Below are 101,822 nucleotides of genomic sequence, written 5' to 3'. Positions count from 1 at the left end.
CTCATAGCTCCGGAGTACAACTGCCAGTCGGGCGCGTTCACTTTCAAAACCATTGGCGGTAATGGGACGCCTATTGAGTATTTTTCGGTTGGCATCACTGGCTGGACAACCAACCCCAATCAGTTTGTGGATACCGAACTGCGCACAGTTGCCGATGCTCAGCCTCTGACGCTCAGAGCCCGCCAGAACGGCATCGAAGTGACTTACGTCTGGAACATTCGGGCACAGTGTCCGGTGGGTGCCCGTACAGCCGCCCTGGCAGCAATAGAGCCGTCTGTGGGGCTAAGAGCGAGCGTTTATCCCAACCCGGTCAATGACGAGTTTGTGCTGAGCCTCGACGGAGTGGCTAACCAGCCCGTGCAATTATTGCTGGCTGATCTTATAGGCCAGCCCTTCCTGAGCCGGACGGAACATGTGCTCACCAACCACCACGAAGTGCGCCTGCGTTTGGGTAATCGACCCACCGGTATATACATCCTGACGATAGTTAGTCCGGGGCGGGTGCAGAGCCTGCGCCTACTGAAACGCTAAGTCATTGGGGTAGTAAGGTAGCGTAAAAGGCGGAGGGGATACTCAATTGGGTGTCCCCTCCGCCTTTTCTCAGCAGTCTGATTTAACCGGCCTTTTCAACCGAAAGCGCAACCTTATAGTCTTCCGTTGGGGCATTGTATAAATCGGAAGGAGATAATGACGCTCGGCGTGACATCAGAACATAGGCTTACCCCTTGAACAGAAACGCCTGTTCGCCGGTCTGTTACGCACTGCCGGGCAAACTGCCAAAGCATCGTCTGGCTCGAAAACCAGCCCCGTAGCGTATCGTTTCACCCGTTCCTACTCGCTGCGTTTGGCTGTTTACGGGTAATAAAACGTTAATTTTGGTGTGGAATGTCTTTGGGGAACCAGTGAAAATCGAGGTAGTAGAATCATCCCGATACCAGTCCGGATGCCCTTACTTCATCGGCCCCGATTTCGTTATCCGCTTCCCTTACTTCGTTTATAGCCCTCTCCGGAAACTTAGTCAACAAACCTGACTGTTAAACTGGCTAGAATCAACCAAACTGGCCTGTTGCCTGTCGTTACCGTATTGTTGCGGCAACGGTAATGGAACACGGTCATTCTTAATCCAACAATGTCACAGAATCCATTCTTGCTGCCGTACGCGACACCCCATCAAACGGCCCCATTCGACAAAATCACCAATGCCGATTTCATGCCCGCCCTAACAGAGGGGATGGCAGAAGGTCGGCGGGAAGTAGCCGCTATTACCGACAACCCGGCTGCACCCACGTTTGAGAATACCGTTGTCGCTCTGGAGCGGTCCGGCGATTTGCTGGGTAAGGTTATGTCGGTGCTGTTCAACCTGAATAGTGCTGAAACTACCACCGAACTACAGAAAATAGTGAAGGATGCCTCGCCATTGCTTAGCGAGTACCGGAACGATATTTCCCTGAACGAACCGTTGTTTGCGCGGGTAAAAGCGGTCTATGAACAGCGGGCCAGCCTCTCCCTCGACCCGGAGAGCACTATGCTGCTCGAAAAAGCGTACAAACGTTTTGCCCGTAACGGGGCCAACCTGGACGAAGCGGGTAAGGAACGCATCCGGGAAATTGATAAAGAGCTGTCGCAGTTGGGCCTCCAGTTTGGCGAGAACATCCTGAACGAAACCAACGGCTACGTGATGCCCATTGCCGACGAAAAGTACCTGGCTGGTTTGCCCGATTACGTCCGGGAAGCCGCCAAAGCAACTGCCGTCGAGAAAGGGCTGGAGGGCTGGGCGTTCACGTTGCAGGCACCCAGTTACGGGCCGTTCATGCAGCACGCCGATAACCGCGAACTGCGCGAAAAACTGTATCTGGCCTACAACGGTCGTAGTTTTCACGGTGATGAATACGATAATTCGGCCATTATTAAGAAAATCGTTTCGCTGCGTCACGAGCGGGCCAACCTGCTGGGATACGAGACCCACGCCGATTTTGTGCTTGAGGATAGCATGGCTGGTTCCCGCGATAAAGTGCAGGATTTCCTGGATGAACTGGTGACCTTTGCCCGGCCTGCCGCCGACCGCCAACTCGCCGAACTGACCGCCTACGCCAAAGCCAACGGCTTTCCGGAGGATACCCTCCAGGCGTGGGACAGCAGCTACTACGCCGATAAATTGAAAAAAGAAAAATACGACCTCGACGATGAAACGCTGAAACCGTATTTCAAGCTCGATAATGTGCTGAACGGTGCGTTCGCGCTGGCTGAAAAACTATATGGCATCACGTTCCGGGAGCGCAGTGATATTCCGGTGTATAACCCCGAAGTACAAACGTTCGAGGTGTTCGATGCGGATGGCACGTTCCTGGCCGTGTTTTACGGCGATTATTTCCCCCGCACCGGCAAGCGCAGTGGTGCGTGGATGAACGATGTACGGGGGCAGCGGATGGAAGACGGCGAGAACATCCGTCCGCACATTATTAACGTCTGCAACTTCACGCGTCCTATCCAGGCCACCAGTGCGGTAGACCCGGCCCTCGATTCGGTTTCGGAGAGCAAACCGTCGCTTTTAACGTTTGGCGAGGTAACGACCCTGTTTCATGAGTTTGGGCATGCCCTGCATGGAATCCTGGCCAATAGCCGGTACGAGAGCCTAAGCGGTACGAACGTTCCCCGTGATTTTGTTGAGTTACCCTCGCAGGTCATGGAAAACTGGTGCTATAACCCCGAAGCCCTCAGGCTGTTCGCCCGGCACTACCAGACGGATGACGTGATTCCAAACGAGCTAATTGAAAAAATTCGGGTCAGTCAGAACTTCCTGGCGGGTATGGCTACGCTGCGGCAACTCCGCTTTGGCCTGATGGACATGTATTACCACAGCCAGAAACCAACCGGCGAGACCGTTACCGAGGTGGAGGACCGCATTGATGCCGTGGCTAATCTGTTTCCACGGGTGGCCGGGGTGGCCACCAGCCCGGCGTTCTCACACATCTTTGCGGGCGGCTACTCGGCGGGCTACTATAGCTACAAATGGAGTGAAGTGCTGGATGCCGATGCTTTTGCCTTTTTCGAGGAAAATGGCGGGCTGGACAACAAAGCAGCCGCCACTAGTTTCCGCCGGAACGTGCTGGAACGCGGAGGCAGCGAAAAACCGATGGAGTTGTACAAGAAATTCCGGGGTCGCGAACCATCACCCAAAGCCATGCTCCGCCGAAGCGGACTGCTTGTGTGAAAATCAGTCGGGGGAGCCAGTAACTGGCTCCCCCGACTGATTAATGGGTTGACCGGGTATGCGTAGCGTCCCAATCAGTACTTCCCCATCACACGTACCAATTGCTTGCTGATGAGTGCATTGCCTTTGTCGGAGGGGTGCAGACCGTCGTAAGTCATGTTAACGGCACCGATGGGGTAGGGGTATTCGTCGGTTTCGGGATTAAAAGGAACATCAATGAAGGCCGGGTATTTGTAGTTGCGGTACTGACCGGTTTTTTGGTCTTTCAGGCGCTTGTACTTCACCAGTTTCTTTACTTTTAAACCGTTTGTGTGGTACAAATCAACCACCGGAAACTGTTCAAAACGGCCAATGGAGTCGACGGCCAGCGCGAAGGATTCTAGGGATTGCCCGTTTTTAGGCTTATACGACCCGTAAGCGTTGTTTTTGAAATTAGTCAGGTACACGAAATCAGCCCGCTGCATGGGGGTAATCAGGATAACACGGGCAGCCGGATTCAGGCTGCGGAGTTTGTCGATGATAATGCGAAACGAGCCATAAACGGTGGCATTGCCGGTACTAGTCTGATAATCGGTAAAATGTCCCAGGGGTTTACCACCCCACCAGTCGTTGGTGCCCAGGAAGACCGAATAGATATCCGCTTTGGTAAGCCCCAGTTTCTCAATTTCCTGCGCGATACGCACCGCCGTCCAGCCGTTGTAGCCCTTGTTGGTGTAATGAATATTCGGCAGTTTTTCAACGACGCGCGTCATGTATCCCTTGGTTACCCGATTGCCGGTTTCATTCGGGTGGTCGTTCAGGTACGTAATTGAATCGCCGAGAGCCATCCAGGTAAGCTGGTCGTCTTTGAAGGAGCTGAACAGACCCACGAGGGCGACGAGCAGAAGTAATTTTTTCATTCGAGTCGGTTGGTGGGGGTAAAAAGGTGATTTGTTGGGTATTCTACCGACGCTCCGCTGTTGAGTCCTTACAGGACGGGTTTTGGGTGAGGTATGGTCCGTTTATCCTACCGACTTCTACCAACGTTTTTGGCGGGTAAATCCCCAGGGAACGTTTACCAAGTAAACTGATAGAACGATTTTATTCGCGTCCTGTAGGGACGTAACAGCCAAAGGCGTCGGTAACAGAGATTGAACAAAAGCGCCTTTATTCAATCACATCATCATTCTTCACCGACCGGCTCTTTTTGGGCGGGGCTACGTTGAGACGACCTAGTTTATAGCTGAATGTCAGGCGGATGCTGGAGTTGTAGATGTTCTGCTGGTATACCTGATTGAATGGCAGGGAATTAAGGACGGTTTTGAACACCATGCCATTCGTCAGGAAGTTTTCGGCGGCCAGCCCCAGGCTGCCCCGTTTGTTGACAAACGATTTCTGTAGCCCCAGCGAGTACTGGATAAATCCGCTGCTGTAACCCTGCAACTGAATCCGGCGGCCCCGCGTACCGAAATTTCCCTGTATGGCCCAGCCCTTGCCCAACTGCGCCTGCGTATCGAACCGGCCACCGATGCTGATACCCGTGTTGGTCAGCGTGACCGATTGCCCATCCAGACCAGCCGCCTGCCCGCTAATGTAGCGGTACATCAGGTCGAAATTGCCATTAATACTCCAGGCAGGAGTAAGGTTGATGGTTAGAAACAGGTTGGAGCCGTAGTTGTACTCCTTACCGATGTTCTGAAACGACGTAACCACCGCTCCGGCCAACGTGTCGGATCGCTGACTCAACTGTTGAATATCATCTCGGTTGAGTCGGGAGTAGACCGAGAAATTGAGGTATGTTTTCTTGACATATGTACTGTAACCCAGCTCAATACGATCGGTGATTTCGGGTTTCAGGAGCGGGTTGCCAATGGTGATGTTCTGGGGGTTGGATGCGTTGAAGTTCGGGTTCAACTGCTGAATGCCCGGCCGCTGAATCCGGCGGTTGTAGGCAAACTTGACGGTAGTACTTTCGCCAAGCTTTTTCGAGATGTTAAGGCTGGGCACCAGCTTGCCGTAGTTCGGAATGGCGATGGATGCATTCTCGGCCGTGCCCGCCTGAATGGTCGTGTACTCGTAGCGGGCACCGGCCTTAATGGATATTTTACTCAGCGTGTTATAGGTGTACGACAGGTAGCCCGCCGAGATGGTCTGATCGTAGTTAAGTGACCCGGCTGGCCGCTGCGTATCGGTCACATAATCGGCGTTGGGAGCGGCCAGTTGGTATTGGTACTCGCTGTTCACCTGCCGGATGATGCTTTTAGCCCCAAACTCCACCGACTGACGCTGGGTGAGTGGGGTAACGTAATCGGTCTGTAATGTAAACTCCTTGTTGGTGTTGAAATTGATGTTGCGCTGACGGCTTGTCAATACCCCCGTATTCGTAAGCAGGTTCGCGTCGAAATTATTGGTCAGGTTGTTCTGGCTGTACTGCGTCGAAATGCTCCACTCTTTGGGCGTCCGGTCTTTGGCCTGGGCGTAGGTGTGCAGATAGTCGACATTCACGTCAATCGAGTTCGACAGGTCCTTGCCGAACACATCCCGGCGGGCGGGGGTACCGGCTACTTCGTTCGTAAACAGGGTCGTATTCAGGTTCTGGTCGCGGTTGAAATTCCGAATACCGAACCGGACTCCCCCCGTGAGCGATTGATTTGGGGCCAGGTCGTAGTCAAGTCCCAGCGCGTACTGCCCAAACAGTCCTTTGTCGAAGGCACTAGCCTGCTGACTGGTGCGTACCGTGGTGCCATTGATAGTCGTGCTCTGCTCCAGGTCGGTGCTGGCTTTGTTATAGATGGCCCGGCCATTGCCGTTCAGGTTTACGCCCAGTTTGCCCTGCCGGAAGCTGCCATTCAGTCCCAGCGTGGAGGTACGGTTACCCACGCCCCCGTTAATATCGAGGTGGGCACCCTGCAGGGTATTTTTCCGGGTGATGATGTTGATAATGCCCCCGGTTCCTTCGGCATCGTAGCGGGCAGAGGGTGAGGTGATAACCTCAACGGATTTAATCTGGTCGGCGGGGATTTGCCTGAGCGCATCGGCCAGGTTGCCAGCCAGAATAGACGACGGTTTGTTGTTGATCAGCACCCGCACATTGGTGCTTCCCTGCAGGGATACATTACCCACCAGGTCGACGGACAGCATGGGTACTTTTTTGAGAATGTCCGTCGCATCACCCCCTTTGGCCGCCAGGTCGCTGTCAGCGTTATACACCAGCCTGTCCACTTTATCCTCAACCAGGGCCTTCTGCCCGGCCACGGTTACTTCTTTCAGCGTACGTGTACTGTTGCTTAGCCGGATAACGCCCAGGTCTTTATTCTCGCCTTTATCAATGACTACGTTGTTGATTGTTTTGGGAGAGAAACCAATAAAGGACAGAAGCACCTTATAGGTGCCAGGGTCCAGTTTATTGAGGGTAAATTTCCCTTTGTCATCGGCTACGGTGCCATCAATCAGTTTGTCGCTGGTCGTGTAGAGGGCGATGTTGGCAAACTCAACGGCTTTGGTCAGAGTCGAGTCAACCACGTAGCCGGTAATTTTTGCGTTGCCTTTGCCGGGTGTTTCACTGACCGGAGCAGGTGGGGTGGGAGCTGGCTGAACAACGGGCGATTGCGCCAGGACGACGCTCGTTGTCAGTATCAGTAAAAACTGGCCGGTAATGTTGAGCCACATGATGTAAAGTTGGTTGTATATACGATAAAGAGAGTAAAAATGCAGACTGCGTTGCCCGAATGGAAATGAACGCGGTTAAATGCCGTTTCTGCCGGACTCAATCCCTATAAATATAGGTTGAGTGGTTTTTGTTCGCAGATTAAGCCCACGATAGATAAGCAGGGAGTGGATAAGCTGGGGGTGGTATGGGTACGCACCAGCCCGGCAGACTGGCGATTTGTTTATCAACCGCCGGAAGGGGCGGCCGGAACACGACCAACGGCTCACACCGGACTTATTCAAGCCAACCGAAACCTGCTGTATCCGTAAAAACGATGGGTATCAGCAACCCGCCCACCCGCCCGACTGGCCCAACGATAACTGTGACGGTGTCCGGATGATTGCCGCCAACCAACTGGGTAAAGTCATACTGATGCTGGATAAACAACACATCACACCCGCCTAATAGCCGTATCTTTGGCGGGAGAAATCCCCGAATGAACGGCCCTGTTAATGATACCGATACAAAGAATTTTACCTACTATACTGTTAACCAGTGTGCTATTTACCTGGATGAGTACGCAGGTACTGGCGCAGTATCCCATCATTAACAGTAGCCCGGCCGGGCGTTCGCTGCTGACTACGGGGCTGGACCAGGTGTACGATTTGAAATTTACGGAGGCTGAACAGACCTTTGCCCAGCTGGATAAACTGGTGCCCCGGCACCCGGCTGTCGATTTGCTGCGGGGCGTGAGTTTGTTTTACCAGTGGTTTCCGGCCCGCACCAATTTGGCGCTGCAACGTACCTGTATCCAGCAACTGGAAAAGGCCGCCCGCAAAGCTGAAGACTGGCAGCAGTCACTCAAAAAAAGCGGGGATGATAAGGCCGCATTGCCCGAAGCTATGTTCGTGTACTTTACCGCCGAAGCAATGCTGGCCAAAATCAGCCACTACGAACATGAAGTTATGGCTACCGTTCGCTATGCGAAAAATGCTTACCCGTTTGTGCAGAAAGGCAAAGCCTACCAGCAGCATTACCCGGATTTCTACCTCTCAACGGGATTGTACAACTTTTACCGGGACGTATACCCCGAAATTCACCCGTTCTACAAATCGGTAGCCTGGGTGATGACGGCGGGAAATAAAAATCTGGGACTGAGTCAGCTACAGATTGCTACCAAACAGGCCTTGTTCGTGCGTACCGAAGCCATCATGTACCTAACCCATTTACTGACGGACTACGAAAATCGCCCTACCGAAGCCCTGCCTTACCTGGCGCAATTGACAGTTCGCTACCCCAACAACCCGTTCTGGCGCTACAAATACGCCGAGGCTCTGCTCAACGCGCACAAAATGGATTCTATACCACTGTTGATTCAGCAGACAATGGCCGGTGATGCCCCGGTTTATAAACAGATGGGAACGTTACTGAAAGCCCGTTATGCCCTGGAGATGGGCCAGCATGCGTCCGCACGGACGCATGCGCAGGAAGTAGTAAAAAGTGCCGTTCGGGAAGAAACAGTACGCGCCTACGCCTATCAGGTACTGGCACAGGTAGCGCGGCTCGATGGTCAGCCGAAGCTGGCGCGACAGTATGATAAACTGCTGCTTGAATTTGCTGAATTCCCGGTTCTGCGCAATCAGGTAAACTGGTGAAATTCGCCAGATAGCCGTATGGGCTGAATACGCATTATACAGCTGTTCCCGCCATAGATAGTCATTAATCGTTCATTTCTAGATGCTGTTTTATGTGGTGGATGTATGCCCTGCTTTCTGCGTTGTTTGCCGCACTAACGGCAATATTGGCTAAAATTGGTATAAAAGGGGTCAATACCGACCTGGCAACGGCCATCCGGACGGTAGTTATCCTGCTTGTGGCCTGGGGCATCGTGTTCACGCGGGATGGCATTGATTCCCTGCCCACGCTGACCCGGCAAAACTGGCTGTTCCTCATTCTGTCGGGTGTGGCAACGGGCCTGTCCTGGATCTTCTACTTTAAAGCCCTGCAACTGGGGAAGGTGTCGCAGGTGGCTCCGGTGGATAAGCTGAGCGTGGCCATTGCCATTCTGCTATCCGTTGTTTTTCTGGGCGAAGTGCTGACCTGGAAAGCCGCCGTGGGGGCCGCACTGATTATTGGCGGAACCTTAGTACTGATTCTGTGACTAACTAACAGGATGGTGAGCAGGCTGTTTTCAGCCTGTCAGCCTACTGATTAAATTTAACTAAGAATCGGTTAAGCACTTCGGCTCGCCCATTTTGACCTTTACTCCGACTACCGCCAGCCAGGGCCGAACCACAGCCACTGGTCTATCCTCCCTGGTCGAGGATAAACTTTTTCCATGATGCTATTACCCGAAGTCTCCACCAGCAGGCATATGGATCGGCTCGACTCTGGCAAGTTGGGCGTCCCTTGTCGAAGAGATTGCCAAATGCTGTGTTGACGCTCGATAACAGGGTCGAACTCAAATCAGACGCCGGGGCGGGCCGATGGCGTTTGCACTCAGACGCTATCAGCCCGCCGTTGGAAGGTCGACGAATTCCACAAGTATATCAAGTCGAATACGAAGTATTCGTGTTCACCAGCTCATACAGTCCGTCACTGGAGCAATCATCTTTTCCCTCCATATCGGCCTATGTTATGTTGGAAGCGTTTCGGCTCACAACGTCAAAAAACACTTTGCTTATAAATATTGCTGACGCTAAACGCGACCAAACTGGCTTTATGGGAGTTGAACAGCCTGAAAAGTCAATTTATTCTATTCGCTACTAAGGCTATGTAACATCAGTCACTAAGTCAGATCATGCTTACCTTAATGTCCAGTCGAATGTAGTGGGACTAACCGTTCAATAAATCGTCAATTAGTACGAACTGCCGTTGATGCGCCTGAAGGGAGTTTTTGGGGCGTGGTAGTGGGCCCCAGAATCCTTATTACTCCCTTTTCTACCTGCATCCGGTCCAGACAAACTACGCGATCTTCGCCCGTTTCAGCCGTTCGGGCGTGGTACACACAGAACATCTCTTTGCCGTCTGGTGAGTAAGCGATACTGTTATGCCCCGTGCCCGTTACCGAGCCCCCCTGAGCCGTGTTTCGTTGTAATATTGGGTTGTTGGCCGCTTTCTTATACGGGCCTAAAGGCGAACGGGAAGTGGCGTACCCAATGGCATAATACTGCCCCCCGAAATAATTGGCCGAATACATCAGGTAATACGTATCATCTTTTTTGAAGGTAACCGAACCCTCCGTCCAGCGCCGGTTAACCTCGCGGGCCGTCACCGATTGGCTTTCCCAGGCAGCCTGCTGGTCGCTCAACGTAAGGGGTGGGCGCAGTAATAAAACCGGTTGGCCAATGACGCCCGAAAAATCGGGTTTCAGCTCGACGCCGTACACCCAGCTTTCTTCAATCTGTTCAAACCACCCTTTTTGGCGGGCTAAATCGGCGACTTCGCTCTCGACCGGATGCTTATAACAGCAACGGGAAAAGTACAAATAGGCTTTACCGTTCGGATCAAAGAACACATTGGCGTCAATGATGGAATAGCCGGGATCAAAAATGGGCTGGCTGGCCAGATCAATAAACGGGCCGGTTGGCTTGTCTGCCACGGCGACACCAATCCGGAAATTTTCCGCATCATGCGCCGGGTTTACGTTCCATTGGGCGCTATAAAACAGGTAGAACTTACCCTTCACCTCATACACTTCCGGCGCCCAGTACGCACCGCCCCATTTAGCACCAGGATCACTCCAGCCCCGCGGATTATCGTGAAAATATACTTGTCCCTCTCGCTTCCAGTTGACCATGTCTTTGGAGGAATAAGCGGCAAATCCCTTATCGGCTCCGCCACCCGTACCATACAGGTAATAGGTGCCCTGAGTGTACAACATGTACGGATCACCCATTGGGACCGGTAAGGGATTAGAAAAAGTGGTCGCTGCTACACGTTGTCTCGTTTGAGCCAGGGAAGGAGACAAAAACAGGTTCGTTAAAAATAGAGACAGGAATAAATACATCTTCATGGTACTGATCGGTTGTGATTTGATAGCCAAACGCCTACTGGGGGTAGTCCAAAACGAAAAAAGCCCCGTTGAGCAGTAGCCTACTATGTAAAGCTGACCAGGCATAAAACTTCCCCGACCACGTTCCTGTATCGCCATTCACCACCCACCCGATCCTTTCCATTTTAGGGTTGGCAGCCTTACCCGACTGCCATCATTTTTAAACACCGGCTAAGCCTGACTTCAGCGTTTTGAAAAAAGCCCGTTAGGGCTTTGGTATATAGATTTGGCGGGGCCGTCCGGCGGTCGCCAAATCTATATGCCGATGCTTGCCAGCGAGTTCTCAACCGTAATATTACCCTACGCAGAGCTGTTTTGCAAAAGGGTTTTAGCTCATGTCCAACTGCTAACGTTAGCGCAATACTGGATCCCGGCAAGCGAACTATCACCGCCTTACTTCGCATCGTAGGCCTACAACAGGAGAAGGCTTTCCATAAGTACTACCGGGTACAAGCCATGCCCGCTGGTCAGCACGAACGGCTAGTCAGGTTTTGCTCCAGCAACTACTCACTAAATTCACTGGTCAACAGCCGCTGATGGTCGGCATTGATGAGACTCTCGAACGGCAGTGGGGATCAAAGATTGACCCCAGAGGCATTTATCGGGACGCACTTCGCAGCAGTAAGAGTCGATTTGTCGAAGGTAGTGGGTTGTGATGGGTCAGCGTGATGCGGGGTCGCCCGTGCAGTGTTGACAAAAATACACTGGGCCAATCGGGTGTGGGTCCGCACCGGTGGCCCTTTCTGACGGCCCTTGCCGAACGCTACTAGACCAATAAGCTCCGTAGCCACAAAAAAGCTGATGGTCTGGTCCAGGCATCTGATTGTGCAAGTAAAACGGTGGGCTAGTGAGCGGAGTGTGATTGCTGTGGGCAATAGCAGTTATGCCTTCATCGACCTGTTCCGCAGTTTGCAGGGCCAGATTAGTCTGATGAGTCGGTTGCGGTTAGATGCGGCCATCAGCCTGAACCGGAACCGGTTCAGGCTGATGGCAAACGGGGACAAAGCACCTTAAAGGGCAACGTTTGCCTACGCTGATGGAGGTGGCCAATGATGAACAAACTCAATGGGAGTCCTTGACTGTAAGCGACTGGTGCGGAGGTCAATTTTAACTCGTCGACTGCTGCACTGGTACGGCCCTATGGTATCATACTGGCAAGCAGCCGGTGTCGATCCGCTGGGTGATTGTACGTCTGGATGGCAAGTTGACGGGGTTAGTTAGTACCGATGATCGTTACGGGCCAGCCAGATAATTAACTATTTTGTGCGCCCTTGGTCAATAGAGACAACTTTTGCACTGGTACGGGTACACTTGAGAGTGAAGACGCAACGGCAGTGTAGTGATAAATCCATTGCCCGCACCACGCCCGTTTCATTGTGCTTATTTTCGCTGGTTACGTTGCTGGCCGATTCGTTACAGCAACGGAGCTTACTGATTAGTCAGGTCAGTAGCTGGTATATCAAGCAACACCCTACCTTTAGTGATGCAATTGACTATGCACGGACCTATTTATGGCGGGAAACGAATTTTTGCACATCCGCTTCAGAAGTAGCACACGTAAAAATTAGTCAACACCAGTACCAGCTATGGCAGAACGCCTTAGCCTGGGCCACATAAGACTAAAGTCAACCTAAGGAATGGTATCCCCTGTTTCGGGCTCAACCAAGTGTGGAAAGGGGGATTACTGCTTAATCGGATTGAACCCAAGCTTTTTTAGTCTCTCTATACTATCAGGCAAGGTCGTGACTAAAGCGTTCGATGAACGGGAATTTTGTTCTATCCCTAAAATAAGGATTCTATCCCGGAAATTTTAAGATTCTATAGTTGGCAATTAAGTTAGCTGCATAACTAAAGCAGGAAGCCGAAAATGCTGATTTAGAGTAGGCAAAAAAATATAAACTTTATAAAAATGAAAAAATTACTAACTTTTGCCCTATTATCATTAATTGGAAATTTAGCGTTTGCCCAAAACCACAACACTTTATGGTGCGATAAGAATCCAAAATTGAAGAACACAAGCCATTTACAGCAACAAAAAACCACAGAAGCAGGTAAACTTAATTTTTTAACAAAGTGGGGAGCTCCCAATGGAGGTTCAACGCTTACAAAAGATAATATAAAAATTACTAATGGCACGTGCGAATCATGTAGGCCACTTGGAGCAATCGGTTCAGGAAATTATCAGCAGAATTGGGTTATTAAAGTAACGGATGTTACTAAGCCTGTGCAGTTGGAATGGGCTACTACTGGAACAATTGCCATGTGTGGCACTGGCAAACTTTTTATTCCGAAGCCATAGTCTATGAAAGTTTATTGAATGGATAACATAAAAACCTCTAACTATACTTTATAACCTTCAAATAGTAGTTAAAGGTTTTTGTTAAACACAACTCTGATAAAAAATACCTCTTCTTTTCAAGTAAAACAGATAAGAAGAGGTATTTTTTGTATACTATCTATAATAAAAATGCTCAACAAATTAACTATACTCTTTAAAAAAATTATTGCAAAATTTTCTCTTCTTAAAATTCTCCTTCTCTACTGGGGACAGGTAATTAGGGCGGCTTGGGGTTTTTGCAAACAAATTCTGGTTGAGTATAAGATAACATTTGTATTTATCACGACCTATGCAACATCTGGATTCGGTCAACCGCTTAATTTACCTACGAAAGAGGTAGATAGATTAAAACTAAAATTGACAGTTTTTGCGGAAGACACCAATAGCGTTATCAATTTATGGCGGTTGGCAAGGTATCATACCATGACAGAGCCACGCCAAGCAGTGTTATATGCAACCAAGTCAATTACGCTCGCACGAAAACTTAATTATACGTATGGTGAGTTGGTTTCTTTACAGGCATTAAGTTTTGTATCAACTATAACAGGTGACTGGCAAAATGGGATGCAAACAGCTTACGAAGGTTTGCAGATAAGTCAAGCAAAATATCCCCAATTAGAAATAGTATTTTATAATTTGATAGCACTCGTTTACGAAAAACAGCAAGATAGTAAACAACGATTAGAATGGCTACTGAAAGCCTATCATCACCCTGAAATTAACTTACTTCCAAATAATGGGAAATGGCTGATTTACCATAATCTTGGTGAGGTTTACGAAAATCTAGATGTTCTTGATTCTGCCATGTATTTTGCCAGAATAATAGATGCTAATTGCCGAGAATTGAATATACCGATAGAAGTATCGTATGCAAATGCGATTATGGGAAGAGTAGAAAAAAAACGAAAAAACTTTGCACAGGCATTACAATACTTAAAATTTGCAATGAATTTTTCAAATAAATTTGGTAATCCTTTTTTAGAATCAGAACAGGCGGTTGATTTAGCAGGAGTTTTTCATACAACAAACCAACCAGACTCGGCTGTTTTTTACGCTGAAAGAGCCTTAAATGGTGGTAAGAAATTCAAGAACTTAGTTCTTACGGCGAGTGCCGCAAAACTTTTAGCTCAAATTTATGAACATCTAAATCCATCAAAAGCAATCACATACTTAAAAATTTTGAATGCTGCTAACGATAGCCTTTACACAGCCACAAGAATTATTCAAACTCAAAACGTTGTAAATGCTATACAACAACGAGAACGGGATTTAAAAGAAGCTAAAAAAGATTACGATAACTCAATAAGACAGAATGCACTCATCGGATTTCTTGTTTTTTTAGGCTTCCTGTCATTAGTCTTGATACGTAATAATCGTCTAAAGCAAAAAGGTAATGCTATTTTGAAAGATAAAAACAGAGAAATAAGTCTTCAAAAGGACGAAATTGAAAAAACGATTGAGCAAAAACAAATTCTTCTTTCTGAATTGCAACACCGGGTAAAAAATAATTTGCAGTACGTTATCAGTATTTTAGAAATTCAGAAAGAATCGGTTAACCATAGTAATATTGATGAATTGGTTAAAAGCAACCAAAATCGGATACATTCAATAGCTTTACTCCATAAAAAACTGAATGTTTCGGAAAGTGTCAATGACGTTAATTTGAAAAGGTATATAACAGACCTATCCGAACTCGTCAAGGATTCGTTAGATAATAAATTAAAAAATGTGAGTTTGTTTATCACTTGCGAAATCGAAATTTTGTCTATCAAGAAGGCTTTACCTCTGGGTTTGATAATCGTAGAGTTAGTTAGCAATAGTATGAAACACGCTTTCAAAAACCAAACGAATGGTATTATCAATATCGAAATTACGCATGATGAAAATTCAAAAAACAACTGCCTGCATTACATTGATAATGGTGAAGGTTTTGATTTTATAAATGTAGAAACCAAAGGACTTGGCGTAGAAATAATAAAAGGTTTGATAGATCAACTGAGTGGTAAGGTAGAGACACAACGCAGAAAAGGTTTTGAACTGAAAATTTATTTTTAAAATGAATTCAAGGATAATATTAGTCGTAGAAGATGATTATCTGAATAGAAGACTCACTAAAAAGATTCTTCAAGAAAATGGTTATCAGGTTTTAGAAGCAAAAAATGCCGCTGAAGCGATAGCTATTCTCAATAAAGAACTGGTTGATCTTGCTATCCTCGATATCAATCTTGGCGACGGTGAAATGGATGGGATTAACTTAGGCCAACTCATTCAAAACAAACAAAAAGTTCCGTTTATTTATCTCACTGCTTACGAAAATGCCAAAGTGATTCGTGAAGCGGTTGCCACTTCAGCCTATTCTTACTTGACAAAACCGTTCAAAAATAGTGATTTAGTTGCCGCTATCGAATTAGCAATCATCAAATCGGCGAAGGAAGACAGAGTCAAGCCAAGCATTCTGGTGAGAGATGAAGAATACAAGGTCGAATTACTGTTGGAAGAAATCAATTATATAGAATCGGAAGGAAATTATTTGCTGTTTCACACTGATAAAAAAATTTATAAATTTCGTTCGACTATTTCACAAATTATGGAATTATTACCTGCAACAAATTTCATTCAAACTCACCGAGCTTTTGTAGTAAATAAGAATAAAATCGAAAAATATAGTGCTAAAAGTGTAATAATTAGTAATACAGAAATTCCGCTATCGAATAAAGGTGTCTTTGGTTAACAAGCCATTTTTAAGATAGCGTTGGGATAAAGAATAGTCGAAAACAGGTGGTGTCCAGATTGTGTTGAAAATAGTGCCTTTGTGAATGGTTCTCTAAGCAGTTATCTGTGCACATTGTGGTCAGACTCAACACGTCAAACGCTAAGGTACCACGCGTGCTGGTACACAACGCTACCGCTGTTTTGACGTGGCCGAACCTTCGTTCAAACTTACACGCATAAAGCCCGTGATCCCCGCATTAAGAACGTGTTGGGAATTGAAAAAGGCTGATAGTCGTGTCACATTTGTAGCGACTAAGCAACTTCGTACCGGTTGCCAATGGCAAAATCTGACTAATCAATACCTGTATAGGCAAGCTGTTTAATATTGCTTCGATGAGGGGAAAACAGATGGCGCACTCGAGCGAATTAACCGAGCACTGAATTAACTGGATCGAAAACAAGAAGAACGCGAGGCATTGCCGTCGGCATTTTATGTCAAAAGCCAAAGCGTTACGTTGGGCCCCATGATTTGTGAGTACCGAGGTCTTGACCCACATAAGAAAGTAAACGGACGCTGGCGCCAACTACTGGTTGATACTGGTGGCCGCTAGTGGACGGCTTATGTACATCCGGCAAATGACGCTGAAGGCTTACCCACTACAACGAACCACTCGCGGGATAAGGAACCGGCTTCTTCAAACGGCTTCATTTCATCGTTATAGCTTTGCCCCCATGGTCCGGTATGATATGGACTCAGATGGTAGCCGCAATTGCTCAGTCGGTCGCAAAGGCAATAGATTTCGGGCAGTGGTTTCCCCGTTCGGGTGCTACATATCGGCTCAACTTCTTTTTATGCTGGTGGCCGCAACTAAGGCAATTCGTCTTGATGAGTTTCCGGGAAAGTTAGTATCGGGGTTGATTACGGGACCTCAACGGGATAATTAGCTGTTTTTCTGTTAACCCACTTCTACCCCTCTTAGGTTATCAAAACTGGAAAAATGCTTGATAGAGTGCTGACAGAATAATAATAGATAAGGCAAGTTGTAAACACGATGCACAAAAAAACAGCCATCTAACATTTCTGCTAAATGGCTGATCATCAATGAGCCAGTGGAGGGATTCGAACCCCCGACGCGCTTGCGCATCCTGATTACAAATCAGGCGGAATCGACCGCTATCCGACACTGGCAACTATTTCTGATTCGTTTCCGAATCGTGATGCAAAAGTAGTGTTTTTAGCACGTTTCCGCAAATAGCTGCGGTTGCTTTTTCTACAAAAAATTTACGCCTGCTCCACCCGCAATTGCTGCCGAAGGTCGTCCAGTTGTTTTTCTGAATCAGCAATTTTCCTGTCGATGTCGGCGCGGAGCTGGTCAGCGTTCTTCGAGCGGGCGAAGAACTCAATGTTGTTCCGATACGTGGCAATGTCGTTTTCGATGGCCGTAATGCGTCGGCGGATATCGCTCTCCCGCTTACTACCACCACTATCACGGTCACTTCGGTACGAATCACGATCGTAGCCACCATCCTGATAGCCACCGCCATCCTGACGCCGATCTCCCCGTGAACCCCGATCCTGACGGGGACCACCTGATGGTCGCCGATCTGATCGTCCCCCGCCATCCGGGCGTCGGTCTGACCGGAATCCGCCCGAGCGGGTAACTTCAGCTTCGCTCTGGAGCATAATCTGCTCCTTATCCTTGGCCGGAATTTTACCCGTTGCACTCACCAGGGCATTGACGGCGTTGATATACCGTTTCTGGATGGAATCTTTATCTTTCTTGGGGACAAAACCAATGGCGTTCCATTCCTTCTTGAACTCATTGAGTTGAGACAGGTCGGCGTTGGCAGTAGCAGCGGCTTCGATACGCTCGATAAGGGCAATCTTCTGCGTGAGGTTGCCTTCAAACTCCCGTTCGGTTTCCTGATTTCTGGAGCGTTTCTTATCGAAGAAAGCATCACAGGCCACTTTGAAGCGGTCGAAAATAGTATTCTTCTGCTTCTCCGGTACTTGCCCTACATTTTTCCACTGACGCTGCAACTCAATAACTGTCTGCGTCGTTTCGGGCGATTCTTCGCCCGAGGCCAGGATGGCTTCGACCTGCTCGCAGAGTTGGGTTTTAGCCCGCAGGTTCTCTTCCCGCTTGCTTTCCAGTTGCCGGAAAAATTCGCCTTTATTGTGGAAGAACGTTTTCAGAGCGGCCCAGAATTTCTTACTGAGTTCTTTGCCTTCTTCGCGGGGCATGGGGCCTTTAATGGCATTCCAGCGGTCCTGTAGACCCATAACCTCCTTCGTCTTGTCATTCCAGTCGTTGATGCTGTTCGACGAGAAAGAGGTAATGGGAATGAGTTCTTCGTAAATCGCCGACTTCTCTTCGTACAGTTGCGCCGATTCTTTACGCTGTTCGTTGGTCTGTCCCCGGCGTTTGTCGTACAACACATCCAATGCTGCCTTCATGCGTCCCCACAGTACTTCCTGCTCCGCTTTGGGAGCCGGGCCAATATGCTTATATTCTTCAAAAAGAGCGTTGGCTTCGTCGATGGTTTGCCGGGTTACGGGCGTCTCCTCCGAGCCTTTCGCCATGGCTTCGACCTTTTCGATTACCTCCGTTTTCAGGGTCGTGTTCCGTTTGCGGTCAAGCTCTTTTAACTCAAAATAAATATTCCGGTTGCTGTAATACCGATCAACCAGCGCATGGTAAGTAGCCCAGAGCGTGGCATTGTGCGGGGAGTTCATGTTGCCCGCCGATTTCCAGTCGTCCTGAATTTTCTTGAACTCGTTCCAGCTTATTTTAGGGTCGCCCGCGTTATTCTCATCATTTTCAACCAGGTCGCGCAGACGGGACAACAAATCGGTCTTCGATGCGAAATTAGTGTCTTTGGCCTTGTCTAAATTCTGAAAATAAGTATTTTTCTGACTCTTGATCTGTTTGTACAGCTCCTCAAACTGACCAACGGTTTCGTCGTATTTATAGTCGAACCCTTCTTCCGATTCTGTTTCTGCCACGTACAGTTGAAGGGCGGCTTCGCGCTCGGCCCGCTTCATCTGGTCGAACAGGGGTTTTACCTCTTTTAAGATTTGATCTGCCTTTTTGAAATTGCCGGGGGTAACAGACGGGGTACTGATAGCAGCCAGCTGCGTTTGAAGCAGATCGACAAAATCCTGTTTCGAGTACTGGCTGTAGTCAACTTCCTGCTGGGTGTGGTGGTCATCTTCCGTTTCCGATACGTGCGCATACTGGGCCGTAACATCTTCGCTGATAACCGATGCATCTTCTGATTCGGATGGGGAAGACTCCGCTGCCGTAGTTGGCGAAACGCTGGCTACCGGCTCTTCCGTAGCAGGGGATGTACCCTCACCAACTGATGCCACGGGCGTTTCCTCAACCGGTCCCTGATTGGTCCCGGCTTCTGCAACCAGTTCATCGTCAGACAGCTGGGCAAAGGAAGTCTGCTCGATGCTGCCTTCTGTGCCGGGGGGTGTCTCTGCAACCGGCTCTGCTTCCGGGGCCGCTGATTCAACTGATTCGGAAGGGATACCCATTGCCGCAGCAGCGGGTTGAGCTATCTCATCCGATGTTGGTTCAGCAGGGGTAGCCGATACGTCCGATTCATCAGCCGAATCTTCCTCGGCGGATACCGGGTCAGCAGCTATGTCTGTTAACGATTCTGCCAGTGCGCCGTCAACGGCCGGGTCTCCCGGTGTTTCTTCGCCGGGAGCAGTGGGGTCTACTGCCAGGGGAGGCAACGTCTCTGCATCCTCGCTTGTTGGTGTGTGGGAAGCTACAGCCGGAGTTGCAGTTTCTTCGGGAATTTGCGCAGCCAGCGGACCTTTAGCCTGACTATTGGTTTCGGGTTGCTGGTTTATTTCCTGTTCTTCGTTTGCCATGTTGGGAACGTACCGATTACTTTTGCAAAAGTACGATAAAATGCGAAAAGTACTGTAGTTAAGCCGTTAAACACCACTTATACGATGCCATCTGACATTCGAGACCTGCGAAATGACTATACACTAAGTGGTTTGGACATCACTGATGTGCTGGCCGACCCGGTTGCCCAGTTCCGGCAGTGGTTCGATGCGGCCGTTCAGGCCAATGTTCCGGAACCTAATGCGATGCACGTTAGTACCGTGTCGGCGGGGGGGCGGCCTGATGGGCGAATAGTGCTTTTGAAAGGCGTTTCCGATGCGGGTTTCGTCTTTTACACCAATTATGAAAGCCGAAAGGGAAAGGAGTTGACCAGCCAGCCTTTTGCAGCCCTTACCTTTTTCTACCCCGAACTGGAACGGCAGATACGCATTGAAGGCACGGTCGAAAAAGTGAGTTCCGACGTGTCGGACGGGTATTTTGCCAGTCGCCCGCGGAGCAGCCAGATTGGGGCCTGGGTATCACACCAAAGTACCGTAATCGATGGGCGGGAGGTGCTGGAGAATCGGCAGCGGGAACTGGAAACGGAGTTTGCGGGACAATTTGTCCCGCGCCCGCCATACTGGGGAGGGTTCTGCGTAGTGCCCGATGCCATCGAGTTCTGGCAGGGGCGATCCAGCCGCCTGCATGACCGGATTCGGTATCGGAAAGAAGGCGTGGCGTGGCTAATCGAACGGCTGTCGCCGTAGTTTTAAAGAGCGAAAGAATGAAAGAGATAAAGAGTGAACTAGTAATCCGGATGGCTTCGCTCTTTTACTCTTTCATTCTTTCACTCTTTAAAACTACGGTAAAATATATACACTGCTTTCTTTTGATGGCGCACATCTCTTTTCCGCTTCCTCTATGGCCGGCAATCAAGCCAAAACGAAACAGGACGTTTCTACCCGTACGTTATTTAGTGTCATTTCGGCTTCATCGGTCGGAACCCTCATCGAATGGTATGATTTTTACATTTTCGGCAGCTTAGCCGCTGTCCTGTCGACCCAGTTTTTCCCGCAGGATAATCCAACTGCAGCCCTGCTTTCTACACTCGCTACGTTTGCGGCTGGCTTCATCGTTCGCCCGTTCGGTGCCCTGGTTTTTGGCCGTTTGGGCGATCTGGTGGGTCGTAAATACACGTTTCTGGTTACGCTGGTGCTTATGGGGGGATCAACCTTTGCTATCGGATTGATTCCGGGTTACGCCACCATCGGGTTCTGGGCACCTTTGCTGGTACTACTGCTGCGCCTGGTACAGGGGCTGGCGCTGGGGGGGGAGTACGGCGGAGCGGCTACCTACGTGGCGGAGTACGCCCCCGAAGGCCGGCGGGGCTTTTATACCAGCTTTATTCAGACGACCGCCACCTTGGGGTTGTTTGTATCGCTGGGGGTAATCCTGCTTACCCGCGAGTCATTGGGGACGGAAAAATTTGCGGAATGGGGCTGGCGGGTACCGTTTCTCCTGTCCATTCTTTTGGTAGCGGTTTCCATCATTATCCGGTTACGGATGGCCGAATCTCCCCTGTTCTCTAAATTGAAAAGTGAAGGAAATCTCTCTAAAAATCCCCTGGCGGAGAGTTTTGGCAAGAAGCAAAACCTGAAAATAGTACTGCTGGCGCTGTTTGGTGCCACAGCCGGGCAGGGCGTTATCTGGTACACGGGGCAGTTTTACGCGCTGTCGTTTATTCAGAAAGCCTGTAATGTCGAGTTTGTGCAGTCGAACATCATTGTGGCGGTAGCGCTACTGGCGGCTACACCCTTCTTTGTCATCTTCGGTGGTTTGTCGGACCGTATCGGGCGTAAGGGCATCATGCTGGTGGGTATGCTGCTGGGCGTGCTGACCTACCGGCCTATCTACGAAAAACTATATAGCCTGACGGACGTATCTCAGAAACAGGAAATCACCGATGCCCGGACGATTGGCCGAAAACTGATGAAGCAGCCCAACGGCGACCTGTCAACTACTACCACAACTACGCATTTTTATTCGGATGGCCTGATTCAGAAGGACATCGAGAAAACGATTTCCGCTGCTAAGTCGGGGGTTGTTGGCAAACCGGAGGTGAGTAAAGCCATGACGTTACCCAATCCTGATTTCTGGCTGATGGTTTTCCTGGTTTTTATCCAGGTTATCTACGTCACTATGGTATACGGCCCCATTGCGGCTTTTCTGGTTGAGTTGTTTCCGACCCGGATTCGCTACACGTCAATGTCTCTGCCGTACCACATTGGCAACGGTATTTTTGGAGGGCTGACGCCGTTTATTGCAACGGCCCTGGTTGCCACCGCCACAAAAGCCAACGAATTGGCACCGGGCTCGGTCGACAAACCGTATCTGGAAGGACTCTGGTATCCCATTCTGGTTGCTGGAGTGTGTTTCGTGATCGGGCTGGTGTACCTCACGAATAAGAAACGAGTTACCGACTAAGGCCACACAACGGCTTTTATTCCTCTTCCTAACGTCTTACCTGAAATGGAACCTCTAAAAAAATACCTTGGCATTGTCTGGATACTACTCGGCATCTACGTTGGGTACGCCCAGATTACGGACAGCATTACCAAAATAGGCAGCGATAAACTCGAAGACCGCGTATTTGGCTGGATTATCCTGTGCGTACTGGTCCCCATTGTGGTTGGCGGGCTGATTCTTTTCGGCAAATACGCGCTGGCGGGGGAGTACGAAGATGATAAATAGCCAATTGCTTTTCTGCCAAAAAAGAATCGGCTATTTACCCGTGCGAACGGTTTACTTGATGGCGATGAGCCGGGTTGGCTCCTTTTTGGCAGGTGTGCCCAGTTGAAACGGAATTTCCTCTTTCTGGGCACCGGCTGTGATCTGGAACAGGTAGTTACCATCGGGCAGTTGACTGATGTCGAACTGCTGGCGACAGGCGTTCCGCTTGCTGCGCTTTCCCAATAAAATTTCCTGGTGTAACACGCTCCCATTCTGGTCGAGCAGCACGAGGTTAACGGTGTTTTCTGCCTGATACTTTTCCAGAACTACCCAGAGTTTTGAGGCATCGACGGTAGGGAATACGGCTACACCGAAAACTTTTTTGTGCCCGTGGTCATCCATTGCCAGAACGGATGATGATAGAGCTACAGTCAACAACAGGGCACCGGCGAGTGATTTAATGGACGTTTTCATTGAGTTGATAGGATTAAATGGAAGACCTTTAACTGTCAACTCAATGATGCGGATTGGGCCGCCTGCCGCTGTCGTTCCGGAGCAGCGGTTTTTTGAAATGATGAACGGTTTTTGCTATTCCACGAAGTCCAAATCCCTCCCGAATGTTTCTTTCGTCTGGCTGAGCGACCAGAAGCAAAGGCCATAGACGATGACACCTAACAGACCGGCCGTTACCAGCGCACCCACAGTTGGTTTCAGTGCCTGGAAGAACAGCGTCATGGGAATAAGGGTGCCCCGTACCACACTGGGCACCGAAGTTGTGGCGGTATTGCGGAGATTAGTCCCGTAGGATTCAGCCACCATCGTCAGGTACATGGCAATATAGCCGGTACAAAAACCAATCAGCAGGCAGATGGTGTACAAGCCTTCGGCCGTGTTAATCCCACCGAACAGGTAAATGCTACTGAGCAACCCACTACCCAGGAGTAAACCGGTAATGGCTTTTATCCGTGACTGGAGCCACTGGCTTAGTGGGCCGCTGAGCAGGTCGCCACCGGCCAGGCCTACGTAAATCAGCATGACGCACCGCCCCGGTTTTACGATGTCGGCAATACCCAGTGCCTGACCGAATTCATTGGCAAACGTAGCCAGAATGCCCACCACAAACCAGGTGGGCATTCCTACCGTTACGAAGCGCAGGTATTTGAGCGCTTGCGGCCAGCTACGGACAAAATGCAGTAGATTACCCCGACTCACCTCCCTATGCTCGGTTTTCATCCGACTGAACAAGCCTGATTCGAACACGCTGACCCGCAGCAGCAACAGGGCCAGCCCCAGACCACCGCCTACCCAGAAGGCCATCCGCCAGTTGAAGTACTCGACCGTGAGGTAAGCTACCCCGGCCCCGAGGTAACCAATGCCCGCCACCACCGAAGAACCGTAGCTTCGGAGCGCTTTGGGCAGGGTTTCGGAAACGAGTACCATAGCTGCGCCAATTTCACCGGACAGGCCCACGCCGGCCAAAAAACGCAGGAAAGCGTAGGTGTTTACGTCCTGGACGAACCCACAGGCAATGTTGGTAAGTGAATAGGTAAGAATACTGCCAAACAGGACCGACATGCGCCCCCGTTTGTCGCCCAGGATACCCCACAAAAAACCACCTACCACCAGACCCGCCTGCTGAAAATTCAGGATAAACGTACCCGCCTGCGACACCTCTGCTTCGGTCATTCCCAGCGATTGCAGACTGGGCACCCGCACAATGCTGAATATCAGCATATCGTACACATCCACGAAAAAGCCCAGTGCAGACACGACGACCGGCAGCGCAAAGAGCGGACGGAACGAAACGGAATTTGGAGAAGGAGAGAGGGTTTGCATGCAGGGTTGCCGGAATCGGGATTACTCTTCCAGGTAGTTCAAATCTTTGCCGTGCGTTTCGGCGATGGTCAGGATGGAGTAGAACCCAATGGCGAAACTGAGTAAACCCACAACGGCGCCGGCATTGATTGTAGCCAGTGACGGCTTCAGGTAGCCGTACAGACTGGTCATCAGAATGACAGTACCTCGCACCATATTCGGTATGGTGGTAGCGGCCGTAGCGCGCAGGTTGGTGCCAAACTGCTCGGCCCCAATGGTAACAAACATGGCCCAGTAGCCAATACCGAATCCCAGAATCAGGCAAAGAACATAAAGAAACGTGGCACTTTGAACCCTGGCGTACAGATAAACCAGGCTAAACACCAGCGAAATAAGCATGAGCAGGACAACGGCCTTCTTACGCGATTCGAGCGCCTGACTGATGAATCCACTGGCCAGGTCGCCCACGGCCAGCCCTACGTAGCACCACATAATGGCCAGACCCGGCTGAATTTCTTCGGTGATGCCCAGGGCTTTCCCAAACTCGTTACTGAACGTGGCCAGAATGCCGATAACGAACCAGGTGGGTAGCCCGATACCAATGCACCTCAGGTAGCGGAAGAACCGTTCTGAATTGGTGAAAAAAGAAAAGAAGTCCCCCCGGTTGACGTGTTTCTGGCTGGTGACATCGGTAAACATCCCCGACTCCACAACGCCTACCCGTAGCAGTAACAGGCCAAAGCCCAAACCGCCCCCGACCAGAAACGCCATCTGCCAATCGAACAGTTGGACGGTGAAATAAGCAACTACAGCCCCAAAAAGGCCAATACCTGCTACCAGCGATGTACCAATAGCCCGTTTCTCTTTCGGCAGAATTTCGCTGACGAGGGTGATACCGGCGCCCAGTTCACCCGCCAGTCCGATGCCCGCAATAAACCGCATCAGGGCGTAGTACGTGGTGGGGTCCATGAACGTAACCTGCTTGATAAAGCCGCAGGCAATGTTGGCAATGGAATAGGTGATGATACTGCCAAACAGGACCGAGAGACGCCCCCGCTTGTCGCCCAGAACGCCCCACAGGATACCACCCAGTAGTAAGCCACCCATTTGCCAGTTGATGATATTGGCACCAACGGTTGAGATTTGTTCTGGTGTCAGACCCAGGTCTTTCAGGCTGGGTACTCGTACAATGCCAAACAATAGCAGGTCATAAATATCAACGAAATAACCCAGAGCAGCCACGATAACGGGCATACTAACTAAACCAGCCGAATTGGCCGTACGATTGGGAGAGGGGGCAGGTGAAACAGCCATTCGGCAGTAGAAAGGGTTAATAGGATTGAAATAACGGTGCAATAATACGAAAGAGCCAACCAATAGCAGGCCTGAATAGTCTCTTGCTTTACCGGTTGGTGCTTACCAATTTTTTCTGGATAAACACATCGGCATACCGCTGCCCCAAGGTGCGGGCCGAGGGCGTGTCGAAATGAGTAGAATCTCCCTTGTCGGTTAACCCCGACGAAACGACGCAGTAAGCATGGGGTATGTGCCGGACAGCCCGTTGCAGCGCTTCATTGACTGTTTTGGCATCGGCATTCCGGTTTACCACAAAGTCGCCCAGCGTGCCCACCACGAAGGGGACAGTAGGAGCATTCAGTTCCTGACGAAGGCGTTGCACCAGTTCGGTTAGTTTTTCTTCGTACACCCCTGCCTTGTCCGGACTGGAATCCGATTCACCCTGATGCCAGAGAATCCCCGCCAGCTGACCCTGTTCGAGTGCTCTCTTGGCCCGGAGCATCATGTCATCATACGGGTGTGATTTTGTCGGCTCGTAATAAGCACCCGGTTTCCAGACGTCGATACCAGAGCCACCCACGGCGCAGGGAATCAGGCCAATGTTCATTTTTGGATACCTATCGGCCAGTTGTTTAGCAAACGCTAGCCCCGGCCCTACACCCACAATGGAGGGTTTATCGAAGTGCATCGGGTCTTTGGCCGCTACCCAGTGGAGGTCTTTGGTCAGCATCCAGATGCGCGGATTAGTTTGCTGGTCTTCCGCTTCGGGCATACCCCGCCCGGCCATGTTCGACTGGCCAATGAGCAGGAACAACTGTAGTTTGGGCGGCACATCCTGCCGGAAAGCGAGCATGCAGACGAGGGTAAGGCTAATCACTAAGGTATTGGTACCAATTTTCATACGGTTTGGCGGGACACCCAATAGGGTTCAGCCTGCTACCATAACGCCTTCATGCCTTTTTTCTACCTGCTTTTACGCGTAAAATGACCCTAATCCCAGCATTCCATAACGAGTAGATCGCCGGTTTGGGCTTCCACGCTGACAAAGCCGTCCTGGGCGGCTTCGTTGCTGCTGCTGGTAAAATGACCAAGGGTTAACGTTGCGTCCTGAAGGTCATACTTCAATCCGGTTGAGGTGTAGCCGGTTACGGTACCAACGGGAATCAGCGAGAGGGGGGTGCCCGCTTCGTACCACTTCTCGAACCGCCCGACCAGTGGGAAGATTTTAGAGTGATCGTCGATCAGCACAATCCGAATCTGGTTTTTATACCGGACAATATTGGTCATGTTGGTCAACGTATGGTCGGCCCGCCGACCGGTTGCCCACACAATGTTGACCGCTGGAAAGCCCCGCTCTATCAGGTATTCGATGCCTTTGTCGAGGTCGGTTTTGTTTTGGTCGGGGGCGTGAACAACGTCCAGCGGGTACTGTTGCGCCCGGATAGCATCCAGGTCAATACCCCGGCGACCAGCCGTAGCGTCATCGAAATCACCGAGAAGTACATCTACTTTGATGCCTAAATCCAGCACCCGCCAGATGGCGTTATCCAGCACCACTACCAGCGGATTCCACTCCAGCAACTGGCCGAGTAACTCAAAGGAACAGGCTTCCCCGTTGGCAATCAGCAGGGCAGGTTCCTGTTTGTCCCGGACAATATGGTGCGATGACATAATTCAGTTTGCTATATAGGGTTTGTCCGTTGAGAGCAGATGATGAGTGGCTATTTGTATCATTATCTGGATAAACCCATGTCGCGGATTATTTTATCGATATCACCTTGACTATCAACACTGGGCGTTTGGAAATTGGTTGGAACCAGCTTGATTCGATACCCTGCTTCCAGCCAGCGTAACTGCTCCAGCGACTCCGCCTGTTCGAGCGGGGAAGGGGAAAGCTGGGTGATTTGGCCGAGAATGTCGGCGCGGTAGGCGTACAGGCCAACGTGGCGGTGGTAGGCGTGATGGCGATGCCACTGGTCTGGCTCAACGCCCCATAGGTAGGGAATGGCCGAGCGGCTGAAATATAGAGCTTCGTTCCGGGAGTTAATGGTAATTTTGGCTTCTTTCGGGTCGTGGAGCATCGCTGCCGAATCCACCGTTGCCATTTGAGTGGCTAGCTCTACCGTTCCGTCCAGTATGGCCGTTAGTTCGTCAATCTGCGCGGGGTCAACAAAAGGCTCATCGCCCTGAATGTTGATAACGTAATCCATGTTGCTCCCCGGTATCAATCCATCGGTAACCAGCCGGGCGTAGGCTTCCTGGCAACGGTCAGTGCCGCTGGGATGGTCGGTGCGGGTCATTATGACCTCTTCGCCCAGTCTGCGCACCGCTTCGGCGATACGCTCGTCATCCGTAGCAACAATGACTTTTACCAGCGATTTAGCCTGCTTTGCCTGTTCCAGCACCCGCTGAATCATAGATTTGCCCCCAATGTCGGCCAGGGGTTTACCAGGAAAACGGGTTGAGCCGTACCGGGCGGGAATAACACCGATTATCATACGTAAATGCTTGTGTTAGGTTGGTTTTTGGTTTGGATTAGCCTATCTATGGACTGCTTATTTCGGCTCCGGACCATCGGGGCCAACTGTCCAATAAGTTGGTTCAATGGCCTGCCGCTGCTGGTAGTAGTCATTGTAAACGGGGTGGTAGCTTAGCCGCTCGTTCATAACTTCATCGAATTTTCCCAGCAAACCCAGCAGTAGTTCACAGCCTTCACGCACCGCAAATTGTCCACTCTCGCTCCCTGTAATGTAGTCGACCAGCTCGTTGGCGATAACGAATTGCGTGAACAGGGGATTGGCCTGCCGTCGAATCATGATGCGGACACCCGCTACTTCCGCTACGGATAGGTCGAGCGCATCATCGAAGAAAAACGCTACCTCGTGGGGTTGTAGGTTGTGCTGGTCGAGCAGGTGCCGGAGTACGTCAATCTTGTGTTTTGCCTGTGAATAGCTGGCGTGGAAATGCTCCCGGCGTACCAGCGTTTCGGATTGCGTGTTCGTGACCCCCGTAATAATGGCGGCTACAGGTAGCTGCCTGTCCTGCTGTAACCAAAGCCCGAACCGGAGCAGATTAGTCCCCATCGAGTCGACTTCACTGAACGAACTGCTGCCCGATTCGGTCTTGATGCCATCGTTGAACACTCCATCCCAGTCGAACACGATGGCCCGAACGGCGCGTAACTTCTGGGTCAATGCATCAATGGGGGTAATAAACTGGCCACCGAGGTCTGTAAAAATACGTTCAATGTCAGTCATAAAGGAGGGCTTCTGCCGTAATGGTTTGCCAAAAGTAAGGAGAAGAGGCCAAAAAAAGCTGATGAGCGTATCGGTTCGTATTCCATAAGGGGGCGAATTGAATTGCCCCCTTATGGAATACGAACCGATGCTACAAACACCATCACAATCTGGTGAAGGCCTCCCGTATTATCCGTTATTTTGCAGACGTCATCGCTCATTCAATCCGCCTGCATTTGAAAACGCTGCTTGTTATTGCCGGCCCGACGGCCGTTGGGAAAACAGCCCTGTGCGTTCGGTTAGCCAAAGCGTTGCAAACTGACGTTGTTTCTGCCGATTCCCGCCAACTCTACCGCGAACTGACGATTGGTACGGCTAAGCCAAGACCTGAAGAAATGGATGGGGTTCGGCATCATTTCATAAACTCCCACTCCATCACCGACCCCGTAAATGCCGGACGATATGAACGGGAGTGCCTGGCGTTGCTGGATACATTGTTTCAAACGAAGGACATCGTTATTTTATCCGGGGGGACGGGCCTGTATATCAACGCCGTATGTAAGGGTCTGGACGATATGCCACTGGTAGATCCGGCACTACGGACACAGTTGCTTGCCCGGTTTCAACAGGAAGGATTAGAGCCGCTTCAGCAGGAATTGCGACGACTGGACCCGGTTTACGCTGAATCTGCCGATTTACAGAACCCAATCCGCGTCACGAGGGCGCTGGAAGTATGCCTGTCGACGGGTCTGCCTTATTCGTCGTTTCGTCGCCAGCAAACGGCTGAGCGTCCGTTCCGGTCGATTATGGTCGCCCTTGACCGCCCCCGACCGGAGTTGTACGAGCGGATTGATACCCGGATGGAGGCCATGCTCCGGGCGGGTCTGGTAGATGAGGTCCGCGCTCTGTCGCCTTACCGGGATTTGCCAACTCTGCAAACCGTTGGCTATCAGGAGGTATTTCCTTATCTGGATGGACAGTACGACTATGAGGAGATGGTGCGACTACTGAAACGCAACTCCCGGCGCTATGCCAAACGGCAACTCACCTGGTTCCGTAACCAGAGCAACTACACCTGGGTGAGCCCCGATGACGAAGCGGCAATTGTTGGTATGATAATTGAGTCGCCGAAGCGATGATGAATGATGAATTGTTTTTTGTAAAATCATTCATCACTCATCACTCATCACTCATCACTGGAACGCCAGCCCGGTCATCATTCATCATTATACTACCTACTGCGCCCGGTAGGCCAGCATACCGCCAATAACGTTGCGGACGTTGGAAAAGCCGTTCTCTTCCAGAATTTGCTGCGCCCGGGCACTTCGGGCTCCCGACCGGCAATGGACAATGACTTCCTCATCCTCCAGCCCTTCCAGTTCGTCAAGTCGATACGGTAAATCACCCAGTGGAATCAGGGTAGCACCGATATTGTCGTCTTCGTATTCGTTGGGTTCACGAACGTCGAACATGTTCAGCTCCTCGCCCTTATCGAGTCTTTCTTTCAATTCCTGTACGGTAATATCCATAGTGTTGTCGGTTAGTTTAGTGTTGAATAATCAGTTTCTGCACCACGGCCCGCTGGTCGACAAAGAGCCGGAGCAGGTAGAAACCATCGGGCAGGTGACTCAGGTCCAGGGTTTGCTGGCCGCGAGCCGGAACATGGGTCAGGAGCATCTGTCCACTGCGGTTTATCACTTCCACGCGGGTTATTTTGGTGTTGTCCCAGTAAATAAGCCCCGTTGTTGGATTTGGGTAGGCTTGTAGCGGTACTACTGGTTCCGGTTCATTTATGGCTGTAACAACGGCCCTCTTCGCGCCCATCACCGGCCGGAGCATGAAGGCCCCCGGTACCTGCAAAGAAGACGGAGAGCCATTGGGCCCTCGTTGCAGATTTTGCTCCCAGTTAGACCCGCCATTATAAAAAATATTGGCCCCAAACGGACTATTCTTGTCAAATCCCAACCGCAGGAAGGTTGTGTCGCTACTGCTAATTTGCTGGTAACCCACGTAGAACGTGTCTTTTACGATGATGTTCCGGGTGAACCGGTACTCGATGAATCCGTTTCGGGTGGCTGGATACTGCGTCTGGAACGATTGCTGGTAGAGGGCGGCTCCCGGCTTCCCGTTGGTGTTGGTATAAACCGTCATGACGAAGGATTGCCCCGTCTGGTCTTTGGAGAAAGGCACGACACAAAGCCGAACGCTGCCAATAGTATCCGGCTTGTTCAAAATGAAGCGCACGGCAATCTGTTCCCGCTGCCGTATTTGCTGGGCGTATTCCCACGACCCATCGTCGTAGGCGTAATAATTATTGAGCGTCGCCACGGCAGTAATGGTGTCGTTTCGGAGCAGTGTGAGCGGGTCGCGCTGGAAAATCGGATTTTCGTTATCACTGGTTTTCAGTGCGACTTCGTAGCGTAACTGAAAACTGGTATCCGCCGTGGCTGGCAGGCGGGGTGTTGGTTTGAAGGCCAGTTGCTTTGATCCCAGCGCGGCAATCTGAGTGAACAGCGTATCATATTGTAAAACCGTCGAAGCACCGCTGTAAACCCCAAAACCGACACTGGTTCGGTTGAAATTATTGAACAGGTTACTGATGTCGGTCGTAACCGAATCCGCCAGCTCAGCCGTCCCTCTTATTTTGTACTGGGAAAGCGGCATGGCCGTGTAGCGTTTCAATAGCGGGCTAAGCTGACGGCGCGTGGCCAGGTCTTTTATGAACCTATCGTTCGCTGACCGGCCCTGATTGAGGTAAATGTAATCGACATGCCAGGTATCGAACGGACCGGAACGCCGACCAAAGGAACGGAAGCGAAACGCAAAATTCCCGTATAAATAAGCAGCGTTTGTTACGGGAACGAATACCTGATTGAACAAACTATCCGCCTGACCGCCTACCCGCGCCCATACCGTTTTCCAGTTGCCCGAAACATCCCGAAACTGTAAGGTGAGGGAGTCGCCGGGCTGTAACGTGGGGGGAACACCCGGTAATTTGGTCAGGGTATCGCCGGGGTCGGGTAGTTCGCCGAGTCCCTTTATCTGCCAGTAAAAACTAAGATACACGCCATTGGCAGCCGACAGCCCCGACAGGTTGATGGGCCTCGACTCCAGGGTATCGGTATAGCCCTGGTCCAGCGGGTTATCCCGTACGTAAGGACGACCGTTAGCCTGTAATCCATCGAACGTAGCCACATTTTGTGTAGGCTGGTTGTAGGCCATCGTGTTGTTGATGTAAACCCCACTGCCCGCCTGCCAGAGTTTCGGGTCGGGCCGTTCAGAACCAGATCGGTATACGGAGGCCGTAAAATCCTCGAAAAACGGCAGTTGCAGGGCGGTCTGGGCATCGGCCATTGCTGCCCGCAGAACGCCAAAAACCAGCACAATTCCGCACAAGAGTTGTCGGAGTGATACGATAAACGGCTGATTTGGTGGCGAAATGCTCATTGGGGCGGTTGGTGCCGGAAATAGGTTAATCAATTTGGGTCGATAGGGCCCACAATCCACAAATCCATTGTTTCGCCCACACGAATGCGTTCGCCGGACCGGGCTGCTGGTCGTTGTTTTACAACGGTGCCAACTTCCTTTTCCGGGTCTTCCACTGAAATTTTCGTGCCAACTTTCAGACTGGACCCCCGGATGGCGGCCTCTGCCTCATCGAAGGGCAGTCCTACAACGTCCGGAATGGCGAACATGGTACTTCCCAGGCCATCGCCCACTTCCAGGTCAATTTGTGCGCCTTTTGGTACGGGCGTTCCGGGGCTTATTTCCTTGCCATTGTACAGTTGTCGAAGCACCGCGTTTTTGGCGATGTCGGGAACGTAAATAGGTTCGCCGACAACCAGGTCCATTGATTTGAGGTTCAACTGGGCACTGCGAAGCGTCAGGCTGACCAGATTTGGCATCTGTACCATTGGGGCTACCCGTTTGGTAATGGTCAGGTATACCTTCCGGCCTTCTTTCACTTTGGCATTGGGGCGGGGGTATTGCTGGATAACGGTCAGCGGCTGGGAACCAGCTACGTAGGTGCAGTCGCTGACCTCGTAGCGTAGATTCCGGTCGTCCAGCAGGTTTTGCATTTCGTCCAGACTCTGGCGGGTCACGTCGGGTACCGTAATGGTTTGCCCGTGTTTGGTGGTGAAAGGCAGATAAAGAAAGAAAAACACCAGAAACAGAGTGGCTACGAGAGCGACTATAATGCCAATGTGAATCAGCAGGTCAAGAAAAGAGCGGGTGCTGATTTTCGTCATTTGGGAGCAGGAGTGGTTAAGGCCATCGGTACGCTTACGTCACAAAAGTAGTATAATCCTAAACACCTTCTCACTGGTAGCTTCCAAGCATTTTTTTTATGTACTTCCCAATTATATCGAACTCCAGATTGACCGTGTCCCCAACCCGCAAATCACCAAACGTGGTGTGGTCGTAGGTGTAGGGAATAATCGTCACCCGAAACTGGTCGGGTTGTGAGTTGAAAACGGTTAAACTCACACCATTGATACAAATCGACCCTTTTTCGACCGTTACATTGCCAGACGTATCCGGTACGTACTGAAAATCGAATAGCCAACTGCCATCCATATCCTGCACATTGGTGCAGATACCCGTCTGGTCGACGTGCCCCTGTACAATGTGCCCATCGAAGCGGCCACTGGCGGGCATACAACGCTCCAGGTTTACGCGGCCGCCGGGCTTGATTTGGCCCAGATTGGTTTTTTTGAGGGTTTCATCCACCGCCGTTACGGTGTAACTGTCATCGGCAACGCTGGTAACCGTCAGGCAAATACCGTTGTGACTGACACTCTGGTCGACTGTTAGTTCGGGGGCCAGCGTAGACTCGATGCGAAAGATGAGGTTGGTGCCGTCTGCTTCGATGGCCGATACCCGGCCGGTCGTTTCAATAATACCTGTAAACATGGGATTTGACAGTAGTCGTAAAAGCCGCAAGTGGGTTGAATCAACGTATTGTTAAGGCGTCAGTTACTTATGGCTTACAACTTTTACTGACTTTTTTTTAACACCATCAACAAGGAACTGCCGAAGGGGGTTCGGGCAAATAGTTTTTGTTCGGTGTGGGATACCCGATAAAGGGTTTCGTTGAGCCAGGCACTGGGTAAATACACGTCAGATTTGGCTGTTTCGGTGGTTTGCCAGCCCAGGGCCAAGCCAAGTCGCTGCCATTGACGCATCGCTAAAATTAGGGGCGATAACAGAAAACTCCAGTAAATAGACTGGCTGATTTGTAACCCGGCGGCTGGCATCAGAGGGGTAAAATCAGCCAGCACGAAGCGACGGAGAATACCTACGGCAATGTCGTGTTGCCCCCGGAAGCTATTGAACGCGTTATTGTTGGTAATGAGCACGCCATCCGGTTTTAGCCGGTGGGCCAGTGCAGCCAGTAGCGGAGGGAGTTCTAACCCGGTGAAATAGCAGAAAACGTCGTTGCAGATGATGGCATCGTATTGGGTTTTCGGTTCAAAATCAGCCAGGTATTTTAAATCTACCTTCGTAACCGAAAGCCCGCGTTCGTAGCAAAACGTTACCGCATCGTCTGACCCGTCAATGCCCCGCAGGTCTGTATAGCCCCGCTTTCGCAGGAATTCCAGCATACCACCCGTGCCACATCCGGCATCCAGCACACGCATGTCCCGGCGGTTGCCAAACTGATTGAGTAACGCTGTTTCCACCCGCTCGTGCAGGCTGCGATACCACCATAACTGGCCCTCCAGTTCAAACATTTTCGCGTACTCTTCCGAACGGCCAATCATTGATGCTAATAAGGGAAACGGGTATTCAATGCAGTTCTCTGGTCAAGGGCATGTCTACTTACCGGTATTGGCCGGGGGCGTGTCAGTGGCTAAACTACCCCAGGCGGGCGGGTCAATACCCAGCAGGTGCTTCACGAAGAAGTCCCGGCGTTTGTGTTCGCCGTACTCGCCCCCCGAGGTGTGGCTGAGTCCGGGCAATACCACCAGGTCGAAGTCTTTATTGGCTTTGATGAGCGCATCGGCGACCTGCATCGTTGAGGCCGGGTCGACGTTATCATCTACTTCGCCAACCATCAGCAACAGATTTCCCTGTAGTTTGTGCGCGTTTACCACGTTGGAACACTCGGCGTACTGCGACCCGATGGGGTAGCCCATCCATTGTTCGTTCCACCATATTTTGTCCATCCGGTTGTCGTGGCAACCACAGGATGACACGGCAACTTTGTAAAATTCCGGGTGGAACAACAAAGCCCCGGCCGAACTCTGCCCACCTGCCGACGTGCCGTAAATGCCCACCCGGCTCAGGTCCATAAACGGATACTTTTTGGCGGCTTCCTGCATCCACAAAATCCGGTCGGGGAAACCCGCATCCTTCAGGTTTTTCCAGCATACGTCCTGGAACGCCTTGGACCGGTTTGAGGTGCCCATGCCGTCCATCTGCACCACAATGAAGCCCAGTTCAGCCAGTTCGTGCATCGACCGATTGGCGGTCATGAATGACTTGGGGGTAAACGACCCATGCGGCCCGGCGTAGATATTTTCGATGACCGGGTATTTTTTAGCCGGGTCAAAATTCGTTGGGCGTATGATGATACCCCAGATGTCGGTTTTACCGTCGCGTCCTTTTGCGGTGAATACATCGGGCGTTTGCCAACCTGCTTTTTGCCATTCCGAGATGTCGGCGGTTTCCAGCTTCATCAGGACGGAGCCGTCGGTGGCACTCCGCAATACCGTTACGGGGGGCATATCCACCCGCGAGTAGGAATCGACAAACGTGTTAAAATCGGGCGCGAAGGTAGCCACGTGGTTGGCATCTTCCGTTGTGAGTGCTTTTAGGTTGGTGCCGTCGAGATTGACGCGGTAGTACTGAACAAAATACGGGTCCTGACCGGGCGTTTTTCCACTGGCGGCAAATAGAACCGTTCGACTGGCGGTGTCGACATGGACCACGTTTCTAACTACCCACTCGCCTTTGGTCAATTGTTTTTTTATCTGCCCCGTCGTGCCGTCGATCAGGTACAGGTGATTCCATCCGTCACGTTCCGATGCCCAGATCATTTCTTTGCCATCATTCAGATCATAGCGGTAGCGTTTACCACTATAGTCGATGAACGTTTTACTCTGTTCCTCCACCAATGGCCTGACAAGCCCGGTAGCCGCACTGACTTCCAGCACCCGGTAAACCTGGTGGCCGCGCTGATTGTATTCGAAGGTAAAGCCACGGCTGTCTTTGCGCCACTCCATCCGCGACAGACTGAACTGCTGATTGAACAACGCATCATCAACTGGAAGTTGCCTGCCCTCGTTGACCAGAAAAAGTTGGGGTCGTCGCATTGGCAGCGCATCGCCCGGTTTGGGGTATTCACGGTTTTCAAGTTTCGGTTGTAGCTGGTCGTCGGGGGAAGAGCGGACGAAGTAAATCAGGTGTTTGGTGTTCGGCCTGATTTTATTCGTAACGATTTTTTTTGAATCGGGCGACCAGAGAATGGTGCTGGCGTAGTAATCGCCCTCCGACCCATCAAAACTAAACTGCCGCTCCTGCTTCGTTTTTTCGGAACGAACGTAGAGGTTATAATTTTTAATATAAGCCGTCTGGCTGCTGTCGGGCGACGGAACGGGTTTGTCGCTCAGTTCACCGTTGCTGGCACCCCAGTAACGCCGGTCGGTTGGTTCAACCCGAAATGGCCCCTTTTTGCTGAAGGCTAACGTACCACTGCTATCATTCCCCGGCCCATATTGCCAGGTGAACCCTTCGGCTACAAACTCAATGGACTTATCCTCTTTGCCGAATGTCAGCGTAGAAAAAGGCAGGTTGTAAGGGGTAATCTTCCTGCCGGTGGCTTCCGTTAGTTTCTTTGCCAGCTGCTCCTGATTGAAGGCCAGTTGCCGGGTTTTCTGTTTCGGATCGACCACCACAAACTCTTTGCCCCGTGCCGTCTGGATGGTGTACCAGCTACGGCTACCATTCTTCGTCCAGTTCACCTGTTGTGGGGCATTGTAAACCTTGTCCTTCAGTTTTGTTTTCAGTGCTTCCGACCGTTGATAGTCGGCCAGACGTCCCTGCGCCAGCATTGTACCCGACACGCTTACTAAAAGGCTGATTAATAGCGTATACCTGAAAATTGTTGCCAGTATCATAGCCAAAAGTTAGTAAGAAATTAGATAACTGAGAATAACTGAAGTCGAAACACTCGCTCAATACTTATTTTTCTACGTAGGGGGGCAACCCACTGTAGGCCATAAACAGCTTGCCGAGGTATTCGCCCAGGATACCCAGAAAAAGCAGGATTACGCCTGTACTGGTGCCAATGGCCCAAAGAACAAGAGCTACCCCTGTTGGAACGTATGTGTCGGTCAGGGCTCCGACCAGCAACAGTAAGCCAGTCGGCAAGCCAAGCCCACATAACAAGGCCCCCAACACGGTGAACACGCGGATTGGCCAAAGGGAATACCCGATGAAAACGTTCAGAAACAGGGATACGAGCTTCCGAAACGTGTAAGTCGAACGACCGTCGGCGCGGGAGTTATGCGGCACTTCCACACTACCTACGTTGCGGGTCACCCGAAATATCAGCCCGTCGATGTAGGGGTAGGGTCCCCGGTACCGGATGATTTCGTTGATTACTTCCCGCCGGATTACTTTAAAACTGGACAGGTACAGGTCGCGGGGTTTGTCCAGGGAATAAGTTGTCAGGGTGTTGACCAGCCAACTCCCCAGATTCCGAAACCAGTGGTGTTGCTTTTGGGCGTATCGGCTGTAAACCACATCGAACTGACCCGCTTCGGCGGTATCAACGAGGGTATTAATGGCTTCGGGCGGGTTCTGAAAATCGTCGTCGATAATAACGGCGTACTGACCGGTCGTATGATTCAACCCACAGAGCACGGCGTTGAATTCGCCAAAATTCCGGCGTAGCGATACAAACCGAACGGTGCTGTAGCGGGTGGCCAGCTGCCGACAAACGGATTCCGAGTTATCTCTACTGCCATCATTAACCAGTACAATCTCAATTGTTTGTTCGGCCAGACAGACCTGCAATTGCTCCACCAACGGGCCAATCGTTCGTTCGCTGTTGTAGACCGGTATAACAATAGATAGTCGCATAAGACGGGGTACGTCAGGTGAATTGGTTAATCACGTCCACAATGTACGCAACCTCGTCATCGGTCAGAGCAGGGTTGAGCGGTAAACTCAGCACTTCCCCGTGTAGTGCATCGGCTAGTGGAAAGGACAACTGAGCCAACTCCGGATACGCTTTCTGACGATGGGGTGGTGTGGGGTAGTGAATATCCGAGCCGATACCCCGGTCGTGCAGATAAGCCCGTAACGCATCGCGCCGGGGATGCCTGATGACGAACAAATGCCACACATCCTGCGTAATCTGGTCGGCGGGGGGTAAGGTGATGGCCGGGTTCTTCAGTTCCCTCAGATAATGCCGGGCTATTTCCCGTCGGCGGTTATTTTCCTGATCGAGGAAAGGGAGTTTTGCCGAGAGGATAGCCGCCTGTAGTTCGTCAAGGCGGCTGTTATGGCCCCGGTAATCATTCACGTATTTCTGCGATGAACCGTAATTTCGTAATGCCCGGAGCTGCCGGGCGAGTGACTCATCATTGGTGGTGACAGCACCCGCATCGCCCAGCGCTCCCAGGTTTTTACTGGGATAAAAACTCCAGGCAGCCGCATCGCCCAAATTACCCGCCCGGCCCGACGGGTACAGTGCCCCGTGTGCCTGAGCCGCATCTTCCAGTACTTTCAGGTTGTAGCGTTGCGCCAGTCGGTTGATAGAGTCCATATCACAGCAACGTCCGTACAGATGAACGGTCATAATGGCGCGGGTGCGCTCAGTGATAGCCGCTCCGATACGGGTTGGATCAATCAGGTACGTTTGCGGATCGAGTTCAACCAGAACGGGCGTTAGTCCCGCATGGGTAATGCTTAGCACCGACGCGATATACGCGTTGGAAGCCACAATGACCTCGCTGCCGACGGGGAAATTCCAGGCTTTTAATACCAGTGTCAGGGCATCCAGCCCATTGGCAACGCCGATGCAATAGTCTGACTGGCAATACTGAGCAAACTGTCGTTCAAAAGATTCGACTTCGCGTCCCAGGATGTACCAGCCCGATTGACTAACGCGCTCGATAGCTGTTTGAATAGCTATCTGATGCGGCTCATTGATGCGCTTCAGGTCCAGAAATGGGATCATCCTGAAATAGCCATGGATACTATATTGAACTGCTGACTGTTGGGATAGGGTTCGTAGATGTAATCGTCTTTGTCGTACAGCTCATTCGAAACAACCAGCAGGATAGCATCGTCGGAGAATTCATCCATCACATGCCAGTCTTCGGGTTCAAGCACCAGGCACTGCTGGGGATTGGTGAGCTGAAATATTGTTTCTTCCTGACCATTATGACTATACACCCGGCAGCTACCCGCCAGGCAGACGAGAGCATTACAGGCCCGGTGGTGTCGGTGCCCAGCCCGGACGGAGTTGCCTGCTTCGTATATAAAAAATACCCGCTGGATGGTACCGGGAATGATTCCTTCGAAAACGGTTAGGTTTCCGTTAGCTGATGTTACCGTTTTTAGCTCGTAAAGTTTTGCCATTGGCCAAAAGTTACCGATGAAGTGGGGCTGGGATTCTAGCTTATAAATGTATTAAAAATGAATTAAAGTATAAAGCAGGTGTATTATTATTAATGCAGACAGGATGGTTTGCAAGCAGAACAGGTAGGGTATGGTAAGAGCAAGATAAACTACTTTACTCTACCCTTTCGTGCAAAAATGCATAATTTGACTTTTACTTTGTTATTGGCGTTCATTGTTTGCCAATCAAAAATTAATTGCAGTAATGATAAAAAATAAATTTTTCCTAACTGGTCTCTTCCTGGTTATCGCGATCGTACTGTATTACTCTTTCTTCGATGGGAGCGCTACCACGTCTGTCGGGGGGTTGGCAGATGTGGTTAATCCCGAAACGTACCGACAACAGCTGGAGGAGAAGCGAACGAAAAAAGACCAGTTCTTTCTAAGCGACGCCGAATCACCCCTTCTCGACAAAAAAGGGTTTACCAGTCTGGCTTATTTTGCGCCCGACCCCGCCTATCGGGTTGTTGCCCGGCTTGAACCCTTTGCTGATAAAACCCAGAAACTCGTTGTGAGGATGAGTGATGGCAAAGAGGAAGTGTACGAGAAATTTGCCCACGCCGTGTTTCGTTTACAGGACGAGACCTGCCGACTACTCATCGTAAAAGTTGATAATACCTACTCCATTCTGTTTCGTGATGCCACATCGGGCAAGACAACCTATGGGGGAGGGCGGTATCTTGAACTCGATGAAGCTGCGCTAACCGACAATCAGGTTATCCTTGATTTCAATACCGCGTATAATCCCTATTGCGCGTATAATCCGGGTTATTCCTGCCCATTACCTCCCGCCGAAAACTCCCTGCCTGTTGCGGTAGAAGCCGGAGAGAAATATACTTCGCACGACTAGAAAAACAGGAGGTGAATCGCTTTTTTGCAGTCAATTCATGAAAGGTGCCCATAGTCAATCAAGCAATTGGCTAACTTTGCGGTCCTTATCTGAATCTGTATTGCCCCCGTATGGAAGTTTCGTATAACTGGTTGCAAGCGTTCATTGACTTATCAGAATCTCCCGAAGAGATTGGTAAACTGCTAACGTCAACGGGCCTTGAAGTAGAAGGAATTGAAAAAATTGACGCCGTACCCGGTGGTTTGGAGGGTGTCGTACTCGGCGAAGTACTCACCTGCGAACGGCACCCGGATGCCGATAAACTAAGCCTGACTACGGTGGATGTAGGCACCGGGCAACCGCTGTCTATTGTGTGTGGAGCCCCCAACGTAGCGGTCGGACAACGGGTGATAGTGGCGCTGGTAGGGGCCACGCTGTACCCCAGTTCAGGCGATGGGAATGCCGCACCTCCTTTCCAGATTAAAAAAGCCAAAATTCGCGGGGCTGCCTCGGAAGGGATGATTTGCGCGGAGGACGAAATAGGGCTGGGTACCTCACACGCCGGTATCATGGTGCTCGACCCGAACGGTCCGGCGTCCCAACTGCCCAATGGAACACCAGCCGCCCGGTACTTCAACCTCGAAGCCGACTACCAGATTGCTATTGGCCTGACCCCCAACCGAATTGATGCGGCTTCCCATTTAGGAACGGCCCGCGATTTGAAAGCAGTGCTGAATCGACCGTTGACGCTGCCATCCGTCGATTCGTTTGCCGTTCATAACACCAGCCTTACGCTCGATGTACGCGTGGAGGATGTGGCTGCCTGTCCACGCTACACGGGGTTGACCATTAGTGGCCTGACCGTGGGTGAATCCCCCGACTGGTTGAAAAGACGACTGCTTGCCATTGGCCTGAACCCAATTAACAACATTGTCGATATAACGAATTTTGTTTGCTACGATCTGGGTCAACCGCTCCATGCGTTCGATGCGGACAAAATTGCGGGCCGACAGGTCATTATCAAGACCCTGCCCGAAGGCACGCCCTTTGTGACCCTGGATGGCGTAGAGCGCAAACTGACGGCTACTGACCTGATGATTTGCGATGCCGAAAAACCGATGTGCATTGCGGGCGTGTTTGGTGGGCAGTTTTCCGGCGTGTCGGCGCAAACGACCAGTATCTTTCTGGAATCCGCTTACTTCTCGGCTACCTCCGTCCGTAAAACGGCGCAGCATCACGGCCTGAAAACGGATGCATCGTTCCGGTTTGAGCGGGGCACCGACCCTAATATGCCGGTGTTTGCCCTGAAACGGGCGGCCCTCCTGATTCAGGAGGTAGCGGGTGGTACGGTGAGTTCGGAGATAACGGATTTGTATCCGAACCCGGTTGAACCGTTCCGGGTGCCCGTTCGGTACCGCAACATCGACCGGTTGATTGGTATTGCCATTGAGCATACCGAGATTCACCGTATTCTGGAAGCCCTGGATATTCGGGCCGACGAACAAAGCGCGGATGGATTCGTGGCTATCGTGCTGCCTTACCGCGTAGACGTGACCCGTGAGGCCGATGTCATTGAAGAAATCCTGCGAATCTACGGGCTGGATAACGTGCCTCTTTCGGTAAACCTGTCTGCCGAGTCCCTCTCCGGATTTCCTAAAACTGACCCCGACCAGTGGAGAAGCCGGGTGGCTCAGTTACTGGCGGCCAATGGTTTTTACGAGATCGTGACGCTGTCATTGACCCGACCGGCTTACCATGATGCCATCCGGGCGTCGTTGTCGGGTGCCGATGTGAGGTTACTCAACCCATTGAGTGATGATTTATCGGTGATGCGGCAAACGATGTTGTTTTCAGCCCTTGAAACACTGGTGTACAACCTGAACCGTCGGCAGAAGGATTTGAAGGTCTTTGAGTTGGGTAAGGTGTATAATCACGTGACCCTGGAGGACGGGACTACGAAGTACAACGAGCAAAGCCGGTTGAGTATAGCCCTCACGGGCAATAAGTATCCCGAAAGCTGGCTGCAGAAAAATCAGCCGGTTGCATACCACGATTTGGCTTTTGCCGTGCAGCTTGTCCTTAACCTGTTCCGGGTTAAAGCGTTCGAAACGCAACCCGCAGACCCAACGCTGTTCCAGTATGGCCTAACCTACCTGGTGAATAAAAAGCCATTGGTGAGTCTGGGCCTGGTTCAACCTAAGCTAGCGAAGCTGGTGGACCTGAAACAGCCGGTCTTTTACGCCGACTTTGACTGGCAGGCCCTGCTCAAACTGACTACGACCAAAGCGCGTTACGAAGAGGTCGTACGCTTTCCGGACGTACGGCGCGATTTGTCGCTTGTTCTCGACAAGGGGGTTACTTTTGAGCAAATCAGTCGGCTCGCCCGGCAGACGGAGCGGAAATTATTACGGTCTGTCAATGTCTTCGATGTGTATGAAGGGGAGACGTTGGGCGATGGTAAAAAATCCTACTCGGTCAGCTTCCTGTTGCAGGACCCGACCCAAACCCTTACCGACACAACCATCGACAAAACGATGCAACGGCTCATGGCCGCTTTTGAACAGGAACTGGATGCCGTAATCAGAAAATAAAGAGCGGATGAATGACGGAATAACCAGTATTGGTTATTCCGTCATTCATCCGCTTACTCACTCATTAAGAAGCCGTGGTTAGTGAACATGACATTCTCGTATTAATTGAACGACTGGATGGTAAGATTCGGGTTCTGAGGGAGTTATATGCCGGAGCAAAAGACCAGATAAAGCAACTGGAGCGGGAAAAAGAGGTGCTGAACATCAGCCTGAAAGCGCAGCAGGAACGAGTCATCGAATTACAGAAAAAAACCGACAAACCAGAAAAAAACACATCAAATTCAAAAGATAGTAGTATAATTGTAAAAGACAACTTGTCTGTTACAGATACGAATGCTGAATTAAAACACCAACTCGACGAGTATATCCGGGAACTGGAACGGTGTATTGCTCATTTGAGTAGTTTGTCATAAAACCAAATTGACTCTGGGGTTCAGGCCCTTACCGAGCCGACTGCAGCAATGGAAGAACTGCCAATTCGCGTAAACGTAAAAATTGCGGACCGGCCCTACAGGCTATCTGTAGATCCGGAATCGGAAACCGTTGTGCGTGAAGCCGCGAAGATAATTCAGGAAGAACTGACCAAATATCGGGAGTTAGGGCACACAGATACACAGGAGGCCCTGGCCATGATAGCCTTCGACAGCCTGGTCTTAAAGATCAGAGGAGAACGAAAAATGCAGCGATTACAACAAATGGTATTTGACAAAATAACTCAATTAGATCATGTAGTGGCGCCGGCCATTTCAACATAAATAAACGGCGGACATCCAGTTCGTACAAGTGAGGGTTTGTGTTCAGGACAGCCGTATCGCAGCAGGTCGATTAATTCATTTTTTCAACCACTAACGATATAGTCCAATGGACATTTGGTTAACGATTCTTGCTGCCCTCGTAGGGGGTGGTATAGGCATATTGATTGGCCGTCAAATGATGGCGGGTGTACGGGCAAAGCACGAAAAAGAAGCCGAAGAACAGGCCGCAACAATTATTAAGAATGCGGAATTGCAGGCGGAAAACATCAAGAAAGACCGGATGCTGGAAGCCAAAGAAAAGTACCTGAAGTTAAAGGCGGAATTTGAAGAAACAACCAGTCAGAAACGAAATTTACTCCTTCAGAACGAGAATAAACTCAAGCAGCGCGAACAGCAACTGGGCCAGCAGGCCGACCAGCAGCGTACCAAAGAACAGGAACTGAACCAGCAGCGGAACGAAATCGGGCAACAAAAAAACAGTCTCGCTCAGCAGGTAGATGCCCTCAACCGGCGCAAGGAAGACGTAGACCGCCGGCAACAGGAAGCCGATACTATGCTGGCCGATCAGGTATCCCAACTGGAAAAAATCGCGGGTCTCTCCGCCGACCAGGCGCGTGAACAACTCATGGAAACCCTGCGGGCAGAAGCCGAAACCCGGGCCAGTTCATACATCAAAAACATTGTTGAAGAAGCGAAACTGACGGCTACCAAAGAAGCTAAAAAGGTGGTTATCGAAACCATTCAGCGTACGGCTACCGAGCACGCTATCGAAAACTGCGTGTCCGTTTTCAACATTGAATCCGACGACGTTAAGGGGAAAGTTATTGGCCGCGAAGGCCGCAACATTCGCGCGCTCGAAGCCGCTACCGGTGTCGAAATTATTGTGGACGACACCCCTGAAGCCATTATCATTTCCGGCTTCGATCCGGTACGGCGCGAAATTGCCCGCCTGTCGCTGCACCGGCTGGTACAGGATGGCCGTATTCACCCCGCCCGTATTGAAGAGATTGTAGCCAAAACCCGCAAGAACATTGAAGACGAAATCGTGGAAATTGGCGAGCGAACCGTCATTGACCTAGGTATTCACGGCCTGCACCCCGAACTAATCAAGATGGTAGGGCGGATGCGTTTCCGGTCCAGTTATGGGCAGAATCTGCTGCAACACTCCCGCGAGGTGGCTAAACTCTGCGCCACGATGGCGGCTGAATTAGGCCTGAATGCCAAGCTGGCGAAACGTGCCGGTCTGCTCCACGACATCGGTAAAGTGTGGCCCGAAGAGGCAGAACTACCCCACGCTATTCTGGGCATGGAACTGGCGAAGAAATACAAAGAGAATCCGGAAGTCATCAACGCCATTGGTGCTCACCACGACGAAATAGAGATGACCAGCATGATTTCGCCCATTGTGCAGGTGTGTGATGCCGTATCTGGTTCACGCCCCGGTGCCCGGCGCGAAATGATGGAATCCTACATCAAGCGACTGAAAGAACTGGAAGAACTGGCGGGTAACTTCCCCGGTGTAACCAAATGCTACGCTATTCAGGCGGGTCGCGAACTCCGCATCATGGTGGATGCCGACCACGTATCCGACGAACGGGCGGGCGTGCTGTCTTACGAAATCTCGCAGAAGATAGAGAAAGAAATGCAGTACCCCGGTCAAATCAAGGTAACTGTAATTCGGGAAATGAGGGCAGTTGCATACGCGAAGTAACTGCTTCCACAATAAAAAATGTACAATGGATGATGGTGCTGACAGACCACTACTCATTGTGCATTTTTTATTTTAGGCTATACATTAAAAGACCTATGGACTTTTTTACCACCGTTTTACTGCTGCTCGTTGGTGCGGGCGGGGGACTGGCCTTCGCCAATGTAGTACGCAAACGCGTGGGCCAAACCGGCATTCAGCGCGATTCAGTAGTGCTGCTGGAACGTATCGAGAAAGTGTTCAAAGTGGTGATGGCCGAAGGGTACTTCTCGGAGATTTACAACTACCAGGACCAGAAAAAAATCCTGTATGTGCTGAATGACCCCAAGAAAGCGATGGTCATTGCTAAATCGAAAGTACTGGTGGGTTTCGACTTTGCCAAAGTTCGGTTTCGTGCCCCGGATAACGGCGAAAAAAAGCTTATTATAGAGGCCTTCCCTGAACCGGAAATTCTGTCGATTGATACCGATTATCAGTTTTACGATATACAGGCGGGGTATCTGAACTACTTTAACAGCGAAGATTATACCCAGATTCTGGAGGATGCCAAGCGGGCCATGAATGAGCGGGCTATGCAGAGCGATCTACCCAAAATCGCCAATAACCAGATTCAGTACATGATGTATCAGTTGGCCAGTTCGATGGGCTGGAGCCTGCAACTTCCCGAAGCCGACCAGAAAAGGCTGGATGCCCTTAAAGTCAAAGCCGAGGCTGATACGCAGGAATCCCCGCTACTGAATATAGGTCGGGAAAAAGAGTAATGATCGTTTAACTAACTTATAAACTGACCGGTTAAGTCAGCAAGATGCTATTCGTATGAAAAGTTTATACCCGTTGGTCCTGCTTCTGGTTTCTTCACTTGCCAGTGCCCAGAGTGTAAGTGAAGGGATAGAGGCCTGCCAGACGGGGAAAATGCGCGCGGCTGAACGGCTGGCCACTAACCCCAGGGCGCGGCTGGCCTATCCCGGCGACCCATCAATAGACGTTACGTACTACGGTCTTGACCTGCGCCTGGCAACGACCCCTAACAACCTGCGGGGGGCGGCTACCATCACGCTGAAAAGCACTGTAGCCAGCCTGGCCTCTTTTTTCCTGGATTTCAGTACCACGGCATCCGCCACCGAAGGGTTACGGGTCGACTCCGTGAGGGTCGGTACGCAGAAAGTTAGGTTCCAGCACGCCCAGAACAAACTGACTGTAACACCCCCGCAACCGGTAGCCAATGGTCAGGCCCTGACGCTGACGGTTTATTACCAGGGTGTTCCCAGTTACGAACAGCAGAGTTTTAAGTTCGATAAACATGAGAACACCGCCGATCCGGTCATCTGGAGTTTGAGCGAACCTTACGGAGCCTCAAGCTGGTTTCCGTGCCGGGATACACCCGCCGATAAAGCGGATTCGTCGTCGGTACGGATTACGGCTCCGGCACAGCTGGTATCCGTTTCCAACGGGAAACTCATTAGTACAACGACCAACACCGACGGGACTAAAACCTACTTCTGGAAAAACAGCTATCCCATTGCCCAGTACCTGATTTCAATTGCCGTTTCCAACTACGCCCAACTGGAAACCCCGTTTGCCTACGGGAGCCAGACGTTACCCATTACGCACTACATTTATCCCGAGGACCTACCGGGCGTACAGGCCAATCTGGCCCAGACCCCGGCCATCATGCAGGTGTTTACCAACCGGTTCGGCCCTTATCCATTTTTGCGGGAAAAATATGGTCATGCCCAGTTTGCCCGGGACAATGGAGGAATGGAGCACCAGACCGTGTCGTCAATGGGTATCTCGGCGTTGACACCTTCCGTTATTGCGCATGAACTGGCGCACCAGTGGTTTGGCGATAAGATTACCTGTCGCGACTGGCAGAATATCTGGCTCAATGAAGGGTTTGCTTCCTATGGCGAGGCCGTTTATGCTGAATTGGTTGGCGGGCAGTCGGGTTATCAAACCTACATGGCTAATTTTATGAATGGTGCCCGGCTGGCGCGTGGCTCTATTTACGTACAGGACATCAGCAGCATAGGAAGTATTTTCAATACCAATCGGAGCTACTCAAAGGGGGCTACAGTGCTTCACATGCTTCGGGGCATAGTGGGCGATAGTACGTTTTACAGGACTCTACGCACCTACGCGGCTACACCAGCACTGGCGTATAGCACAGCCGTGACGGAGGATTTTCAGGCGGTGGCGCAGCAGGTTTCCAGCAAAAATCTGGACTACTTTTTTAAGCAGTGGATTTACGGCGAAGGTTTCCCCAGCTATACCGCTACCATTACGGGTGGGGGTAATTCGGCAACGGTACGCCTGCAGCAAACCAATGCGCTTACCGCCAGTCCGGCTTCGTTTACCATGCCCGTGCAGATGCGGGTATTGTCGACGGCGGGGGATACCACCATTACCGTTTTTAATGATCAGGCCGACCAGACATTCACACTGACCGCACGCGGAACAATCACCAATGTGGTTATCGATCCAAACAACTGGATTTTAAAAAATCTGAAAACGACATCGACCCTGACGACCGTAACGGGTGTGACAGAACCCATTCTGACCGGCTTGCGCGTTTACCCAAATCCCACCGCCGAAACGCTGACTGTTGATTTTACCCTGACAGCCTCCGGGCCCGTTTCGTTGGTACTGACAAATCTCACCGGTCAGCCCCTCAGGCAAACGAGTGAAACCGGCCTGGCATCGGGCAATCATAGTAAAGTCATTAATGTACACGGGCTTTCGGCAGGGCGTTACGCCATCACAGTCCAAACTACTTCCGGGTCCGAAAGTCGGGTTGTGGTGGTGCCCTGAGGAATCCGCCGGGTAACTGTACAACGGGGGAGAATTGACAATCCACTAACTCGCTTTACGAGCAGAAAAAAAGGACGTGCTACCGTAGCGCGTCCTTTTTTTGAGCAATCTTGTGTTCTTACAGCTCGATTCGGAATAGGTGCATGGGTAGTACATACGGGTCCAGTTCCACATAATTTTGTTCACCCTGCCAGGTATAATACGCTTCGGTGAGCAGGTCGTGAACGGTATAGGACTGGTCGGGACCAATGCCCAGTTGCCAGATGGGTACCTGAACGATGCCAGCCCGACGGTTGTACGCATCGGTGTTGATAATGATAAGCAGGCGATTGGAACCAGACGTTTTCAGGTAGGCCATGATGGCATCGTCATTGACTTGGCAGAACGTAATGTTGTTGGTTGTTTGCAGGGCCGCGTTCTCGTGCCGAATCCGGTTGACAAGCTCAATCAGGTACGTTAGCCGGTTGGTTTTCTCCCAGTCCCAAAGCCGGATTTCGTACTTCTCGGAGTTCAGGTAATCCTCTTTGTTCGGAAAAGGAACGTGCTCCATCAACTCGAACGAAGGTCCGTAGATGCCGTAATTACTGGATAGCGTGGCCGCCAGCAGGAAACGAATTATGAACTGCGGCTCGTGTCCACCCTGCAAACTATACGGGTTAATGTCGTGCGTGGTGGGCCAGAAGTTAGGGCGGAAATAGTAAGCCATCGCATCCGGTCGACCACCGGTTTGGGTTAGTTCCGTCATGTATTCCTCCAGTTCGTACTTGCTGTTGCGCCAGGTATAGTAGGTGTAGGAATGAGCAAATCCACGTTTGGCCAGCTCCTGCATCACTTTTGGTTTGGTAAAGGCTTCGGCCAGGAAGATCATATCCGGAAACTCCTGCTTCACCTGGGCAATCAGCCACTCCCAGAATACAAATGGCTTGGTGTGCGGATTATCGACCCGGATGATTCGAACGCCCCACGAAGCCCATACCAGCATAACGCGTTTGAGTTCTTCCCACAGGTTTTGCCAGTCTTCCGTTTCAAAATAAACCGGGTAGATATCCTGGTATTTTTTGGGTGGATTTTCGGCGTATTGAATGGTGCCATCGGGTCGTTTTTTGAACCATTCGGGATGGTCTTTAGCCCAGGGATGGTCGGGTGAGCACTGAATGGCGAGGTCCATCGCTATCTCCATGCCGTAGTTGCCCGCAATGGCGATAAGGTGTTTGAAATCATCGACAGTACCTAATTCGGGGTGAATTGCGTCGTGTCCACCCAGTTCTGACCCGATACCGTACGGAACCCCTGGCTCGCCGGGCTGACAAACGACCGAGTTGTTTTTTCCCTTTCGGAAAGCCGTACCGATGGGATGAATCGGGGGTAGGTACAACACGTCGAAGCCCATTTTCGAAATGCGGGGCAGCAGCGCTTCCACATCTTTGAAGGTACCATGAACGCCTTCCTGCCGCGATGCCGAGCGGGGAAACAGGCAATACCAGGTGCTGAACCCCGCCCGTGCCCGGTCTACTTCTACCGCCAGTTCGTGCCGGTACCGGGCGGAGTGCTGCCGTTCGGGATAGCGGTTAGCGTAAAATGTAAACTGGTCGCTCTCGGCAGTGGCTACTGCTTTGTTGTACAGAGCCTCATCCGTCAGGGCTGCGCCTTCCCTAAAGAGCGCAGCCATATCGCGTAATGCGCTCACTTCGGGGGACTCCTCGAACGTATCTTTTTTCTTTTTCCCCTTTCCTTTGGTCGCTGCCAGTTTTACGCCAGCCCGCAAAAACATGCCATCCAGGTAGTGGGCACCGGCCTGGAGTTCGCTGGTAATTCGCTGGCCGTCGGCTACTTTCAGGTGGATTTCATGCTGCCACGAAGCCGGATGATTTACCCAGGCCTCTATCGTGTACAGATATCGCCCCTGCTTTTCAACGATAAACGAGGCACCCCAGCGGTCGTTGACCAGTAAGGCCATTGTCATTTCAGACCAGTTTGTATCGTCAATATGTTTATACAGGAGCTTGGCCGACAGGTAATCGTGGCCATCTGCTAAAATGTCGGCTTCAACGGCTATTACATCACCGGGAATGGCTTTTATGGGAAACTGTCCTCCATCGAGTTCGGGCGATACCCGTTCGATCGTTACGCGGACCTGGCCCTGAATAGCGGAAAGGGAGCGATTTTCTGGATGATTCATGTAGTCATTGTTTACCTATTAAATCGGGATTAGCAGGACAATGTTACAAAAAAGCCGGATTATCGAATCCGGCTTCCTGTTTACTTTCTGTTAAGGTATCGTATGAATTGCCCGCGTGAAGCCACCCTATTTACTATTTTTCTGGTAGTTCCGGGTAGACAGGGTATAACTATTTCACCGGGAAATAGATCAGAAACGTAGACCCATGCCCTACTTTACTTCGGGCTGAAAGGTAGCCACCGTGGTTTTCGACCACCTTTTTGCAAATAGCAAGACCAATGCCTGTGCCTGCATATTCCGAGCGGCCATGCAGCCGCTGAAACAAATTAAAAATCCGGTCGGTGTACTTATCATCAAAGCCAATGCCGTTGTCGACGACGCTTACTTCCAGGTACGTGAGAGACGTTTTGGACAGAGAATCCGGTACAGCATCTCCCGAAATGAGTTGTGAACGGACACGAATAATGGGTGTGCGGTCGGGTGGGGTAAATTTCAGGGCATTGCTCAGTAGATTTTGGAACAGCTGGCGTAACTGAAGCCCGTTTCCCACTATGTCGGGTAACGGCTCAACGATAATCTGGGCCTCCCGCTCCCGAATAGCAGCTTCCAGATCCCCCTGTACATCGACAAGTAAGGACGATAAGGCTACTTTGTGGAGGGAGGGCTTTTCGGTATTAAGTCGTGAGTAAGCCAGTAAGCCACGGATTAACTCCTGCATCCGGCTGGTAGCCGATTGCATACGTCGGATTATATCCTGCGCATTTGGGTCGAGGGCGGGCGCGTACTGCTGAGTCAGCATGGTGCTGAACGCCTGAATTTTTCGTAACGGTTCCTGCAAATCATGGCTGGCCACGTAGGCAAACTGCGCAAGCTCCGTATTGCTGCGATTCAGCTCGCCAATATTATCGGCTAACTGTTGCTGACTGTTTTCTAACGTTTCTTTCCTTTTCCGGAGCTCTTCATTATCCCGAAGCGTCTGCTCAATCACTTTCTGGGCATCAATGTCCATCAGGAACCCAGTCCAGTGAATTACCCGCTGGTCGGAATCCCTTAGCGGAGTGGCAGAGACCATATGCCAAACGTAATCTCCAGTCAATCCACTCCGAACGCGCCAGCTGCCTTTCCAGGGTAACCCGGTAGACAGGCTGTCGATCCAGGTGGTTTTGACGGCCATGTAGTCGTCATCATGGAAATAGCTAAGCCAGCCCTTACTGTTCAAAACGGGCAGTGTAGCGCTCAAAAAGGTTGTAAATCCCTGGTTGGCATACAGTAACTGCCCATCGGAATTCATGGAGAAGATAAGGAGCGGTAACGAGTTCGTTACCTGTCGGTACTGTTGTTCGCTCTGGGTAAGGCGCTCGGCTAGTTCCTGTAACTGACTGTTTTTTCGTTTTATATCGTCGTAGGGCGAAGCAGGGGATTCCCGGAAAAATTGCTCTTTCCAGTTCTCGATTCGTGCCGTACTAACCGAGCTCATATTGGCGACCTGGCAGTACAAACGGATGTCGGTACCTGAATCGCTGATGTTGATGGTCATTGAATCGACCAACCGACGGGCGTGCTGTACGGCGGTTTCTGTTTTTTGGACAGGGTAGGACCGATGATCCTTCAGATGAGCCAGAATACTCCAGCCCTTTCCTTCGCCGGCGTTGTTAAAACCAAGCATCAACCAGGCATGACCGCTGTTGGCAATAGCTAATCGGGCTACTTCCGACACGGCCGTGGCAAATGTTGTCTGGGAAGCCAGAGAAAGCCCCGCCAACTCCGCCAATTTCATACTTCGCTTATGGACCAGGATTAGATCCATTTCGTTATCCAGCAGTAGACTCGTTAATTCATGCATTCAATTAGTAGAGTTTGCCAACAAGAACCGACATGTCGTCGGTGTGTCGGGCGCATTCTTTATAAATGACAGCCGCCAGAATAGACGCGTCATATTGATTGATACCCGCATAACGAGCGGGATTCCAGCGTGACCGTAGTCCGTCAGACGTCATAATCAGCCACTGTCCCCGCTCGTAGGGCATTTCAGAAGGGAGTAAGGTAGGGGGTATCACATAACCCAGAATACCATTTTGGGCCATGAACCCTTTTACTCCTCTCGGCGTACTCAGTTTTGTTGTGATATTTCCCACTCCGCAAATCATCCATTTCCGGGTAGAAAAATCAAAAACGGCGCAGGTACCTACCAGGCCCCGGGTACCGGTAGTACCCTGATGGATAAGTGCCAACAGCTTTTCCGGCATAGTCTCCCGCGATTGGCTCAACTGGTTTATGGCCTGGGAAACGGCAATTTCTGCCGCTACGCCATGCCCCAGCCCATCGCCCAGGAACAACTTCAGCGACGATGTAGTAAGCTGGTAGTAACAGGCATCACCACACACGTGTTCCCCCGCTTTAGGCACACAAATCCATCGGACATCGGCTAGCTGACTCGTTAGTTTTTGAGGGCTTCTGTGCTGGTAGAGACGGGCCAGTACCACCGTTCCCGTGCCGGGTTGCGAATACAGCTGAAATTCATCCGACAGGCGTTGTATAGCTCCCAGGCCCTGTCCCAGTGAACCACCCGTGGATACGCCATCCTCCAGCATTTGGGTCGGATCGGCCATTCCTGGTCCACTATCCACGCTGATGATTTCCATACCCGTTTGATGGTTATCCTGAATGGGCCGTATCAGTAACTCCCCATCATTTCCGTACTTTACCAGATTAGAAACCAGTTCGGCTACGAGTATGTCGAGTTCCCCCTTTTTTTTAGAGGCAAACCCCAGTTCATGGGATAGCTGGCGCGTATGCTGGCTAATCATCGCACCGTGGCTACGGTCTGTAACGGCAAATGAGCGGTGGTGCATCTTATTCATCTGTCCACTTCGCAATCGTTACCGTTGTGCCCTGTCCCACCACGCTGGCAATGTGAAACTCGTCCATTAAGCGTTTGGCACCGGGTAAGCCCAGCCCCAGCCCTAATCCGCTCGAATAGCCATCTTCCATGGCCTGATCGATATCAGCGATGCCCGGTCCATTGTCCGCAAAGGTCAACTGCACTCCCCGTTGGTTTCCCCGGGTCAGCTGATCAATTATCACCTGGCCTTTATCCGCGTAGTTGAGCATGTTTCGAGTCAATTCGCTGGTAGCGGTAATCAGTTTTGTTTGATCGAGCGAAGTCAGGCCAACCAGACTGGCGTGCTGGCGAATCAGCGTAACGAGTAACATAATATCTTTTTCGTGCCCAACGAATACCGTTTCGGTTGCCGTAACATTAGTCGTTGCTGGTAGCATTTTCGTTGGTATCTACCTTGTTCACCAACAGGTCCATCCCCCTTTCTACGTTCAACGCAGTTCTAACACCCTTCAGCGGCAGTCCCAGCTCGACCAGTGTGATGGCAACGGCGGGCTGCATACCTACCACCACCGTTTCGGCATCCAGCAGCTGGGCCATCCGCGCAATATTGCTGAAGATACGCCCCATAAACGAGTCAATGATTGACACGGCCGAAATATCAATGAGCACCCCCCGGGGGTTATGCCGGGTAATGGCCCGGATGAGGTTTTCTTCCAGCTCAAGGGCCAGGCGATCATAGAGGTCAACCTGAATGGTTACCAGCAAAAATTGTCCCATCTTCAGAATTGGGATTCGTTCCATTGCCAACAGGGATTAATCGTAAGCCAGTCCATCAGATGATGAAGTGGGGACTTTTTTAACGTCCAGTCGCAGAAGCCGGAAGCTGTGCTTGAGCGCACTGGCCAGAGAGGCTTTCGTTACGATAGTGGACAGGTCGATACCCAGATGCACAATCGTTTGGGCAATTTCGGGACGGATGCCACTAATAATGCATTCGGCTCCCATCAAGCGGGTAGCACTCACCGTTTTTATGAGATTCTGCGCCACCATGGTATCCACCATCGGTACGCCCGAAATATCCAGAATAGCAATGCTGCTGCCCGTGTTGACAATCTCCTGGAGCAGGCTTTCCATGACCAGTAGTGCCCGCGAGCTGTCGAGGGTGCCGATGAGTGGGACGGCCAGAATACCTTCCCAAATCTGCACGACTGGGGTTGATACATTAATCATCTCGTCGGTCTGACGAACAATAATCTCTTCCCGGCCCTGGATAAAGGTTTCAAACGTAATGATTCCCAGGGAATCGATGAACTTGCCGATTTTCAGAGACTCACCAACCAGCCGCTCCGGGTTATCTTTCAAGGCAAACTGGACCGTTTCCAGCAGGGTATCCTTCAGGCTAAAGATGTAGTTGGCTGTTTCGCGGGGGGTGAATCCCTGTCTGGCCCTCGATTTGGAAATACCCGATAACATGTCCACCAGGGGGTTGAGAGAGGCCGAGTCAGGATGATCCAAACTGTCGTCAGTCAGTACGGTGAAGAGGGTATCGAGTAGCTTTTCCGACTGAGCGTGCAGGTCTTCATTAGCCATCAGGTCGTCCCGTAACTGACTATCGGCTAGTTGACCGTTCATCCAGCCGGTTAAAATCTGCTTCTTTTTTTGCCGAAGTAATTCGACGGTTGAACTGGTCATACGTACACGTGGTGGTATTTTATCAAATGTAATTATTTATACCTGTTCGTCTAGCGAGGAATTGGCAGCGATTTGATCGACGTAAGGATAACCCGTTCAATAACAGTTTGTTATTTTAGTTGATAAGGAAGCAACCTAAAAAGGCTAGGAACGGCACTGGCCAGACCGAAGGGAATTTTTACCTGGCCCCGTCGGCCTTCGCTCCCGTAACGGCCAATTGGCCAATAAGCGAACCCCAGGCAGCTCCGGCCTGATTATCGAACCGGTACTGCGTGCCACTGTACAGACCAGACAGGCTGGCCTCGGCGGCCTGGGCATTCAGGCGGGTTGCGTCGTCCGGAAACAGGTAGGCCAGTACTGTGGCGGCTGCGGTCGACACGGTGGCCCGGTCTGCTACGTAACTCGGGGTATTCAGCATGGTGGTAGCCGTTTTTATGGCGGGGTCAAGCTGGGCAGGGCGTGGTACAAAATACGTGTACTGGGCGCGCCAGGTGGCCGTTGTAGCGTCCTGCATAGCCCGGTTCAACAGGGCGTAGGTTCGAGCCGTTCGTAACTCATTCTGCCCCGCCTGCCGGATGAGGTCTTCGGCCAGGAAATTCCACAGCCCCGATAGCAGGTAAGTATTGGGGCCGTTTTCCCAGTAATTGGCAATTCGCCATTGTTCGCGGGTGCGGGTGTCGGACAAGTCACGGACTTCGCTCAGGGCCTGTTGAAATTCTGCCGAGGTAGTGGCGGGTGGAGCCACCGGTAAAGCCCGAAAAATAGCGGTCGAATCATACCACGTTTTTACGTTGCCTGCCAGGGGTAGGATGGGAGGGCGTTCGGGTAGTTCGAGACTTTTCCACTTCTGGTTGTAAGGCGCTTTCACAAGGGCCGTCTGCCAGGTGTTGGCTGGGTCGGTGCTGGCGGCAAACCGGTCGTTTCTGGCCCGCTCAATGAGTTTGGGAGTAAGCGTACCAGCAATGTCTTCACCCGCTTTAATGTCACTCGGCACGCTGGCTCCGGCCCACAACCGACTTTGTTTGTGCTCCGTGGCTTTGGCTTTGAGCCAGTTCACTTCGTTGGGAAAGAGATAAGCCAGCATCTGGCACGAGGCCTCGGCAATGGCCGCATCCTCGGACGGGTAAGAAGGTACATCCAGTATAGGTACTCTGGCCACAACGCCCTGTCTCTCCAGTGACGGACGGTTATACTGGTATTTTGCCCGCCAGGCTACCACCAATGCGTCGTATTGGGCAATGCTCAGCAACGCATAAATCCGGGCCGCGTAGGGTGCTCCGGCGTAGGGATTGGCCACATCGGCGGGAGAAACCTGCCCGGTTGCGTAATCGTAACCGGGGGGTACATTGTATTTCGCGACCAACTGCCGGGCAATCTGATTCCAGCGCAGTACGCCCCCTACGGTCCAGTAATTAACGGCTGTATTTTGCTCAGGAGTTGATGCCAGCAGTCCGTTCTTTATGGCCGACAGTTCTGTCTTGTACACGTCCGACGTAATGGGTAGCGGTTGTGGAACAGTAACATCGGTGGCTGATTTCAAGACAATAGTGCGCCAGTTTCCGCCATCCGCATCTACCGATGTCGGGACGCTGAACGGCTGAATGCCTTCATCAATAGTCGGTTCCTTACAACCCGTCAGCCCTATAAGCAGACTGCTTAGTAGCAAAGGTGTTAAAATCGTTTTCATGTTGTACCAATAAAGTTTTACAGGCCGAGTACCAGCCCGCCATTGATACGTGTCGATTTGCCGGTATTACGACCGCTGAGGGTGGTGCTGGCCGTAGCCGTTATCCCTACTTTGCCAAATAGCCTGAGCCAGGCTGTAGTGCCCACCCGCGTAAAACCAACTCCGTTGGTTGGGAATGGAATACCGGGCCCAATATTAGTGCCCTCCGTTCTGGGCGTTTGTTGCTGGCCCCAAACGTCGACACTCGCCCGCGTGGTAACGATTCCCGTGCGGATAATCAGTTCAGTTACGTCGGGTACGTTTACTTTCATGCCACTATTCGGGTTAAGCTGGCTGGGGTCGTAGTTATTGACGACATGGTCCAGCGTGACCTGTCCGCGACGGATGTAGCCGTATTGACCCGTCAGGAAGAAAGGCCCCGCCTTATAATGCAGCATGGTGCGCCCATCCAGGTTCCGCGACCCATGGCCAAGCCTGACCAGCGCATCACTCACATACTCCTGCATGGGCATGGAATACCCGGCAGCAAACAGCCAGGAGAGCCGGGTTTTGCCCAGCTTGTAGTCGAAAGCTTCCCAGCGCAGTGTGCCCGACACGTCCTGTAATCCCTCCTGCTTCGGAAAGTAGCCCGCACTGGCCTGCGTCCGGATGTAGGGAGCCGATATAATCAGGTCGAGGTCGTAGCCCAGCCCGTAGGTACCCACTACGGTGAGCGCCTGGGTGGTAACGGTGCCGAGATTTGGGTTTTTTGTTTCAGTCGTGTTAACGTAATACGTAGAGTAGGTTTCCTGTGAGGCCAGAATAGCCAGACTGGCTTTGCGCTGGCCCTTCATGAAACCATCCAGAATACCCGGAGCTAGTCCCTGGGCGTGCGTTTGGTGGGTAAGTGTGAGCAAAAACGCAGTAGTGAAATAGGTAAGTAATCGCATAAAGTCAGCGGAGGTTATGCAAAAGTAGGCGTTCCCGTTCAGCATGCGGCACAGGTATTCGTTTTCCGCGTGAATGGTCAACAAATAAAGATTGTCTGCTTATCAGCTTAAACGCGTGGAAAGTCCAGACTGGTATCTACCAAAATCGGGAACTTACCCTACGGTGGAAGGTAGGCAGGTACCGGTTACGGTCAGATTGAAGGGTTAAACAAAGCCCCAGGGCAGGCTAAACCAGGTTATAGCTGTTTGGTTGAAACAAAAAAATGCACATCAGGCCAGCGGGAGTGCCTGCGGCCTGATGTGCGAATGTAGGTTGAGATAAAGACGAACCGTAGTGATCGCCGGCCCCGGTGGTCAATTTATTACAGGCCCGATCTATCGGCTTTGCCGCGTTCTATTGCGTAACTGCCAATGTTTTTGCCACAGGTAAGCCCCGCCGTACAATCGAATCGGTAATGAATCATACCATAAACCCGCGAGTCGGAGGCTTCCTGTGCCTGCTGCCAGAACTCATCGGCCCGGTCGGGGAAAATGCTACCCAGCACCACGGCAGCAGCCGCCGAAAAGGTGGAGTGCCCCGATGTATAGGAGGGGAAGTTGGGTAACCCAACAGTCGTTTTTACGCCGTATTGCTGCGGGCGGGGATAGTAGTAAAAAAACTTCGTGTCCCAGCAGCAGATACCCGCATCCATCAATGCAGTACCCAGGAGAGCCAGCGTGCGGGCCATCCTGACTTCGCTGTATCTGGCTTCATTGGCCGCATTAGCCGCTTTGCGCATCCAGTGGCCGGGGGGCGTATAACTACCCGCGCCGTCTGACCAATAATTGGCAATCCGGGCCTGTTCACGGGTTTGATTTTTGCTGATGGCCTTCAATTCATCCAAAGCAGTCGTAAACTCCGCGCTGCCAATGGCCGGTGGCGCAACAGGGCGCAGTTTGACTTTCGTAGCGGCATCGAAATTCCAGTTCAGCACGGCACCGTAGTTAGGCAGCATGGGCGCCCGAACGGGGGTTTCCTGACTCGCCCATATCTCTGTTAGCCCGCGGCTTTTGGCCGCGTCGATCATACCCGCCGTCAGCGTCTGGTTATTGGCGGCACTCATGCCATCGGTTTTGGCACGGGCCATCACCTTAGCCGCTACCTGACTACCCAGGTCCATACCCGCAGCAAGGTCACTGGCTACGTTCATACCCGCCCATAGGCGGCTGTTCTGGTGCTCCGCCAGTTTGGCGTCTAGAAATGGTACTTCTCCCGGAAACATGGCTTTCAGTACCGTGTACGATGCGGCCGCCACTACCGCATCTTCCGACGGATAAGCCGGTAGGGCCGAAGCAGGGAGGGCGACCCGAATACTGGCATCTACTTTTGAGGGAGCTGCCCGCTTGTACTGGTACTTATAGTTCCATGCCGATACCAGCGCATCGTACTGAGCCACAGTTAGATAAGCTAGGGCACGAGCCGTATAGGGCGGGTTGGCAAAGGGGAATTTAGGGTCGGCCAGCGGATTAGCCGCATCGGGAATGGGGTATCTACCGTCGGCATTGGCGGCCGGTGGAACGTTGTAGCGGGCGGCCAGTTCGCGGGCAATTTCGTTCCAGCGGTATACCGCTCCGGTACCCCAGTACACAACGGCTTCCTGCTGTTCCTGGCTTAAAGTAGCCGATTTTGTTTTAAGGTCTGCCAATTCGGCCTGATAAGCGGCCGACGAAGTTGCCGAGGGCGCCGTCAGTGTTACATCGGCTGGCGAGGTAAGCACATACGTTTTCCAGGTACCTGCTTTCTCATCCACGCTAACGGGCGTGTACGCGACGCGTAATGGTTCGGTGATTGTTTTGTCGCAGGATGCCAGGGCCATCGATAACCCGGCAATGAGACTGCCAATGAGTAAAATTCGATTGTACATTTTCATATAATTACGGCTGATTCTTCAGAACGGCTATTTTTTGAAATTGATTTGGTACAGCAGACCCAGCGTATAACTGGTACTTTGCCCTACGTTTAAGCCATCGACAACGTAGCCTACGCGGGCGTTTACGCCGATGTTGTGAGGCTGCACTTTTCCATACCAGCCAACAGAAGTAATCTGCGTGTTGTTGGTAGGAAAAGGCATATCATTCCGGCGGATATTGTCGCCAGTCAGGCAGGATGCCTGTTCGGCCCATACTTCCGTTTGCCAGACACGGCGCAACACGCCCAGACGAACAGCGGCATCGTACGTGTTGGGTACCTGTACCTGATTGGTATTGTAAACCCGGTCATTAGCCAGGTAGGCATCCTGATCTATTTTGCTATTGCTCCGCCAGCCATAACTGCCGTGGGCGGTCAGATACAGTCCTGTTTTGGATTCCCGATAGCTGGCCAGCAACCGTCCCGTAACGGTACGGCACTGTAACCCAACGGACATCGGCAGGAAATTAGGTACGTAGTTTCCCAGGGGAATAGACCCGCCTACGATGGCATTGAGTGAAAATCCACCTGCCTGTACTGCTTTCACTTTCAGCCAGACTGATAGATCCTGAATACCATGCTGCCCCATCAGGTTGCCCGCGCTGGTGCTGGTCCATACGTAGGGCATACTTAGAATAACGTTCACCCGATTGCTGATACCAATTGCGGGCATGAGCATTACGCTCTGGGTTATGTGCGTACCGATGTTGAGATTTTCCCGCTTAAGCGTATTCTCCCAGTACTGATTCCAGGAGCTGTAGCCGTACATACCGGCTACACAAATTTGTTTTTTACCCATGTAAATCGCATCGTGGGGCATCTGTGCTTTGGCCGGAAGGGACAGTATAACCACGGCGAAGATGAGGTATCTTATGCCTTTTTTCATTGATTGAAAGGTCGTTAAATGCAACGTTCGTGAGCCGCCAGATGGGCTGGCGGGCCCCAGTACGAATGAGTTAAGGTACGAAGTGAGCACCGGGCGAAAGCAAAAGAGACCTTCGCCCGGTAGTAAATCAGAACCAGCGTGAGAGGTTAATTGATACCAGATAATCGGCAAAGGCAGCATCGCCGTGTTTCAGGCCCAGGGGGTCCAGCCGGTCGGCGTAACTGGTGATGCGGTTGCGGTAAACGGCGATGGGTACTGTGGCAGCTACGGATGTTTTGTGCCGCATATACGACAAACCGGGCTCAACGGAAACGATATAACCGGGTCGACGGAAACCCGAACTGCCACCAAACGCATCTATAGCCGGGACGCCTTCTACCCGGCCACCCAGCATGATGGCCAGGCCAGGAACGGCTTTGATTGACTGACTCAGACCAACGCGGGCGGCAAACTGGTCGGCTACGGAGAAAGTACCCGTTACCAAATCGGGCGTGGTGGATTCGGGACTACGAACAACGCCATTCGTTTCGCATGGGTTGAACAGGTAAAAGCCATTGGCATAGGCCGTCAGGGTTTTGGATAGGGAGGCATACCCCTGTAATTCGACGCTGGCGCCTACACCCCCATCGCCGAGCTGGATAGACTGGTCAACGGGTTTGTTGATGGTGTAATCCTGACCTTCCTTGGTCAGTTTGTGGAAATTGTCGGTAGCCGCAAAGTTACCCGTTGGTAGTTTTACGCCCAATCCAACGGCCAGATTGGCTTTGGGAAGTTTAACCGGATTGACCAGCCAGTAACTACCCGAAATCCGTATATCGCCAATGCCTTTTGACGTAGTATGGAACCGTTTCTGACCGGGGTTCTGCGCCAGGGCGTTGCCGTAATGTTCGTACAGAGACGAACGGTCATTGGCCTGAACAGGCAGATTCACCGAGAACGACAGCCGTTGATTTACCATGTAGGTAATGCCCAAATCGAGCGCGTGAGACACGTTAATTACGTTCGTGCCCTGTTCTACGCGCTGTTTCTGCTCGGCGTCGCCCACAAAATGCTTGTAAGACCGAAAGAATCGGTAACCCGCCGATACCTGCCAATGGCCGGTACGCTGTTTGAAGTAATCGGCAGAACCAGCCGGAGCCGCACAACTCATGTGCCGAACGGCTATGCAACCCTGCGCCGATGTTGCGGTATTGAAAATAAGTATATAGGCCGTTGCCAGAACGACGGTAAAAATCGTTTTCATGATTGGAAATGTCTGAAAAATCAGATTGAATGGACTAAGAGTTGATCCCTGTTTTTAAGTATACAAGGGAGGAAAGCCAGGCCGGGAGGCACAGCTTACCAGAGATGTTACCGGACAATGAAACCACCGGCAAGTATCCAATGCGGTAACGCATCAGCTACATCTGGTAGACAACAGTAGTCGGCAACAGAAAACAACCTTAGCACTCGGGCGGGGGCGAATGAACGGGCAGGGCACGCGTAGCAACCACGAAAAAATGGCTGGGTATACGAATGGCCTCGCGCCAGCTGGGGGAGAGGAAACTAAAAATAGCCCGCGCTGTTGGCGAGTATTCTTTCAGCAGATATTTGAGGAATTGATTGGCCTTTTGATGCGAGTCGGCAGCACCGGCAACGTGGTTGTTCAGGAACGACAGCAAATCACTTTGCCAGAACGAAGGGCTTGTCGATTCCAGCCCCGCGATGTGCAGCATTTCGCCCACAACGTCAATGCTGACAACGGAGTAATAATGCCCCCGGTAGCTGAAACCATCCGCCGTGGTACGGGTAATGGCATTCGCATCGAGCTTGTCTTTCAGGGGGATTTGAAACTCCACCATACTATCCACCGACCGATATACCGAAAGCCGCTCCGACAGGTCGTGCTCTGCCTGCCACCACGTACCCACAAACACCAGCACGTAAGCCAGTGTATGGTACACAAGGAGGGCAAAGAGACCGATGGAAACTAGTTTCTTCAAAATAACGGGAGGTAGACCTGAATCAAAAGTACTAATTAATCGCCACAAATTATAAGTATATGGTCAGCGCCTGAACAGCCCGGCGAATATGATTAAAGATAAATGGGTGAAAATACACTTTCACTCCCTGGGTTGCCCTGCTCGTTGTAATTAAAAACAGTAGTTTTGTGTTAGTCCAGCAGCGTATGATTTACGATAACCACAACCGTCCTATTACTTATCTCCGGCTGGCAGTGACAGACCGCTGCAACCTGCGGTGTTTTTACTGCATGCCCGAAGAAGGCATCAAATACCTCCACAAAAGTCAGGTGCTGACCTACGAAGAAATGGAGCGACTTGTTCGGGTGCTGGCTCGTTTGGGCGTAGAGAAAGTGCGGATTACGGGGGGAGAGCCATTCGTGCGGGCAGGGTTGATGGATTTTCTACACCGTCTGGCAGCTATTGATGGACTCAAGGACATTTCCCTGACTACAAACGGGGTACTGACCGCTCCCCACGTTGCCGATTTGGCGGCCCTGGGCGTTAAGTCCGTTAATCTGAGCATGGATACTCTGGACCGCGAACGGTTCCGCACCATTACCCGCCGTGATGAACTGCCCGCCGTGCTGAAAACCCTCGACGCGTTGCTGGACGCTGGTATTCAAACAAAAATAAACGCGGTGGTGATGGATGGACAGAACACGCAGGACTTGATTCCGCTGGCCGACCTGACCCGGACCATGCCTGTTGATGTGCGCTTCATCGAAGAAATGCCGTTCAATGGTGAGGGGAGCCATTACCCCGTGCTGCACTGGACGCACAACCGCATCATCGACGAAATAAGGAGCCAGTTTCCGGCCCTGGAAAAGCTTCCTGACCCGCCCTTTTCGACCTCGGCTAACTACCAGATTCCGGGCCATCAGGGTACAATCGGGGTTATTGCCGCTTTCAGCCGTACCTTCTGCGGGACCTGCAACCGCATACGTATGACGGCGCAGGGGACGCTCAAAACCTGCCTGTACGACGATGGCGTGCTGGACGTTCGGGCACTGCTGCGGTCCGGTGCATCGGACGATGGATTAACCGCAGCTTTTCTAAAAGCCTTCGCGCACCGCCCGCTCAACGGTTTTGAAGCCGAGAAAAAACGGAGCACCGTAACGGAATCCATGTCGACCATTGGGGGGTGAGAGCAGATGCCGGTTGCGTTTGTGCAAACCAGTAGTGAATACTATCGCCTTCGTACCGCACTACGTAAGACGCATACACTTTCCCATTCAACCGACCGGGCCGGTCGAAACTACTGCCTTTCAGGGTAACAATGGCTACGTAAAATCCGGTGTGGTTCGTATTTAGAGCCCAGTTTAGCGCCAGACGGATACTAGTTTCCAGGTAACAGCCGGATTCGTTTACCAGCGAATACCGGCCGGTACGGTTTCCAGGTATTCGTTGGTGAACAGGCTATCAACATCCATTTTCTGGATCAATTCGCCGGTGGAATCCGTTAGCATCCGGTTCCGTATCATCCAATTGACGAACGATACCCAGATGTTGCGGTGCATATGGCCCCATTGTCCTTCGGGGTTCAGGTAATAGCCCGAAACCATTTGTTGACTCTGCTCCACAAAATTACGGTTGTTGAGCGTAGGGTGGTTGGCCGTTTTGATAAGAATCCGGGCAGCATCGTCGGGGTTCCGGGCGGCAAACTGGAAACCAGCCGCCGTTGCTTCCAGAAAAAGGCGCAGGGCATCGCTATTTTCGTTGACCCAGTCGCGGTGAGCCGTTAGTACCGGATTGTAGCTGTACGGAATTTCGTATTCATCAAACAAAAACTGGTTCAGATCAACCCCATCGATATAGGCTTTCACACCCTCCCAGGTCAGCCAAACCCAGGCCGCATCGACTTCGCGGGTTACCAACGACTTCCAGATACCCGTCCAGGCCGATTTGTGCGCTACGAAGGTTCCCCGGCCGTCGTCATTCTGAATCAGCTGCCGTATAATATCCTCTTCGTAACGGGCGCCGTAGGAGGCATACACTTTGCCGTCCAGTTGCTGCGGTCGTTCGATTCCACTTTCTTTCAGGGTAACAATGGCACTGATATCGCGGGCGAGTACGGTGGCCACCGCTACCAGCGGAACACCATTTGTCTGGTAGCTTATAACACTTTCTGACGGAGTTATCGCTAGGTGCGCATCGCTTTGCGAAACCCGTCGGGCAGGCATTTTCTGGTAGTCTTCTTCATCGGGAGAAACAAACTGCACATCAAGACCGGCCTGCTCGTAGGCACCCTTGGCCAGAGCAACGTAAAAACCGGTATGGTTGGTATTGGGGGTGCGGTCGAGAGCCAGGCGAATAATTGTTTTCATACACTACAGCGCTGTTACGGCTAATTTAACTATCCTGAACGTATAAGGTTTTTACAGATTTAAACAGCGTTATCGGGCCATTTGGCTGTCTGCATATCATCTGAAGTATGTTTTATAAGCAATCGACGGGGGTGAAATACTTCCTGCGTCCGAAATCTCTGTGATGAATGCTAAAAAAACGGCTAAAAGTTTTATCGAGGTCTTTTGTTCTTCTGGTCCTTGCAATGGGCGTTTTTGTTGCGTTCAACACGAATGTTACTCGGTTTGGCCAACGACGATTACCTGAGCCGGTTCACTGTCGTTTTTCACCACCGTCATTCGCTGGCTCGAAGTTGACGAGTGGTATAATGTTAGACAACGTGTGCCTGGAAAAGCACACAGGAAAGATAGTATTCAGGTGTTGCTCCCACTTAATGAATTCTCGTGCCGGACAAAATGGCCGAAGAGACTGGAAAGCGGCCACCCTGTTTTGCGGAAAAATAAAGTAGGAAGGGGCACGCCTGGTATAGGGGCACGGGCTATACCAATGGAACTGTACCCGACAAATTCGCCTTGCCGTACGTTGTAGTAGGCATCAGGCGGGCGGGAAGTTTTACGGGTCTGTAGAGTTCGGTTTACGGTTTACGAGTGCGTCAGCTAACCGTAAACCGTAAACCGAAAACCAAAACTATTTGCCGTCGAAACTCTGATTCATGTTCCGGTAGAACGTCTTGGCACTCCATTGACCACCCGCAATGATTCGCCGGATAGTGTACAGCGGCATATCGTCATCCCGTTTGTCAGCCAGGGTGAACGCGGCTGTATAGCCACGTTTCTGAATTTCGGGAAGAACGGCGTGGCTCCACAGGCCAAAAGGATAGGCGAAATACTTGACCGGTTTACCCGTGATGGCCTCCAGTTTGGCCTTGGGTTCTTCAACCTGGATTTTCCAGTCGTCGCCCTGGTATTTTTTTACGTTGTGGTGATCCCAGGTGTGCGCGCCAACCGTGTGCCCTTTGTCCGACAAATCTTTAATCTGCGCTTTGTCCATATACGGCTGTTTGCCCCGGCGCCCAATGGCTACCGTCATGATGAAAAACGCGCCTTTAAAGCCGTGCTTATCCAGGATAGGTAAGGCCGTTTCGTACTGGTCCAGGTCGCCATCATCGAAGGTGAGCATCACTGGTTTCGAAGGTAAGGCTGCCCCTTTGGTCAGGTACGCATAAAGCTGATCGGGCAACACGGTATGATACCCGCTATCGGCCAGCATCTGCATCTGCTCCCGGAAAGAAGCTACGGGAATGATATAATCTTTTGCCCCTTTGGAATCACTACCGCGCCAGTCGCGTATCTGGTGATAGCACAGGATAGGCACCTGCGGGCGGGCCAGGATGGTAGCCGCATTGGCTATCGGCCCCGACACGTCGTCGGCTGGTTTGGTTTCCGCATCGGGCGATGAGGGAGACGTTTCGGCCTGCTCTGCCACTTTTTCAGAACTTGTGGTGGTTTCGCTTTTAGTCGAATCCGAACCTTTGGACTGACAGCCCGTGAGGCCGCTGGTCAATAAAACAGACAGACAAATTGCCGCTGCGAAAGAGAGTGTTTTACGTATAAACATAATTTGTTCTATATGGTCCAAAATTACGGAAAAAGTAAATAATACTGATTCAGATTCAAAAAGACGTGAGAGAAAGGACTTAAGTAGGGTCGTATCTGCCAGAATCCTGCCACCTGACTCTTGCGTCTATTTTCATTCGATAGTAAATTTTCTTCGTTATTTTGGGCGAAATTTTCGTTTCAGGAAATTGGTTTTGTAGCCAAAAGAGCGTGGCTGCCGTTGTAGTTACTTCATGAGAAAAGCACACTGTATTCTCTACTGTTTTACGCTTTTCGCCTGTTCGGGCGGAGAAAAAGCTACCCAAACGGCCCCTGTCGATTCGGGCCGGGTGTCTGATACCATCCCGTCAACGAAGCAAGTTGATGGGCTAGCCAACGAACCGAAGCCAGAGCAGGGTGCTCCCACCCGTTCTGTAAACTGGCAATATGAGAAGACCGTAAACCAGGCAGGAGAAACCATTTATAAGGCAACGCTGGGTTCGCCAACGGTGCTTCAGTTTGGCTTTCCGTACACGGGTGGCTCAACAGCCGCGCTAACCATCCGGCAGCGGCAGCAGCAGGCAACGGTGTATTTGCAGGTAGCGAACGGGCAGTTTAACCGGAGTTTTCAGGGGGGGCATGTCCGTATCCGTTTCGATGATAAACCGGCGGTAACCTACGCGTATTCGGCGGCTGAGAACGGGAGTGCTACCATCATCTTTTTCGATGAAGCCGGGAGGTTGATCCGGCAACTGAAAGCGGCCAGAAGAATGGTTATTGAGGTTGGCTTTTATGGACAGGGAAACCGGCAGATTGAGTTCCGTACGGCTGGCCTGGTGTGGAGCCATTCATAAAGCTTTTTGGTGTTTTCTATCTGGCATCAGCGTGCCTGGAAAAAAAAGACAGGACTATTCTGAGAGGAAGAATGTGCATTGCTCCCAATATAGAATAGAGTAGTTTTTGTTCGGCTTACAGGATGTTACGGAAAGGTATCAGGGATTAGGTACAAATACTTATCTTTGCTTATAGTCTTTCAATTGTCTCCCAGTTAATGCGCTACCTACTAAAAAGTAAGTACCGCGTCTTTATGAATAACCGTTTATGAATCTTGAAAGTGTGGATACGGAGCAGTTATCCCTCAAAAAAACCTTAGATATTGTTTGTGGGAAATGGCGATTATACATCGTCTATCAACTTGGTACCGAAGCGCGCCGGTATGGCGAACTAAGGCGTATGATTCCGGAAGTGAGTGAAAAGGTATTGGTTCAGGAGTTGAAATCACTCGTTGAACTGGGCATGGTGGAGAAAACGATTTACGGCGAAGTGCCGCCCCGGGTTGAATACTCGCTGACTAGGAAAGCACTGGAAATCTTGCCAACGCTACGTAAACTCACTGCCATTGGCGAAGTATTCCTTGAACCCTAGATAACTGACTTTTTTTGACTTCGGCTCGTTAATTGATAGCACAGAATCAAAAACAGAGTCAATGAATGTAAAGCTGTGTTGTCTTTTTATCGGTCTGGCCGGGTTATTGCAATCGGCCCAGGTAAACTGGCAGCACGGGAGTATATGGCCAATCCGGCAATCGTGGCTAACACAAGCTGGTATTACAACGCTGGATTATCAATACGATAGGGAACTTCAGTTCAATATCTACCGGTTTCTTGTATCCGCTCCCGATAGTGGTCGTGTCCGTACCGTAACCGTCAAAGCTTACCGGGGCGAACTGCTGCTTACCAACTTTACCGTTCGGGTGGATGGGTCGGTGAGCGGCACCGAGGTGGCGGACCTGGATGGTAATCGTTTTCCTGAATTGTACGTGTTCAGTACCAGCGACGGCAGTGGTTCATTTGGCCGCGTATATGCCTGGCAGTTCATGCCCGAACGCAAAGCCGATATTTCGCTCCCCCGCAACTGGCTACCAGAACCTGTGCAGGGGTACATGGGGCACGACAGTTTATGGATCGAGAACAACATACTTTGTCGGAAGTACCCGATTTATCGGGCTGGCGATGCCAATGCGCTATCATCGGGCGGTTCCCGGTTGGTGCGCTATCAACTGAAACCCGCCGGAACAACCTACGCGCTAACCGCGAAACAGGAATAGCGGGGTTAATCGCCACGGGCTAACCCCGTTGAAACGGCTGGCATCTAAAACAGTTTGTACCCGATGGACAGGGTGGCAATGCCCAGAAAGCCCTTGATACCCTTGTCTTTATATACGCCACCCACCGGCAACGCATACCGTAAATCGACATCCAGGAAAGGGAGTGGTGTGTAGCCAACCCCTAATTCCAGCGCGTACGTAAAATCTTTGACCTCCAGGTTCTGCGCTTCGTACCGGTTCAATAAATTCGTGGTGCCGGTAGTGGCCGGAATGTCCGTCTGGGGAAAGGCAACGGCGCTGTTGGCATTCAAGATTCCTCCTGTGTTACGCGTAGCCGTTGCTTTCTGAACGAATATGAAGGTAGGACCGGCATAGCCGCGTAATTTCCCATCCATCCAGCGTTTGCCAAACAGAATAGGAACATCCACCGCTTCCAGAACAGATTCCGATACTACGTTCAGCGTAGCATTCAGTAAACCGGGCTGTACACTGACGGGCAACGCATTGGCCAGTGCCGGATTTGCATTGACATCGACCGTGATAACGCCTTTCTGTTTCAGCACGAAACGGTTGTACGTTACCTCCGCCTGAATAAAGAAGGCCGGGAAGTTTTTGCGTGCCCACAGCCCACCCGAATACCCTAATCCAATGCCGTTGCTTTTATTCTCCAGGTCCGGTACCTGCACACTCCCTACCGCTTGGCCGGGTATGGTGGTGAAGCCGTGCGTAAAGGTGACTCCCCCTTTAACGCCCCCCTCTATAGCAGAAAAAAAAGAGGATTGGCCCGAATTTTGAGCAATAGCCGCCGATGCGCTGAGTACAAACAGTGCGGTAATTAAAAATTGATTGGTTTTCATCCGTGCGTTTATTGTTGCAGCAATACCCGGCGGTAGCTGGCCGGATTGACCTGAGCAATGGTGGAGCCGTATTTGGCATTGATTCCTTTAATAAGTTCATTGGCCATCAGCGCGTAGCCAGCCGGGGTGAGGTGGATACCATCCAGACTGAATACGCCCCCCTGAATGAAGCTGGAGGTGTACGTAATCCCATTCTGGGTCAGGCCAGCAGCCCCCCCAACTTGTGTCAGCACCGTGTTGGGGTCAACATAGGCCACGCCTTTGCTGTCGGCCTGGGCTTTCATAATTCCGTTGAATGCGGCAATGCTGGCGTTCAGGGCTGTCACTTCACCCGCGTCCAGCACTACATTGTTCGGCAGGGGATTCGTTGGACTAAGGCCGTAAGGACCATTCTTGGTGCCTACCGCTGTGTTGCCGATACTGGCGTAATTCGTTGCATTGGGTATCATCAGCAGGTCACCCGCCTGCGTAGTCCGAACGCCAGTGGTGGTTTGAATGTATAATGCCGTAATAGGGGCAGCTGGCTTCAGCAACAGGTTGACCTGGGCCAGCACCAGGGGGATAGCCAGGGTAGAAAAGTACGGTGCCGTTATAATGGATGGAATACCAACCACAACGCCTTTCCGGCCCCCCTCGGTTAGCTTGTTCATGATGGCCGTAAAATTGGTGGTGAACAGGGCTATGGGAGTTAAAGGCGTTATACCACCGGATGTAGCAAACCCAAGCGCATCGTTATTCCCCAGCCAGCACGAGAAGAAAGTAGCATTGGTGAGGTTGTTACTAACGTACTGAAAGTAAGTCGCTGTCGGGTCGGCAACGAGTCGTTCGAAGAACGGATTACCTGCCGCCGAGCCGTATCCAACCGTCAGTATATCGGCGGTCCGAATACCGGGCACACCAAGGTTCTGATTGGCATCCGTAAACTTGGTGTACAATACACCGCCGTTCGTGCTGGTTCCCCGTACCGCGCCGGAAGCTACCTGCCCAATGGAGGTAATTATACTGGTAGGATCGGCCAGAGAGGGTACCCGGATAAGTTTCAGATAGCCCGAACCCGCGGCCTGGGCTTCGGTAAAGAGCGGCTGCGTAAAACTGCCCCCGCCCACCGTGGCAAACTGCTCCGCCAGTATACTGGGGTACGAGTTCAGTTGACCATCGCGGTAAAGCCCTCCATCGGCATAACCGGCCGTAAGCGAATTGCCCACCGCTACATATTTGGTAAAATCGGCACTACCCCTGGTAGGAGGGATGACGTTACTACTGGCATTGGGGTCAATGTCGTTGTTTTTGCAGGCATTCACACCCACTAGCAGAGCTAGTACCAGGCCCCACCGAGACCAATTAATGCTGTACATTTGAAAACGTAGTATACACCTAATGGAAAGAACACAAAAGTAATGGCTTTATGCGCGTGAAAAGCAGGCCGCACGTCAGAACAACGGGCTCGTTGAAAATAATAATAAACAAACCATAAAGTAGCGGTGTTGTTTGGCAGTAAGTAGTTGATTTAATTGCCGACTATTCACTTATTGTTTCATTTTAACTATACTAAACCAATGGGTCTTTTATCATTTTTTAAGGGCGTAGGCGAGAAGATTTTTCATAAAGAAGATGCTCAGCCAGCCGAGGCTGCCAAAGTTGAACCCGTTCGGGCGCAGGCATTGCTCGATCATGTTAAGAAACTTGGTCTGGCTTACAACACGCTGACGGTTAAAACAAACGGAGATACAGTTACCCTGACCGGGTCGGTCAAGAAGCAGGAAGACGCCGAGAAAATTGCGCTGGCCGTAGGCAACGTAGAGGGTGTATCGGCTGTCGATAACCAGTTGACGGTAGACGAGCCAACCCCGGAAGGCAAATACTATACCGTAAAATCGGGTGATTCGCTGTCGAAGATTGCCAAGGAAGTGTACGGTGATCCCATGAAATACGGTGTCATCTTTGAAGCGAACAAACCGATGCTGAAAGATCCCGATCTAATTTATCCGGATCAGGTATTGCGCATTCCGCAATTGTAATCCATAATAAGTCATAGTTGAAAACGGGGTGAGTTCGGCCAATTGGCAAACTTACCCCGTTTTTATTTCCGAACATTTGGGGGTAAGCCTGGTTTTACTGGACATAACTCAACAAAAAAACCATGGCCGTCCATCTACTATCGTACCTGAAAGAGCAGTTTACACCGGCAGTAGTCGATCAACTCAGCAACGAACTAAACGAAACACCAGCAGGCACCCTCAAAGCCATCAATGGTGTAGTGCCAACGCTGCTAGGAGGACTCACCCGGCAAATTCAATCAACAGGAGGAGCTTCGTCCATGATTGCGTTCTTCGATAAACAGGAATATGAGTCGACTCCGCTGGAGATGAGCCAATCGGTCGGGGAGAGCCCCGCTGACGCCGAAAAAAGCCAGGCCGGGAACGCTTTCATCAACCATATTTTTGGCGATAACCTGACCCGCACTATTGAACTTATCAGTGTATACAGCACGACAAAAGCCCAATCGGTTTTGTCGATAATGACCCAGACGGGCACCGTGCTGATGGGTGTTTTGGGACGGCAGGAGCAGGACAAAGGCCTGACGGCCGAAAGCCTGAAAACCCTGCTTCTAGGGCAGGCGTCGGAGTTCAGGCAGGCACTACCCGGCGGGCTGGATGGCGTGGGGAGCTTACTGGGTTTCGATGAACTGGTGACGCCCACCGGGCCGGAAACCGAGGTGCAGGGAATGGACAACCTGAGCGGAACAGTCGTTAACCCGAATATCCCGAAAAGTGCCGAAGGAGATCGCCGGAATGAAAACAAACGGTGGCTGCGCTGGGCTTATATTGCCATTGCCGTGCTGATTGCTGTCCTGCTGGTGCAGAAGTGCAGTCAGAATCAGAATGGCGTAGATGGCATCAGTACGGATTCTACCGCCCGTGTGGAATCGAACGCCGTGGAGGATACCTCGGCCGCTACCAAACAAAGTATCCGGGAGGCCAACGGGCAGGTGTCTGACTCAACGGCTCCGGGGCCGCTCGGCATTCGCGACTCAACAGCCATAAAATAGCAGGTTTGTGGTTTACCGTTTGTAGTAGTTCATTCTCTGATGGCTATTTCACGGGGTGCCTTACGCAATTATAAACCGTAAACCACAAACCTTAAACGGTTGGCTATTCTTATCTTGCGCCGAATTATAGTCAATCCGTAACTACTCTTTTATGTTTGTTGACGCCATTGAACGCGTTGATCTGTTTACCCGACCCCTGCATTCGATTGTCAGACTCTATGGGCACGACGTGGTAGTGCCGGGCACGGCTACCCTTTTTTTTGTGAATCAGGAAGGGTGCGCCGTTACCTGCAAACACGTAGCCGACCTGATTGCCCAGGCCGATTCTATTTTTCAGAATTACCGGGAGTTTCAGGGTGCCCGCAAGGCTGTTTTGCGCGACAAAAACGCCAGTCATCTCATCAGTCAGCTGGAAGCTAAGTATAAGCTTAGTGTCGACACCATCATTCGGGTCCGGAATAACTTTGTCGGCTGTGTCGATCAGTTTCAGCAACTGCACATAGACCGGCACCCAACGCAGGACCTGGCTCTGCTTCGTTTTGAGGGGTTCAACCGAATCCTGTATAAAGCATACGCTACGTTTCTGGGCGATACCAGCCGGATAAAACCGGGCCGCAGCCTGTGCCGCCTTGGATACCCTTTTCCCGAATTTACCAATTTTCGCTACAATGCCGCCCTCGACGATATTGAGTGGATTAGTACCGGACGAGCCACGTCGCCTTCCTTTCCCATCGACGGTATCGTGACCCGTTTGTCGGGTGATGGCAACACAATTTCGGGTATAGAACTGAGTACGCCCGGTTTACGGGGGCAGAGTGGAGGGCCTCTGTTCGATACGAACGGGTTGATTTATGGGATGCAGTCAGCTACCAGTCATTTACACCTCGGCTTCGATATTGAAGACCACGAAGTACTCATCAACGGCCGGAAACGGCGGGTCTCCAACTACCCGTTCCTGAACGTTGGCCGGTGTGTTCACGTAGACGTAATCAAGGCGTTCCTGCGGGAAAAAGGCGTTACGTTTTACGAAGGGTAATCGCTTTGCCGATGCCTGAAAAGCATTTATAAATCCGTTGGCCTTATCTTTGGGCAACCAACGCTTTTTGTATGACGCAACCGGATGTTCAACACCTAAAGCAAACTACGCTCCCGGCCGATGCCCTCGCCCTGCTAAAACGCCTGATAGCGACCCCATCGCTCAGCCGGGAAGAAGACCAGACCGCCCGGCACATCGAAGCTTTTTTTGCGGAAAAACGAATACCATTCGAGCGGTTGAAAAACAACGTCTGGGCCAGAAACCGTTACTTCGACCCCGCCAAACCAACTATTTTACTGAATTCCCACCACGATACCGTCAAACCCAATCCGTCCTGGACGCTGAATCCATTCGAGCCGCTGGTGCGGGATGAAAAACTGTTCGGGCTGGGCAGTAATGACGCGGGGGGCTGCCTGGTGTCCTTACTGACCACCTTTGCGTGGTTCTACGACCGGCCCGACATGGGGTATAATATCGTGATGGCTGCCACCGCCGAAGAGGAAATATCGGGTCGCGATGGGCTGGAACGGCTTCTGCCCGACCTGCCTCCTATTAGCTTTGCTATCGTGGGCGAACCCACCGAGATGCAGTTGGCCATCGCCGAAAAAGGGCTGCTGGTACTCGACTGCACGGCGCACGGCGTGAGCGGTCATGCCGCACGCAACGAAGGAGAGAACGCCATTTACAAAGCAATTCAGGATATAAACAGGCTGATTACCTATCAATTTCCAAAGGTGTCGCCCACACTTGGGGCTGTAAAACTTTCGGTGACCATCATCAATGCCGGTACGCAGCACAACGTGGTGCCGGATACCTGCATGTTCACGATTGATGTACGGGTAACGGAGCAATACACGCTCGAAGAGGTGATTGAAACCATCCGGGCAACCATTCAGTCGGATGTGAAACCGCGTTCCATCCGGCTCAAACCCTCGTCTATCCCCGCCGATCATCCCATTGTGCAGGCTGGACTGGCGCTGGGCCGACACACCTATGGTTCACCCACCACCTCCGATCAGGCCGTGCTCAACTGCCCGTCGCTCAAGTGCGGGCCGGGGCATTCGGGCCGGTCGCATTCGGCGGACGAATTTATTTACCTTCGGGAAATTACGGAGGGGATAACCGACTATATCCAGATGCTGGAACAGGTCATCTAACAAGTGTAGAATGAAGAGTGGAGAATAGGGTATAGTATTTTCACCCTTTATACGCTTCTCCCCATCAGTAAGTATAAGGTTCTATGAAATACATGAAAGCAGTCCATTCTCTATTTTTCTGTCTACTGGTCGCCACTCCATTACTGGCGCAGCCCACGGTGAAACCTTCTCCCCGCCAACTGGCCTGGCAACCGCTGGAAACCACCGCTTTTCTGCACTTCACGGTCAATACCTACACGGATAAGGAGTGGGGAGATGGCACCGAAAGTCCGGCCATTTTTAACCCCACCAAACTCGATGCCCGGCAGTGGATTAAAACCCTGAAAGAGGCCGGGTTCAAGATGGCCATCATCACGGCTAAACACCACGATGGTTTTTGTTTGTGGCCGTCCAAAATGACCGACCACTCGGTGAAAAGTAGCCCCTGGAAGAATGGGAAGGGGGATGTAGTTAAAGAAGTAGCCGATGCCTGCCGGGAATTTGGCCTGAAATTCGGCGTGTATCTCTCGCCCTGGGACCGGCACGAACCCCGGTACGGCACGGCGTCGTACAACGACTACTACAAAAGCCAGCTTCGCGAACTGCTCACAAATTACGGCCCGGTTTCGGAGGTCTGGTTCGATGGAGCCAAGGGTGAGAATGCTAAAGACATGACGTATGATTTCGACGGGTACTGGGCCATCGTGCGCGAATTACAACCTAACGCCGTTATGTTTTCGGATGCCGGACCGGATGTGCGCTGGGTAGGGAACGAAGCGGGCAACGCGGGCGAAACCTGCTGGTCGACCATTGACACGACCGGCCTGGCACCCGGCAAAGCCGACTCCAAGTACCTGAACCGGGGCGACCCGGCGGGTAGGCAGTGGATTCCGGCCGAAACGGATGTATCTATCCGGCCCGGCTGGTTTTATCACCCCGCCGAAGATGCGAAAGTGCGGTCGGGTGCCAATCTGGTAAACCTGTATTACCAGTCGGTGGGTCGTAATAGTTTGCTATTGCTCAATGTGCCCCCCAATCGGGAGGGGTTATTTTCAGAGCCGGACATCGCCAGCCTGAAGGCGTTTCGCAGCATTCTGGACGAAACGTTCAAGAATAACCTGATAGCAAAGCAACCTAAACTGACCGACGGGAAACTGGCTACGTTCACGACCCTGGCGGCTAATCAGCCGCTGGTGCTGGAGTTAAACGGCGAACAAACCGTCGACCGGATAGCCATTCAGGAAAACATCGCCACGGGCCAGCGGGTCGCTGCCGGGAAGGTCGAGTATTGGAACGGCAGCGACTGGCAGCCCCTCCAGACGTTTACCACCGTAGGCTACAAGCGACTCATGCGGTTTCCGGCGGTGAAAGCGACCAGGTTACGGCTATCCTTCACGAATACCAACGGCCCCGTACAACTGGCCGAAGTGGGCGCGTACAAGGCTTCGGCGCGGGAGGAGAAATAAAAGGATGTGCTGTTAAACTGATTCTAAATTGGTACTAATTCATTACCCTACATAAACTTTTAGGAGGTCGTTACGTTAAGCACGTGAAGACCAGTGCTTATGAAATCAATGATTGCCTGTTTGCTGGCGTGCCTGATGATGGGCAGCAGTTTGCTGCCCGGCTTTGGCGTGGAACAGTCTACCAAACTGGTTGTATTGATACAGCACTTTCAAAAACACGCAAAAACGGAGCCTGGTCTGGGATTTGTTGATTTTATGGTGATGCACTACGGCGAAAACTCCGAGCATCAGAAACACCACGACCATAGTCACCACAATTTGCCGCTGGCTGGTCATGCGATGCCTGTTTTCGCTCCGACCATGCTTCGCCTGGGCATTACACTACCCGCCCCCGTTGCGTTTCTCTCGCGGGTTGCCTTTTTCCGGTATACCAATCTCTATTCGTTTCTTGCGATTTCCTCGTTGATTAATCCCCCCCGACGCTGATTTCTGCGTAGCCAAAGGCCGCACTGCGCCCTCACCGGGTGTATACTATCTTTCTATTTTCTTCCTGATTAATTACCCTGTAAATAGGTTTTGCCCTGGTTCCGGCCACCGTATATAGTGGGGCGGCCCGTGCTGAGGACGCTCAAACGGTTTGGTTTAAGGTGTCCCGTTCGGCACCGGCTGCCCGGCCCGGAATAACAAAAACGCACGGACAGGGTGCTAACAAAGTCGTAAGCCATCATGCTGAACGCCATCATTCACTTTTCCATCCATAATAAACTGATTATTGGTTTCCTGACGCTGGCATTGGTCGGGTGGGGCATCTGGTCGGCCACGCAACTGCCGATTGATGCGGTTCCCGACATTACCAATAATCAGGTGCAGGTTATTACCAGCAGCCCGTCATTGGCAGCCCAGGACATCGAACGGCTCGTCACGTTTCCCGTTGAGGTGGGCCTTTCCAACATACCCGGCTTACTCGAAGTCCGCTCGTTCTCCCGTTTCGGCCTGTCTATCGTAACGGTTGTGTTTGCGGATGCCACCGATGTGTACTGGGCACGACAGCAAATTTCGGAACGGCTGCAAACCATAAGTAGTCAGATTCCGCCGGGGGTAGGTACGCCCACAATGGCACCCGTAACCACGGGCCTGGGCGAAATTTTCCAGTATACCGTCGTTCCAAAAAAAGGGTACGAAGATCGCTATACGCTTACCGACCTGCGCAGTATTCAGGACTGGATTATCCGGCGTGGGTTGCTCGGCACGACCGGTGTGGCCGATGTTAGCAGCTTCGGTGGCCTGCTCAAGCAGTACGAAATAGCGGTTGACCCCGACCGGATCCGGAGTGCGGGTATTACCATCAGCGATCTATTTGCGGCCCTCCAGCAAAACAACCAGAACACGGGTGGCGCCTACATCGACCAGAAACCCAATGCCTATTTTATCCGCTCGGAGGGGCTTATCGGTTCAGCGGAGGATATTGCCAACATCGTTATCCGGCTGAACGGGCAGAATAAGACCAGTAGTTCGGGTATACCCATCCGAGTACGCGATGTGGCGCAGGTACGCATCGGAGCCGCCGTGCGCTACGGGGCCGTAACCCGAAACGGAGAGGGTGAAACCGTGGGTGCAGTCGTCATGATGATCAAGGGGGGGAATTCCTCGCAGGTTATCAAGGACGTAAAAGCGAAAATTGCTGAAATTCGGCAAACCCTGCCCGAAGGTGTACAGATCATCCCGTTTCTGGACCGCACCAAAATGGTAAACAGTGCCATTGGCACCGTGGAAAAGAACCTGATGGAGGGGGCACTCATCGTCATTTTCGTGTTGATACTCCTGCTGGGCAACTGGCGGGCGGGCGTGGTAGTGGCTTCGGTTATTCCGCTGGCCCTGCTGTTTGCTATTTCCATGATGAATCTCTTCGGCGTATCGGGCAACCTGATGAGCCTGGGTGCCATCGACTTTGGCCTTATTGTGGATGGGGCCGTTATTATTGTAGAGGCCACCCTGCACCATATCCTGTTGCGAAATAAAGACCGGACGCTCACGCAGGAGCAGATGGATGAGGAGGTGTTCGGAGCCGCCAGCCGCATTCGGTCGTCGGCGGCTTTCGGCGAGATTATCATCCTGATTGTGTACCTGCCTATTCTGGCGCTGGCGGGGGTGGAAGGGAAAATGTTCCGGCCCATGGCCCTGACGGTGGCTTTCGCTATCCTGGGTGCGTTTATTTTGTCGCTGACCTACGTGCCGATGATGTCAGCCGTGCTGCTGAGTAAAAAAATAGAACATAAAGAGACGTTCTCGCATAAACTGATTGGGTGGATTCAGCGGGCGTATGAACCCGTTCTACTCTGGTCTTTGCGGCATCGGCTCCCCATCCTGGGGGTGGCTTTGGGCCTGCTGGTACTGGCCGGGGTGCTGTTCTCGCGCATGGGAGGGGAGTTTATCCCGCAACTCGACGAGGGCGATTTCGCCGTCGATACCCGTACGCTGGTTGGTAGTTCACTGTCTGAAACCGTCGATGCTACGTTGAAAGCAGAACGGATTCTGCTGAAGCAATTCCCGGAGGTGGAGCAGGTAGTAGCCAAGATTGGTTCCGGCGAAATTCCCACCGATCCGATGGCCATTGAAGCTTCCGATTTGATGGTGATTCTCAAGCCAAAAAGTACCTGGACCTCGGCCACCACCCGCGACGAACTGGCCGATAAAATGGGAGAGGCTCTGTCCGTCATTCCGGGAGTAACCTTCGGGTTTCAGCAGCCGGTTCAAATGCGTTTCAACGAACTGATGACCGGTGCACGCCAGGATGTAGCCCTGAAAATTTACGGGGAAGACCTGAACAAACTGGAAAAACTTGCCAATCAGGTAGGGGGCATAATCCGGGGTGTTGGCGGGGCCAACGATCTGTACGTGGAGCAGATATCGGGAACGTCGCAGATACTGATCAAACTGGACCGGAACCTGATGGCCCGCTACGGCCTGAACGTCGACGATGTGAACCGCACCATCAACACGGCCTTTGCCGGGCAGTCGGCGGGGTTGGTTTTTGAAGGCGAGAAGCGATTTGACCTGGTAGTTCGGCTGGCTTCCGAAAAACGGCAGAGTATCGACGATGTCCGGAATCTGTACATTACGGTGCCCGGCACGATGGGAGCGGGGGGGCAACAGGTTCCGCTTTCGCAGGTAGCAAAAGTAAGCATGGAGCAAACGCCCAACCAGATCCAGCGCGACAACACCCACCGGCGGGTTACGCTCGGCTTCAACGTACGCGGGCGCGATGTGGAAAGTATCGTGGCCGAATTACAGCAGAAAGTAAAACAGCAGATAAAATTTCCGCCGGGCTACTACGTAACCTACGGGGGGCAGTTCGAGAAGCTGGTCGATGCTAAAAAGCGGCTCGGTATCGCGGTGCCCATTGCGTTGTTCCTCATCTTCATCCTGTTGTTTTTTACCTTTAACTCGGTTCGGCAATCGCTGCTTATTTTTATGGCTATTCCCATGGCGGCCATTGGCGGGGTATTTGCGCTGTTGCTCCGGGGAATGCCGTTCAGCATATCGGCGGGGGTTGGGTTCATTGCCCTGTTCGGCGTGTCTGTACTGAATGGCATCGTGCTGATTGCCGAATTTAACCGCCTGCGGCACGAGGAGGGCCTGACAGACATGGTCGAGATTATCCGGAAGGGGGCCGAAATCCGCCTTCGGCCGGTGGTGATGACTGCCTTGGTGGCTTCCTTTGGGTTTATTCCGATGGCTCTTTCCAATTCTGCCGGGGCCGAAGTGCAGAAACCCCTGGCAACGGTTGTGATTGGGGGATTACTTACCGCTACCCTGCTCACGTTGATTATCCTGCCCATTCTCTACTCACTATCCGAGAAGAGGGCCGTTGAGCGGGAAGCGAAACAGACCAGAAAAGACAAGCCCAGAACGGCCCCGGTGGCAACGATTGTGACCCTGCTGCTGGTTTCAGCGGGCAGTTGGGCGCAGGTACCTCAGATGCAGACGCTCACACTGGACCAGGCTATCCAGCAGGCTGCCACGCAAAATGCCCAGGTTCAGCTTTCCGGTTTAAGCGTCAGTCAGCAGGAAGCGCTCCGCCGGACGGCTTATGATCCCGGTCGGCTAACGGCCAACCTGGTGTTGGGTCAATACAACACGCGTCGTTTCGACAATAACCTGACCGTGACCCACACCATACCGAACCCGACGCTGATGCGCCGACTGGCCGACCTCAATGACCAAACCGTGGCCGGGCGGCAGGCGGCTGCCCTGGTGACGCAAAACGAGGTGAAGTACCAGGTTAAATCGACCTATTACGAACTGATTTATCTGGCGCAGAAAACCCGGCTGTATTTGCAGCAGGACACCGTACTCACCGAGTTTGTGAAAGCCGCCACCCTGCGCTTTCGGGTGGGCGAAACGGGCAATCTGGAAAAGGCCACGGCCGAAAGCCAGTTAGCTGATCAGCGGGTCAGGCTGGCCCAGAACGAAGCTACCCAAACGGCAACCGAAACTCGGCTCCAAACGTTGCTCTACCGCACCGACCCGATAACGATACCGGAGCAGCCATTGCCCAAACTGCCGCTTTTATTGCCGACAGACAGTTTGCTGAGTGCACAGAACCCCCTCATCCGTCAGTTGGAGCAGCAAATCAGGGTAGCCCAACAAACCCGACTGGTGGATCAGGCCCGGCTCAAGCCCGACTTTATCGTGGGATTCTTTTCGCAAACGCTGGTTGGCAGTCAGCTAATTGGCGGACAGGAACTGGACTTTGGTCCTGGATACCGGTTCAACGGGGGACAGGTTGGCGTAACGCTGCCGTTGGTCAGAGGGGGCGGACGGGCGCGGGTTGAAGCTGCGCGGGTGGGCGAGCAAATAGCCCAGACCCAGTTGCAAACGCAGCAGTTCGCCCTTAGCCAGCAGGCAAGTCAGGCCGTAAAACAATACAATCTGTACCGCGATGCGCTGGCATACTACGAACAAAACGGCCTGCCGCAGGCGAATCTTATCCAGACCCAGGCCCGCCGGGCCTTCGGTGGGGGCGATATTGGCTACGTGGAATTTTCGCTGGCTCTGCAACAGGCACTGACCATCCGGCTCAACTACCTCGAACTCCTCCACCAGTACGACCAGTCGGTGCTATATATCAACTATCTGGCCGGTAATCCCTAACGTACTTTCCTGCTCATAACAGCCATGAATCAATTTCTTACAACCATGTCCGTCCGGCAACTGACCATACAACTCGTCATTGGCGTACTCATCGGTTTTTCGGCTTGTCAGTCCGACGAAAAGGGCGACGATCAGTCGGCTAATCAAAGTCAGGCAGTTGCCCCGACCGATTCGACCGAAAAAGCGGATGATGGCCCCGTGCGGGTTACACTGACGCAGGCCCAATATGAGGTGGCCGACATCAAACTGGGTCAGCCCGGCGAGCGGTCTATGCAAACGACGTTTAAAGCGACGGGTGTATTCGACGTGCCGGCTCAGAATTTAATGTCCGTTTCGGTGCCATTTGGGGGGTACATCCGCCGGATCAACCTGGAGCCGGGCATGGCTATCCGTAAAGGGCAAACCCTGGTTATTCTCGAAAATCCCGAGTACATTCAGCTTCAGCAGGATTACCTGGACACCAAAGCCAAACTGGAGTACGCCAACCTGGAATTTGACCGTCAGCAGGAACTGAGTCGTGATAATGTCAACGCCTTGAAGGTGTTCCAGCAGGTTCGGTCCAACCGCCAGAGTTTACAGGCGCAACTGGCGGGCATGGCCCAGCGACTGGCCATTATTCGTATCAACCCGGCCACGCTTACCCCCGAACGGCTCACCCGCACCATCGCGATACCTGCACCGGTTTCGGGTTTTGTGACGGATGTGCCGGTCAATAACGGACGGTACGTGAATCCTTCCGATGTGCTGGTGCAAATCAGTGACATCAGCCATATGCACGCCAAGCTGAGCATTTTTGAGAAAGATATCAGCCGGATCCATACCGGGCAACTGGTGCGGTTCAACGTAGGGGCGGATACCAGTACCAGCCGGTACGCGCACCGGGGGGATATTTTTCTGATTGGCAAGTCAATCGATGCCGATCGGACCATTCCGGTGCTGGTGCATCCCCAGGGGTACTCCGATGATTTCATTCCGGGAGGCTATATAGCCGCAGAGATAGCGGTAAAAACGCAGCCGCTACCCACACTGCCCGAAGAGGCTGTGGTAGACTATGGCGGCAAATCATACATCTACGTATTGGAAAAACGCGAAGCGACGGGTGGCAAGGCGGCTGTTTACCAGTTTCGGCAGGTCGATGTGAAAACCAGTGTGCGGGAGAAAGGCTACGTTGCCGTTACGATACCCGCTCATATCGACCCCGTCAAAACCCCCATTGTGATAAAGGGAGCCTACAGCTTACTCGCTAAGTTGAATAACAGCGAGGAGGAGTAAACAGGTTTACAGTTTACGGTATTCGGTTGGCTGACGCATCATGGTTGCTTTTTTCTACGCGTCAGCCAACCGTAAACTTCATACCGTAAACAGAATACCGTCTAATACACCTCCATCTCCGGTTCTACCGCCAGTGCCCAGGCGTTGATGCCGCCGTCCAGGTTATAAAGGTTGGTCAGGCCATCCTGTGTGTAGAGGTATTGGATAACATTGGCCGAGCGAATGCCGTGGTGACAGTACACCACTACGGGCCGGTCCGTGGGGATTCGCTTCCGGTTATTGGGGATCATGCCGATGGGAATCAGAACGGCCCCTTCCAGGTGGCAAAGGTCGTATTCGGGCCGCTCACGTACGTCCAGCAAAAAGATATTTTCGCCCACTGCCAGCCGGTCGGCCAGTTCCTGGGCCGTTATTTTCTGCGGTCCGGCATTGCCCGAACTGGGTTGAGGTATTGCCGGTGCCAGCCCCTGCCGGGCCAGTTCATCGGCATCAGCCCGGCGTTTTGTTTTGATTTTCTGCTGACTAACGGCCAGCAGGTCTACCATCAGCAGGTGCTCCGTTAGTGGCTGGCCAATGCCCGTGATGAGTTTGATTACTTCGCTGGCCTGGTAGGTCCCAATTACGCCGGGCAACACGCCCAGCACGCCCGTATCGTTGCAGTTCGGAATTTCAATATCGTTGGGGTATTCCGGAAAAAGACACCGGTAGGTTGGTCCCCGTTTGCCCGTTCCGAGGTCGGCATTGAAGACGGCTACCTGCCCTTCGAACCGATGAATGGCCCCGTAAACGAACGGCTTACCCAACGTAACGCACACATCGTTGACCAGGTAGCGCACCTTGAAATTATCCGTGCAGTCGACCACAATGTCGTACGAATCAATGATGCTGCGGGCATTGCTGATTTCGAGCGCAGTTGTATGGGTATCGAACGACAGGTCTGGATTCAGGCGGTTGAGGTGGCTGGCGGCCATTTTCGCCTTTGGTTTGCCTACTTCATCCGTCGTATAAAGTACCTGCCGCTGCAGGTTGCTAAGGTCCACCACATCGGGGTCAATGATACCAATGGTGCCCACGCCAGCCGCCGTCAGATACAATAGTACCGGGCATCCCAGCCCCCCCGCACCAACAACCAGTACGCGGGCGTTCTTAAGTTTTAACTGACCTGCCGGGCCAATTTCGGGCAGATTAAGGTGTTTTTGATAGCGTTCTTTTTCGGCCGGGACAAGCATTGTCGTTTCCATGATTGCAGGGAGTAGATAAAGCCAATGTGCTGTTGCACTAATCCAACAGATTTAAAGACCTGAAAATTGCGTTGAATCCGGCACAATCGGAAATATTTAGTTAACGTTTTATATGTGATTTTTTTAGTAGTATTGCCTCGATAAAATCCTAACAATTCTCAATCTATGGATAAAGTGCATTTTTCTGCCGGCACTACGCTGGCAACCAGTCTGCTGGCCCTTGCCCTGACACTAAACGATACCCCAACTCAGGCTTTCGTTAACCCAACCCGCCTTCCGGCATCCAGCCAGCCCGAAGCGGCATCGAAGAAAGGAAAGTGGGAAACATTGTTTGATGGTAAAACATTAAGTGGCTGGCACACCTACCTGAAAGCCGGGCAACCCGTATCGGATAAGTGGACGGTAGATGATGGAGCCATTCACCTGGCGTCGGGCGGTGCCGGTGATCTGGTGACCGACAAGGAATACGGTAATTTTGAACTGGAGATGGAGTGGAAAATTGCCGAAGGAGGCAACAGCGGTGTTATTTACCACGTTCACGAAGATCCCAAGTACAAAGCAACTTACCAGACCGGTCCGGAAATGCAGGTGCTGGACAATGAGCGGCACCCGGATGCCAAACAGGGCCGTGATAATAACCGTACGGCTGGTGCGCTCTATGATTTGCAGAAACCCGTTAACCTGGGCACTGCCAAACCCGCCGGTGAGTGGAACAAAGCCCGTCTGGTAATCAATAACGGAAAAGCGGAGCAATACCTGAACGGTAAGAAAACGGCCGAATACCCAACCAGTGGCCCCGAATGGGATAAAATGGTTTCGGAGAGTAAATTTAAGGGGTGGGAAGGCTTTGGTAAATACGACAAAGGCCATATTGCCCTGCAGGATCACGGGAATAAGGTCTGGTTTCGTAACATCAAGATACGCGAACTCTGATTTAAAGAGCGAAAGAGTGAATGAGCGAAAGTGCGAATAGCTGACGCAAAACCGTTCATCCTTTCGCTCATTCACTCTTTCACTCTTTCATTATTATGACCACCCGCCGAACGGCTCTCAAAACCCTGACAGGTACCGCCCTAACGCTACCTGCCCTGACTGAATCCCTAGCCAGTCCCATGACACAGCCCGACTCCATGTCCGCTCCGCTGAAGGGACGGATCAATCACTCCGTTTGCAAATGGTGCTACAGTAAAATTCCGCTCGATGATTTTTGCAAATCAATCAAAGCAATGGGCATCACCGCGGTTGATCTGACCGGGCCAGCAGAGTGGCCTACTCTGAAAAAATATGGGCTGACCTGTGCCATGGCGCAGGGCGCAGGAAAAGGGATTAATGATGGCTTTAACGACCCTAAGCTGCACGACGAACTGGTGGCTAGTTACGAAGCTATCTTCCCCAAAATGAAAGAAGCGGGCCTGACCAACGTCATTTGTTTTTCCGGAAACCGCCGGGGCATGAGTGACGAAGAAGGGTTGAAAAATTGTGCTGTCGGCCTTAAACGACTGATGCCCAGCGCCGAAAAGCACGGTATCGTTGTCGTGATGGAGTTGCTGAATAGCAAAGTGAATCACAAGGATTACATGTGCGACCACTCCGCCTGGGGCGTTGCTTTATGCAAAGCCGTGGGGTCAGAGAACTTCAAACTGCTGTACGATATTTATCACATGCAGATAATGGAGGGCGACATCATTCGCACCATCCAGGAGAGCAATAAATACTTCGCCCACTACCACACGGGTGGTAATCCGGGTCGGAATGAGATTGACGAAACCCAGGAACTCTACTATCCGGCTATCATGAAGGCGATTGTCGACACCGGATTCAAAGGGTACGTGGCGCAGGAGTTCATTCCCAAGCGCGACCCGCTGACGAGTTTGAAAGAAAGTATCGTGATTTGTGACGTATAGCAAGGTACCGCAAAAGTCGTAACGGATTGGTCCGTGCGGTCGTAAAAGGCAGTAAGTGTGGGGAAGGGTGTTGCCCGTGCCTCCGCATTTACTGCCTTTTCTTTACCAGGTTATAATTCCTGTATTCGCCAATTCGCCGACCGGTCAGTTTATCGGCCAGGTAAGCCAGTTTCATTTTGGTGGTCATTTTCCCGGTAAGCTTCGCCGGGTCAAATTCGTAATTACCGTTTTTGACCCACTCAGCCATAACCGCCGGATGAGTGCCTGAAAAGGGCACTACCCGCTCAATGCCGTAATAGTCGTGCGTTTTCCGGCTCTCGAATACTTTGGTATGCTGGGTCTCGTCCATGTAGTAATGGGCGAAAATCTGTGACTTCTTCAGCATTTCGTCCGGTGGGCGTACGTAGCTGTAGTGATACACCGGAACGCCCGTTTGCCACACGTTCAGTTTTACACCCTTGTGCCCGCTCAGCCGTTGCTGTTCGCTGTCATAACGCCGGAAACCCTGCGAATCCCGGTAGGAGAAGGCACCGATGCCCCGCCGGAAAACCCTGATTTCTTTGGTATGCTGGTAACGGCTGCCGTTCAGGTAGTTATAACTTCCGTAGAAGTTCAGAAAATCGAACAGTAATCCTTCCACGGCTGGATTGGTATCAGCCTGTTCGATAAGGCTTTTAACAACGGGCAGGTCGTTTTCGTGAATCACTTCGTCGGCCTGAATATGAAAGAGCCAGTCGCCTGTGCAGGCAGCGAGGGCCAGGTTTGTCTGCTGAGCAAATATTTTACCCCCTACCCGCATTTCGTCGTCCCATACGGTATCGATAATACGGATTTTAGGGTTGTTCAGGGCCAGCACTGCGTCGCGCGTTCCGTCCTGAGAATCACCAATGGCAATGACAAATTCATCGCAAATGGGCAGAATAGATTGGATGGAGGCCAGAAAAGGATATTGATACTGGATACCGTTTCGAACGTACGAGAAGCCACTGATCGTCATAAATAGAATAAATCAAAGAAGGTAAACACGAGTGTCAGATTACCATGAGCGGTTTTACGACCGTGTATCAACCGGTTGTGAGGCCGATAAACGAGCAGAATCATCTTGACGTTTGGATGCCGTAAGGTACAAAAAGGCCGCGTTGATTGAAAATCAGCCGTAGGTAACTACGGCTTCCTCCCTGCTGTGCATCAGGTAGATGACTCTGAACCAGATAAGTACGCACGGCAGGGCTTTTAGTACGTAGGGTTTTACCAGCTGCTCCCGCAGAACGGTTGGAAATATATCGCTGGGCGACAGTACCGTAAACACAAAACAGGCAATGAGCAAACTACGGTCCAGCCAGTTTTGGGGGCAGCACACCCACCAGCACATCACGCCCGTAACGGCTGTTATATAGGTTGGTGATTCGGAAACGGGGTTGAAAATTACCTGAAACAGCAGAACCGAGGCTACCATCAACAGCCGGAACACAGGCTCCGTGTAGCGTTTTACCCGTATATACACGGTACAGAACACCAGCACCCCGGCCCCGATAATAGCCGAAGTTGAAATAGCGGGCGAGATGGTCTGATGCACAAGGCGGTGAATGGACAGATTGAGCCATTTATCTACATCCGATTTTATGAGCAACTGATTCACCCACAAGTCATACTGCCAGAGCAGTTTGTCGGGTGGAGTGAGCAGGAGCGGTAGCAGGGCCATCACAACGCCCCAGCCCAGGGCGTAAGCCAGAAACCGGAGTTTCTGTGGGTACAGCAGAAACAACGCTCCGGCCACCAGGCTGTAAATCTTGATATTGAATCCCAGCACGATAAAGAAGGCGGCCCAAATTGGTTGCCGACGCTCGAAACTCAGGAATGTAAACAGTGAAAGAGCGGCAATGAGCGGATTGGTCTGGCTGTTTACGAGCGACGTAAACAATTCCTGCAGGCAGAACCAGTAGGCAAACACTTTCTGCTGCTGTGTAAACGGCATCCGGTAGATGGCGTAAAACCAGACGGCCGTAAACAAGGGCTGCCAGATGAACAGCCCTACTGAGTAGGGGAGCGCAAAAACCGGGGCAAACAGGGCGGCAAACGTAGGAGCGTAGTGATAATGGTCCACGTATTCAGCCGGGTAAGCCGCGTACAGACTTTTACCCTCCAGGAGGTGAGTCAGCGAATAGTAGAAAATACTGTACACGCCAGACCCCTCAAAAAACACGAGTTTAACGCTTGCCAGCAGGGCAAGGACTGCATAAGTGCCAACGATGAAACGGATGTTACTGAAAAGGGGGTGCCTATAAAATGGAGTCATAACGTATGCCTGAATCGTACGCAGGCAGATGAAAGCAGCCTTGCGAACGGCGAAGATACTATCCAGTCATTCATTGCACCCAAATCCTGTTCAGGAAGATTTTGTTTGTCTTTATGACGCCATTGCTATTCATGACGCTGGGGCCACGTGAGAGGGGTATAGCGGCCGACGATGGACGCTATACTTCCCGGAAATCCGCTTTGGTACGCTTGTTTTTGGTAGCATAGAGAATAACAAAAAACAAGGCATGGAAATCGGGGTGCTGCCCTTTCTCCATGCCCTGCCAACATTACTTTATCTGTTACTTACTACATACCCTGCGTGTCGAACTGTACCTTGTCGACGGCAAACAGCGGTTTCTGACCGGCCGTAGGATTGACGAAAACGAGGTAAAGTTTATGGACACCGGAAACGGGCTTACGGAACGGTAAATCAACGGGCCCCATCGTGCCGCTTTTGGCATCGGCTTCGCCCAGCAGCTGGCCGGTGGGTGAGTCAAGCCGGGCTTCCAGTTTGCCACCCGCCACCTGATCATTAGCCGAGAACACCGTTGGTTTAATGCCCGTGATGCCCGTAAGGTCAATATCATTGAACTCCAGGTAGCTACCCGACTTCGTGCCAATGGCGGCTGGCCCCATTTTTGGAATGTCGTACTGGAATATATCCTGCTTCCCATCGGCCGAAACTGCTTTCACCACCGCCGACCGCAGGGCCACGCTCGATGTGCCGGTGATTGGACCAATGGCGCCATTACCTCGGTCGGTGTACGTAGCCGTCAGGATGTAGGAACCATCTTTTTGCTGCTGGGCGGGTACATAATTACCTGCCAGTGGCTGGTTCTCTACTTTCTTCTGGTCAGCCAGGGTCAGAATATAGCGAACCATGTCAGTTGCTTCGCTTTCCTTAAGCTGTGGGTGGGCACTCATGGCCTGTTCGCCCCAGACACCACCCCCGCCTGAAATCACTTTCTTCGCCAGTTTCTCTTCAATTCCTGGCGTACGTCTGTACTTTTTGGCAACGTCGATGTAAGCCGGTCCAACCGATTTTTTGTCGATGGCATGGCAGGCTTTGCAGTCGCTCAGCTCAATAAGACGCTTACCCGTTGCGGAGCCCGTATTAACCTGGTGCCCCTGCGCCAGCATCGTTTTGTCGAAGCCTTCGAGGTAGTTGATGGTCATGGTCACATCGTCGGGATTGATACCTTTCTGCAGGGTGCCATCTTCTTTGTCGGCTACCTTAACGGCGTATTTAACCGGTTTGTCAGGGAAATAGAACGTTTTGTTTCCCGCCAGCGCTACTTCTACTTTTGGCTGGTCGTTGCCTACTTTGATGTCCATCGTTTCGGTAGCCACGTTGCCCAAGGCATCGGTCACTTTCAGCATAGCAGGATATACACCCGGCTTCGTGAAGGTAACGGTAGGACTTACGGTTGTCTGCTTCGGCATACCGGGGCCAAATGACCACTCGTACTTCAGCGCGTCGCCATCGTAATCCATCGACTTCTTACCATCGAATTTAACTGTTAGCGGGGCCGCACCAACCATTTTGTTGGCACTGGCAGAGGCTACGGGTTTGCGATTACCGGCGTTATACGTAATGTGCGACAGGCGGGCGTCGGCATTGGCAGCAAACCACTGCTGACCGTATTCAAGCGTATACAGCGAACCGTCATTGGCAAACTGCATGTCGATTATGTGCGAAAATTTGGTATTCGGCATGAACGTTTCCATTTGCAGGAAATCGCCGTTTTCCTTCATCGTAACAGGGTGAATCCAGTCACGCATCCATTCGTAGGAGAAAAACTTGCCATCATAGGAGCGGGGAAACTTCACCGGCGAGTCAGCATAGTCGTCGTAGTAATAAACCGGTCCGGCCATGGCATTCCGACCACCTTTACCCACAATTGGGCCAAACTCGGGCGAGTCGGCGTAGGGGTAATAGATAAATGCTTTCTGTGCCGGGGGCAACTCCCGCAGACCCGTATTGTGGGCCGAGTAATTGATCGGATGAGCCGGATCGTTGAGCGGGCCGGAGGTACTGTCGGCGTAGTTAAACTGTCGGTACGGCTTGTTATCGCCTACAAACAGCGGCCAGCCATAATAACCGGCCTTACGGGCCTGGTTCATCTCGTCGTATCCGCGTGGCCCGCGTTTCTCGCTGTTTTCGCCCGCGTCGGGGCCTACTTCACCCCAGTACAGGAAGCCGGTATGCTGGTCGACCGAAATACGGTACGGATTCCGGTTACCCATCACGTAAATTTCGGGCCGGGTCTTTTCCATTCCTTTCGGGAACAGGTTTCCTTCGGGAATGGTGTACGTGCCGTCATCCTCAGGGTGGATACGCAGAATTTTACCCCGCAGGTTATTCGTGCTGCTGGATGAAAGCAGGGCGTTGAACTTCTTCCGGTCAGCACGATCGTCGCTGGGCGAAAAACCGTTCGAGTAGAAAGGGTTGGTGTTGTCGCCCGTCGACAGGTACAGGTTGCCCTGCTTATCCCAGGCAATGGAACCTCCCGTGTGGCAGCAGTCGTCCTTGTCGTAGGTACGGTTCTCCGTTACCGTCAGCAGTAGTTGCTCGGTGTTGAGTTGCAGTTCGTCTTTGGCATCGTCCCACTTCATGCGCACCAGCCGGTTGTTGGAATCAGGCTTGACGGCCGAATAATACAGGTACACCCATTTGTTCTGGTTGAACTTAGGGTCGATGTTTAGCCCCATCAGGCCATATTCGCGCTGGGAATGAACGGGAAGGGTGGTAACCAACTTCGTCGTTTTCTTCTTGGTATCATACAGTTTCACCGCGCCTTTCCGCTCGGTAAAAAGAATTTTACCGTTGTCCAGAATAGCCAGCTCCGTTGGCTCGTCCAGATCGGCGGTCAGAATCTGCCGGTCGAAACGGTTCTCTTCGGGGTAAGGCTGCGTTTTGGCCTGACTGAATTTCAGACTGGTGGCCATTACGGATTTGATACCACCCAGAATATGCGCTAAGAACATCTGGTCGCTGTACGACTCATCCGTATGACCGGCACCCGTGTAAAACGCCTTGCCCCCATCGAAATCGTGGTACCAGATAAACGGGTGGTTATCCCCGTTTTTGCCGCCTTCGTAGGTTTTCTCATCCAGCTTACCCAGCACTTTTATGTCGGGCGAAATGCTTTTGTAGCTGTACCACTCGTCGAAGCGTTTCCAGACGTCGGGCAGCATTTTAGTGGCCGGGTGACTTTTGTCGATGATGTTGATTTCAGCATTCTGCTGCTTGGGGTGATTCAGAAAGTACGCACCCGCCAGTTGGTTATACCAGGGCCAGTCGTATTCCGTATCGGCAGCCGCGTGGATGCCCATGTAGCCACCACCCGCCTGAATGTACCGCTGAAACTGCGCCTGCTGGGCTTCGTCGAGGACATTGCCGGTGGTGCTGAGCCAGATAACCGCACTGTACTGTTTCAGGTTGTTTTCGGTGAACTTACCGGCGTCTTCAGTCGTGTCAACGGCAAATCCGTTGGCCTGACCAAGTTTCATCAGGGCCAGTTTACCGACATTGATGGAGGCATGACGGTAACCCGCGGTTTTGGAGAAGACCAGTACTTTGTTCAGGGCAGTTGGTGCCTGACCCGAAGCGGCTGCCGGTTTGGCGGGGGTCATCCGCCGGGCTGCCGCCTGTGCCCAGGCAGGGTTGCCTGCGCTGGAGACTACCGTTGCCAGCACACCCGCCAGCAGCCATATGCGGGAGGGAAATTTACTGTTAATCATAGAGTTTTGTGATTTATACAAATTGATTGGCACCCGCTAATCGAAATCGAAAGGCTTAACTTATTTTAGGATTCGATTGGCTTTTAATAAGAAACAAAAGTAACGAAAAAGCGGATGCTACTGTGTAATAAATGGCTTAAATAATGTTGGGGAAACGATTTTAATCTGCCTTTCTGAAGGTCAGGACGGGCTTGCCCTGTTGGTACAGTGTTAATTTACCCGAATCGATCCGGTAAGGCATTGGTTGGCTCAGCAGGCGCAGGAATGTGGGTTCTGCCGCACCATTTGGGCCCATACAGGCCATTTTGGTGGTAACGAGCGGTCCAAACAGAATCTGATGCGTGTCTGCCATGACGGGGCCATTAAGCTGGTTACAACCGGTAGTGCCGGTTACGCGGCCCTGGGTGAGTGATATTTCCAGACGGGGTATCGTTTTTGCTGGTCCATTGGTCGCAATGGAGTCCCCCTGCATACTGGTTAGTACCCAGTTGTCCTGCAATAAAGCCAACTGGCGTAGTGAAACGCCACAGCCCACCACGTTTTGACCCTCACTCACCACATCCACGCGGTAATCATACCGTTGGCCGGATAGCTTGTCGGTACAACTGTCGGGCCGGAATGAAACCTTGATTCGGCCATCCCTCGATTGATATCCGAACGCACCATTGGCTGAATCGGCCGTGCGGCTAATCTGATTATCGGAAAGTGATACGATGCTGCTATCGCTGTGCTGGGGTTTAAAGAGCAGGACTCCTTTGGATGGGTTTACCGTTAGCGACCAGGCTGGGTCACTACCTACGGCCACCAGTTCGTCCCCGGCTTTCAGGTAGCGGGTGTAATCGTCGGGTTGATTGACGGGGGTGAGCATGGCCGAGAACTGCGTAGACGGACGTCGGCAGGCAGCCGTCAGGAGCAGTAGGCCAACCAGTAGCGTTCGCATAGGTTTGGTACAGGTTCTGTGTGAGGGTAAGACCGTCGTCAGCCCAAAAGGTTTAAGAATTATTCTGCGTATTCGAGGAAACCAAAATCCATCCCGCACAAGGGAGCATCAATCGCTTTTCCGGCCGGCAACAACGCAGTCATTTCGGTTGTAAAGTCCCTTACAACACAGGTAGTAACTGCACCAGCGTTAATAAACAGGCCGACTGGCCGATGCGTGGCCGGTAACGACGCATCGAACGAGTATTTACCGTAAATTAGGCGTTTGCAGTAACGGTTTGTCTGACGTTACAACTCCTGAGGGATTATGCGGTACCTGCTCACAATGCTTTGCTTCCTGTTCGCCTGTCTGACGCAGGCCCAGTTAGCCAGTAAGCCTACCCGGTTGAGCAAGTCTGAGCAGCAGGACGAGGCAATAACGTTTGAGCATTACGGGCAGGAGAGCGGCCTCTCGCAGGGGACCATCAATGCAGTTACTGCCTATGATGGCTTCCGGTGGTTTGCCACGCAGGATGGCCTCAATCGGTTCGACGGCTACGGGTTCCGGGTGTACCGGACCGGGCAGGGACTGAACAGTAACCTGGTGCAGGCCCTGCTGGCCGATTCGCAGCAGCGGCTGTGGATTGGCACGGGAGCCGGGCTGAATCTGTTCGACCGTACAGATGGCCGGATACGGCGATTTACGGAAACGTTTGGCATCCGGCACGCGGTGGATAGCCTGCCCGTCAACCGGCTGGTAGAAGATAAACAAGGGCGTATCTGGATTCAAACGGTGGCGCAGGGGCTGTTTTGCTTCGACCCGGCCCTGAAAAAAATCAGGCACTACTTCCCCGGTAACAATACCATTCGCAGTTGCTGCCTGGCCCCTGATGGGCAATTATGGGTGCTGACATTCAGTGAATTGTACTGCTACGATTCCAAACGGGACACGTTTGTGACTATCCCCATTCGTCAGCACCTGACAACGGCATCCCTGTTTCAAAATCTCCTGTTCGACAAACGCGGACATTTGTGGATCGGTACCGCCGATGATGGCGCCTTCCGGCTGGAAAATCCAGCTAGCCCCCTGGGTCGCATCACGCACTTTGTGCAGGGGGGTACGGCGCGGCACCTGAGCGGCACTGATGTGGAGTCTTTGATGTGCGACAAAACCGGCAATGTCTGGATTGGCACCCGCACGGGCGGCATAGCCATTTACCACCCGGATACCGGTCAGTTTACCTACGTTCGTCACTCCCCGCTGAATCACCGGAGCCTGCGCGAAAACTTCGTGTGGCTGCTCTATCAGGATGAGCAGGACATCGTGTGGGTGGGGAGCAGTAGCCAGGGTATCGACAAATACGACCCCCACCGGCTTCCGTTCGGGCTGATTCAGCAACAGGCCGACACGCCGGCGCATGGCCTGCCCGATAATGTGGTTTTCCGGCTGTTTGGCCTGGGAAACCAACTGTACATTGGCACCGAAGCCGGTGGATTTGCCCGTTACTCGATACCGGACAGAACCCTCACGTCGTTTCCTGAAACGGCCATCCCGTCGGCTAGTGCCATGCACGGGGAAGTGCGGGTAATTGACGCCGATTATAAGGGCAACCTGTGGTTTGCCAACTGGCACGAACTGACGCAGTATGACCCCCGCCAAAACCGGGCGCATGTGTACCCGATGCCGGGGCCGCGCAAACAAAAATACGCCTACGCAGCCCACATGATCAGCGACACCAGCGGACGGACCAGCGAAATCTGGGTAGCGGGCGATGGGGGACTTACGCGGTTCGACTGGCAAACGAAACAGTGGAAAGGCTGGCAGGATTTGCCCGCTATTAACGCTATCTCGGCTCATAATATCCGATTGGTTTATCAGCAGGAGCGGGATGTCGTGTGGTTCGGGACGTTGGGAAACGGGCTCTTTGGCTACAACCGCCGTACGCAGCAACTCAGCGCATTCGGGCCTGCCAACGGACTGGCCTGTCTTAACATCCGCTCGCTGTTGCAGGATGGCGCTACCCTCTGGGTTGGCACCGACTGTGGCCTGTTTGCCCTCGATTTGATTCGTAATGTGGTTACCCACCAGTTTACGAGCAGCCGGGGGGCAATGGCGTTTCGGTTGCCCAACGACGTAATTTATGGTATCCTGAAAGACAACGAAGGGTATCTATGGCTGAGTAGCAACCAGGGCTTAACCCGCTTCTCGCCCACGCAGGGCGTACTCAAAAACTACAATGTGTCGGACGGGCTCCAAAGCAATGAATTCAATACCAATGTGTCCTACAAGCATACCGACGGTACGCTGTTTTTTGGCGGTGTGAACGGCGTTACGTACGTCAGAACCGGACAGATGCAGCGCAATACGTTTGTGCCGCCCGTTCGCATCACCGCCCTGACCGTGCTGGACAGTGCGTACAATCCGAACCAGACTCACCTGACACTCAACCCGGACCAGAATTTCATTGAGTTTTCCTTTGCGGCTCTCAACTTTTCCAACGCACAAAAGAATCGCTATCAGTACCGGCTCGAAGGCATCGATGCGTCCTGGGTGCAGGCGCAGCACCGCCGAACGGCCAATTACACCAACCTGCCACCGGGCAATTACGTGTTTCGGGTGAAGGGCAGTAATGACGATGGTATCTGGAATGAGCAGGGGGCTTCGGTGAACATCCTGATTAAGCCACCCTTCTGGGCCACCCGCTGGTTTCAGCTAATCGTGATCCTGCTGCTGGCAGGAGGGCTGTACGGCGGCTACCGGTACCGGATTGCCACGCTAAAAAATCGGCAGGCCCACGAGCTGAGCGTAGCCATCCGAACGCAGGAGCTTGAACGGCACCGGTTTTCCAAAGAACTGCACGATGGCGTAGGGGCTAACCTCACGGTGCTGAAAATGTACCTCTCGTCGCTCGGAACGCCCAATGTAGCCGTTGATGATGTCAGGAATCGTTCCCTGTCCGTACTCAAATCATCTATTGCGGATATACGCAGCATCATTCACGATATGCACCCGCGCAGCCTGACCGAGTTTGGGCTGGTGCACACCATTGATGATATGGTAGCCTTGATGAATGAGAGCCACCGGCTGAACGTGACGTTTACCAGCCGACAGGTGCCGCAGAAACTACCCGAGAGCATTGAAATTAATGTGTTCCGGATTGTACAGGAGTTGCTCCAGAATGCGGCCAAACACGCTGAGGCTACCCACGTTCTACTCAGTCTGATTTATGAAGCCGACACCCTGTTGCTGACCTACCGCGATGACGGGCGCGGCTTTGACCCCGTACGTGTGCAAAATCACTCACTGGCGGGTCATGGTCTGGTCAATATCAATCAGCGGGTCATGCTCGTGAAAGGCACGTATCAGGTAACGTCGGCCGACACCCAGGGGACTGCCATTCAGATAGCCGTTCCGGTTACCTGACCGGGTAGCGCGTCAATGTGTACATGAACACTTGGTCAGGTTTGGTCGTTACTAGCCCAATACATACACGCGCCCCAACACAATGAAAAAAGGCTGGATTATTGCGCTCGGACTGCTGCTTATCGGCATCCTTGGAGCCTACGTTTACTATAATCGGTTAAAAAGTAACGCCGAAGCCGAGGGCGGTGCCTACGATGGAACCCTTAAGCCCCGCGTGGAACTAAGCCGGTTTGACTTCGAGAACATCACCGACGATGAGATTACGATGAACATGTACATTCTTCTGGATAATCCGCTGCCCGTTGCGCTGAAAGGACGCAATGTCGATTATTCGTTCTATATCAACGATCAGGAACTGGTTAAGGAGTCGTACGAGAAGGTAGTGACGGTAAACGCCGAAGACAGCACGACCCTGGCATTACCCGCCAAATTGAAAGCGAAAAAAATGGTTGCCCTGCTCGAAGACCTCGACCGGCGTAAGATCGATAGTGCCGACTACCGGCTTCGTATTTCGTTCGATACGGACGTGCCGATTCTGGGCGAAAAGAAAATCAACATCGACCAAACCCGCCGACTGCCTGCCTTCCACTTGCTGCAGTTTAAGGTAGACGATATCGATTACGGAAAACTGAGTCTGAAAGCGATGGATGTAGCGGCAAAAGTCAATATCATCAACAGAAACAAGCTCCCATACAACGTTACCGACCTGCACTACACCGTGGTTATTGACGGGAAAGAAATTGCCGAAGGGGCACAGGACGAACCAATTCTGGTAAAAAAAGAAGCGACTACGCCCGTGGTGTTTCCAATGACTGTTAAGCCGGGTAAAGCCCTCGGGTTACTGCCCAAAGCCCTGTTCGATAAGAAAGATACGCCCTATGAAATTACCTTCCGGTGTAAAATTCTGGATAAGAACAACAACCCCATGTTCCAGCAAAGTAAGTTCATGACGACCATAAAAGGGACGCTGCTGGATTTTAAAAAAAATAAGTAAACGGCACAACACACTACTGCATGAAACACTACGACGTACTCGTTATTGGTGCCGGATCGGGCGGGCTCAGCGTGGGTATAGCCATGAAACGACTGGGTTTCGATGTACTGATCGTAGAAAAAAGCGATCACCGGATCGGGGGCGACTGCCTGAACGATGGCTGCGTGCCGAGTAAAGCCCTCATTCACGTCAGTAAACAAATACACCACGCCCGGAGCGTGGACCGGTTCGGCGTGAAAGCCGCCGGTGAGGTCGATATGGCGGAGGTAATGCAGTACGTTCGGGAGCGGCAGGACATTATCCGGGCGCACGAAAACGCCCGTTACCTGCGCGAAACCGAAGGTATCGACGTAGTCCTTGGGGTAGCCCGCTTTGTGAGCGAAACCGAGGTTGAGGTAGCGCTCAACGACGGAGAAACGATGCGGGCAGCCGCCAAAAATATCGTGCTCTGTACAGGTTCCGTACCCCGTCAGCTGGAGGCCGACGGGCTGGACGCCGTGGCGAACGTGCCGGGTAAGCTGCATACCAACCAAACCATTTTTTCGCTGAAGACCCTGCCCAAACGGTTACTGATTGTGGGGGCGGGTCCCATTGGTATCGAGATGGCTCAGGCCTTTAAGCGGCTGGGCAGTGCCGTAACCGTAGTAGGAGCGGAGGAACGTATTCTGGACAAGGAACTGCCGGACGTATCGGAACTGCTGCAAAAGCAGTTAGAGAAAGAAGGTATTACGTTTAGGTTAAAGCGGAAAGTGACCGCCTTCCCAGATGTAAATACGGCGGAGGTAAAAGCTAAAAATGGTCATACAGACACCATTCCGTTCGATGTGGTGCTGGTGGCCGTCGGGCGCACGTTTCAGTACGATGCCCTGAACCTGTCCGTTGCCGGTATTGACCTGGACGATAAAGGTCGCCTTGCACTAAACGACTACCTCCAGACCACCAACAAACACGTTTTTGCCGTTGGCGACGCAGCCGCCGGAGCACCGGCCGGGCAGCGCCTGTTCTCGCACGGGGCCGAGTTGCAGGCATCCATCGTGGTCGGTAATTTCATAACGCCCGGCGTTTTTGAGAAGAAACTTACGTACGATCATTTTTCGTGGGTCACCTTCACCGATCCCGAAGTGGCCACGTTCGGTTTTTCGGAAAAAGACCTGAAAACGAACGGCAAAGCGTACGAGCGCATCGAGTACGATTTCGCCCATGACGACCGGGCTGTGATTGAAGACTACGAATACGCCCGGATGATCTTATTGGTCACGCCATCGGGCATAAACCCCTTCAGCCCAAAAATTTTAGGGGGTACTATTATTGCACCAAAAGCGGGAGAGTTGATCCAGGAGCTTATCCTGGCGCAGCAAAAAGGTCTGACAGCCGGCGATTTCTTCAACAAAATTTATCCGTACCCTACGGCCAGCCGGGTCAATAAATCTATCTGGGTCGATACGATTGGCAGTAACCTGCCCAACCTTGTCAAAAAAGGAGCTAAGTGGCTGTACTAGTGACAGGAAGGGTACGAACAAAAAAAGAGATGGCCCGTCTATAGAACAGGCCATCTGCCGGACTCACCTAATTAACAAAACCCATAATAGGCCCCGTCTGAAGACTTATTAGTCGGACGGGCATCATATGTACGGTTGAAAAAAAGATCTGGTTTTATGGCGGCCCTGATTTTGTCGGTGAGTATGGCCCGATTTGTGCGCTTTTTTGCCCTGATAACTTTAGGGTGGGGCAGGAATAATTAATCCAAACATCGGCTATCTTTGCGCGGTTTTTACCCGCCCAAAAGCGATAAGGCTCAAGCCTGAATATGGAAGATAAGAAACACGTGGATGCCATTTCGGCTGCCGGTTTGCTGGTAGCGATGGGTATTATTTACGGTGATATTGGCACATCGCCCCTGTATGTTTTTCGTTCGGTTGTGGGTACCACTGCGCCCATTCAGACGGCTATAGTCCGGGGGGCACTTTCCTGTATTTTCTGGACCGTAACGCTGCAAACCACATTCAAATACGTTGTCCTGATTCTCCGGGCCGACAACCGGGGGGAGGGGGGCATTTTCGCCCTTTACGCCCTGGTTCGGCGCCATGCCAAGTGGCTTACTATCCCGGCTATTATTGGTGGAAGTTCTTTGCTGGCAGATAGTATTATCACCCCACCTATTTCGGTTTCGTCGGCGGTAGAAGGGTTACGGATCCTGTATCCGGATATTCCAACTGTCCCCATCGTTATTGGTATTCTGGCCTTCCTGTTCCTCATCCAAACATTCGGGACCAGTGTGGTAGGCACCGCTTTTGGCCCCATCATGCTGGTTTGGTTTACGATGCTGGGTACGCTGGGGATTATCCATATCTTCGATGACTTAACGATTCTTGCTTCGATTAACCCGATGTATGCCTACCGGTTTCTGACCGAAACACCGGGGGCATTCTGGCTGCTGGGCGCTGTTTTCCTGTCCACAACGGGCGCAGAAGCCCTCTATTCCGACATGGGGCACTGTGGCCGGTCCAATATTCGGGTTAGCTGGGTTTACGTGAAACTCTGCCTGATGCTCAATTATTTTGGCCAGGGCGCCTTCGTGGAAAGCCTCGTCGGACAGTCGCTGGGCGAACGGAATCCGTTCTACTCGCTCATGCCCGAGTGGTTTTTGATTATCGGTATATGTATTGCCACGGCTGCAACGGTTATTGCCAGTCAGGCCATGCTCACGGGGGCTTACACGCTCATCAGCGAAGCCATCCGGCTTAACTTCTGGCCTAAAGTTCGCCTTCGGTACCCGTCCAATCAAAAAGGGCAACTTTACGTACCCAGTATAAACTGGCTGCTCTTTGCGGGTTGTATCGGGGTAGTGCTCTATTTTCAGGAGTCATCGCGCATGGAGGCTGCTTACGGACTGGCCATCACCCTGACCATGATGATGAGTACGATTCTGTTCAGCTACTACATGTATTCGCATAAGTACAATGCCTGGTTTGTGGTCTTTTTTCTGGTGTTTTACCTGGCCATCGAGAGCTGTTTTCTGGTAGCCAACCTGGCCAAATTCACGCACGGCGGCTGGGTGTCCATCTTGATTGCGGGGGCCATGGGTTTTGTGATGATTGTCTGGTTAAGGGCGTTCCAGATCAAACTACGCCTGACTGAGTATGTCCGAATCGACCAGTATACGCAGGCCATCAAAGAACTTAGCCGGGATATCAGCATTCCCAAGTATGCCACGCACATTGTCTTTATGAGCAACGCGGCCCGGCAGTCGGAGATTGAGTCGAAAATAATTTACTCCATCTTCCAGAAACGACCAAAACGGGCCGACATCTACTGGTTCGTTCACGTCGATACCACCGATGACCCGTACACGATGGAGTATAAAGTGAATACCATTGCCCCCGACGATGCCTACAAAGTGACGTTTAAACTGGGCTTCCGGGTGGAGCAGCGCATCAACCTGTTCTTCCGCAAAGTGATTGAAGACATGGTGAAAAATAAAGAAGTGGACATCACCAGCCGGTACGAGTCACTCAGTCGTCAGAATGTAATCGGGGACTTTCGCTTTGTGGTTCTGGAGAAATTTCTGTCATTCGAGAATGAACTCCCAACTACCGAGCGCCTTATCATGAGTATCTATTTTAGCATCAAGAGCTTCACCACGCCCGAAGATCGCTGGTTTGGTCTGGACAGCAGTTCGGTGAAAGTAGAGAAAGTGCCCCTGGTCATCCGCCCGGTCGAAAACGTACAATTGAAACGGATTACAACCTAATTATGAACTATAAATGATGAATGATGAATGCCGGTTAGTCCTAATCATTCATCATTCATCATTTATAATTTATCATTCATCATTCATCATGAAACTTCTCATTACCGGCGGGGCCGGATTTGTTGGTTCGTCGCTGGCTATCTCGCTGAAACAGAACTACCCCCACTACCAGATTTTTGCGCTCGATAACCTCAAACGGCGCGGGTCGGAACTAAGCCTGTCGCGGCTCAAAGCGGCTGGTATCGAGTTCCTGCATGGCGACATTCGGAGCAAGGAAGATTTTGACGCGCTGCCCGCCGTGGATACCGTCATCGAAGCCTCGGCCGAACCCTCGGTGCTGGCAGGGCTGGATGGTACGCCCGATTACCTCATCAATACCAACCTGTTTGGTACCGTCAACTGCCTCAATTACGCGTTGAAACACAAGGCCAGCTTCATTTTCCTGTCGACCAGCCGCGTGTATCCAATCAAAACCATTGAAACCCTCAATTATGCCGAAGCCGACACGCGCTTTGTGCTGACGGATGACCAGCCCGTGCCGGGCGTGTCGGCCAAAGGGATTGCCGAAGATTTTCCGCTAACGGGCGCGCGGTCCCTGTATGGCACCACCAAACTGGCATCGGAACTGCTTATTCAGGAGTACAACGAGTTCTATGGCCTGAAAACGGTTATCAACCGCTGTGGTGTCATTACCGGCCCTTGGCAGATGGGAAAGGTGGATCAGGGCGTGATGGTGCTCTGGATTGCCAAACACTATTTTGAGCAGCCACTGGCCTATATCGGCTACGGCGGAACGGGCAAACAAACCCGCGACATGCTCCATATTGCCGACTTGTACCGCCTGATCGACTGGCAGCTTCATCACCTGGATCAGGTAAACGGAGAAGTGCTGAATGCCGGTGGCGGGGTAGAAAGTAGTGCGTCTTTACAGGAACTGACCCGGATTTGCCAGGAAGTGACGGGCAAAACGATCCCCATAAAACAGGTCACCGAAAACCGGTCGGCCGATATCCGTCTGTACATAACGGACAATACCAACGTAACGAAGCTGACCGGCTGGAAACCCGAACTGGGCATCCGGGAGATTGTGACCGACATTCACGCATGGCTCCACGAAAACCGGGCCGCCCTGGAACCGATTCTGAAATAGCCGGTCAATAATCAACTAAAAACGCCCTTATCCGGTCTGCTGGGTAAGGGCGTTTTTAATTG

At 51.9% G+C, this 101,822-nt stretch carries 82 protein-coding genes and 1 tRNA gene; 40 read left to right on the top strand and 43 right to left on the bottom strand.

Annotation, left to right across the window (positions count from 1 at the left end):
• A partial coding sequence (locus B156_RS0124535; protein ID WP_026261030.1) for a T9SS type A sorting domain-containing protein occupies nt 1–531 on the top strand: 531 nt, incomplete at its 5' end.
• A 598-nt stretch (nt 532–1,129) separates the two neighbouring features.
• Nucleotides 1,130–3,211: a M3 family metallopeptidase gene (locus B156_RS0124530; RefSeq protein WP_018622451.1), complete on the top strand. Its 2,082-nt coding sequence runs from the start codon at nt 1,130–1,132 to the stop codon at nt 3,209–3,211.
• 74 nt (nt 3,212–3,285) lie between these two features.
• Here B156_RS0124530 and B156_RS0124525 read toward each other — a convergent pair whose 3' ends face one another.
• Nucleotides 3,286–4,110 (bottom strand): SGNH/GDSL hydrolase family protein, encoded by an 825-nt coding sequence (locus B156_RS0124525; protein WP_018622450.1) that lies wholly within the window; start codon nt 4,108–4,110, stop codon nt 3,286–3,288.
• A 247-nt stretch (nt 4,111–4,357) separates the two neighbouring features.
• Entirely contained in the window at nt 4,358–6,859 is a 2,502-nt protein-coding gene (locus B156_RS0124520) for a TonB-dependent receptor (RefSeq protein WP_018622449.1), read from the bottom strand.
• Nucleotides 6,860–7,076: 217 nt separating this feature from the next.
• Here B156_RS0124520 and B156_RS0124515 point away from each other — a divergent pair, with 217 nt between their 5' ends.
• The 3 genes from B156_RS0124515 to B156_RS0124505 all read left to right on the top strand — a co-directional run bounded on the left by B156_RS0124515 (nt 7,077) and on the right by B156_RS0124505 (nt 9,000).
• A complete protein-coding gene (locus B156_RS0124515) occupies nt 7,077–7,304 on the top strand; it encodes a hypothetical protein (RefSeq protein WP_018622448.1) in 228 nt (75 codons plus the stop codon).
• A gap of 92 nt (nt 7,305–7,396) precedes the next feature.
• Entirely contained in the window at nt 7,397–8,494 is a 1,098-nt protein-coding gene (locus B156_RS0124510; RefSeq protein WP_245563817.1) for a hypothetical protein, read from the top strand.
• Nucleotides 8,495–8,586: 92 nt separating this feature from the next.
• Nucleotides 8,587–9,000, top strand: a complete 414-nt coding sequence (locus B156_RS0124505) for an EamA family transporter (RefSeq protein ID WP_026261029.1) — start codon at nt 8,587–8,589, stop codon at nt 8,998–9,000.
• A gap of 693 nt (nt 9,001–9,693) precedes the next feature.
• Here B156_RS0124505 and B156_RS0124495 read toward each other — a convergent pair.
• Nucleotides 9,694–10,854: a glycoside hydrolase family 43 protein gene (locus B156_RS0124495; protein WP_026261028.1), complete on the bottom strand. Its 1,161-nt coding sequence runs from the start codon at nt 10,852–10,854 to the stop codon at nt 9,694–9,696.
• Nucleotides 10,855–11,694: 840 nt separating this feature from the next.
• On the opposite strand from B156_RS0124495, the gene B156_RS30570 reads away from it, so the two are divergent.
• The 5 genes from B156_RS30570 to B156_RS0124470 all read left to right on the top strand — a co-directional run bounded on the left by B156_RS30570 (nt 11,695) and on the right by B156_RS0124470 (nt 15,962).
• A complete protein-coding gene (locus B156_RS30570; protein ID WP_018622443.1) occupies nt 11,695–11,907 on the top strand; it encodes a hypothetical protein in 213 nt (70 codons plus the stop codon).
• 303 nt (nt 11,908–12,210) lie between these two features.
• Nucleotides 12,211–12,510 carry a hypothetical protein gene (locus B156_RS30565; RefSeq protein WP_018622442.1) on the top strand — a complete coding sequence of 100 codons (300 nt, stop codon included), beginning with the start codon at nt 12,211–12,213 and terminating at the stop codon, nt 12,508–12,510.
• Between the two features lie 292 nt (nt 12,511–12,802).
• Nucleotides 12,803–13,192, top strand: coding sequence for a hypothetical protein (locus tag B156_RS0124480; RefSeq protein WP_018622441.1), 390 nt, complete (start codon nt 12,803–12,805; stop codon nt 13,190–13,192).
• Nucleotides 13,193–13,360: 168 nt separating this feature from the next.
• Nucleotides 13,361–15,286 (top strand): histidine kinase dimerization/phosphoacceptor domain -containing protein, encoded by a 1,926-nt coding sequence (locus tag B156_RS0124475; protein WP_018622440.1) that lies wholly within the window; start codon nt 13,361–13,363, stop codon nt 15,284–15,286.
• 1 nt (nt 15,287) lies between these two features.
• A complete protein-coding gene (locus B156_RS0124470; protein WP_018622439.1) occupies nt 15,288–15,962 on the top strand; it encodes a LytR/AlgR family response regulator transcription factor in 675 nt (224 codons plus the stop codon).
• Nucleotides 15,963–16,562: 600 nt separating this feature from the next.
• Here the strand turns inward: B156_RS0124470 and B156_RS32680 are convergent.
• The 3 genes from B156_RS32680 to B156_RS0124460 form a co-directional block, all read right to left on the bottom strand.
• Complete coding sequence (locus B156_RS32680) at nt 16,563–16,742, bottom strand: hypothetical protein (RefSeq protein WP_425423317.1); 180 nt, start codon at nt 16,740–16,742, stop codon at nt 16,563–16,565.
• Nucleotides 16,743–17,048: 306 nt separating this feature from the next.
• Nucleotides 17,049–17,132 (bottom strand) — tRNA-Thr (locus B156_RS0124465).
• 93 nt (nt 17,133–17,225) lie between these two features.
• Complete coding sequence (locus B156_RS0124460; protein ID WP_018622438.1) at nt 17,226–19,832, bottom strand: DUF349 domain-containing protein; 2,607 nt, start codon at nt 19,830–19,832, stop codon at nt 17,226–17,228.
• An 84-nt stretch (nt 19,833–19,916) separates the two neighbouring features.
• Between B156_RS0124460 and pdxH the strand changes: the two genes are divergently transcribed.
• From pdxH to B156_RS0124445, 3 genes are all read left to right on the top strand, one after another.
• On the top strand, nt 19,917–20,558 hold the full coding sequence (gene pdxH, locus B156_RS0124455; RefSeq protein ID WP_018622437.1) for a pyridoxamine 5'-phosphate oxidase: 642 nt from the start codon (nt 19,917–19,919) through the stop codon (nt 20,556–20,558).
• A 154-nt stretch (nt 20,559–20,712) separates the two neighbouring features.
• Complete coding sequence (locus tag B156_RS0124450; RefSeq protein WP_018622436.1) at nt 20,713–22,275, top strand: MFS transporter; 1,563 nt, start codon at nt 20,713–20,715, stop codon at nt 22,273–22,275.
• Between the two features lie 45 nt (nt 22,276–22,320).
• Nucleotides 22,321–22,542 (top strand): DUF6814 family protein, encoded by a 222-nt coding sequence (locus tag B156_RS0124445; protein ID WP_018622435.1) that lies wholly within the window; start codon nt 22,321–22,323, stop codon nt 22,540–22,542.
• Between the two features lie 51 nt (nt 22,543–22,593).
• Here B156_RS0124445 and B156_RS0124440 read toward each other — a convergent pair whose 3' ends face one another.
• The 7 genes from B156_RS0124440 to B156_RS0124410 form a co-directional block, all read right to left on the bottom strand.
• The gene (locus B156_RS0124440) at nt 22,594–22,995 is read right to left on the bottom strand and encodes a hypothetical protein (RefSeq protein ID WP_018622434.1); all 402 of its coding nucleotides are present in this window, start codon (nt 22,993–22,995) and stop codon (nt 22,594–22,596) included.
• 114 nt (nt 22,996–23,109) lie between these two features.
• Nucleotides 23,110–24,357: an MFS transporter gene (locus tag B156_RS0124435; protein WP_018622433.1), complete on the bottom strand. Its 1,248-nt coding sequence runs from the start codon at nt 24,355–24,357 to the stop codon at nt 23,110–23,112.
• Nucleotides 24,358–24,378: 21 nt separating this feature from the next.
• Nucleotides 24,379–25,650: an MFS transporter gene (locus B156_RS0124430; RefSeq protein WP_018622432.1), complete on the bottom strand. Its 1,272-nt coding sequence runs from the start codon at nt 25,648–25,650 to the stop codon at nt 24,379–24,381.
• Nucleotides 25,651–25,738: 88 nt separating this feature from the next.
• Entirely contained in the window at nt 25,739–26,533 is a 795-nt protein-coding gene (locus B156_RS0124425) for a sialate O-acetylesterase (protein WP_018622431.1), read from the bottom strand.
• Between the two features lie 89 nt (nt 26,534–26,622).
• Entirely contained in the window at nt 26,623–27,303 is a 681-nt protein-coding gene (locus B156_RS0124420; protein WP_018622430.1) for a thiamine diphosphokinase, read from the bottom strand.
• A gap of 62 nt (nt 27,304–27,365) precedes the next feature.
• Complete coding sequence (gene kdsB, locus B156_RS0124415; protein ID WP_018622429.1) at nt 27,366–28,130, bottom strand: 3-deoxy-manno-octulosonate cytidylyltransferase; 765 nt, start codon at nt 28,128–28,130, stop codon at nt 27,366–27,368.
• 57 nt (nt 28,131–28,187) lie between these two features.
• Nucleotides 28,188–28,889 carry a phosphatase gene (locus B156_RS0124410; RefSeq protein ID WP_018622428.1) on the bottom strand — a complete coding sequence of 234 codons (702 nt, stop codon included), beginning with the start codon at nt 28,887–28,889 and terminating at the stop codon, nt 28,188–28,190.
• Nucleotides 28,890–29,104: 215 nt separating this feature from the next.
• On the opposite strand from B156_RS0124410, the gene miaA reads away from it, so the two are divergent.
• The gene (gene miaA / locus B156_RS0124405) at nt 29,105–30,007 is read left to right on the top strand and encodes a tRNA (adenosine(37)-N6)-dimethylallyltransferase MiaA (protein WP_040586310.1); all 903 of its coding nucleotides are present in this window, start codon (nt 29,105–29,107) and stop codon (nt 30,005–30,007) included.
• 96 nt (nt 30,008–30,103) lie between these two features.
• Here the strand turns inward: miaA and B156_RS0124400 are convergent, their stop codons facing one another.
• From B156_RS0124400 to B156_RS0124360, 9 genes are all read right to left on the bottom strand, one after another.
• Nucleotides 30,104–30,397 carry a rhodanese-like domain-containing protein gene (locus B156_RS0124400; RefSeq protein WP_018622426.1) on the bottom strand — a complete coding sequence of 98 codons (294 nt, stop codon included), beginning with the start codon at nt 30,395–30,397 and terminating at the stop codon, nt 30,104–30,106.
• A 16-nt stretch (nt 30,398–30,413) separates the two neighbouring features.
• The gene (locus tag B156_RS0124395) at nt 30,414–32,315 is read right to left on the bottom strand and encodes a T9SS type A sorting domain-containing protein (protein ID WP_018622425.1); all 1,902 of its coding nucleotides are present in this window, start codon (nt 32,313–32,315) and stop codon (nt 30,414–30,416) included.
• A gap of 29 nt (nt 32,316–32,344) precedes the next feature.
• Nucleotides 32,345–33,118 carry a PASTA domain-containing protein gene (locus B156_RS0124390; protein WP_018622424.1) on the bottom strand — a complete coding sequence of 258 codons (774 nt, stop codon included), beginning with the start codon at nt 33,116–33,118 and terminating at the stop codon, nt 32,345–32,347.
• A gap of 70 nt (nt 33,119–33,188) precedes the next feature.
• Complete coding sequence (locus B156_RS0124385) at nt 33,189–33,782, bottom strand: riboflavin synthase (protein ID WP_018622423.1); 594 nt, start codon at nt 33,780–33,782, stop codon at nt 33,189–33,191.
• Nucleotides 33,783–33,865: 83 nt separating this feature from the next.
• The gene (locus tag B156_RS0124380) at nt 33,866–34,633 is read right to left on the bottom strand and encodes a class I SAM-dependent DNA methyltransferase (protein WP_018622422.1); all 768 of its coding nucleotides are present in this window, start codon (nt 34,631–34,633) and stop codon (nt 33,866–33,868) included.
• Between the two features lie 54 nt (nt 34,634–34,687).
• Entirely contained in the window at nt 34,688–36,925 is a 2,238-nt protein-coding gene (locus B156_RS0124375; RefSeq protein WP_018622421.1) for a S9 family peptidase, read from the bottom strand.
• A gap of 130 nt (nt 36,926–37,055) precedes the next feature.
• Nucleotides 37,056–37,958: a glycosyltransferase family 2 protein gene (locus tag B156_RS0124370; RefSeq protein WP_018622420.1), complete on the bottom strand. Its 903-nt coding sequence runs from the start codon at nt 37,956–37,958 to the stop codon at nt 37,056–37,058.
• Between the two features lie 13 nt (nt 37,959–37,971).
• Nucleotides 37,972–39,060, bottom strand: a complete 1,089-nt coding sequence (locus B156_RS0124365) for a DegT/DnrJ/EryC1/StrS family aminotransferase (protein ID WP_018622419.1) — start codon at nt 39,058–39,060, stop codon at nt 37,972–37,974.
• A complete protein-coding gene (locus B156_RS0124360) occupies nt 39,057–39,464 on the bottom strand; it encodes a sugar 3,4-ketoisomerase (RefSeq protein ID WP_018622418.1) in 408 nt (135 codons plus the stop codon). Before B156_RS0124360 ends, B156_RS0124365 begins: the two co-directional genes overlap by 4 nt.
• A gap of 244 nt (nt 39,465–39,708) precedes the next feature.
• Between B156_RS0124360 and B156_RS0124355 the strand changes: the two genes are divergently transcribed.
• The 7 genes from B156_RS0124355 (at nt 39,709) to B156_RS0124325 (ending at nt 48,194) form a co-directional block, all read left to right on the top strand.
• The gene (locus B156_RS0124355; RefSeq protein ID WP_018622417.1) at nt 39,709–40,353 is read left to right on the top strand and encodes a DUF1684 domain-containing protein; all 645 of its coding nucleotides are present in this window, start codon (nt 39,709–39,711) and stop codon (nt 40,351–40,353) included.
• A gap of 110 nt (nt 40,354–40,463) precedes the next feature.
• Nucleotides 40,464–42,923, top strand: coding sequence for a phenylalanine--tRNA ligase subunit beta (gene pheT / locus B156_RS0124350; RefSeq protein WP_018622416.1), 2,460 nt, complete (start codon nt 40,464–40,466; stop codon nt 42,921–42,923).
• 74 nt (nt 42,924–42,997) lie between these two features.
• On the top strand, nt 42,998–43,336 hold the full coding sequence (locus B156_RS0124345) for a hypothetical protein (RefSeq protein WP_018622415.1): 339 nt from the start codon (nt 42,998–43,000) through the stop codon (nt 43,334–43,336).
• A 48-nt stretch (nt 43,337–43,384) separates the two neighbouring features.
• Complete coding sequence (locus tag B156_RS0124340; RefSeq protein ID WP_018622414.1) at nt 43,385–43,678, top strand: cell division protein ZapA; 294 nt, start codon at nt 43,385–43,387, stop codon at nt 43,676–43,678.
• A gap of 106 nt (nt 43,679–43,784) precedes the next feature.
• The gene (rny, locus tag B156_RS0124335) at nt 43,785–45,389 is read left to right on the top strand and encodes a ribonuclease Y (RefSeq protein ID WP_018622413.1); all 1,605 of its coding nucleotides are present in this window, start codon (nt 43,785–43,787) and stop codon (nt 45,387–45,389) included.
• Nucleotides 45,390–45,484: 95 nt separating this feature from the next.
• Nucleotides 45,485–46,147 carry a DUF4230 domain-containing protein gene (locus B156_RS0124330; RefSeq protein ID WP_018622412.1) on the top strand — a complete coding sequence of 221 codons (663 nt, stop codon included), beginning with the start codon at nt 45,485–45,487 and terminating at the stop codon, nt 46,145–46,147.
• A 55-nt stretch (nt 46,148–46,202) separates the two neighbouring features.
• Complete coding sequence (locus tag B156_RS0124325) at nt 46,203–48,194, top strand: M1 family aminopeptidase (protein ID WP_018622411.1); 1,992 nt, start codon at nt 46,203–46,205, stop codon at nt 48,192–48,194.
• Between the two features lie 118 nt (nt 48,195–48,312).
• Here B156_RS0124325 and B156_RS0124320 read toward each other — a convergent pair whose 3' ends face one another.
• The 12 genes from B156_RS0124320 to B156_RS0124265 all read right to left on the bottom strand — a co-directional run bounded on the left by B156_RS0124320 (nt 48,313) and on the right by B156_RS0124265 (nt 62,339).
• Nucleotides 48,313–50,373, bottom strand: a complete 2,061-nt coding sequence (locus tag B156_RS0124320; protein WP_018622410.1) for an alpha-1,4-glucan--maltose-1-phosphate maltosyltransferase — start codon at nt 50,371–50,373, stop codon at nt 48,313–48,315.
• A gap of 169 nt (nt 50,374–50,542) precedes the next feature.
• Entirely contained in the window at nt 50,543–52,216 is a 1,674-nt protein-coding gene (locus tag B156_RS0124315) for a sensor histidine kinase (RefSeq protein WP_018622409.1), read from the bottom strand.
• A gap of 4 nt (nt 52,217–52,220) precedes the next feature.
• Complete coding sequence (locus B156_RS0124310; protein WP_018622408.1) at nt 52,221–53,234, bottom strand: ATP-binding SpoIIE family protein phosphatase; 1,014 nt, start codon at nt 53,232–53,234, stop codon at nt 52,221–52,223.
• The gene (locus B156_RS0124305) at nt 53,227–53,652 is read right to left on the bottom strand and encodes an anti-sigma regulatory factor (protein WP_018622407.1); all 426 of its coding nucleotides are present in this window, start codon (nt 53,650–53,652) and stop codon (nt 53,227–53,229) included. The genes B156_RS0124310 and B156_RS0124305 overlap by 8 nt, the downstream gene beginning before the upstream one ends.
• Complete coding sequence (locus B156_RS0124300) at nt 53,633–54,016, bottom strand: STAS domain-containing protein (RefSeq protein ID WP_018622406.1); 384 nt, start codon at nt 54,014–54,016, stop codon at nt 53,633–53,635. Before B156_RS0124300 ends, B156_RS0124305 begins: the two co-directional genes overlap by 20 nt.
• Nucleotides 54,017–54,028: 12 nt before the next feature.
• A complete protein-coding gene (locus tag B156_RS0124295) occupies nt 54,029–54,907 on the bottom strand; it encodes an STAS domain-containing protein (RefSeq protein ID WP_018622405.1) in 879 nt (292 codons plus the stop codon).
• Between the two features lie 178 nt (nt 54,908–55,085).
• Nucleotides 55,086–56,594 carry a phosphatase PAP2 family protein gene (locus tag B156_RS0124290; protein WP_018622404.1) on the bottom strand — a complete coding sequence of 503 codons (1,509 nt, stop codon included), beginning with the start codon at nt 56,592–56,594 and terminating at the stop codon, nt 55,086–55,088.
• Nucleotides 56,595–56,611: 17 nt separating this feature from the next.
• Nucleotides 56,612–57,523, bottom strand: a complete 912-nt coding sequence (locus tag B156_RS0124285; RefSeq protein ID WP_245563816.1) for a hypothetical protein — start codon at nt 57,521–57,523, stop codon at nt 56,612–56,614.
• A gap of 362 nt (nt 57,524–57,885) precedes the next feature.
• A complete protein-coding gene (locus tag B156_RS0124280) occupies nt 57,886–59,433 on the bottom strand; it encodes a vanadium-dependent haloperoxidase (RefSeq protein ID WP_018622402.1) in 1,548 nt (515 codons plus the stop codon).
• A 27-nt stretch (nt 59,434–59,460) separates the two neighbouring features.
• Entirely contained in the window at nt 59,461–60,357 is an 897-nt protein-coding gene (locus tag B156_RS0124275; protein WP_018622401.1) for a hypothetical protein, read from the bottom strand.
• 127 nt (nt 60,358–60,484) lie between these two features.
• Nucleotides 60,485–61,600, bottom strand: coding sequence for a hypothetical protein (locus B156_RS0124270; protein ID WP_018622400.1), 1,116 nt, complete (start codon nt 61,598–61,600; stop codon nt 60,485–60,487).
• A 199-nt stretch (nt 61,601–61,799) separates the two neighbouring features.
• Nucleotides 61,800–62,339: a hypothetical protein gene (locus B156_RS0124265; RefSeq protein ID WP_026261026.1), complete on the bottom strand. Its 540-nt coding sequence runs from the start codon at nt 62,337–62,339 to the stop codon at nt 61,800–61,802.
• Between the two features lie 185 nt (nt 62,340–62,524).
• Between B156_RS0124265 and moaA the strand changes: the two genes are divergently transcribed.
• On the top strand, nt 62,525–63,505 hold the full coding sequence (gene moaA, locus B156_RS0124260; RefSeq protein WP_018622398.1) for a GTP 3',8-cyclase MoaA: 981 nt from the start codon (nt 62,525–62,527) through the stop codon (nt 63,503–63,505).
• Between the two features lie 219 nt (nt 63,506–63,724).
• On the opposite strand, the gene B156_RS0124255 is transcribed toward moaA, so the two are convergent.
• Entirely contained in the window at nt 63,725–64,684 is a 960-nt protein-coding gene (locus B156_RS0124255; RefSeq protein ID WP_018622397.1) for an ABC transporter substrate-binding protein, read from the bottom strand.
• A 667-nt stretch (nt 64,685–65,351) separates the two neighbouring features.
• On the bottom strand, nt 65,352–66,281 hold the full coding sequence (locus B156_RS0124250) for a polysaccharide deacetylase family protein (protein ID WP_026261025.1): 930 nt from the start codon (nt 66,279–66,281) through the stop codon (nt 65,352–65,354).
• A gap of 232 nt (nt 66,282–66,513) precedes the next feature.
• Between B156_RS0124250 and B156_RS0124245 the strand changes: the two genes are divergently transcribed.
• The 3 genes from B156_RS0124245 (at nt 66,514) to B156_RS0124235 (ending at nt 68,366) form a co-directional block, all read left to right on the top strand.
• A complete protein-coding gene (locus tag B156_RS0124245) occupies nt 66,514–67,113 on the top strand; it encodes a hypothetical protein (RefSeq protein ID WP_018622394.1) in 600 nt (199 codons plus the stop codon).
• A 247-nt stretch (nt 67,114–67,360) separates the two neighbouring features.
• Nucleotides 67,361–67,684: a winged helix-turn-helix transcriptional regulator gene (locus tag B156_RS0124240; protein ID WP_018622392.1), complete on the top strand. Its 324-nt coding sequence runs from the start codon at nt 67,361–67,363 to the stop codon at nt 67,682–67,684.
• A gap of 61 nt (nt 67,685–67,745) precedes the next feature.
• Entirely contained in the window at nt 67,746–68,366 is a 621-nt protein-coding gene (locus B156_RS0124235; RefSeq protein WP_018622390.1) for a hypothetical protein, read from the top strand.
• A gap of 44 nt (nt 68,367–68,410) precedes the next feature.
• Here the strand turns inward: B156_RS0124235 and B156_RS0124230 are convergent, their stop codons facing one another.
• Both B156_RS0124230 and B156_RS0124225 read right to left on the bottom strand, forming a co-directional pair.
• On the bottom strand, nt 68,411–69,223 hold the full coding sequence (locus B156_RS0124230) for an outer membrane beta-barrel protein (protein ID WP_018622388.1): 813 nt from the start codon (nt 69,221–69,223) through the stop codon (nt 68,411–68,413).
• Between the two features lie 8 nt (nt 69,224–69,231).
• Nucleotides 69,232–70,578, bottom strand: coding sequence for an SGNH/GDSL hydrolase family protein (locus B156_RS0124225; protein WP_018622387.1), 1,347 nt, complete (start codon nt 70,576–70,578; stop codon nt 69,232–69,234).
• A gap of 201 nt (nt 70,579–70,779) precedes the next feature.
• Between B156_RS0124225 and lysM the strand changes: the two genes are divergently transcribed.
• The 8 genes from lysM (at nt 70,780) to B156_RS0124185 (ending at nt 82,336) form a co-directional block, all read left to right on the top strand.
• The gene (gene lysM / locus B156_RS0124220) at nt 70,780–71,241 is read left to right on the top strand and encodes a peptidoglycan-binding protein LysM (protein ID WP_018622386.1); all 462 of its coding nucleotides are present in this window, start codon (nt 70,780–70,782) and stop codon (nt 71,239–71,241) included.
• Nucleotides 71,242–71,363: 122 nt separating this feature from the next.
• The gene (locus B156_RS0124215) at nt 71,364–72,272 is read left to right on the top strand and encodes a DUF937 domain-containing protein (protein WP_018622384.1); all 909 of its coding nucleotides are present in this window, start codon (nt 71,364–71,366) and stop codon (nt 72,270–72,272) included.
• A 151-nt stretch (nt 72,273–72,423) separates the two neighbouring features.
• The gene (locus tag B156_RS0124210) at nt 72,424–73,308 is read left to right on the top strand and encodes a S1 family peptidase (protein WP_018622383.1); all 885 of its coding nucleotides are present in this window, start codon (nt 72,424–72,426) and stop codon (nt 73,306–73,308) included.
• Between the two features lie 71 nt (nt 73,309–73,379).
• The gene (locus B156_RS0124205) at nt 73,380–74,465 is read left to right on the top strand and encodes a M20 family metallo-hydrolase (protein ID WP_018622382.1); all 1,086 of its coding nucleotides are present in this window, start codon (nt 73,380–73,382) and stop codon (nt 74,463–74,465) included.
• A 92-nt stretch (nt 74,466–74,557) separates the two neighbouring features.
• Nucleotides 74,558–75,910: an alpha-L-fucosidase gene (locus tag B156_RS0124200; RefSeq protein ID WP_040586308.1), complete on the top strand. Its 1,353-nt coding sequence runs from the start codon at nt 74,558–74,560 to the stop codon at nt 75,908–75,910.
• A gap of 99 nt (nt 75,911–76,009) precedes the next feature.
• Entirely contained in the window at nt 76,010–76,396 is a 387-nt protein-coding gene (locus B156_RS0124195; protein ID WP_245563815.1) for a hypothetical protein, read from the top strand.
• Nucleotides 76,397–76,636: 240 nt separating this feature from the next.
• A complete protein-coding gene (locus B156_RS0124190; RefSeq protein ID WP_018622377.1) occupies nt 76,637–81,064 on the top strand; it encodes a CusA/CzcA family heavy metal efflux RND transporter in 4,428 nt (1,475 codons plus the stop codon).
• Nucleotides 81,065–81,088: 24 nt separating this feature from the next.
• On the top strand, nt 81,089–82,336 hold the full coding sequence (locus tag B156_RS0124185; protein WP_018622376.1) for an efflux RND transporter periplasmic adaptor subunit: 1,248 nt from the start codon (nt 81,089–81,091) through the stop codon (nt 82,334–82,336).
• Between the two features lie 101 nt (nt 82,337–82,437).
• On the opposite strand, the gene moeB is transcribed toward B156_RS0124185, so the two are convergent.
• Complete coding sequence (moeB, locus tag B156_RS0124180; RefSeq protein WP_026261024.1) at nt 82,438–83,577, bottom strand: molybdopterin-synthase adenylyltransferase MoeB; 1,140 nt, start codon at nt 83,575–83,577, stop codon at nt 82,438–82,440.
• 165 nt (nt 83,578–83,742) lie between these two features.
• On the opposite strand from moeB, the gene B156_RS0124175 reads away from it, so the two are divergent.
• Both B156_RS0124175 and B156_RS0124170 read left to right on the top strand, forming a co-directional pair.
• Nucleotides 83,743–84,510: a 3-keto-disaccharide hydrolase gene (locus B156_RS0124175; protein ID WP_018622374.1), complete on the top strand. Its 768-nt coding sequence runs from the start codon at nt 83,743–83,745 to the stop codon at nt 84,508–84,510.
• Between the two features lie 95 nt (nt 84,511–84,605).
• Nucleotides 84,606–85,481 (top strand): hydroxypyruvate isomerase family protein, encoded by an 876-nt coding sequence (locus B156_RS0124170; protein ID WP_018622373.1) that lies wholly within the window; start codon nt 84,606–84,608, stop codon nt 85,479–85,481.
• A gap of 88 nt (nt 85,482–85,569) precedes the next feature.
• Here the strand turns inward: B156_RS0124170 and B156_RS0124165 are convergent, their stop codons facing one another.
• From B156_RS0124165 to B156_RS0124145, 4 genes are all read right to left on the bottom strand, one after another.
• A complete protein-coding gene (locus B156_RS0124165) occupies nt 85,570–86,478 on the bottom strand; it encodes a glycosyltransferase family protein (RefSeq protein WP_018622372.1) in 909 nt (302 codons plus the stop codon).
• 153 nt (nt 86,479–86,631) lie between these two features.
• Nucleotides 86,632–87,777 (bottom strand): glycosyltransferase family 87 protein, encoded by a 1,146-nt coding sequence (locus B156_RS0124160; RefSeq protein ID WP_018622371.1) that lies wholly within the window; start codon nt 87,775–87,777, stop codon nt 86,632–86,634.
• Nucleotides 87,778–88,085: 308 nt separating this feature from the next.
• A complete protein-coding gene (locus B156_RS0124150) occupies nt 88,086–91,523 on the bottom strand; it encodes a ThuA domain-containing protein (protein WP_018622368.1) in 3,438 nt (1,145 codons plus the stop codon).
• Between the two features lie 160 nt (nt 91,524–91,683).
• Nucleotides 91,684–92,463 carry an META domain-containing protein gene (locus B156_RS0124145; RefSeq protein ID WP_018622366.1) on the bottom strand — a complete coding sequence of 260 codons (780 nt, stop codon included), beginning with the start codon at nt 92,461–92,463 and terminating at the stop codon, nt 91,684–91,686.
• A gap of 306 nt (nt 92,464–92,769) precedes the next feature.
• On the opposite strand from B156_RS0124145, the gene B156_RS0124140 reads away from it, so the two are divergent.
• The 5 genes from B156_RS0124140 to B156_RS0124120 all read left to right on the top strand — a co-directional run bounded on the left by B156_RS0124140 (nt 92,770) and on the right by B156_RS0124120 (nt 101,760).
• The gene (locus B156_RS0124140; protein ID WP_018622364.1) at nt 92,770–95,865 is read left to right on the top strand and encodes a sensor histidine kinase; all 3,096 of its coding nucleotides are present in this window, start codon (nt 92,770–92,772) and stop codon (nt 95,863–95,865) included.
• A gap of 82 nt (nt 95,866–95,947) precedes the next feature.
• Complete coding sequence (locus tag B156_RS0124135; protein ID WP_018622362.1) at nt 95,948–96,859, top strand: LEA/WHy family protein; 912 nt, start codon at nt 95,948–95,950, stop codon at nt 96,857–96,859.
• 20 nt (nt 96,860–96,879) lie between these two features.
• Nucleotides 96,880–98,358, top strand: coding sequence for a dihydrolipoyl dehydrogenase family protein (locus B156_RS0124130; RefSeq protein WP_018622361.1), 1,479 nt, complete (start codon nt 96,880–96,882; stop codon nt 98,356–98,358).
• 308 nt (nt 98,359–98,666) lie between these two features.
• The gene (locus B156_RS0124125; protein WP_018622360.1) at nt 98,667–100,610 is read left to right on the top strand and encodes a KUP/HAK/KT family potassium transporter; all 1,944 of its coding nucleotides are present in this window, start codon (nt 98,667–98,669) and stop codon (nt 100,608–100,610) included.
• A gap of 88 nt (nt 100,611–100,698) precedes the next feature.
• Nucleotides 100,699–101,760: an NAD-dependent epimerase/dehydratase family protein gene (locus B156_RS0124120; protein WP_018622359.1), complete on the top strand. Its 1,062-nt coding sequence runs from the start codon at nt 100,699–100,701 to the stop codon at nt 101,758–101,760.
• Nucleotides 101,761–101,822: the final 62 nt, after the last annotated feature.

Origin of the sequence: Spirosoma luteum DSM 19990, from assembly GCF_000374065.1 — a bacterium.
Taxonomy (GTDB): domain Bacteria; phylum Bacteroidota; class Bacteroidia; order Cytophagales; family Spirosomataceae; genus Spirosoma; species Spirosoma luteum.
The sequence above is the reverse complement of the archived record's forward strand: the minus strand, read 5'-3'. Positions and strand labels throughout refer to the sequence as shown.

Bases quoted from the DNA above. Each gene is read 5' to 3' on its own strand.
- B156_RS0124530 (WP_018622451.1), top strand. From the start codon at position 1,130: ATGTCACAGAATCCATTCTTGCTGCCGTACGCGACACCCCATCAAACG.
- B156_RS0124525 (WP_018622450.1), bottom strand. From the start codon at position 4,110: ATGAAAAAATTACTTCTGCTCGTCGCCCTCGTGGGTCTGTTCAGCTCC.
- B156_RS0124520 (WP_018622449.1), bottom strand. From the start codon at position 6,859: ATGTGGCTCAACATTACCGGCCAGTTTTTACTGATACTGACAACGAGC.
- B156_RS0124505 (WP_026261029.1), top strand. From the start codon at position 8,587: ATGTGGTGGATGTATGCCCTGCTTTCTGCGTTGTTTGCCGCACTAACG.
- B156_RS0124495 (WP_026261028.1), bottom strand. From the start codon at position 10,854: ATGAAGATGTATTTATTCCTGTCTCTATTTTTAACGAACCTGTTTTTG.
- B156_RS30570 (WP_018622443.1), top strand. From the start codon at position 11,695: ATGGTCTGGTCCAGGCATCTGATTGTGCAAGTAAAACGGTGGGCTAGT.
- B156_RS0124480 (WP_018622441.1), top strand. From the start codon at position 12,803: ATGAAAAAATTACTAACTTTTGCCCTATTATCATTAATTGGAAATTTA.
- B156_RS0124475 (WP_018622440.1), top strand. From the start codon at position 13,361: ATGCTCAACAAATTAACTATACTCTTTAAAAAAATTATTGCAAAATTT.
- B156_RS0124470 (WP_018622439.1), top strand. From the start codon at position 15,288: ATGAATTCAAGGATAATATTAGTCGTAGAAGATGATTATCTGAATAGA.
- B156_RS0124460 (WP_018622438.1), bottom strand. From the start codon at position 19,832: ATGGCAAACGAAGAACAGGAAATAAACCAGCAACCCGAAACCAATAGT.
- pdxH (WP_018622437.1), top strand. From the start codon at position 19,917: ATGCCATCTGACATTCGAGACCTGCGAAATGACTATACACTAAGTGGT.
- B156_RS0124450 (WP_018622436.1), top strand. From the start codon at position 20,713: ATGGCCGGCAATCAAGCCAAAACGAAACAGGACGTTTCTACCCGTACG.
- B156_RS0124445 (WP_018622435.1), top strand. From the start codon at position 22,321: ATGGAACCTCTAAAAAAATACCTTGGCATTGTCTGGATACTACTCGGC.
- B156_RS0124440 (WP_018622434.1), bottom strand. From the start codon at position 22,995: ATGAAAACGTCCATTAAATCACTCGCCGGTGCCCTGTTGTTGACTGTA.
- B156_RS0124435 (WP_018622433.1), bottom strand. From the start codon at position 24,357: ATGCAAACCCTCTCTCCTTCTCCAAATTCCGTTTCGTTCCGTCCGCTC.
- B156_RS0124430 (WP_018622432.1), bottom strand. From the start codon at position 25,650: ATGGCTGTTTCACCTGCCCCCTCTCCCAATCGTACGGCCAATTCGGCT.
- B156_RS0124425 (WP_018622431.1), bottom strand. From the start codon at position 26,533: ATGAAAATTGGTACCAATACCTTAGTGATTAGCCTTACCCTCGTCTGC.
- B156_RS0124420 (WP_018622430.1), bottom strand. From the start codon at position 27,303: ATGTCATCGCACCATATTGTCCGGGACAAACAGGAACCTGCCCTGCTG.
- kdsB (WP_018622429.1), bottom strand. From the start codon at position 28,130: ATGATAATCGGTGTTATTCCCGCCCGGTACGGCTCAACCCGTTTTCCT.
- B156_RS0124410 (WP_018622428.1), bottom strand. From the start codon at position 28,889: ATGACTGACATTGAACGTATTTTTACAGACCTCGGTGGCCAGTTTATT.
- B156_RS0124400 (WP_018622426.1), bottom strand. From the start codon at position 30,397: ATGGATATTACCGTACAGGAATTGAAAGAAAGACTCGATAAGGGCGAG.
- B156_RS0124395 (WP_018622425.1), bottom strand. From the start codon at position 32,315: ATGAGCATTTCGCCACCAAATCAGCCGTTTATCGTATCACTCCGACAA.
- B156_RS0124390 (WP_018622424.1), bottom strand. From the start codon at position 33,118: ATGACGAAAATCAGCACCCGCTCTTTTCTTGACCTGCTGATTCACATT.
- B156_RS0124385 (WP_018622423.1), bottom strand. From the start codon at position 33,782: ATGTTTACAGGTATTATTGAAACGACCGGCCGGGTATCGGCCATCGAA.
- B156_RS0124380 (WP_018622422.1), bottom strand. From the start codon at position 34,633: ATGATTGGCCGTTCGGAAGAGTACGCGAAAATGTTTGAACTGGAGGGC.
- B156_RS0124375 (WP_018622421.1), bottom strand. From the start codon at position 36,925: ATGCTGGCGCAGGGACGTCTGGCCGACTATCAACGGTCGGAAGCACTG.
- B156_RS0124370 (WP_018622420.1), bottom strand. From the start codon at position 37,958: ATGCGACTATCTATTGTTATACCGGTCTACAACAGCGAACGAACGATT.
- B156_RS0124365 (WP_018622419.1), bottom strand. From the start codon at position 39,060: ATGATCCCATTTCTGGACCTGAAGCGCATCAATGAGCCGCATCAGATA.
- B156_RS0124360 (WP_018622418.1), bottom strand. From the start codon at position 39,464: ATGGCAAAACTTTACGAGCTAAAAACGGTAACATCAGCTAACGGAAAC.
- B156_RS0124355 (WP_018622417.1), top strand. From the start codon at position 39,709: ATGATAAAAAATAAATTTTTCCTAACTGGTCTCTTCCTGGTTATCGCG.
- pheT (WP_018622416.1), top strand. From the start codon at position 40,464: ATGGAAGTTTCGTATAACTGGTTGCAAGCGTTCATTGACTTATCAGAA.
- B156_RS0124340 (WP_018622414.1), top strand. From the start codon at position 43,385: ATGGAAGAACTGCCAATTCGCGTAAACGTAAAAATTGCGGACCGGCCC.
- rny (WP_018622413.1), top strand. From the start codon at position 43,785: ATGGACATTTGGTTAACGATTCTTGCTGCCCTCGTAGGGGGTGGTATA.
- B156_RS0124330 (WP_018622412.1), top strand. From the start codon at position 45,485: ATGGACTTTTTTACCACCGTTTTACTGCTGCTCGTTGGTGCGGGCGGG.
- B156_RS0124325 (WP_018622411.1), top strand. From the start codon at position 46,203: ATGAAAAGTTTATACCCGTTGGTCCTGCTTCTGGTTTCTTCACTTGCC.
- B156_RS0124320 (WP_018622410.1), bottom strand. From the start codon at position 50,373: ATGAATCATCCAGAAAATCGCTCCCTTTCCGCTATTCAGGGCCAGGTC.
- B156_RS0124315 (WP_018622409.1), bottom strand. From the start codon at position 52,216: ATGCATGAATTAACGAGTCTACTGCTGGATAACGAAATGGATCTAATC.
- B156_RS0124310 (WP_018622408.1), bottom strand. From the start codon at position 53,234: ATGAATAAGATGCACCACCGCTCATTTGCCGTTACAGACCGTAGCCAC.
- B156_RS0124305 (WP_018622407.1), bottom strand. From the start codon at position 53,652: ATGCTACCAGCAACGACTAATGTTACGGCAACCGAAACGGTATTCGTT.
- B156_RS0124300 (WP_018622406.1), bottom strand. From the start codon at position 54,016: ATGGAACGAATCCCAATTCTGAAGATGGGACAATTTTTGCTGGTAACC.
- B156_RS0124295 (WP_018622405.1), bottom strand. From the start codon at position 54,907: ATGACCAGTTCAACCGTCGAATTACTTCGGCAAAAAAAGAAGCAGATT.
- B156_RS0124290 (WP_018622404.1), bottom strand. From the start codon at position 56,594: ATGAAAACGATTTTAACACCTTTGCTACTAAGCAGTCTGCTTATAGGG.
- B156_RS0124285 (WP_245563816.1), bottom strand. From the start codon at position 57,523: ATGCGATTACTTACCTATTTCACTACTGCGTTTTTGCTCACACTTACC.
- B156_RS0124280 (WP_018622402.1), bottom strand. From the start codon at position 59,433: ATGAAAATGTACAATCGAATTTTACTCATTGGCAGTCTCATTGCCGGG.
- B156_RS0124275 (WP_018622401.1), bottom strand. From the start codon at position 60,357: ATGAAAAAAGGCATAAGATACCTCATCTTCGCCGTGGTTATACTGTCC.
- B156_RS0124270 (WP_018622400.1), bottom strand. From the start codon at position 61,600: ATGAAAACGATTTTTACCGTCGTTCTGGCAACGGCCTATATACTTATT.
- moaA (WP_018622398.1), top strand. From the start codon at position 62,525: ATGATTTACGATAACCACAACCGTCCTATTACTTATCTCCGGCTGGCA.
- B156_RS0124255 (WP_018622397.1), bottom strand. From the start codon at position 64,684: ATGAAAACAATTATTCGCCTGGCTCTCGACCGCACCCCCAATACCAAC.
- B156_RS0124250 (WP_026261025.1), bottom strand. From the start codon at position 66,281: ATGTTTATACGTAAAACACTCTCTTTCGCAGCGGCAATTTGTCTGTCT.
- B156_RS0124245 (WP_018622394.1), top strand. From the start codon at position 66,514: ATGAGAAAAGCACACTGTATTCTCTACTGTTTTACGCTTTTCGCCTGT.
- B156_RS0124240 (WP_018622392.1), top strand. From the start codon at position 67,361: ATGAATCTTGAAAGTGTGGATACGGAGCAGTTATCCCTCAAAAAAACC.
- B156_RS0124235 (WP_018622390.1), top strand. From the start codon at position 67,746: ATGAATGTAAAGCTGTGTTGTCTTTTTATCGGTCTGGCCGGGTTATTG.
- B156_RS0124230 (WP_018622388.1), bottom strand. From the start codon at position 69,223: ATGAAAACCAATCAATTTTTAATTACCGCACTGTTTGTACTCAGCGCA.
- B156_RS0124225 (WP_018622387.1), bottom strand. From the start codon at position 70,578: ATGTACAGCATTAATTGGTCTCGGTGGGGCCTGGTACTAGCTCTGCTA.
- lysM (WP_018622386.1), top strand. From the start codon at position 70,780: ATGGGTCTTTTATCATTTTTTAAGGGCGTAGGCGAGAAGATTTTTCAT.
- B156_RS0124215 (WP_018622384.1), top strand. From the start codon at position 71,364: ATGGCCGTCCATCTACTATCGTACCTGAAAGAGCAGTTTACACCGGCA.
- B156_RS0124210 (WP_018622383.1), top strand. From the start codon at position 72,424: ATGTTTGTTGACGCCATTGAACGCGTTGATCTGTTTACCCGACCCCTG.
- B156_RS0124205 (WP_018622382.1), top strand. From the start codon at position 73,380: ATGACGCAACCGGATGTTCAACACCTAAAGCAAACTACGCTCCCGGCC.
- B156_RS0124200 (WP_040586308.1), top strand. From the start codon at position 74,558: ATGAAAGCAGTCCATTCTCTATTTTTCTGTCTACTGGTCGCCACTCCA.
- B156_RS0124195 (WP_245563815.1), top strand. From the start codon at position 76,010: ATGAAATCAATGATTGCCTGTTTGCTGGCGTGCCTGATGATGGGCAGC.
- B156_RS0124190 (WP_018622377.1), top strand. From the start codon at position 76,637: ATGCTGAACGCCATCATTCACTTTTCCATCCATAATAAACTGATTATT.
- B156_RS0124185 (WP_018622376.1), top strand. From the start codon at position 81,089: ATGAATCAATTTCTTACAACCATGTCCGTCCGGCAACTGACCATACAA.
- moeB (WP_026261024.1), bottom strand. From the start codon at position 83,577: ATGGAAACGACAATGCTTGTCCCGGCCGAAAAAGAACGCTATCAAAAA.
- B156_RS0124175 (WP_018622374.1), top strand. From the start codon at position 83,743: ATGGATAAAGTGCATTTTTCTGCCGGCACTACGCTGGCAACCAGTCTG.
- B156_RS0124170 (WP_018622373.1), top strand. From the start codon at position 84,606: ATGACCACCCGCCGAACGGCTCTCAAAACCCTGACAGGTACCGCCCTA.
- B156_RS0124165 (WP_018622372.1), bottom strand. From the start codon at position 86,478: ATGACGATCAGTGGCTTCTCGTACGTTCGAAACGGTATCCAGTATCAA.
- B156_RS0124160 (WP_018622371.1), bottom strand. From the start codon at position 87,777: ATGACTCCATTTTATAGGCACCCCCTTTTCAGTAACATCCGTTTCATC.
- B156_RS0124150 (WP_018622368.1), bottom strand. From the start codon at position 91,523: ATGATTAACAGTAAATTTCCCTCCCGCATATGGCTGCTGGCGGGTGTG.
- B156_RS0124145 (WP_018622366.1), bottom strand. From the start codon at position 92,463: ATGCGAACGCTACTGGTTGGCCTACTGCTCCTGACGGCTGCCTGCCGA.
- B156_RS0124140 (WP_018622364.1), top strand. From the start codon at position 92,770: ATGCGGTACCTGCTCACAATGCTTTGCTTCCTGTTCGCCTGTCTGACG.
- B156_RS0124135 (WP_018622362.1), top strand. From the start codon at position 95,948: ATGAAAAAAGGCTGGATTATTGCGCTCGGACTGCTGCTTATCGGCATC.
- B156_RS0124130 (WP_018622361.1), top strand. From the start codon at position 96,880: ATGAAACACTACGACGTACTCGTTATTGGTGCCGGATCGGGCGGGCTC.
- B156_RS0124125 (WP_018622360.1), top strand. From the start codon at position 98,667: ATGGAAGATAAGAAACACGTGGATGCCATTTCGGCTGCCGGTTTGCTG.
- B156_RS0124120 (WP_018622359.1), top strand. From the start codon at position 100,699: ATGAAACTTCTCATTACCGGCGGGGCCGGATTTGTTGGTTCGTCGCTG.